Source organism: Paenibacillus sp. 05T425, from assembly GCF_056396205.1.
This window is the reverse complement of record NZ_JBFTLA010000008.1, coordinates 1-115,343: the sequence shown is the minus strand read 5'-3', so window position 1 is coordinate 115,343 and position 115,343 is coordinate 1. Positions and strand designations below refer to the sequence as shown.

The following is a 115,343-nucleotide window of genomic DNA, read 5'->3' as shown; positions in this document are numbered from 1 at the left end:
TCGCTAACCGCGGCTCTATTAACGAGGCCGCCAAAAGGCTGTTCATCTCCCAGCCCAGCTTGTCCAATGCGATTAAGGACCTGGAAGAGGAGATGGGGATCGCCATATTCGATCGTTCCAACAAAGGTATTTCACTGTCGAAGGAAGGGGTCGAATTTCTAAGCTATGCAAGGCAGGTCGTCGAGCAGATGGAACTGCTGGAGGGAAGATACATGAATGCGAAGCCTTCTCCGCAGCATTTCTCCGTGTCTACCCAGCATTATGCGTTCGCCGTTAATGCCTTCGTTAGCCTCGTTCAAGAATACGGACATGAGGAATACGAGCTGGCCCTTCGGGAGACGAAGACGTATGAAATCATCGAGGACGTTCGAAGCTTGCGGAGCGAGATCGGTATCCTATACCTGAACGAATTTAACGGGAAGGTCATTAACAAGCTGCTGAGCAGCGCGAATCTTCAGTTCCACAGCTTGTTCACGGCGAAGCCGCATATTTTCATCAGCATCAACAATCCTCTGGCAGGCCAATCGATCGTAACCATCGATCAACTGCAGCAATACCCGTATTTGTCTTTCGACCAAGGCGAGTATAATTCTTTCCATTTTGCCGAGGAGATTCTAAGCACGTTGTCTCATAACAAAAGCATTCGGGTCAATGATCGCGCCACGTTATTCAACCTTCTGATCGGACTGAACGGATATACGATTTCGACGGGAGTTCTGAGCGCCGATCTGAACGGCAACGAGATCATTCCAGTGCCTCTTGATTGCGAGGAAACCATTAATGTCGGCTGGATTTCTCATAAAAATGTTGCATTATCGAAGCTTGGAACTGCCTATATAGAGGCGTTACAGCGTGCAACAGGCCAATGATATCTATATATAGCTTAAAGCTATATCTAGATATAGTATTATACAGTTACACTATAACTCTCTATCCATGATATCTTTTGTTTAACAAATGGCATAGGAGTGTTGCAAGATGGCAAAGAGCAGTGTACTTGGTTATCCGCGAATTGGTGCAGATCGGGAATGGAAGAAGGCTTTAGAGGCGTTCTGGGCAGGCAAGCTGGAGGAATCGGAGTTTCAGCAGAAGCTTCAGGATATCCGCTTCACTCATTTGCGCAAGCAACAGGAGATAGGGATCGACATTATCCCCGTTAATGATTTCAGCTATTATGACCATATCCTCGATACGGCAACGATGTTCGGAATCGTTCCGAAACGTTTCTCTTATACAGGAGGCGCCGTACCTCTGTCGTTGTACTACGGCATCGCCCGTGGAACGAAGGATGCAGCAGCAAGCGAAATGACAAAATGGTTCAATACGAACTATCATTATATCGTTCCTGAATTGGACGGCGCTTCGCCGACAGTGACTGAGAACAAACCGCTAATCGCTTATCGCGAAGCAAAAGAAAAGCTAGGTATCGAAGGCAAGCCCGTAATCGTAGGTCCGCTTACTTTCCTTAAGCTGTCCAAGGGTTATCAAGCATCGGAAACGGACGTATGGCTGGAGCGCTTGATTCCTCTCTATGTTCAAGTGCTGCAAGAGCTGGCAAATGAAGGCGTGCAATGGGTACAAATCGACGAGCCAATCGTTGTAACCAAATTAAGCGATTCGGACTACGGACGACTTCGTTCGATCTACGAGACGTTCGCTGCTGCTGTACCGGGTCTTAACATTTTGCTGCAAACGTATTTCGAATCGGTTGAAAGCTACGAGGCTATCGTTAAGCTTCCGGTACAAGGTATCGGTCTTGACTTCGTACATGGCGGGTCCGCAAATTTGGCATCGATCAAAGCTACTGGATTCCCGGCTGACAAAGTTCTTGGAGCAGGCATTATTGACGGCCGAAGCATCTGGAAAGCATCGCTTCAAGAGAAGCTGTCCGTGCTGGAGCAATTGACGGAAATCGTTTCGGCTGATCGCTTAATCGTACAATCGTCATGCAGCTTGTTGCATGTACCGGTTACAACAGCTAACGAGTCAAAGCTGCTTCCCGAGCTGAAAGGCGCGCTTGCCTTCGCCGATGAGAAGCTGGACGAGCTTGTCCTGTTAACGAAGGCTGTCGTATCCGGCAAAGCAACAATCGCTAATGAGCTTGAGCAGTGCGAGAAAGCTCTGCAAGCGCTGAGCACGTCCAGCACCCGCAATCGCGGCGACGTTCAGCAAGCGGTGGCTGCACTTAGCACGCAGCAGCCGAAACGCAGCTCGGCATTTGCTGTGCGTCATACCGCACAGCAGAGTAAATGGCAGCTTCCGATCTTGCCTACGACGACGATCGGCAGTTTCCCGCAATCTGCCGAAGTGCGTAAAGCCCGTCAATCGTGGCGCAAGGGCGAATGGAAAAACGAGCAATACGAAGGCTTCATCCGCGACCAGATCGATCTATGGATCAAGCTGCAGGAAGAAATCGGACTCGACGTGCTCGTACATGGCGAATTCGAGCGTACGGACATGGTTGAGTTCTTCGGCGAGAAGCTTGCCGGCTTCGCGTTCACGCAATACGGCTGGGTGCAATCTTACGGATCGCGCTGCGTGAAGCCGCCGGTTATTTTCGGCGATGTAGCTTTCGAGGAAGCGATGACCGTCGAAGAAACGAAATATGCGCAGTCGAAGACGGATCGTCCCGTCAAAGGGATGTTAACCGGCCCGATTACGATTATGAACTGGTCGTTCGTTCGTGACGATATCGCTCGCGAGCAAATCGCTTACCAATTGGCTTATGCGCTAAGACAAGAGGTAGAGGCGCTTGAAGCAGCTGGAATCGGCATGATTCAAGTTGACGAGCCAGCCGTTCGTGAAGGGTTGCCGCTTAAGAAAGAAGAGCAAGCTGCTTATCTTGCATGGGCGGTCAAAGCTTTCCGTATGACGACTTGCACGGTTCAAGATACGACGCAAATCCATACGCATATGTGCTATTGCGAATTCCACGACATGATCGATTCCATCGAAGCCATGGATGCCGACGTGATATCGATCGAGACATCCCGCAGCCATGGCGAGCTTATTCATAGCTTCGAGCTGAATACGTATAAGCTTGGCATTGGACTCGGCGTATACGATATTCATAGCCCTCGCGTTCCGCAAGTGGAAGAGATGACGAGCATGATCGATCGCGCGCTTCGCGTGCTTGATCCGAAGCTGTTCTGGATTAACCCGGACTGCGGCCTTAAGACACGCGGCACGGAAGAAACGGTTGCAGCTCTGCGCAACATGGTGCAAGCAACGCAGATCGCTCGCAGCAGCTATACGCTTAACGTCTGATTTTCATCTGAGAGCAACTCATCCCGAGAGGGAGGGGTTGCTTTTTTCGTTACCATTTTTTCCAATAGCAGATATAATTGAAGCATACGAATTCTACTAAATATAGGAACAGATTGTGAGGCTGAGAGATGGACGGCATCAATGAGCTCACGACTAGCCAATCGATCCGCGCGCGATGGTATGATATGTATTTATTTCTCATCTCGGCGCTGGAATGCGACTATCGGAAGTACCCCGATCGCGGAGTCTACAATTGGGCCATCGGGATGATCAAGGAATGTACGGACGTTATTAAGGGTACTGAGGAGTTTAAGTCTAATTGAATAAGAAGCTGAAAAAGGGAATTCTGCTTTCGTGCAGGGTTCCCTTTTTTGTTATAACTCGATGCATAGTTGGTGAAAAAAGGGAAAACATAACAAGAAAATGTTGAGGGGATTTTAGTTGAAATTAATAGATAAGATCATAAAGCGGTTAGGCCAAGACTCCGATTTTTTCCGATACAAAATCTTGCTGTCGAACGAACAGGTCGTCTTGCTTGGCTACCAGTCGTTCGTGAGCGTTGCCGAATCGATGAATGAGCTCCATGCGCAAGCAGCCAGGTTCGTTCCCGATGAAAGCGAGTACCGATTATGCGAAAGTATCGGCCAAATGATTGAAGATCCGAGCGAGGATTCGATCGTCTCGCTGCTGTTGCGAGGGCAGCTTGTTATTTGGTTCGAATCGGAGGAGGTATTCGTTGACTACCATCCTTATTCCAAAATATTGTCCCGTTCGATCGAAGCTCCTATTACGGAGAACGTACTCCGGGGATCGGTTAGCGCATTCGTAGAAGATATCGGAACGAATATCGGATTGATACGGAAGCACGTTGCTTCCGAGGATCTGCGAACGCAGTCCTACGGCGTCGGCCCCGACCGGCAGAAGCAGATCGTTGTTATTTATAAGCAAAATCAAGTCATTCCCAAGCTATTGGAGTCTGTCGTAGAGAAGATTGAAACGAATATTAGCATGAACGTGCAAAACTTGCAGCAATTGAGCAGTATGCTCGGCTTTAGCAAATGGTCAACCGTCACGAAGTTTAATTCGACGGAATTGCCTCAGGAGGTGGAAAGGGCGCTGCAGAAAGGAAAAGTCGTGCTGCTGCTGGACCGGTTTCCTTTCGCCCTTATTTTGCCGAGTCTTCTAACCGATATGTTCGCCGTAGAGAATGACCGGAACTTTCTGACCGTCTTCACCTACCTGACGCGGTTGCTTCGTATTCTGGGTGTCTTGACCAACATCATTATACCTGGCTTATACGTCTCGCTCGTTTCCGTGAATCCGGATATGCTCCGTATTGAGATCGCGCTTACGATAGCAAGAAGCCGACTGGACGTTCCATATCCTTCATTGGTGGAGACGCTGCTGCTGCTGCTCATCTTGGAGCTAATCTTCGAAGCAAGCATTCGTCTGCCTAAGAGCATCGGTCCGACACTCACGATGGTCGGCGGAATTATACTCGGACAGGCCGTCGTCAGCGCCAAGCTGGTCAGCAATCTACTCATTATCGTGCTGGCGGCAACGACGATATCGAGTTCAACCGTCGTGGGCTTCCATAACTCATTGTCTATTCGTCTGTTCAAGTATTTGATCCTTATCCTATCTGCTGGTTTCGGTTTGTATGGCCTTGTGGCAGGACTGGTCGCCATTTGCGCCTATATGGCAAGCCTTAATTCTTTCGGAATCCCTTATGTGCATATTATGAAGACAAGAGGAGATGCCAATGGCTAAAACTACGCAAGTCACGTCGCTGTTCTTAATTGGCCATATGGGGCTGATCTTCTTCTTCTATCCTAGTCAAATTATCGAAGGCGCAGAGAGCAGCCATTGGATTCCGATCATGACCGGTTTCCTATTCTACTTCGCCATAATAGCGGTCTATACGAAAGGAATCAGTTACTTCGAAAACCTTAACGTGATACAGATATTGCAGCAATTAGGGAAGCCGTTAGCGATCATCCTGCTGCTTCCGCTTGCCGTGTATTTAGTTAGCGTGAGTATCGTCACGTTCCGAGCGTATGCCGAGGTCATAAGACTGATCTTCCTTACAAGTACGCCAACCTGGGCCATATTGCTTTTGCTTGTCGCCATTTCGTCCTATATTGCTTTGCTCGGCGTGGAGGCGATATTCCGCACTTCCATTTTGCTTATCATTATGGGCACCCCGCTCGTTCTGTTCGTCCTTGCAAGCGCATTTCAAAATGTGGATTGGCATTATTTGTTTCCCTTACTGGACAAAGAGGTCGTCAACTTCTCTTTCCTGTTCACACCTGGGTTTGCGAAGAGCTTCTTCGCTTTCGGAGGAGGTTTTCTATACCTTGGTTTCATCCAGCCCTTTGTAACCTACAAACCTTCGAAGCTGCTCCGAGCTTACTTTATTCTTCTTCCTATGTTTCTAATCTCGGTCTATATCCCGCTTCTGACTTTCGGTCGAAACACGGCGGTATTATTTAGTTTTCCGTTTCTTGAGACGGCGGAAACGATCGAAATCAATTGGCTAATGTTCGATCGGATATCGATGTTTTTTCTAATATGCTTAATTTCGTTCGTCATGTTGTTCCACGCGATGCTGCTGTGGAAGACAGCACTTATTATACGCGTCGCCATACCTGTAAAGCAGGTTACAATGCTAATCCCTTTGGCAATTCTCGTTTATTCACTCAGTGTGCTTATTCCGGATTGGCATGCAGTCGACCATTTATTCTGGATGAATACGATCCTTCGCGTGTACGTGATGCTGTTCATCCCTGCGCTCATGCTCTTTCTTGGCATTCGACATTCGAAGAAGGCAGGGGTTATGACATGAGAATAGGTCGTCAGCGAGTTTTGCTTCTTCTCGGAATATCGACTCTATTGTTAACGCTAACCGGCTGCTGGGACAATAAAGATATTAATCATCGTTCACTCCCAATTGTGATGGGCGTTTCGAAGTTAGACCAGCAATACCATATCGTTCTGCAAATTCCGGAGCCGCTCCAATCGCAGGGGACCGAGTTCCGTCTTGTCCAAGGTTCTGGCGCCACGATCAACGATATTGTAGACCGAATCGGCTCGAACATGGAGACGCAGATGGATCTGCTGCATCTGAAAGTGATCCTGTTCGATAAAGCTTATGCGACTAGCGGCTTGAACGACGCTGTTACCGCATTTATACGCTCGAATGAGATATCACCCAAAACAATGGCGGTCATATGCGACGAACCGATCGATCAGTTTTTCGAGAATATAAAACAATACAGCATGAATAACGGAACGCTGCTTGATGATTTCTTTAAAGTGAACGCAGGGTGGAGCCCGCAAGTTGCGACGTCGAGAATCTGGGAGTTATTTCGCAGCATTCACTCTTATACGCTTGATGAAGCCATACCGATCATTAAATCGGGGAAGGGCACGATCATAGAGACCAAAGGCAGCGCCATTATACGCAACGGTAAAATGGTAGGCCGTCTTACGCCGAATGAAACGCTGATTGCCAATATATTCAGCGGCTTGGACGTAAAGGGCAAGATCGAGGTGATGGATAACGCCACCGTACAGATTGTGAATAATCGTATTACGCACCATGTCTCGATCGTCGACGGCAAACCGGTGCTGAATTGCCAAATCAAACTTAGAGTCGCATTGCTGGAAACGAAAGGCCATCCGACGCAAGATAGGATCAAGCAGGATCTTCAAGCTCTGCTGACTGAAAGACTTAATCGCGTCTTGACGAAAATGAAGGAGGAGCAAGCGGATATACTAGGAATCGGCCAGCTCTTCCGCAACAGGTTGAAACGCGACGAGCTCCGGATGTGGCGGGTCAACTATTTGCCTAACTTAAAAGCTGTCGTCAAGTTCAAAGTATACATCGATAATGAAGGGGATTTGAAAATGGACGTTTAGTTCGGTTTGTACGGAATGAATGGCGAATAGGGGGAAATACATTTCCTAATGCTGCCTATGACGATATAATCATAGAATCATTGTATCGAGCAGAGGAGGGCTTACCCATTCATCATTCAACTGAACTCTCTCAGTCCTATACGGTATCTCCCGAAAAGCAGCAGCAGATATACAAGCGAACGTTGATMATTGTCGTGCTAGCTCAGCTTTTCGGAGGAGCAGGGCTTGCGGCCGGGGTTACTGTCGGAGCGTTGCTTGCCAAGGATATGCTGGGGACGGATAGCTATGGAGGCGTGCCTGTGGCGCTTCTCACGCTTGGTTCGGCCGCCGGCGCTTATCTCATCGGAAGATTGTCCCAGCGTAGCGGGCGACGGATCGGACTGGCAGCCGGATTCCTGACCGGCGGCATCGGCGCTGCGGGCATTGTCTTCGCTGCCGTCGCGGACAGTCTTGTCTTATTGTTCCTCTCGTTTGTTATTTATGGGGCGGGTACCGCCACGAATCTGCAGGCGAGATACGCGGGAACGGATTTGGCGATGCCATCGCAACGGGCTAAAGCGATTAGCGTTGCGATGGTAGCGACGACGTTCGGAGCGGTTGCGGGGCCGAATCTAGTGCCGGTCATGGGCGATTTCGCGGAGGCCAACGGCATTCCCGTACTTGCCGGACCTTTCATTTTATCGGCTGCCGCATTCATCGTCGCGAGTTTGGTTCTGTTCGTGCTTCTTCGTCCTGATCCGCTGCGGATCGCCAAAGCCATCGCGGAGTCGCAGAAGGCAAGCTCCGACAGCCATCCGTCTGCCTCGCGCCAGTCGCTCGCTGATGGCCGCAAAGGAATCGTTGTTGGCGCGACTGTAATGGTATTAACCCAGGTGGTCATGATTGCGATCATGACCATGACGCCAATCCATATGCAGCATCATGGTCACGGCCTTGGAGCGGTAGGACTCGTAATCGGCATCCATATTGGCGCTATGTATTTGCCGTCGCTCTTCACCGGTATACTTGTGGATAAGTTCGGACGAATTCCAATGGCCTTTGCGGCAGGCGTTACTTTATTGATTGCCGGCTTTATTGCTGCCATTGCGCCAGCAGATTCTTTGACACTGCTGATCTCAGCATTGACGTTGCTCGGGCTTGGTTGGAACTTCGGACTTATTAGCGGAACGGCCTTGGTCGTCGATGCAACGACAATCGAGAACAGAGCCAAGACGCAAGGCGCTCTTGACGTATTCATTGCTATCGCCGGTGCTTCAGGCGGCGCATTATCCGGTATGGTCGTAGCAGGGTCAAGCTACGCTGTACTTGCGATATCCGGCAGCGTTCTGTCGCTATTGCTCATTCCCGTTGGTCTATGGTATAGAGCAGGTAAAGTAAAAATCTAATGTTCATAAAAAGAAAATCAAAAACAGGCTAACCATTTTATGAACGGTTAGCCTGTTTTTTTCTTTGTCTCTCATTTGATTTTTTTATTCTAGCGGGTTGTAAAATTTGCGGCAAATAAAAAAGACACCGCGAGGTGTCGCTGTTTATTTCTGTGTGGGTTCAAATAAAGCATGCCGTCCGCTGCTTCTTATAATAGTAGTATAACCTGAGGGAATTTATAAGTCTATACTTTTTATGGAAATTCCGGTATCTTTAACGATGCGGTTTGAGTAGAGAGGCATAGGCGGTGAATGGTCATTCATTATTGGAAATGCTTTCGTAATGCAGCATTTATTTTATATCACATCGAGAAGAGATACGTACTCATCTTAGCGGCAGCACTCCTCATTTCGGTGCCGATTATGCCGCTTGAGCTTTTGCTTGTCAAAACCATCATTGATCGAATTCAGGCATGGTCGGCTTCAGCACCGATAAGTCCCATTCTATGGGCATCTGGGTGGCTTGGTTTACTGATGTTCGTTAACAGTGTTGCGCTAGGAGCGCCGATTCCACTTGCCATGACCCGCCTTAATGAGGTAGGAACGCTTGAGGAACAGCGCCTCATCATGCGCAAAACGTCAAGGCTTCCATTAGCGACAATCGAATCTGCGAAGGTGAAGGATATGCGAGAACGCGCGCTTCGAGTATCGGTATACGAGATCTATCATACAGGGGCAGAGTTGCTTCAACTGTCTATGCAATTATTGGTGCTCATCATCGTTATCATCCGATTGGGCCAATGGCTTCCGGTCATTGCAGTTATTGCTTCCGTTCTCTTACTTGTATATATATCCGGCAAATCAGCTGGCAGCATCGAGCGAATGACGCGAGAGCAAAGCTCTGATCGCAGATTATTGCGCCATTACTCTGAGCTGATGACGAATCGCATTGCAGCAAAGGAAGTGAGGTTGTTCGACTTAGGGAGTCTCTTAAGCGATAGATGGACGGTACTAATGGGGCAGACTTCTAAGCATACGTTGAGTGCTGTTCGTTCAGCTGAAGGCCGGAAAGTCGCACCTGAGCTGCTAATGGCACTGCTTACCGGGCTGCTGCTAGCTTTAGTCGTATTAATGCCCGGACAGAAATTGCTGTCCGCGGGACATTTTGCTTTCCTATTCTTGGCGTTGACGACATTATTATCACAATTGCCAAGCTTAATCAGGCAAGGCGTCGCAATGCGAACACATTATATGAAGTGGGAGGACTTCCAAGCTTATTTAAACCTTGATGAAGTACAACCTAATCGATCAAACAGAGAGGCATCGGCAGCATTTGAAGAAAATGTAGCAGAAGGGAAGCAGCCTGGGGGCTTGCAACTGCAAGTGAGTAATCTCCATTTCGGATATCCCGGCAATAATCGCGATGCCATTCGCGGCGTTTCTTTTGTCATTCCTCCGAATAGCCGTGTCGCATTAGTCGGTGAGAACGGATCAGGCAAATCGACATTGGTCAAATTGCTATTAGGACTCTATTCTCCAACGACAGGGGAAATCGTATGGAGCCGTTTAAAGGCTGGCCGGATTGTGCCTACATCAGCCGAAGGAAATGTATCCGTCGTCTTCCAAGATTTCACCCGCTTGTTGTTGACGCTCCGTGAAAATGTTGCATTAGGTCAAATATCAGCACTCATGGATGATAAGCGTTTGCATCAATCCTTGCAGGCAGCGGGCAGTCGGTTCGAGGATTTGAGCATGCAGCTTGGCGTTCCATTCGAGGGCATCGAGCCCTCCGGGGGGGAGTGGCAGAAGATCGCGACGGCTCGAGCTATCCTTAATGACGCTGAGTTTGTATTATTCGATGAGCCGACGGCAGCTCTAGATCCAAAAGCAGAGAAGGATGCATTCGAGCTTTTCTTGCGTGCTTCGGAGGGGCGTTCAGCTTTGCTCGTCACGCACCGGCTGGGTGCGGCGAAGATGGCTGACATTATCCTCGTTTTGAAAGAGGGGCAGCTCGTGGAGCAAGGCACGCATCAACAATTAATGGAGAGGGACGGCCTATATAGCCATATGTTTCAATTACAGGCGTCGTGGTATGTAGGATGAAACAAATGAATATAAAAAAAATCATTCCATTATTTTATCTCGTATGGCGTCATATGCCTCTCCTGTCCCTGGCATGGCTGACTATTCCTATTGTGCTTGGTATGCTTGTCGTTCCGGGATTAGCGGCGCAGCGTGAGCTCGTTGACCTGTTCGTCCATGAGAGTGCTGCCGATCCGGTGGGGCGTCAGATGAGCGAGTGGATAGGACACGCTTGGGAGCCTTTAGCTATTTTTACAGCAGTGTCACTCTTTCGGGTAGGTTTATCTGCCCTCCATAACATCATCGATGCCCAATTCCGCGACCAAGCAACGATGAAGATTCAAGCAGCGGTCTATCATAAAGCCGTAAGCGTACCGTTAGAGATGATGGAGCAAACCGAATATTATGATCTGCTGCAAAGAGCGAAGAGCGTGGCGGGAACGGATTTATTCGGAGTGTTGCAAAATGTGATCGCTTTTCTTCGTTTGTTTTTCGAACTCATCGGACTCATTCTCGTCGCGTGGTTCGCCCATCCCGTAATCGGATTCGTACTCGTTGTTGTATTTATAATCTCGTTCGTAATCCGGCTGGAGTCAGATCTTGTTGTCCGTAAGCAGAATCGCGACTTAACCAGGTCTGGGAGACAGTCTGATTATCTGAAGGAGGAGCTCACGAAGCCGGAAACCGTTCGAGAAATGAGGCTCTTCGGTTCACTTGAGTATTTGACCGACAAATGGAGTAGTATGATGCGCGACTCACTCTCCCTGCGAATGGGAGCGCGCAGGAGAGAAATAAAACGCGGCATGCTCGTATCGACCGTGCAGATCATAGGGTTAATCGGAACGGTCACATGGATGTTGTCTCAGTTAAAATCGGGGAACTTTACGGCGGGTACGTTCGTTATTGTTTTTCTAGCTATGCGGCAAGCTTACGGCATATCCGGAAGAATGGCTTTTCCAATCGGCAAGATCGTTATTCAAAGCGATAAGATTAATGATCTGGCAGTCTACTTATCTATGAATCAGAAGTCGGATTCACGAGGTGCGGCACCGCTTGCTAACGAGCCGCTAAAGCCAGGGAAAATTATAATTAATAACGTTAATTATCGATATTTGAACAGTAACGAATATGTGTTGCGAGACATTAATCTGAGGCTCAATCCGGGCGAGACGGTTGCACTGGTCGGAGAGAACGGGGCTGGTAAATCCACGCTTGTGAAGCTGCTTCTTGGTTTATATGAACCGACTTCGGGTTCTGTAACGTGGGATGGCATTGATTATAAGCATTTAGACTGCTCGAGGCTGCGGAGATCCTCGTCGGCGGTCTTCCAAGACTATGTTCGGTATGAAACGACTTTGCGTGATAATGTTGGCTTCGGTGCAACAGCGTTTCTACACAATGACTCAGCGATTAATCATGCCTTGGAAGCCGGAGGTCTAGTCGATTTGAATCATTTTGAAGGCGGGTTAGAAACTTCGTTAGGCTTGTTGTCCGCCGGCGGCCGTGAGTTAAGCGGCGGTCAATGGCAGCGGCTGGCGATTGCAAGGGCGGCCATTCGAAATGCGGGACTGCTCGTCCTTGATGAACCGACCTCTGCGATTGATCCGGTGCATGAGACCGAGCTGTATCGCTCCTTCCAAGCGCTTGCAGCAGGCAAGACGGTGCTGTTCGTCTCGCATCGTCTAGGCTGGGCCCGTTATGCTGATCGGATCGTCGTTCTTAAAGGTGGAGAGATCGTGGAGGAGGGCGATCATGGGTCGCTGATGGCTGCCGATGGCGTCTATGCCGCGATGTTCCAGGCACAAGCTTCATGGTATCAGGAGGCTTAAGTCGAATGTTGCACCCCTTCGGATATCGCTGTAAAATGAATTTTATGCAATCGGATAATGGATTATTGAACTGGAGGACATAGGATGAGCAAGCGTTATCGAGTGACGAGAGAATATCAACAACATAGAAGTGCGGAGGAGCAAGCGATATCGTTAGAGGAATGCAAACGATATTTTGCGACGAAGCCTGATTTCACCTATTCGCCCGTGTTCATCGCTCATGGCGAGACGACGATGACGATTGAAGGGGATTTCTTCATGTGGAGCCACGGAGATGCATTAATCCCATTCCGTCATTACGGCGGAGATATTTATGTCTCAGGAAGCAATGATGCCGTTATACCTGTGATGATGGAAGTGGCAAGTGAATTGACGGCGGATGTGGAAGAAGGATAGTTGCAAGAGTGGAGGCTGATCTCATTTGTATACGCTCGCGAAAGAAGAAATAAAGGCTTACTTGCAGCGAATTGGAATCGCGGAACATCAGCCGCCAACAAAAGCTTACTTGGTTGCTCTTCATGAGGCGCATGTTCGAACACTTACTTGGCAAACCATAGATATTTTTACAAGAAAACCGGCCATGATCGGATTTAAGCCATCCGTACAGCTCATTCTAAGCGGCAGGAGCGGATATTGCTTTCATCTAAACGGGGCGTTCAGCGCGCTTCTTCATTCATTGGGTTATCAGGTTAACCTGCATCGCGCTGGCGTTCAGCCATTGGGTTTAGAACCGCGAGTCAACTCGTTCCATTTGGGACTCAGCGTCGATTTCAACGACGATCAATCGAAGCCTGAGAAGTGGATTGTGGATGTAGGACTCGGGGACATGCCCTATCGTCCTCTGCCCATGCAATACGGATCATATGAGCAAGGCCCATTGCGTTATCAGGTGACGCAATCAACGGTCGTGAAGCCAGGCTGGAGGCTTGATCATGATCCGAACGCTTCTTTTGTCGGCGTAGATATTGATGCTGAAGTGCTGAATGGGCTGGATGAGTTCTATCCGAAGCATGAGCATTATAGCCGTTCACCAGAATCTCCATGGATGAATATATTTCTAATAAGACAACGCGATGCGGAGGAAAGCAATGAGCTTCGCGGCTGTATCTGGAGCAAGCGAGACCGTAATGGAGTGTCAAAAACCGAATTGGTTAATGAGTCGCAATGGCTTAGCGTGCTAGCAGACGTGTTCGGAGAAAAGCTCGTTCACTACGACAGCATCGAACGAAACGTTTTATGGAAAAGGGTTGAAGCTGACCATCAAGCATGGAAGGCTTCTAGGGCTGACGAAATTAATTAATTTAATTTCAAAAAAAATGTTTACCTTTGAAAAGTAATTTGATAATATAATCGCATATGAAATGCTATGAAGAGACGAGTAAATAAAGGGATACTTTCACAGAGAGCTCCGTCCGCTGAAAAGGAGCAAAGCGTACTTTATTGAACAAAGACTCAGAGCAGCGCATGGGAACTGTGAACAACGGGGATCATGTGCCAGGAGCTCCTGTTACAGAGCTAGAGTATAAGCATTAATTGACAATGTCGTACTCGAAGAGGCTAATATGGCGACATATTGGCGAATCTGGGGTGGTACCGCGAGTATAATAATCTCGTCCCTAAGACATCAGTCTTGGGGGTGGGATTTTTTTGTTGCCTTTATGGAAAGGATAGCTTGCAAGTAACATAGTATAGGTTGCCCATTCATATTTCATGCGAAAGGATTTGAAGAGCAAATGTCACAATTACTCAAAGTTGCTATCGTCGGAGGAACAGGCATGGTTGGCCAACGCTTCGTTCAATTGCTCGACGGTCACCCATGGTTCAAAGTAACAGCAATCGCTGCCAGCGCCAGCTCGGCCGGCAAAACATATGAACAATCCGTACAAGGAAGATGGAAGCTAGCTACCCCAATTCCTGAAGAAGTGAAACAAATCGTCGTTCAAGACGCTTCCAAAGTKGAAGAGGTTGCGGCTGACGTAGACTTTATCTTCTGCGCGGTCGATATGAAGAAAGATGAAATTAAAGCGTTGGAAGAAGCTTACGCGAAGACAGGAACGCCGGTAATCTCCAACAACTCGGCGCATCGCTGGACAGCGGACGTTCCGATGATCATTCCGGAAATCAACCCAAGCCATATGGATATTATCGCAGCACAACGCAAACGCCTTGGAACTTCGACCGGCTTCATCGCCGTGAAGCCGAACTGCTCTATCCAAAGCTATGTGCCGGCCCTTCATGCGCTTCAGGATTTCAAACCGACGACAGTCGTGGCATCGACTTACCAGGCGATCTCCGGAGCAGGCAAAAACTTCACCGACTGGCCGGATATGCTCGACAATGTTATCCCGTATATTGGCGGCGAAGAAGAGAAAAGCGAGCAGGAGCCGCTTCGAATCTGGGGCAGCATCGAGAACGACCAGATCGTGAAAGCAAGCGCTCCATTGATCACGACGCAGTGCATCCGCGTACCGGTAACGGACGGACATCTCGCAACGGTATTCGTATCGTTCGAGAACAAACCTTCGAAGGAAGAAATTCTTGCTCGTTGGCAGAACTTCAAAGGCCGTCCTCAAGAGCTGGAATTGCCTAGCGCGCCTAAGCAATTCATTACGTATTTCGAGGAAGAGAACAGACCGCAGACGAAGCTGGATCGCGACATCGAGAACGGCATGGGCGTATCGGCGGGCAGATTGCGCGAGGACTCGTTGTATGATTTCAAATTCGTAGGCTTATCGCACAACACGCTTCGCGGCGCGGCTGGCGGCGCAGTACTGATCGCTGAACTGCTGAAAGCGGAAGGTTATATTCAAGCGAAGTAAGGGTATAGAAATCAAAAAAAACAAGAGCGCAGATCTAACTGCACTCTTGTTTTTTTGTTCATAATAAGCCAACATAAGGAATGAGCTCAAAGTGCTCCGTAACCGGGATCATTTTGACGCGTATTATTGTTTTATCATAAACAGAAGGTGAGTTAATCTATCGTATGAATGTGGGAATATCCGAACGTTCCGATACATGGTATAACAATGCTGAGGTGAAGGCGGCTCAGTATTTTCATTCGCTTTCGGCGCAGGTTGCAAGCAAGTCCTATGTGGCAACCTTGACGGAAGACATTCGATTATGGCAAAAGGTTCATGTCAAACCTCACTCTTTGCTTACGATGCTTACGCGATTAAACAAGAGACCGGAAGCTCATGATTACAGCAGATATATCCGCTGGTTGAGCGACAATGGGAAGCTGGATAGTTATTTGGATCGAAGCGTGTCGTATATTTATATGAGGGATTTGGGCAAAGCGCTGCATTCTTCCGAGGCAAAGGACCAAATAAGAGATATAGTTAACGACGTTAAGAAACACTTGTTGCGCGGTTCCCATACGAAGCAAAACGAGCAGCCGCAATTAATGAACATGCACGGTCTATATCGTTGGGCCCAGAAGGAAGGCATCGAGAACGCCGCTATTTGGGTGATCGGCAAGATAAGGGCCGTAACCTCGATTATTCCGGATGGAATGAATGCGGAACAAGCTGTCCGCAAGCTGATCAAGCTTATTGTTGGTGTCGTCATGCATGTCATGGACGACATGGACAGTTCCGTATTGCCAGCAGATCGTGCTAAGCGATTGGATGAAGCGATCAGACTCGGTTATTCCTACGGCCTGACCTATCCATTCATTGATGATCTGCTCGATTCTAGAGTGTTGGATCATGAAGAGAAAAAACAATATTCCCAAATGATCCGTGCGACGCTTATGGATGGAGCCGTACCTGATATAGAAGAATGGAACGGCAACAATAGAGAACTAGTGCATTTCGTGCACGCAGAGCTGCGCGACGCATTCGAATATATTAAGCGGCGCCAATTGCCGGATACGATGCAAGCCTTCACAGAACAGTCCTATGTATTTTTTCATTCCCAGGATCTAGACCGAATGAAGGAGCTTCACAATTCAAGCTACACGAATGAGGAGCTATATTTGCCTGTTATCATTAAGTCGTCCTCTTCACGGCTGATTGTTCGTTCCGTTATCGGGTCTGATGCAGATGACGGTTTCGATCAACGAACCTTTTATTACGGAATTTATAATCAGCTTGCTGATGATTTTGCCGATATGTTCGACGATATGAGGGACGGAGCGGTTACGGCTTACACTTATTATTTAACCTATCGTGACAGCCGTCCAGATCTCATTAATCCGTATGAATTGTATTGGGCGGTCATCGCTTACTTGATTCATAATGTATATGACTCCGATGCCAAGTCTCGTGAGGTGCTGTTGTCGCGTGCCATTAACGGTCTTAAGCGATGCAAGCAACGTGTCGGTGATGTGAAGTATAACGAGATCATGGACATATTTGCTTCGGGAAATCCGGTGTTCAATCGACTTATTGGGCGGGTGGTAGGCCGAGCTGACAACGTTGATTTCTATGATAAGCTGCTGCGGGATCAGATGGTGGACGTTCTTAGAAACGACAGGCAAGAGAAGGAGCAGTTTCTAGAGACGATCAAAAATGTACGGGATCAGATCAATAGCCATCTGCCAATCTCTAAGCCAAACGGGATTCCCGCCATGAAAGAAACGCTGATTGACGCTGCCAACTATAGTCTGAACGGGGATGGCAAGCGAATTCGTCCTATACTGACTTGGGTCATGGGCGTTAATGAATACGGATTGAGTCCTACGGGGATATTGCCGCTTCTTAGATCGCTCGAATATATGCATACCGCTTCGTTGATCTTCGATGATTTGCCGTCGCAAGATAATTCTTCTGCCCGCAGGGGGCGTCCAACGCTGCATCAGCTTCATAATAGCGCTACAGCGGAATTAACGGGACTGTATCTCATACAAAAAGGGATTGAAGAGCAAGCGTCGCTTGTCGCGTTCGATGCCAATAACGTGCTTGCAGTGATCCGCTATTCCTCTCAGAAAGCTGCCGATATGAGCGCGGGCCAGGCAATGGATTTGAATGCCAGAGGCAAAGAGCTTACGCTTGAGCAATTGAACACGATCAGTTATTACAAAACGGGAATTGCTTTCGAAGCTTCACTCGTCATGCCGGCCATTCTTGCCCAAGTAGGGGATTCAGAGATACAATCGTTGAAGAAGTTTTCGTATCATGCGGGAATCGCCTTCCAAATTAAGGATGATTTACTTGATGCGGAAGGGAATATTCAAGTGCTTGGCAAGCCTGCAGGTCAAGATATTGCCAACAACAATTCGACCTTCGTAACCGTTCTTGGCGTGGAGGATGCGCGTAAGACGATGTGGGATCATTATTGTCTAGCGATGGAAGTACTGAGAGATATTCCTCGCAATACGGCTTTCTTAAAGCAATTATTGAATTATTTAATTACTCGTGATAAATAGGTAGTAAGACGTAGGAGTGGAGACGCTATGGATATCAGAGTGGATGATTTATCCGATTCCAAAGTGATTGCTTTGGTTAATTATCATCTTCAAGGGATGTACGACAATACGCCGGCTGAAAGTGTGCATGCGCTGGGACTTGCTGAACTCAGAAAGCCGGATATTACGTTTTGGAGCGCTTGGGAGGGAGAGGAGCTGCTTGGTTGCGGTGCAATCAAGCAGCTGGATCCGAAGCACGGAGAGATTAAGTCCATGCGCACGGCTGCCGAGCATCTTCGAAAAGGCGTAGCCAAAAAAATTTTGCTGCAAATGCTCGAGACAGCGAAAGCTAGAGGGTATGAGCGTTTGAGCTTGGAAACGGGGAGCACGATCGATTTCGAGCCAGCGAGAATGCTTTATGAGCGACTGGGCTTCGCCTACTGCGGGCCGTTCGCGGACTATACCGACGATCCGCTTAGCGCCTTTATGACGAAGGAATTGTAGGTCCAATTAGAGAAAGCGGGGATAGCGATGACACAAAACTTCAGCATCGGAAAAGCGACCCTCCTGAACGGGACATTTACGATTGGACAAGCTAGGCAAGAGGACACGGATGCGATTCTAGCGCTCTTGCTGGAAACGGCGAAGTGGCTGCAAAGCAAAGGCTCAACCCAGTGGAGCGCACTGCTAAGCGGGGAAGACTCGCATGATACAGCCGGGGCGATCAGAAGAGGCGATGTCTTCATTGCCAAGGACGGAGAGACAGCGGCAGGTATCGTTATTCTGATGCGCGAGCCAAGCGAGTGGGATCTTTGTCTATGGGAAGATGCAGCGAGTTCATACGATCGCGCCATCTATCTGCATCGCCTTGCAATCAGCCGTAGTTATGCGAAGTCGGGGCTTGGCGAAGCCATTCTGCAATGGTCCAATTCAGGCATATTGTTCGAAGGCAAGGACGTTGTTCGCTTAGACTGCATAGCTGACAATCCGACCCTAAATGATCTATACAGCCGGAACGGTTATGTGAATAAGGGACTAACGGATGGCTTCAACCTATACGAGAAGCCGGTTGAATTAAGAAATAAGGTATGGTAAGATACTTGTAATTTTAACGATTGGGGTTGAACGGAATAATGTAATATTTCTTGCAGCGAGTATACATGGATAAAACGATCAAGGCGAGTTATTTCGTCTGTTTTATTTGTTATATGCAAGAAAGTTACAACGTTCTTCATGACTCAATCTAAATATCCTTATCCTAATCCGCTTAGCGGGTTGGATTTGCTGTATTTATTTGAGCTACAAGAAAGTAACTTTCTTGTAGCTCTTATTTTTTTACTTACAGGAGGATATTATTTATGTCATTAATAAATGTGTCGAATTTGACGTTTGCCTACGACGGCAGCTATGATTTTATATTCGAAAACGTAAGTTTTCAGATTGATACCGATTGGAAATTAGGTTTTACGGGAAGAAACGGCAGAGGGAAAACAACCTTCTTGAACTTGCTGCTAGGTAAATACGAGTTCAGCGGCAGCATTTCGGCCAAGGTCGGCTTTGAATATTTTCCGTTCCCCGTTGCGAACAAAGAGAATAATGTGTTGGACGTTATCGACGAGATTATACCGGATTATGAGCACTGGGAATTGATGCGCGAACTTTCTTTGCTTAAAGTAACCGAGGATGTGCTATATCGGCCATTCGATTCCTTGTCGAACGGAGAGCAGACGAAAGTGCTGCTGGCGGCGTTATTTCTGAAGGAAAATAGCTTTCTGCTCATTGACGAGCCGACGAACCATTTGGACATGGAGGCTAGGAGGCTTGTCAGCCGGTATTTGAGTTCGAAAAGCGGTTATATACTCGTGTCGCATGACCGTTCCTTCCTTGATCGCTGCGTCGATCATATTCTTTCGATCAATAAGACGAATATCGAGATACAGAAGGGAAACTTCTCCGACTGGTGGGAAAATAAGCAGCGGCAGGATCACTTCGAGCTCGCCGAAAACGACAAGCTGAAGAAGGACATTCATCGCCTGTCGGAAGCGTCTAAACGTACGAGCAATTGGTCGCATGAAGTGGAGAAGACGAAAAACGGAACAAGAAATTCTGGTTCTAAGGTCGATAAAGGTTATGTTGGCCATAAGGCTGCTAAAATGATGAAACGCTCCAAATCGTTAGAGCACAGGCAGCAATCGGCCATTGATGAGAAGTCGCAACTGCTCAAAAATATCGAGAGCTCCGAGAAGTTGAAAATTGCTCAGCTTGCTTATCATAAGAAACAGCTCGCCGAGCTTGAGCATGTCTCGATCCAATATGGGGATAAGACGGTCTGCTCGGACATCAGCTTTACGATTGAGCAAGGGGAGAGAATCGCATTAACGGGCAAAAACGGGTCCGGAAAGTCAAGCCTCATCAAGCTCATCTGCGGCGAGGATCTATCGTATACCGGAACCTTCAGACGGGGCAGCCAGCTAAAAATATCTTATGTGTCACAGGACACCTCGCATTTGTATGGCAATCTGACAGATTACGCAAGGCAAAGCGGCATTGATGAAAGCTTGTTCAAAGCGATCTTACGGAAGCTGGATTTCGCCAGAGTGCAATTCGAGAAAGATATATCGTCATACAGCGGCGGTCAGAAGAAGAAGGTGCTCATTGCCAAGAGTTTGTGCGAGAATGTCCATTTGCTAATCTGGGATGAACCGCTTAACTTCATCGATGTCATTTCCCGGATGCAAATCGAGGAGCTGCTGCTGGAATACGAGCCGACCATACTGTTCGTAGAACATGATAGCGAATTCTGCAGCAACATTGCGACGAAGACGATTGCACTGAAGTAGACTTTCGCTCGGGAACTACTTCAGCAAACCGCTTCCCGTAATATGGATGATGAACTCAGGCTCGATTTGCACGTTGCGGTACTCTTCATCCCAGTTCATTTGCTTACTCAACTTTGGATGGAAGGCCGACAAATGACCCTCAATACCAAAAACGTCACTATTCGCGGCCAACAGTTTCTTGGTTATGGCTTTTGCCTGATTATTTAGAGACAGCGCAATTTCATGGCTTAACGCTTCCTTATCCTTCTCTACCCCCGAGATATGAGGATAATTGACGATTTCACCGTATAAATGTACCTTGATGGAGCAAGTAATGGCTTGACTTGCTTCATCAACGTTTACTCGCATGTTCCGTTTCATTTTCATGGTGCTGAATGAAATCATTTCTTTGTTTGATTCATCTTGTTTTTTCGTTGTGCGAATCGGCTCTATCTCCACATTCATGATTGCCGTCTTAGCCATTTGATCCATTAAAAGCAGCAGCAACGTTGTGTCTTCACCGGATATAATCTCCCCTGTGAATCGATCGCCGTGAAACAAAGCGGCACTATCGAGAATCAAATTATTCGGTTCTTTCAATCTGATCAACGGAAGAATCGTATCCTGATGGGTGTCGAACATCTTGGACCAAAGGCTGTACAGCGATTGTTCCGGGATGACGGTGCTAATTTCAGCCGCTGTGATCGTTTGGAGAATATCGAACGAAATGGGGCTTTTCTCAAGCTTATCAACCGTTAATACGCTCGCTGCGGGATCTAGACTGATAATTACCTTGGAGGCGATGTAGCTTTTGGAGTTGCGATAAAAAAATTCCAACGGCTCGTATATGCCTTGCTTGGCTACTTTTTGATTGATAATAATGATATGCGTTTTATTGCCGACGGTTTTGCCCGCAAGCATATTGTCCAACTTAATACCGACTTCGAGCAGCGATTTTCCCGAAGATTGAACAAGCTCGTCTTGTAAAAGAAATTGACCTCCTCCTTTGCTCTGGAGCCGCAAAGCTCGAACCGTACCTGCGAGGTTATTGTTTTGATCTAGGTCCAACCCTATTCCGCTAATGATTCTTTGATTAACGATATGATCGGTATCCCAACAACCAGTCAGTGACAAAAGTATAAGCAGGGAAACAACGATGGTGACTATCCTCGCTCTCATGACGAACACCTTTTCGTATGTTTTTTAAAAATAAACGACAGCAGCAGCATGAGCGCAGGCACAACGCCGATGACCACAAAGTAGCCGTTCTGAATCCATTGGCTGACTTGATCTAATTGCTCCAGCGTCGAAAAATAGTGCCCTACGAGAACGATGATTACACTACTGAACATAATCGATTTCCGATAAGAGCGCTGATCATGGCTTAAGCTTTTGCCGGCCATATAAAGATATGCAATGATGGAAGTCGTCATTGGGACGATCCATAATGACAAGAATATGAGGTCCAAACGTTCGACTATACGATAGTGAAATCCTTTGAACATGAACAGGAGCGGCGATTGTAGCTGCTTTAACGCGTTTGGACTGAAGCTCACCAGACAAATAAGGACGAAGTAGGTGTACAATATCGTAACGAACAGGTTCGCGAATGAAACGATCTTCAGTAATCCCCTCGTATCACTCTTCACATAGGTGAATGCAAATAAGACGATTTCAAACCCGATCATGGAAAAAAAAGTATGATGACTTCCCTTAACAATATCGAGGAAGCTGGATTTACCTATAGGAAGCAGGTAAGAGAAATGCAGCTCTTTCGTCCAATCGAGAAAACTCATCAAAATTAATATTACAAAAAGGAAGGAGGTAACGACCATAAAGCGGGAAATAATTCGGATATCCTCAAGCGCCAAGAACAGGCAAGTCGCAACGATGAGAATGAGCAGCGCCCAATTAGGCGTATGTGGCAGCAACCACATATTAATCATTTCGATGTACAGCGTGGAGGAGAGACCCGCAATGATCATACAGCAGACGGAGAAAAAGATGTTATACGCTTTGCCTGTGATGTTGCCGAATAGCTTAATCGTCATCTCGGAAAAATTGTGATTCGGAAATCTTTTGTACAGCAGCCAATAGATAAGCAATAGCAGTTGAACAGCGGCACCGGCGATTAAAGTAGAGATCCAACCATCCCCGTCAACCGATTGCTGCATGTCGGATGGCAAAGACAATAAACCAATGCCTATCTGACTTTGGATAATCAAAAAAAACAATTGAAATTTAGATATCGATACTCTAGCGGCGCTCAATTTTTTTCCACCTCTTGAAAAATGACATATGACCGCCCTCGAAGCCAGGCTTGCTATGCCGCTTCCATTCAGGCAATCTCAATAATGCATCTCTAATTCGCTTTGGACGATAGTTTGTAAATGGATAAAAATAGGGCTCGCCAAACGTTTCCAGCTTGCATAAATGCATAACGATAACCATTAGCATAAGCACAATGCCGAAAAATCCGAACAGCGACGCTGCAATAATCATCGGAAATCCTAATATACGCAGACTTGTTCCGAATTCGCTGAGCGGCGTGACGAATGAAGCTATCGCTGTCAAACCGATCACGACGATCATCGTATTCGAGATCAGATGGGCTTCTACAACCGCCGTTCCGATAACGAGACCGCCGACGATGCCGATGGTTTGCGAGATGGGCGACGGCAGACGAATGGAAGCCTCCTTTAAGATCTCGAGCGTAATTTGCATAACAAGGGCTTCCAAGATAGGAGGAAACGGAACGTACGTCAATGAAACCTTGATGGAATAAAAAATACCTAAAGGAAGAACCTCTGCGTGAAACGATACAATGGCAATGTAAATGGCAGGCAATGTAATGGCGAATATAAAGCTGAGCAGACGAATCAAACGGAAAAAGGTACCTGATACCCATCTGCTAGAAAAGTCATCTGGAGATTGATAGAAGGAAAAAAAGTTGATCGGAACAACTAATACGTTCGGGCTTCCGTCAACGATAATACATAACTTGCCTTCCATTAAGTAGGAGATCACTCGATCGGGCCGTTCTGTTTTGAGCGACTGGGCAAAAGGGGATAGAGGATGCTCCTCGATCCATTCTTCTATATTTTCAATGGAATAGAGATGATCCGTTTCGAACGCGGCCAACCTCTGGGTGCATTCGGCGACAATGTCCGGGTTAATGAGCCCATCCATATATAACATAGCGATGTTCGAACTCGTGATTTTGCCTATTTGTTGATACTTGACTTTCAGCTTGGTGCTTCTTAGCCGCTTTCGGATCAGATAGATATTGGTATCAACACTTTCAATGAATCCCTCATGCGGACCAATTACGGTCTGTTCTTCTTTCGGCTCCTCTATGGAACGGCTTAAATTTTCTGCAACGCATATAAGTGTAGCTTTGGGATCGTTATCGGATAAGAGGATGCACGAGCCATCGAGCAAAGCGTCGACAATGAGAGCAAGATCGGTTGTCCGATTAACGACGGCAGATGAAACGGTATCATCATCTAAATCAAGATTGTTAACCACTAGCGGTTCGATGAGGCCGGTATGAATCAGATCTGTCTTCACAAGCGTATTCAAGTAAAGGATCAGGCAGATTTGGTTATGCACAAGCATTTTTTTTGTAGACAAATCCTCTGTATCCGTGAACTGATGCTGAATAAGGGCAGCATTGCGATCAATATCGTTGGTTAACTCGTTTACGCCAGAAGACATCTTTCACCTCGGAACACATTTTATTTCAATATGCCCAATTCGTACGGATCGTATCAACCGATATAGTAAAAGGACCTCAAACTCCGCTGGTAGGCGTGGAATGAGGTCCTTGCGTTATTTTGGATGATGATTAAGTCATATCGACTATCACTTTAACCGTTCCTTTAGCTTCGATCGCTTTGTTGAAAGCCTCCCCGATATCGTCAAGCTTGAACACTTGCGTGATGAGTCCGGATAACTTGTCTTTATAACGGTCAAGATGCTCGACGACCTTCGAGATATCTTCATGCGTATAGCCGCTTGCGCCTTTGATCTGTACTTCTTTGGACATGACATGAGCAAGGCTAACGGGAACATCGCTCTTATAAACGGCAATAACCGAAATTTTCGCATGAGGTTTGGTGATTGTCAGTACGTTCTCGAATAATGACGGTGCACCAGCAGCATCGATGAATACATCGACATTCGGCACGTTCTGGCGGTACACGCTCGTCTCGCCAAAATGCCGGGTCAGCCCTTCTTGTAGGCTTTCGGTGCTTGTATTGACGGTAAGGGCGCCTAGCTCGGCTGCCTTGCTTAAGCGCCATTCATCCATATCGACCACGCAAACCTTCGTCATGCCTTCCGCGATCAAGCTTGCCGCAGCCGTAAGACCGATAGGTCCGGCGCCTAGAACGACGATGTTATCGGTCGACACCGGATTTGCGCTGAATGCGCCGTGACGGCCTACGCTCATCGGCTCCATCAGAGCTGCGACCTCTAGCGGTATGCTGTCTGCCATTGCATACAAGTTATAATCGAGAGCCGCATCTTCTACAACTACATATTGCGAGAAGCCGGAGCATTCCAATGATTTGTACCTTCCGACTTTTTTCGCCGTGATCGGATTTATTCCAACATGCATGCCGATTGCCAGACTTGACGATACTTCTGCACCGACCTCGACCACTTCGCCTACCATTTCATGTCCGAACTCGGAACCCAAGCTAATGCCCATATTGCCGGCGCCGGTCTTCACTATATTAATGTCTGTGCCGCAGATGCCGCTTCGCAGGTTACGAACTAAGACGTCCTTTGGCCCAATGCTGGGAATGGCTCGTTCTTCCACTCGAATATCGTTTTTTCCATAATAAATCGCTGCTTTCATCGTATAAAGTCACTCCTTCTAGTAATAGGAACTGACAATATCGTAATCGTTTTCAAACCCTTGAGCAAACGACAACAGAGGCCGTTTCGTCATATAAGCTACACAATGAAAGCATGTGTAAATTTAGAGCCTACATGTTAGACAGAAAAGAGCTGATTTTTTTTGCGTGGCAGCTAGAGATTGAACTTGATAATCTGCGATGCCAAATAATGCGGTGAATACGGCATATCATTGCCAAGCCACAGCGATATGGTGCCTACGAGTGCAGAAGCGCCATACCATGCCGTAATTTCTCTTGGGACAGTGCTAATTGGATTTTGTGCATTGGATTCCGAAGGTGACTTATATTCGTTGTTTTTCAATATGAGTTGAACCATTAATTCAAGAAATTTTGGCGTGAATACAGGTATTTTTTTGGAGACTAATAACACTTTATATACTTTAGCATGGCTTGCGATATACTCCATTAAGTTCACGAGTGTCGAGCGCACATAATCGTTTATATTTTGTTCCTTTTGCTTCTCTAGTAAGATAGTCTCGATCTCATTGATCATTTCGTTCACGAAGCTGTCGATCATATCCTCTATATCCTTGTAGTGGAGATAGAAGGTTACGCGGTTKATTCCCGCTCTGGTCGTTATGAGGTTCACGGATATTTTTCTGAATTCGACCTCTTGAATCAATTCGAAGAAGGCGTCATGAATCAATTGTCTTGTTCGAATAATCCTTGGGTCTAAGATATGGGTGTTGTGCAAAGGATCACCTCATTCGTGTAGATAATTTACATGTGTATATTATACTACAGCTGTAAGTCTTGTGAAACAAATGGACATTGACAAGCTCATACAAAAATCTCTATAATTTTATTGTACAGTTGTTCAATAAATCGCTGGAGGGATTCATTATGCGTTTAGAAGGTAAAGTAGCGGTTGTAACAGGCGCCGCATCCGGTATGGGGAAAGCTATTGCGGAGTTGTATGCAAAAGAAGGAGCAAGCGTCGTCGTCTCGGATTTGAACATCGAAGGCGCGGAAGCGGTTGCAGCAGGCATTCAGTCAAACGGAGGCAAAGCTATTGCCGTGAAAACGAATGTAGCCGACCTGAACGATGTGAATACAATGATCGATACAGCCGTTTACGAATTCGGCACGCTCGATATTTTGGTCAACAATGCCGGCATTATGGATAACATGGCTGCTGTGGGCGATGTGAATGATGATAAATGGGATCTTATCTTTGATGTGAACACGAAGGGCGTTATGCGCGCGATTCGCAAAGCGCTTCCGATCTTCTTGGAGAAGGGCAAAGGCGTTATTGTGAATACTGCTTCTACGGGCGGCTTCAGCGGTGCTCATGCGGGCGCTGCTTATACGGCTTCCAAGCATGCGGTTGTCGGCATTACCAAAAACACAGGTTATATGTATGCTCAAAAAGGTATTCGCTGTAATGCGATTGCTCCAGGCGCGACGATGACGAACATCACTTCTTCCATTAACAATATGGACGAGTTCGGCGCTTCGCGTACGAGATTGACGCAAGGGGTCATTCCTCGTTTGGGACAACCGGAAGAAATCGCACAAGTCGCTCTGTTCCTGGCATCGGATGAATCCAGCTTTGTGAACGGCGCAATTATTGCGGCAGATGCAGGCTGGACGGCTGGCTTCTAATTCATCTATCTAATATCAAGTAAATCCAATCCATAGACTACAAGCAGCGATCGCTGCCTGTAGTCTATTTTTCTTTTCAGATCGCTGCTTACACCTTATAATTATTGAACAGATACGTATGAAATCGTATGATAAACGAATAATAGCGTTGCATGATAAGAGGGGAACAGAGGAAATGAACGAGAACGACCTAAGAGTCATTAAGACAAAAAAAGCGCTGCATCAAGCGCTGCTGGCATTATTGAAATCCAAAGCGCTCGAATCGATTTCCGTCTCCACCTTATGCAGGGAAGCAGCCGTGAATAGAGGAACGTTTTATTTGCATTATAAGGACGTCGGAGCATTGTTCGACGAGCATCTCCATCATTTGCTTAAGGATCTGGAGGAGTCCTTCTATGAGCCTTACCGGCTTGTGCCGGATCTCATTTCGAGAGGGCTTGATCCTTCGACGATTCGGATCTTTCACCATGTGAAAAAATATCAGCCGTTTTACGAGATCGTTTTCGATAAAAAATCGTCGTTGTCTTACTATTATTCGTTGCTGGACAAAATCAAAAGCCTCATCACGGACAGTTCCCCGATTGCTAAAGTCGCAGAAGGAGACATTTCCATGATGGTTACCTATCAAGCTAATGCGATTATGGGGTTGCTCATTCAATGGAGCATGGAGGGCTTTGCCCGCAGCCCGGAATCCATGAGCGAGCAACTCACTTATTCCTTGAAGCTGCAGCAGAAGGGGCTAACCTTTGAGTAGGCTAGCTGATATGTAATGGCAGACTTGAAAATTTCACAAACTGTTCACTTATGCGGACACTTCCTCTTTTTTTATAATGGGTAAAGTAAAAGAGAGGATGATGGAGAGTGCCAGAAACAAAAAGAGAAGATTTTTATTTTGGGATGATGATGTGTATCGGGATGGTCATATTCATGACGAGTTACAATTTGATTCGGAATGATCTGATTGGGACGATTTCATTCACAGGCGTTATCATGCAACTTGTTTTAGGTTTTATTGTCGCATTCCTAATTGAATGGTTTGTGGTAGGTCCGATTGCCAAGAAGATTGCCTTCTCATTGCCTTATGACAAATCCAAGAAGGTGCTTGTGATCGTTTCGTTAGCCTTCTTTATGGTAAGCGGCATGGTGCTGTGTATGTCTTTTTTTGGACTTGCAATGACATACTTTGCTGACCAATTAGACGGGCATTCGCTATTCCAAAGCTATGTCTCGAATGTTTGGCACAATTATGTATTTGCTTTCCCGCTCCAGCTCATCGTTATGGGACCTCTGGTTCGCTATCTGTTCGTCAAATTCGTGAAAAATAAAATGTCCGCGCAACCCGTTGGATAATATCGGAAATAACTGCTAACAAATAAGCCGCTCTGGATTGAGCGGCTTATTTGTTGTTTGGATCCCAATCAAAAGCTTGACATCAATCGATAGCATCGTATACATTTGTATACATAAAGCGAGTTGTATACATATGTATACACAACACAACGATGAGGAGGAAAGTCAATGCGTGAAGGACATGGACATAGAGGCAGACACGGTCAACGGGAGCATGGAGAGCACCGGGAGCACGGCCATCATCACCACAAGAGCGCTCAAACGTTCCGGAGAGGCAGAGCACTCGCCTTTCTGGAGAAGCTTCAGGTAACTCAAGCGACGCTTAAGCGCCAGTTGAACGACCCTGAGCTTGAAAGCATTAAGGGCGTCATTAGCGGTGAGTTAAAGGCAACAGAATCGATTATGGATGAGTTTATTCATATGTTCCAGCTCCATGAGACTGCAGCTGAAGAGCAGGCTGCTGATGTGAATCCAAACGATGAAAGGGCATGAAGGTGACTGAATGTGGAAGCTTAAGCGATTTTTGAAGCCGTATTGGCTGTGGTGCTTACTAGCACCGCTGCTGATGGTTGTCGAGGTGGCAATGGATTTGCTGCAGCCGTCACTTATGGCAAGCATTGTGGATAATGGAATTATGAGTAATGACCTTTCCCATATTATGAAGACTGGATTGCTGATGATCGGCGTTGCCTTAATCGGTTTAATCGGCGGGGTTGGTTGCACCATCTTCTCCAGCATCGCCTCTCAAAATGTCGGCAATGATTTGCGGATTAGGTTGTTTGAACATATCCAGACGTTATCGAATCGGAATTTGGATCAGTTAAAAACGGGATCTCTAATCACTCGTTTAACGAATGATGTGGTGCAGTTGCAAACATTCGTGCAGATGATTCTTCGAATGATCCGGTTTCCGTTGCTTTTCATTGGCAGCTTGGTGATGGTTTTCCGAATCAGTCCATCGCTAGCCCAGATTCTCGTTGTCGCCGTACCGATTCTATTCATTATCTTGTTTGGACTCATCCGGTTATCTTTTCCTTTGTTTGAACGTATGCAAGCTAAGCTTGACGGGGTAAACGTCGTTCTGCAAGAAAATTTGACTGGTATCCGTGTCGTTAAGGCATTCGTCCGCGCCAAGCATGAACAGCAGCGATTCAATGCAGCGAATAAGGACTATACAGAAACAGCAATAAAAGCCGTACGATTAATGGCGTTAAATATGCCGCTTATGATGCTTGTGCTGAACGTAAGCATTGTTGCCGTCCTATGGTTCGGCGGCTTGCAGAGCTGGAACGGCAAGCTGACGGTCGGTGAGCTGGTCGCCTTCATTAACTATGTTACCCAGCTGCTGATGTCCATGCTCATGCTGAGTACGATGCTGACTTTCGTCTCGCGGGCGAAGGTTTCCGCTTATCGGGAAAACGAAGTGTTTGATTCGGTAAGCGAGATTACGGAAAATTCAAATGCGAGCGGTGACGCCATTCACACAGGACTGATCGCATTCAATAACGTATCGTTCGCCTATGATCAGAGCGATGAGAACCTCGTGCTGGAAGGCATTGATTTCACCGCGAAGCCTGGAGAAACCGTTGCGATATTGGGAGCTACGGGAGCTGGCAAGTCAACGCTTGTTAGTCTCATTCCGCGGCTTTACGACGTGTCCTCCGGCTCGATTACAATTGACGGAACAGACACGCGTTCGATGAGCCTTGATCATTTGCGCAGCCGAATCGGATTCGTCATGCAGCAGACGATTCTGTTCAGCGGCACGATTCGCGATAATATACGTTACGGACGGCCCGATGCATCTGACCAAGAGGTTGAGGAAGCCGCGCAAGCCGCACAAGCTCATAACTTCATCACTGAGCTTACGGCAGGGTATGACACTTTGCTCGGTCAACGTGGCATCAATCTGTCCGGCGGACAGAAGCAGCGGTTATCGATCGCGCGCGCTTTCTTAAGCGATCCAGCCATTCTGATTATGGATGACAGCACAAGCGCGTTGGATGCGGCAACGGAGTCAAGGCTTCGGCAGCATATGAAATCGCAACAACGCCGCAGCACCAACATCATCATTACGCAACGGATTTCGTCTGTCATGGACGCAGACCGTATATTAGTTCTAGATAACGGCAAGATCGTTGCACAAGGCTCGCATGAGCAATTAATGCACAGCAGCGAAATATACCGGGATATTCGCCAATCACAGTTGAAAGGAGAGGAAGAGGTATATGGCCATGCTAACTAAGAGCAAGGATGCTGAATCTCCCAACAGGTCGACAGAATTATTCGGAAGAATGCCAGGTCATGGCCCGGGTCTAGGACGCGGCGGCCCCGTACCGAAGGCGCGCGCCAAAAATCGAGGAGCAACGATCAAGCGTATCTGGGCGTATATGAATCGCCAGCGTTCCGGTCTAATGATCGTGTATGTGTTCACCGTATTGGGTGCGATTCTTACTTTGATCGGTCCGTACCTTATGGGTCAAGCGATTGATCATGCGGTCATACCGGCCGACTATGACGGACTTATCCGTTATTGCTTGCTTATACTAGGAATTTATGTGCTGGGAAGCGTCATTGCGTGGGTGCAAGCGTATGTTATGACCTCCGTTTCGCAGAAAACGGTATTCGAGCTGCGTCGTGATTTATTCGGCAAATATCAGGAGCTGCCAGTTCCTTTTTTTGACACGCATGCGAACGGGGAACTCATGAGCCGGGCTACGAACGACATCGAGAACGTGTCCAATACGCTGAATCAAAGCGTGACGCAACTGCTGAACAGTCTGATTACGCTAAGCGGTTCACTCGTCATTATGCTCATGCTGAATGTTCCCTTGACCGTTGTATCGCTCATCACGATTCCGTTAGTCCTTATCGCCAGCCGCAAAATCATTGGCCTCAGCAGTCAATATTTCAAAAAGCAGCAGCGGCATTTGGGCGAACTGAACGGGTACATCGAGGAGACGATCAGCGGACAGAAGGTAGTTAAGCAATATCGCAGGGAAGAGCTTGAAGTGAAACGGTTCCGGGCGATCAGCGGTGAGTTGAACAAGGTTGGTATCCGAGCGCAGATCATGTCGGGTCTTGTAGGTCCGGCCATGAACATGATCAATAATCTCGGCTTCGCCATCATTGCCGGCGTTGGCGGCTGGATGGCTTATCACGAGCTGGCTACGGTAGGAGCGATCGTCAGTTTCCTTAACTACTCGAGGCAATTCGGCAGACCGATCTCGGAGCTTGCCAATCAATACAATCTGATTCAGTCGGCTATCGCGGGCGCTGAAAGGGTATTTGAAGTGATGGATAGGTCTTCCGAATACGAGCAAGCTACTCCTATGGAATTGCCAAGATTGACTGGAGAAGTTTCATTTCGCGATGTGTCCTTCGGTTATAAAGCAGACGTTCCGATTCTGAGCGGAGTAACCTTCGACGCGAAGCCAGGCGACAAAATAGCGCTCGTTGGTCCAACGGGCGCCGGCAAGACGACCATCGTTAATTTGCTGATTCGGTTTTATGAATTGAGCGGAGGCTCTATTCTTATTGACGGCAATGATATCCGAAAGCTGGACAAAAACGCTTTGCGCAGTCAGGTGGGGATGGTGCTGCAGGATGCGCACTTATTCTCGGGGACCGTTCGGGATAACATTCGCTTCGGAAGACTGGACGCATCCGACAAGGAAGTGGAGGAAGCTGCCAGGCTGGCGAATGCAGAAGGGTTCATAACCAGGCTGCCGCACGGTTACGACACGACGCTAAGCTCGGAAGGCGGCAATCTGAGCCATGGACAACGGCAACTGCTGACCATTGCGCGAGCGATTCTCGCCGATCCGGCCATTCTCATTCTAGACGAAGCGACAAGCAGTGTGGATACTCGTACCGAAATGCATATCCAGCAAGCGATGAAAACGTTGATGAAAGGGCGTACCAGCTTTGTGATCGCTCATCGATTAAGTACGATTCAGGATGCGGACCGGATTCTCGTCATACAGCAAGGGCGGATTGTCGAGCAAGGCAATCATGAACAGCTGCTGGAGCTCCAGGGCGTCTACTGCGACCTCTATAATAGTCAGTTCATGCAGGCTATTTAGAAGATAAGCCATGAATGACGATATTATTTCTCGCCCTTGACTAATTGAGTAATTTGATTGGCCATATAAATAGGACTGTACGGCGTTTTTTCCTTCAGCCACCAGGTTACGATTCCTAATGTCGATGAGGCTAAAACCTCGTTAAGCACATGGAATTGTCTGCCTTTCGATCTTCTTTCCTCCCCCCACTCCGTGATAATGCCCATCAGCATAGCGAACACGCGATCGTGGAACGCTTTGTTGTCCAACATTACCGTATATAATCCGGCATTGCGATAAAAGTGTTCCAAAAATGAAGTAAGCGCCGGATGCGACGAGGGGGTAGGGGGAGACTTTTTGATCGCCTCGATTGTAATCGTCTGGTACATCTCACCCAGCACATCCTCAATCATGTGCTCCATCAGATCCTCAATGCTGTCGTAATGCAAATAGAACGTTGCACGGTTCAATTCAGCCCGATCGGCGATCGATTGGACGGTCAGCTTGCTCTTATCCGGATCTTCTTGAATTAATGCGATAAGCGCTTCCTTAAACATTTTCCTCGTCCGTTTGATTCGAGGATCTATTTTGTCGTTCTCCGATTTCATCGATTCTCATCCTTATTTTCTATTTTGCGGTCAAACTTTAATCATGCTAGTATCTTATCAGCACTGTATCTTTTAATCAACAATACGTCTATTACGCCGTTCGTAATAAAGTATTTTCAAGAAGGTGTTGACTTGGAGTTAACTCCAAGGTGTACACTTCAGTAGTCGGCTGGCAGGCAGCTTTAGTTAGATGAAGGAGGTGAACCCGCATGCTGACCATTGCGGAAGTGAGCGACAAATTCGAGCTTTCTCAGGATACGCTCCGTTATTATGAACGAATAGGTCTGATTCCGCGCGTCAATCGCAAAAAAAGCGGATTCCGAAGTTATACCGAAGAAGACTGCAGATGGGTTGAATTCATTAAATGCATGCGTAACGCAGGTCTGCCTGTTGAGGTGTTAATCGAGTACGTGGCATTGTTTCAACAAGGGGATGAAACGCTCGAGGCAAGGAAAGAGCTGCTTATTGAGCAACGAAGGCTGCTAAACTCGAGAATTGAAGATATGCAAAGTACGATGGAGCGGCTGGATTATAAGATCGAACGGTATCAAGAAGCAGTAGTGGACAAATAGATAAGGAGAGAAAACCATATGTGCAAAACCCATGTATTAAGCGTACCAACTGCAAAAGCGCCTTTTGAGAAAACGACGATCGAGCGGCGAGAGCTCCGGCCTAACGACGTCTTAATCGATATCAAGTATTGCGGTATATGCCACTCCGACATCCATAGCGCTTACGATGAATGGGGAGGCGGCATGTTCCCTATGGTTCCGGGACATGAGATGTCCGGTGTGGTAACGAAGGTAGGAACGGCCGTAACGAAATTTGCTCCAGGCGATCGCGTTGGCGTCGGATGTTTCGTTGATTCGTGCGGCACATGCGAATATTGCTTAAGCGGTGAAGAACAATATTGTACGAAAGGCGTTATCAATTCGTATAATTCACTAGACTACGATGGCAATCTCACCTACGGCGGTTACAGTGAGCATATCGTCGTAAAGGAAGAGTTCGTTGTCCGTATACCTGACAAGCTGGACCTGGATGTTGCCAGTCCGCTATTATGCGCAGGCATTACGACGTACTCTCCTTTGAAAAAATGGAACGTCGGTCCGGGCAAGAAGGTTGCCATCGTAGGAATGGGCGGGCTTGGACATCTTGCTGTCCAGTTCGCGCATGCACTGGGAGCGGAGGTAACGGTACTCAGCCAGTCCAATTCCAAACGAGACGAAGCGATGGAGCTCGGTGCAGATCATTATTATGCCACAAGCAATTCAGCTGTGTTCGCTGAGCTTGCTAACCGATTTGACCTTATCCTTAATACCGTATCTGCAAACTTGGACGTAGATGCGTACTTATCTACGCTGCGAATTGACGGAACGCTCGTCAACGTCGGAGCGCCTTCCGAGCCGGATTCGTATCAAGTGTTCTCGTTAATCATGAGTCGCCGCAGCATAGCGGGTTCACTTGTAGGCGGCATTCGTGAAACGCAGGAGATGCTTGATTTCTCCGCTCAGCATGGCATCGCCCCGAAAATCGAAGTTATTCGCGCAGAGCAAGTAGATGAAGCTTTCGAGCGCATCCTTTGCAGCGATGTGCGTTATCGCTTCGTGATTGATATGGCGACCTTGTAACTGTATTGTGAAATTAAAAAGCTGAAGCCCGCTATATGCGGGCTTCAGCTTATTTGTTTATTGAACCGATTGAGCAAGGTTCATCTCAATGCACATGAGAATGAAAGCGCCTGCGCCATGCAGGTCATTCTCGCTGGTCGGGCGGGCAATATAGTGGGCATAATCGCCGATCCCCGTGCCAATGCATATTTGACCGATGATAACATTGCCGTTCTCGTCGAATTTCAGCGTATCAATGACGCCTTGATAACCCTTCCATGCATATTGCAGGTAGCTGGCGTCTAGATGACCCAATCGCACAGCCTTGGCAATCGCGTGAACGTACAACGAGGTACAGGAGTTTTCCAGCCAGTTGTCGGCCAGGTCGCCTTTGTCCACCACCTGATACCATAAGCCGGTTGCCGAATGCTGATAGGCAATCAGTGCGATAAGCAGGTCTTGCACGATCGTTATGAGCGCAGCTTTATCCTTATGGTCCTCGGGCATATGCTCGAACATTTCGAGCAGTGCGACGGGATACCAGCCGATCGCGCGTCCCCAGAACTGTGAAGCTTGGCCCGTGTCCGGGTCAGCCCAGCTAGCGGACTTGGTTTCGTCCCAGCCATGGTACAGCAGACCGGTGACGGGATCCTTCGTATGCTTCTCCATTAATAAGGCCTGAAAGGACATGATGTCAAAATAATCGCTATCGCCGAACGTCTTCCCGAATTGTACAGCAATCGGTCCGGCCATATACAAGCTGTCGAGCCACATTTGATTCGGGTAATGTTCTTTGTGCCAGAATCCTCCTGACGGATTCGTCTTCCATGTCTTGAACAGCGGAACAAGGTTGTATAACGCTTTCTTGTACTTTTCATCTTTCGTTCGCTCGTAGAGGTTAAAGAGCAGGACACCTGGTTGAATATCGTCCAACTCATCAGGATTATGTTTCTTGAAGCTGCCATCCTCAAGAACTTGGCTGTCCACCCAGCGCTTAATATATTCGTAATAGCGATGGTTGTTAGTCTGCTGCCAACATTTCTCCATGCCGGACAGAAATACGCCTTGATGATAATGAAAGCGATCGGGCGGCAGCGACTCCGGCTCATATTTGAACATTAAAGCCTCGCAAGCTTTCTCGGCCCATTGTATGGGGGTCAGTTCCGCTTGTAATTCCGCTTTCACATTAGATGATGATGCACTCATATTCTGTATGCCTCCTTCATCAATTTATAAAACTATAGTAGCATGATGAATATGTACATTTTTTGCTTAAATCGTTTGTTTCTTCTCATATCTTGCGTCCGTGAATTGAAATCGTATAATAGAGAGACAATTGGCGGGGAGGAGAGCGGCGTTTCATGGACGATTTTTTATATGACAACGGCGAGGGCAGCTTTTTGGTGTCGTATCGGAAAGCTTTGAGCCATCATATGCCGATCAGCCATTTCCACAGTACGTATGAAATCTTTTATCTGATGTCGGGCAACCGGGAGTTTTTTATTAAGGATCGAACGATGCAGATTGACGAGGGGGATGTCATTATTATCTCTCCGAATATTTTGCATCGCACGATCAATGCGGCAATGCCTAAGCATGAGCGGCTTATCGTGAATATTTCCGAGAGCTATATGGCAGCGGTTAATCGTTCTTATATGGAGCTGCTTCAGCCGTTGTTGTCAAAAGAATACATGGTCATCAAATGTTCCTTGCACGATCAGCTCTCCATTAAGTCGCTGTCGCATCAGATCATGCAGGAGATGCAGGATCAGAAGCCGGGCTTCGAGATGTATATGCAGACGTTGGTTATACAGCTGCTCATCATATGCTGCCGGCATGTTAGGCAAGACAGCAAGGGACATTGGGAGTCTCCAAGCCTCATGCACGAAACGATCTCGAATATTGTAAAGTATATCAACAGCCATTATGGGCAGGAGCTGTCGCTGCATTTGCTAGCCGAGAAATTTTACGTCAGTCCTTATTATTTGAGCCGTACCTTCAAGGAGGCGACCGGCTTCACGTTCGTGGAGTATTTGAACAGCGTAAGGGTGAAGGAGGCGAAGAAGCTTCTTGAGCAATCAGGGATGAAAGTAGGCATGATTGCCGCTAAAGTAGGCTTCGGAAGTGTTACTCACTTTGGCAGAGTGTTCAAGTCGGTGACCGGTTATGTACCTTTGCATTACAGGAAAGGAAAGAGTTAGAGGGGATTGGGATGACCTGATAGGTGAAAACCTTGATTGTTAATCCCCTCTAGAAGCAGCTGCATTTATTTAATGACGCGTCTAGCGACTACAAATCTTTGTTTGTACCAGTTGTTCGTATAGATGTTCGTAATGACTACGTCGCGTTCTGCTGTAAGATTGTGAATCATTTTGCCGTCGCCTATGTAGATGCCTACATGACCGACGTCGCTTTTGTTCTTGCTGTTAAGCCAGAAAAATACGAGATCGCCTTTCTGAAGATTGCTCCACGATACTTTCGTGCCCACTTTAGCTTGATCGTCATCGTCTTTGTTTACGAGCGATACCCCAATATTGGCAAGTCTATAAGTTAGGTATGTGAATCCAGAGCAGTCTGTTTTGTAAGGGGGCTTCACTTCTTGTCTTTGTTTCCAGTTCACATACTGTACTTTGCTCTGCAGCGAGAGTGCAGTTTGAACCACTTTATTTTGTTTCGCCGTTACGGATGCCGAGGCAGCATCTACATTGGCAGTTGCAAATAAGGAAGTGGCAGGTAAGCTGACGGCTAACATTAACATGGCTAATTTTGTTTTAAAGCCTTTTTTCATGATCGATCATCTCTCCTCGTTGTTCGTCTCCCTTGTATTATAAAGACCCTTCGGAGGAGTAAAAAACCTGCAAAAATTGGCATGTAAACGCGACAATTACATAATAGGGTTAGAAAAAGTCAGTGTTTATACGGGTTTTTGGCATCATAAACGTACTGGAATAATTGGGATGAATAATTTCTTTCTTGTTGATCAATAGCGACTATGTTATAATGCTTGATTTTTGAATAATGGATCGTTTTTGAGAGTTCAAAAGATCCTTCCTACGTACAGTTAAGGAAATATAAGCTGGACGGACACGACGACGCTTTGCGGGGCGTAGGCGTGCATGATTTGATCTCGCAGCAGCGATACGGCGGCACGTGCCATCTCCCGTTCGTCCTGCTGTACATATGCGACGTTCGGTATGCCCGGATCGTCGAAAGAAATCAGCTCCACATTAGTCTGCCCTTCGATGCTTTGAAGAGCTTGCGATGTCAGTTGGGCAATTTCCTCCGTTAATGTAAAAGCTGCCGTGATCGACTTGTGTCCTTGAAGGAAGTCCGTAATGTAAGCAAGCGCGCGGTCGCTGCGGAGAATATCAAGCGGTACATGGCACCATAGATTCTTATCGATAGAAATTTCTTGKTCGATGTATGCTTTCTCGACCCCGGTCGTCCGATCCTCGACGGCCGTATTTGCGTTCTCCGGAGAAATGAGCGCAATATGGCGATGTCCTTTCCCAAGCAGATACGACACTGTATCATAAGCCCCGCCTAGATTGTCTGATGTAATCGTATAGGTCTCGATATTGCGAAGATAACGATCAATAAAGACGAAAGGGAACTTATCAAGCGACAATCGCAGCAACGATTCGTTATATTTCTCATCCTCGGTAGGGAAGACGATCAAGCCTTGAACGCCGGCATCGACTAAATCACGGATGGATTTGGATTCCTCTGCAGCCGATTCGCGCGTAATGCTCAATATCATTTGGAAGCCGGCTTCCTTTAAGTGAAATTCCATGTAGTCGACGAGCTTCTGGATGACGCGGGTTTTCATGGTTGGAATAGTGAAGCCGATTAACGGAAGGGCGTTAGGCGCAGCAATCCGCATCGACGAAGTGCCGGCTAGCTTTACATCCGCCGCGACGAACGTTCCTTTGCCTTGAATGCGGGTGACCAGTCCTTCATCGGCCAGTTCGGTAAGCGCGTTCTTGACCGTGATTTTGCTTACCTTGAATTCATCCATTAATTCTTGTTCCGAAGGAATGCGATCGGAAGGTCGAAGCCTTCCCGAAATGATTTTCTCGCGAATCTGTTGTTGGATTTGTTTGTAGAGAGCCGTTTTCTTTATCAAGTCATCCACTCCCAATAAAAAATATGATTTTATACTCAATTGGTTATATAAATAATAATTAATAGCTATTATAATCCAAAGAGTAAAGCGCTTTCAAGCTTGACATTAAAGCGATTAAGCGCGTTAACCAAATTTTCAAGGGGGATTATCCGAATGAAAAAAGCGCTTCATTATTCGCTTGCTTTGGCACTGGTCAGCTCAATGGCATTAACTGGTTGCAGCTCGGGAAACAACGAAAATAATGCTTCTTCCGGATCCAATTCGTCTAAATCAACGTCCGGAACAACTACGCTTGAATTTTGGACCTTCAACGAACTGCATCAGAAGTTTATGGAAAGCATGACCGAGAAGTGGAACGCTGCTCATCCGGATACGTTGATCAAATTGACCGCGACGACATTCCCTTATGACGACGCTCACAACAAGCTGCTCTTGGCGCTTCAATCCGGCAAAGGCGCACCGGATCTCGCGGATATCGAGATCAGCAAAATCGGCAACTATCTGAAGGGTGATCCGCAGTTCGTAGAGCTTAACGACATTGTTGAACCTGCGAAAGACAAATTAGTGATGTCCCGTCTCGACAACTATGCCAAAGACGGCAAATATTACGGCATTGACTATCATGTCGGAGCGCAAGTCATTTATTACAATAAAGAAATTCTGGATGAAGCTGGCGTAAACGCGGATAACATCATTACATGGGATGATTTTGAAGCGGCAGGCAAGCAAGTGCTTGAGAAAACCGGCAAGCCGATGACGACTGTGGAGACGACAGACCAATGGTCGTACTGGCCGATGGTCGTTCAGCACGGCTCAGACTTCCTTGATAAAGACGGCAATGTGACGTTGAACGATCAGGCTAACGTAGATGTCCTGACGTATCTGCAAAAGCTCGTGAACGAGAAGGTTGCCATCGCTGCTCCCGGCGGCTTCCATCATGCCGAAGAGTATTACGGCTTCATGAACGGCGGAGGCGCCGCTTCGATCTGGATGCCGATGTGGTATATGGGACGATTCACTGACTATATGCCGGATCTGAAAGGCAAAATCATCATTAAGCCAATGCCTGTATTCAAGCAAGGCGAACTGCGCTCCTCTGGTATGGGCGGCACAGGTACAGTGATTACGAATCAATCCAAAAACCAAGATATCGCGAAGAAATTCCTGGAGTTCGCGAAAATATCGAAGGAAGGCAACATCGAAATTTGGAAGCAGCTTGGCTTTGATCCAATCAACACAGAGGCTTGGACGGATCCTGCGATGAACGAGTCTAACAAATACACAGACTACTTCGGCACGGGCATCTTCACCTTCCTCGACGGCTTGAAGAGCGAGATCGCGCCTACGAACATTAAGGAAAGAACGCCTTCCGTATCCGACGTCATCAAGACGAAGGCCATGTTCCAAGCGCTTAATGACATGAAAGATCCGAAGCAAGCGCTCGACGAAGCAGCAGAAAGCATTAAGTAATATAAATCGAACAGGGAGCTTTGCCGAAGAATCGACTTCTTCGGCAAAGTTTCTCCTGCCAGGAAAGGAGCGAATGGGCGAAATGAGATGGATGTATAACCAGCGGCTCGCGCCTTATGTATTCGTGCTTCCGTTCGTGCTCTCGTTGGCGGTATTTTTTGTCTATCCCGTCATGTCGACGATCATCATGAGCTTTCAGGAAGTACTGCCGGGACAGACGCATTTCATCGGATGGACGAACTATAAGGACTTATGGACGGATGATTCCTTCTACACCGCAATGTGGAACAGCTCGAAATACACCTTTTGGACACTCGTCGTCTTAATTCCGATGCCGCTTGTACTGGCCGTATTCCTTAATTCCAAACGTATGAAGTGGAGTTCGTTTTTCCGCTCCACCTTGTTTGTTCCGGCCTTAACGTCGGTTGTTGTAGCAGGTATCGTATTCCGTCTCGTATTCGGTTCGCTTGATGCTTCCGTCATGAATACGTTCCGCCACATGCTCGGCTTCGAGACAATCAATTGGCTCGGCGATGGCATGACGGGCATGCTCGTACTCATCATATTGGCAACTTGGCGTTACGCGGGCATTAACATCGTTTACTTCATGTCGGCGCTGCAATCCATTCCGAATGAGCTGTACGAATCGGCAGATATTGACGGCGCGAATACGTGGCAGAAGTTTCTGCGCATCACGCTTCCGCTATTGAAGCCGATCGCGATTTACGTGATTACAATTAGTATTTATGGCGGATATGCCATGTTTACGGAAAGCTTCATTCTATGGAGCGGCAATCGTTCGCCGAATGACATCGGTCTCACGATGATTGGACTGCTCTATCGTCACGGCATTGAGAAGAACAGTCTAGGGCTCGGCTCCGCAATCGGAATCGTTCTTCTGACGTTTACGATGATCTTGAATGTGATTCAACTTCGACTATTCGGCTTATTCAAGAAGGAGGATTGATCATGAAGGCCAAACGATTCCAACCGCAAACGATCCTTCTGATCGTCCTGTTCCTGATATTCGCCGCTTTGGCATTGTTCCCGTTTTATTGTTTGGCGCTCGCTTCCCTGAAGCCGTCCAAAGAACTGCTCCGATTCGGTCTCAACATTCGTCTGCAGCCGGAATTGATTTCTTTCGATAATTACTCTTTCATGTTCTCTTCGGGTGCAGCCAAGTATGCGAATTGGTACAAAAACAGCTTGATTATAACCGTCTTCTATACAGTGGGCTGTATGCTGCTTTCATCCATGGTTGGTTATGGACTCGCGATGTACCGGTTCTTTGGACGAAATCTCGTTTTCCTATGCGTGCTTCTTGTCATGATGGTGCCGGTAGAGATCATTATGCTGCCGCTGTACAAGCAAATGATCGCACTTGATTTGATCGATCGCTTCAGCGGTGTCATATTGCCATTCGTTGTCTCGCCGCTCCCGATATTCTTCTTCAGGCAATATGCATCCAGCTTGCCGAAAGATTTTCTTGATGCCGGGAGGATAGACGGCTGCTCGGAGTACGGTATTTTCTTCCGGATCTTCGTACCGCTAATGACGCCTGCGTTCGGCGCTATGATCATCGTTCAGGCGTTAGCCAGCTGGAATAGCTTCGTGTGGCCGTTGCTTGTGCTGAACTCGGCCGAGAAGCTGACGCTTCCAATCGGTCTATCCAGTCTAGTAACACCGTACGGCAACAATTACGATATTTTGATCGCAGGATCTGTACTTGCGATTGTACCAATCATGATCATATTCGTCTTTTTCCAACGTTATTTCGTATCCGGTTTAACTGTGGGCGGCGTTAAAGGCTAATGATTAAAAAACATAAAAGCAGGTGACAGGATGGGAGTCCAACAATCAAAGCTAGACGACGTAAAGCCATTAATCGAACAACGCGCTGATCCGCATATTTTCCGCCATTCCGACGGCTATTACTATTTCGCAGCCTCCGTGCCCGAATACGACCGCATCGAGATTCGAAGAGGGAGGACAATCGAAGAGCTTCCTCACGCGAATCCGGTTGTAGTCTGGAGAAAACATGAATCGGGCCTGCTAAGCGCAAACATATGGGCTCCCGAAATTCATCATATCGACGGCAAATGGTACATCTATTTCGCCGCCGCCCACACGACGGAGACGATCGATGGTTTGTTCGATCATCGGATGTTCGTACTGGAGAACGGGAATGCCAATCCATTGGAGGGGGAGTGGGAGGAGAAGGGGCAAATCCGCACCGCTTGGGAAAGCTTCTCGCTTGACGCTACGACATTCGAGCACCGGGGGACGCGTTATTATGTCTGGGCGCAGAAGGATCGCCAGATTGACGGCAATTCCAATCTCTACATCTCAGCAATGAGCAATCCATGGACGTTGACCGGGCAACAGACGATGATTACGTTACCGGAATACGATTGGGAAACGATCGGCTACAAGGTGAACGAAGGCGCTTCGTTCCTTCGCAAGGACGGCTTGCTGTTCCTTTCTTATTCGGCAAGCGCGACCGACTTCAACTATTGCATGGGATTGCTGGAGGCAGACGAAGACGCTGATCTGCTGGACGCCGCTTCATGGCGCAAGTCGCCTGTGCCGGTGTTGACGACCGACGAGAATCTTGGATTGTACGGGCCTGGACATAACAGCTTCACGCTAACGGAAGACGGCACGAATGCATTGCTTGTCTTTCATGCGAGAACGTATAAAGATATTTCAGGTGATCCGCTATACGACCCGAATCGGCATACATTCGTTGCGGAGCTCCAATGGAGTAGCGACGGAAGGCCGGATTTTCGCAGTTCAGTCGCTATGCTTTCGCGTGTCTGATCTTAATCATATAAAAGAGACTACTTTCCTTCTATGAGGGAAGTAGTCTCTTTTATATGATTAATTATTTATGCAATTAAGCTTCTTTGAGGACGGATTTCTTCAAGGCTACTGCAGGTTCTTCATCTGGAGCTTGAGGAACGCGCTTAATGAAGAAGGAAAGCAGCAATGCGATGACACCGATTCCTACAATGACGAGGTAAGCATCGTTGATCCCTTGAATAGATGCTTCCATAAGCAGATGCTCTTGAGTAGCGCCTTCGCCAGCACCTGATGTAACCATATCCTTCATATGTGTCGCCGTACGGTTAGTCATGACCGTAATAAGAAGGGAAGTGCCTACCGCGCCTGCAACCTGCCGAACGGTATTGGAGATCGCCGTACCATGCGCATTGAGTCTATTAGGCAATTGATTCAGACCTGCGGTTTGAACCGGCATCAGCAGCAAGGCCATCCCGATTCGACGTCCCGTCGACATAAGCAGGAGATACGTATAGCTGGTCGAATCCGTTAAGTTGATAAAGCCAATCGTAGTAGCAATCGTAATAATCATACCGACAATGGACAGCCACTTCGCTCCGAATTTATCGAACAGCTTGCCTGCAACCGGCATTAGGAAGCCCATCAAAAGCGCACCAGGGAGCAGCAGCAAGCCGGATTCTAATGCCGTGTAACCACGGTTGTTCTGAAGATAAAGCGGAAGGAGCATCATATCCGCATACATAACCATCGTAACCGCAATATTAATAACTGTTGTTAGCGAGAACATGCTGTACTTAAAAGCTCGAAGATCGAGCAATGGATTTTTGTTTTTGGCCATCAGCTGTCTCCAAGTGAATAGAGCAAGAGCTATGACGCCTGCCACAATGGACTCGATAACTTCTGCGCTTGACCAGCCCGCACTGCCTGCCCGGCTGAAGCCGTATAGCAAGGTGCCGAATCCAATAGTGGACAGAATAACGCTGACTAGATCGATTTTGGTATTCCCGCGTTCAGATACGTTTCGAAGGAAAATAAATCCGCAGATGATAACAATGACCGCAAGCGGGATCATGCCATAGAACATCGTTTGCCAAGCGTAATTTTCAAGAATATAACCGGCTAGTGTAGGTCCGATTGCTGGGGCGAAAATAATAGCCAACCCCATCATGCCCATCGCTGCTCCCCGTTTCTCAGGAGGGAATAGCGTAAGAATAACATTCGTAAGCAGCGGCATGATGATACCCGCGCCAGCTGCCTGGATCATACGGCCTGTTAACAAAATCTCGAATGTATGCGCGAGCGCAGATACGATTGTGCCGACAAGGAAAATGATCATGGAAGCTTGGAATAACTGCCTAGTCGTAAATCGCTGCATGAAGTAGGCCGTAATCGGAATTAGCACCCCGTTCACGAGCATGTAACCCGTTGTCAGCCACTGTGCGGTTGCGGCCGTGATGTTGAAATCAATCATGAGCTCTGGGGTAGCGACACTCATGATCGTTTGATTCAACGTCGCTAGGAAGGCGCCCAAAATCATAATGATTAGGATTGGCCCTTTTTGTATGGAACTGCTGTTTGGTACCTTGCTTTTACTCAACTTACTCCATCCTCTCCAACATTTCTTCTAATCTATTTTACAATGTGTAAAATACTCAACATCGTATAAAGTAGAATATAATAAGAAAGCATGGTCTTACAAGCAACGCATCTTGACGAAATGTAAACTAGTTGTCACTATTAATCAAAGTGTCGTTTATCTCTAAAATATAAGACAAAATTTCAAATATTGTAGATTAACAAAATGTAGGAGATGAATCAAGAAATGACAGATCGTAATAAACCAAGGATTGATCCTCGGAAAATTCGTACTCGACTGCTGCTAAAGGATGCTTTCATTGATCTATTGCAGGAAATGGATATCGGGAAAATTTCCGTTAACCGAATTGCGGAGCGCTCCGGCATTAATCGCGTCACTTTCTATCTGCACTATCATGATATCTCGGATATGATGGAGAAGATGGCGGATGATATGGAAGAAGACATTCGAAATGTATTAAATCAATTACCGGTGGATAGCAATCAATCGTTATCAGATTTCGATATGGTAAATTTGGTAAACTTGCTTGAACATATTGCGGCTAACGCCAAGTTTTATAAAACTATTTTAAGCTCGAAGCAAACATCAATCTTTACAGAGCGTTTATTGAAAATCTTGACCGAAATGATTGCCTCCCGAATAGAGCAGAGAGCAAGCGCGAGTAATAGGATCATTTCGACATCAGGTGCTCCGAAGGATATTGCGATTTGGTATGGATCGGCAGCTTTAATCGGAACGATAGTGCAGTGGCTAAGAAATGATATTCCGTATACACCGCTCTTCCTTGCGCAGAACTTCTCTGCCTTAACGCGGAGAAATTACATGGTACAGGACAATAATCTTGCCTTCCCTGTCGCTGAAACATAAGAGGCGAAAGCCTTCCATGTCAAACATACAATCGTATTGTTATTCAATGAATACAATATGATGTATTCCAATAACAGGAAGGGGATAGTTACTTTGAATCGCAATTACTATAATATGAGTCAAGCAGGTAACAACATGAATCAAGTAGCAGGCGTGAGTGACGCTGAATTTTGTCCCGATTGTCCAACCCAAACTATTTTTGATCCTCCAATTACGCAATACGAGAACTACTACCATCCGCAGCTTGTGAATGTCGTTCAAAATATTGAAACAATCAAACAGCATCACTGCTGCCCAGTCTATAAGCACCAGTATACGTATTCTGAAAAAAACGTGATGGTTTCAAGCGCAAAGCGCGGAAAACGCGCCAAAACATCTTCCAAGAAACGTTCGAAATAATAATGTGATGTGAATGACGAAGACCCGCAAGATGGCTGCTTCCCTAACGAAGCTGCCGTCTTGCGGGTCTTATTGTTGAACCTAAACGTATTCTAGACGAAAAATGTATTTGCCGCTCTGTGGATGATGCTTCCATCTGACATGCGAACGGAGTCTTCGTTGTATCCAATGATGGTTGAGGCAGGTCTAATTTGCATGCCGTTTTGCATCGGTTTAATAATTTTCTTTTGAGCAATCGCTACTTCAAAGTCTTTGTTCGTGATCAATTTTTGACCTTCTTGAAGTGTAATTTTTTGTTGCATATCGTATGCCCTCCACGGTTCTAATTGTTATCTACGCTAAGTTCAAATGATACACTAATTTCTTTATATAATGCAATGGAATAGACCGTAATTTTTCAAAAAGTTCAATTATTTTTTAATGTTTATAAATCATTGTTTTTTAAAACCGGATTATGATGTTTCATTATGCATATTGTGTTTTGCACAAGTATGCGATATATTGCATATAAGAAAATAATGAAGCAAGGATGATAGGGATGCCTGTACCTAAAAATTATATCTCGCCCGTACGAATGTCAGCAAAGGAAAGAGCCTTTTCGCAAATTCAAAGATGGATAATCGATGGAACGCTTCAGCCTGGTGAGAAACTGATTGACGCGGAATTAGCAGAAACGCTAGGCGTCAGCCGTACTCCGATTCGAGAGGCATTCCAATTGCTTGAAGTACAGGGGCTCGTATCCACGCACCCCGGCAAAGAAACCAAAGTCACGGCTATTGAGAAGGAAGATATATTTAAGATGTATTCGACAATGGCCGCTCTACAATCGTTGGCAGCAGAAGCAACCGCGCAAACCATTGCTCACGAGCAGATCGAGCAATTACGCACAATTAATGTTGAGTTTGCTAACGCGATCAAAAACAACCAAGCTTATCAAGCGATGGAAGCAGATGAACAGTTTCATAATTTGATTGTGGAGCTATCGGACAATCCTTATATCGCTTCATTCAGCGCTTCGCTTCAGATACACATTCGGCGGTTTAAGTATGTGTTCCTCAAGCAGTCAGTCACTGCGACTCAGGCTTCTGTCGAAGAGCATGAGTCGATTATACATGCTTTGGACTTGAAGGATAGCAAACAAGCGGAAGTGCTGATGAAACAAAATTTTATCCGCCCGATGAAGGAACTATATGAATTGTTATAAGAAACGACAGAGGAGTGAGTAGGATGGAAAATTCAAAAGATTTGCGTATTCGCAGTAAAGTGATTAGCGAAGGTGTCAATCGAGTACCGAACAGAGCAATGCTGCGTGCTGTCGGTTTCACCGATGAAGATTTTAAGAAGCCGATGATTGGCGTAGCGAGTACGTGGAGCGAGGTAACGCCATGCAACATGCACATCGATCAATTAGCCTTGCATGCTAAGCAAGGGGCGCGAAGTAACGGCGGAGCTCCGCTTATTTTCAACACGATCACGGTATCGGACGGCATATCGATGGGGCATGGGGGGATGCTGTTCTCTTTGCCAAGCCGGGAAGCAATCGCCGATTCCATTGAGATCGTGGCTGGAGCGGAGAGATTCGACGGACTTGTGGCAATCGGAGGCTGCGATAAGAATACGCCTGCCTGTCTGATGGCGATCGGACGCATGAATATCCCTGCTGTATACGTATATGGAGGAACGATCCAACCAGGCAAGCTTGACGGAAAGAACATCGATATCGTTACGGCTTTCGAAGCGGTTGGCCAATATCATGAAGGTAATCTTTCGGATGAACAGCTTCATAAAGTGGAGTGCAATGCTTGCCCGGGTCCGGGAGCCTGCGGAGGCATGTATACCGCTAATACGATGGCGGCAGCCGCGGAAGCTATGGGCATGAGCCTTCCTGGTTCTTCGTCCACGCCAGCGGTCTCGCCTGACAAAGCAGCGGAATGTGCAGTAGCTGGCAGACAGGTTCTGTCGTTGTTGGAACAGGACATATACCCCAAAGATATTATGACGAAAAAAGCGTTCGAGAATGCGATCACGGTTGTCATGGCGTTAGGCGGCTCAACGAATGCAATCTTGCACCTGCTTGCGATTGCGCACTCGGTTGGCGTGGATTTAACATTGGATGATTTTGAACGGATACGTCTGCGTGTACCGCATTTGGCGGATTTGAAGCCAAGCGGCAAATATGTTATGCAGGATTTGAACGATATAGGCGGTATTCCAGGTGTAATGAAGCAATTGCTCGCGGATGGTCTGCTGCATGGGGATTGCTTGACGGTCACCGGTAAAACGTTAGCTGAAAATCTAGCAGATGCCTCGCCGCTGCAAGACGATCAGGTCATTATTCGTCCGATAGATCAGCCGCTGAAGCCCAATGGACCTTTAGTTGTGCTGCGAGGCAATCTCGCTCCAGAAGGGGCAGTGGCCAAGATGTCGGGAATGAAGAAGCTTCGGTTTGTCGGACCGGCCAAAGTATTCGACAGCGAGGAAGCTGCTACCGAGGCTATTCTAAAGGATCAGATCCACAAAGGAGATGTATTGGTCATCCGATATTGCGGCCCGAAGGGCGGTCCAGGTATGCCGGAGATGCTGTCGGTAACTGCGCTCATCGTAGGCAAAGGTCTTGGCGGAGAGGTAGCGCTTATGACGGACGGCAGATTCTCGGGCGGCTCACATGGCTTTGTAGTGGGTCATGTATCTCCTGAAGCACAAGTAGGCGGTCCAATTGCGCTGCTGCAAAACGGAGATATCGTCTCCATCGACAGCGAGACGCAACAAATAACGCTAGAGGTGTCAGAGGAAGTGCTTGCTGAAAGGGCGAAGACTTGGATACAGCCTCCCTATAAAGTGACTTCAGGTGTACTAGCCAAGTATGCTCGATTAGTATCGTCGGCCTCGAAAGGCGCGGTTACGGACATCATGGAGTAGCCAAGCCAAGAAGTCAGGGCTTTACATTCGAAATAAGGTATGCTATCTTTATTTCGACATCCATAGAAATAACAACTACGGAAAAAGGTGTGTGACGATGGTGGAGGATAACGCGGAAGTTCGGCAAGCGGTCAAAGTGTATAAGGCGTTAGGGGAGCCAACACGGCTCAAAATCGCTCTGTTACTAACCGAAGAGCGGAATTTATGCTGCTCCGATATCGGGAGCAAGCTGGAATCCGTTGCTGGATCGACGCTGTCTCATCATCTGAAGCAATTAACGGACTGCGGATTGCTTAATACGCGCAAGGACGGCACCTACATCTATTACAGCGTCAACCGCGAAATGGCGGAGAAGTATGCACCGTATTTGCTTGAAATATAGCGAGGGTTAAGCTCGTATATGGAGGCATAACGGTTTGTTTCGGCAACGGAAACGAGATGGCTGCAAAAAAAGCAGTCATTTTTTTTCAGCTTTATTTCTATAGATTTAGAAATATAGAAAAATCATTGGAGTGGAGAGAGGAGCAATATAGTCATGTCGAATACTTGGAAAATTTACATGCTTGCCGTCATCAGCTTTCTTGTTGGTACGTCCGAGTTCATTATTGCGGGGATATTGGACGTAGTAGCAAAGGATGCAGGTGTATCGGTGTCCGCAGCCGGCCAACTGATCACCGTTTTCTCGTTGGCCTACGCGTTCGGTACTCCGATACTGATGGCCGCCACGGCTAGAGTGGAACGCCGGAAGCTGCTGATCTATGCTCTTGCCGTATTTGCGGCAGGGAATGCTATAGCCGTCCTATTACCAGGCTTTGGATTCCTGTTGGCATCAAGAATCGTCTTAGCTCTCAGCACAGGGGTATTCGTCGTTACGGCTCTTACGGTAGCAGCCAAGCTTGCACCGCCTGAGAAGCAAGGAAGCGCCATCGCAACGCTCGTTATGGGCTTCAGCACCGCTCTTATTATTGGTGTGCCGATAGGAAGGGTTGCCGCTGCCGCATACGATTGGAAATTAATTTTCGCTGGAATCGGACTACTGGGGCTGGTCGCCATCCTGATTATTCTGTTCACGATTCCAAGAACGGAAGGGGAAGAGCCAGTGCCGATCCGCAAGCAGCTAGCCCTGCTTAAGCAGCCTAAGATCGTTGTCGCCTTACTTATCACCTTCTTCTGGATTGGCGGATATTCGATCGCGAACACTTATCTATCGCCGTTTCTACTTAATGTCTCAGGGCTAAGCGAGCAGGGAGTGAGTATTGGACTATTCGCATTCGGCATCGCCAGTCTGATCGGATCCAAGCTAGGCGGCTTCAGTACTGATAAATGGGGAGCCCCGCGCACCTTAGTTGTCGGCATGTTGATCCACGCGATTGCGCTTGTATTGATTTCACTGGCCGGACAGCAATCTGCGGCTATCATCTTCCCGTTGCTCATGCTCTGGTCATTCTCGGCTTGGTCATCGGGACCTACTCAGCAGTATAATTTAATCAGCTTAGCTCCCGAAGCTTCCGGCATCATGCTCAGCTTGAACACTTCCATGCTGCAGTTAGCAATGGCTGCCGGCGCGGGACTCGGAGGCGTTGTTGTCGAGCAGCTGTCGCTGTCATCCATCACATGGATCGGAGCTGCTGGCGTAACGATTGCTGCAGCGACGGCATTATTGTCCTTTCGTATATCAAACATCGGCGTACGCAAGAAAGCAACCGAAGAAACGCTGCTTGATGTGGGGGCATAAATACACGAAGAAACGGCAACCAAATTTGGCTGCCGTTTTTCTTATTCGACTAAAATCCGATCTCCCTTGCTTATCGGTTGGGAAATGACCAAAAACTGTATTTCTTCGTTTGATTTATTGAACATTTGATGATGGACCAGGGGGGCAACCTCGATCCCCTCATGTGGTTGCAGAACGATTTCTTTACCATCAATCTCCATGGTTGCAGAACCCGACAAGACGAAGAAAAATTGACGGGAGTGTTGATGATAATGTTTTACTTCTGATGTATGTGCCGGCATTTTTTCATGAATGACGCTTAAATCGTTTTGTTTCACTAAATGCCAGCCATCGCATTGATCTCCCCAAATATAATGCTCAGCAGTTTGTTTGCTTATTTTCATCTTATTAATCTTCCATTTAAGTTGTGATTCATACTCAAGGATGATTGTATCTGAAACATTATATAATTAGGTGTATATAAATACAAAAGTTTCGAGCAACAAAATATGGAAAATGAACGTCATATATAAAGCGCGCAACTTACATAATTGGAGGTAGATGATGAAGAAAATCATAATTGTCTTTATCCTGATATTCAGTTTTGCAGGGATATTATCGAATCAGACCCTACAAGCGGCAGGTGTTAACCCGATTCGGACATCTGCAGATCTAACAGGAATTATTGATATCGATCACAAGAACGGATTAAGTGTTGCCCTGCAAAATAATGGAGCGGTGTGGTCGTGGAAAGGTAATAACTTTGCTCTAAAACAACTTGTGATAGAGAATGCGATGCAAATTACGACAAAGAACATTGCATTGAAAAAAGATGGCACCGTTTGGACATGGGACAGCGGTACAGGCAACCCTTATTTGAAAGCAAAAGGCATTAAAGCTAATCGGAATGAACCTGTTCAAATTGTAGAGTTAAAAGGGATTATGAAAATTGAGTCGGGTGATGTTGGACATTTAGCGCTAGATCAGAATGGCGAAGCGTGGTATTGGGGAGAAGATGGTTGTATGGCATGGATGTTGCGCGAGGATGTTGAATCGGAAGCTTGCTATCATCTAAGCAATGAACCTACTGAAGTCCGATTCATAGCGCCTTCCTTCACGTCCATTCCCGCTAAAGTACAGTCAGGCTTAGCCGATATCGATATTGAAACGGGGGTTATGTTCGCAACTAAGGCTGGGGCAGTCGTTCATATCGGCGTTTGGGACAATGTTCATATGGGCGAAGATGATTTAATGATGCGAAATATTGTGAAGGTTGCAGCATCCACTGAACGCCGGGCTGCTGTGGGGATTGATAAGAGCGGCTATCTGGTCAGCTCGTATGAGCCGAAGATAGGCAAACAAAAAGGGTTCATCGATGTCAGTGCAGTATCCAACAGCAGTTTGCCTTACCTCGCGGTGCATCAAGATGGAACCGTGTGGTCCGGCATCCTATATGCAGACCCCGCTCCTCCACTTATAAAGCTTGAAGGCTTAAATGGAATCCAGCAAGTGAAAGCAAGATCTACGAACTCCGGTATTTCCTTAGGTGGTAACGGTATCGTATATCAGTGGGGAACTGGAACGTCAAATTATGATGACCGTGATTTGCTGCCCTTGAAATCTGCCGTTAAGGCAACCAAAGTTCAGAAACCATTTTCGGTTGTTCTGAATGGCGAAGTGATGAAGCTAACTTCAGGCCCAGTTATTTCAGGTGGTACTACCTTAGTGCCGATGAGAGATTTATTCGAAGCGCTTCATGCAAAGGTAGACTACAATAATGGGAAGATCACTGTTACGACAGATCAACTCACGATAAATCTTGAGGTTTATCGACATGAAATTGATGTTAATGGTACGAAACTGAGTTTGACGCAGCCTCCAATCTATCATAATGGCAAAACCTATGTGCCGCTGCGATTTATCGCTGAAACACTCGGTTTAGAGGTGAAATGGGACTCAAGCAGCGGTACGGTCATTGTGAATGAGGTGAAATCTAACTATCAAACTATTGATTAGAGCGATAGCTGTTCTGGATATATTTTTAGAAGAGAAGAGAAATAAGCGGCTTTAGTAAATGGATGATTCAAACGATCGATTGATGTTGATTTAGGAATGGTCTAAACGAATCAGCGCGAGGGGATTAACGATGAGATTAGCGGAAGCGCTCGTCATGCGAGCGGATTGTCAACGGAAGGTTGCTCAAATCAAGCAGCGCCTTGTTAGAGTCATAAAAGTACAAGAAGGAGACAAACCTTCAGAATCGCCAACCGAGCTGATGGATGAATTAACTCGAACGCTCGATCATCTAGCCGTCTGGGTGAAAAAGATTAATAAGACGAACGCGTTAAGCCCCTTCGATGCGAGCATAAGCTTGGCAGAAGCGTTGGCAGAACGTGATCGCATCATGCAGCATCGCAATATACTGAATGAATTACTTGGCGAGGCTTCCATTAAGCAGGACCGATATAGTCGGCAGGAAGTGAAATATTACACGACGATTGAGATCGCAGATCTTCAAAAAGAGGTCGATGAGTTGTCGAGGAAATACCGTGAGTTGGACTTCAAAATACAGGAGAAAAACTGGAGCACAGACGTTCTAGATAACTAAACAAGTGGTAACCTAAAACCATACAAGCGAGCACAACCCGCCAACGGGCAGTTGGACCCTCGAATAGATGCAGGGCCATATCTATAAAACATAATAAATTAGCCCAATAATGTTACAAGAGTGCGCGATAGCATGTAACTAGGCTGTATATTCTTTAATGTAACTACCATGTGCTGATGTATGGGTTAGGTGAGGGCGGGTTCGGGGACTTGTTTAATAAGATCGGGTTATTGCAATATGAAGTTGAATCCGTTATTATGGACACCAAGGATCCATAATGATTCATACAGAAAGGGAGGATGGACTTATGCAGTTCTCCAAAAGTACAGATTACGCTCTACATGCTTTGCTTCATTTGGGTCACTCGGATCGTCGCAACCATATCGGGATTAAAGAATTATCGGCAACGCTTGGCGTTTCCGAAAGCTATTTATCCAAAATTATGTCCAAGCTACGGCAGGATGGGATCGTACGTGCGGTACCGGGTGTGAACGGCGGTTATGAGCTGGCACGGCCGGCCGATCAAATCACTTTTCTGAATGTGATTCAAGTGATTGAAGGTCGGCAGCAATTGTTCGAATGCTCGAATTCGAGTTCGCAGCAACATCAACTGTTAGCAGAAGCGGGAGATGAATCACAGGAGCAGCATCGTCCCAATAAAAGCGGATGTTTAGTTGAAAAGGTGATGGACGGTGCGCAGCAGCATTTGCACCAGTATTTACAGGAGCACACGATCCAGTCGGTAATGGATGAAGCTTTCAAGCATTGCAGCCATGAGGTAAACAAGAAGTAAAACGCTTCTTGCGCTTAATTTATAGATATAATAGATCCATAATAACATGGTTAAAGAAATAAACCATAATGAAAAGTGAGGAATTATAATGAACGATTTTTTTAATGAAACGATTTGGGAAGAAGCTTGGAAAGAAAATGGCGATACGATCGTGAACAAGATGAAAAAGGCTGGTATCGTTCCAGCCAAAGCTTTTGACCATAAAGCGAAAACTTTTAATGAGCAATCCTTTAATGAAGAGGGAAGAAAACGAACAACACGTATTGTACGCTGGTTAGAAACGCAAGGAGTTCAACTTGAAAATGCTTCTGTACTGGATGTTGGAGCTGCCTCGGGAGTATTTACGGTGCCTTTTGCGGAGCGCGGAGCTCGTGTAACTGCTGTGGAGTCCTCACTTCCGCTAGTCGAACTTTTGGAAGAAAACACTTCGAAATTCACAGAAAATAGGGTGAAGATTGTATCCGAGCCATTTGAGGATATCGACGTTCAGGACAAAGGCTGGAGCCAAGCCTTCGATCTCGTCTTTGTCTCCATGTGTCCAGTTATTGTTGACTGGGATAGCGTGGAAAAGATTCTTAGTTGCGCGAGTCAATATTGTTACTTGAGTATGCCTGCAGGCTCCATCGAGCATAGTTTGGTGAATGAAATTTATCCACTTATCACTGGTGAGCCTTTTAAAAATAAAAAGACGGAAATGGGTTATTTGCTCCACCTGCTTTATCTCAAAGGCTACTCCTACGAGTCGCTTATATCGAGAGAAACAAAAACCGCGGAAATCTCCATAGAAGCGGCACTGCAAGAAATGATGAACTGGCTCGGAAGCCACGGTCTGCCTGCAGATGCTCTAAATCGGAAAAAGGTAGCCGACTATTTGGAACAGACGTATCCGTCCGGCACAGTGGTTGTCCGCCAGAGCGGCCGTTATGGCAAAGTACTGATACGACTACAGGATCAGAGCATGTATGCAAGGGAAGACTTATAAACACTAAATCTACGACTCACCGAATTGACCAGACTCCCGGTGTCGCCAACTCATGATCACCAAGGACAACGCGATTAGCGCGAGGATAATCCCAAGCACTCGGAACCCTTCGCTGCTGAACCTATCGCCCATTACGATGCCTATAAGCAATGAAGAGAGAATCGTTCCAAGGTATCTGGATGTATTAAATAATCCGGAGGCGACGCCGATTATTTCTTTTGGAGTACTTTCGAACAAGGCTGCTTGCATACCGACATTGTTCAATCCGTTGCTAATACCGAAAGCAGCTAACGCAACACATACACTTACAACCGGTGAATGTTGATTGAATGACACGATCCATGCGKACCCCAATGCCATCAGTATTGCGGATACGATTAATGCCGGCTTGGGCCCTGACTTATCGATCCATCGTCCTGCTATCGGCGAGACTACGAGCGAGCACAAGCCTAAGCTCAACATAAGAATCCCTGTATGGAGTTCGCTGACATGACGTACCATTTGCAAATAGGACGGAAGACCAAAAAACAGCGAATAAAAAAGAATGTTAACGAGCATGAATTCGATATTGATCCCTATCATCGCAGGATATTTGGCGAAGATACGCAATGGAATGAAAGGCGACTGCGCTCGAAACTCATGACGAACGAATGCCGCAAGCAGCGCGAGGCCTAAAAGCACGAGAAAGACAGGTACGAACGAGACTTGTCCCGATGATTGGATTGACAGTAATCCAATGAGCAGGGTGACTAAACCCGATGAGAAGAGTAGGATTCCCAGCGTATCAATCAAATCAAACCATTTGCGAATGGAGATGCGCTGTGAAATCAATGTTGTAGGGTTATCTTTAGGTATTGTCTTCCAAGCGAGTAGGAAACTCGCTATCACAAACGGAATATTGACGAAAAAGATCGCTTGCCAGTCCCACCAGTGAATTAATATCCCGCCAATAAAAGGGCCGAATGCTGCCGCTCCCGATAAAAATATGGACATAACAGACAGCGCCGTCGCTTGCTGCTCCGTAACATGAATACGAACAATGGCCATTCCAACAGCGACCATCATGCTTGTTCCGATGGATTGCACAATGCGGAAGACGATGAGCCACCCGAAGCTTGGAGTAAGCGGAGCAAGCAATGAGGCAACGAAAGCTACGACGAGTCCGATAAGAAATATTTTTCTGCGACCAAATAAGTCACTGGCCTTACCCATGACAGGTTGAGCGACAGCGCTAGCGATATAAAAAGCGAAAATAACCCAGGATACTTCTGCAAAGTCAAGATGATATACAAGTTGAAGCCTTGCTATAGCGATTGAAATCATAGAAGAATTTAACGGGTTTAAAAGTACCCCTAGTCCGACGGAAACAATCAACCACCTGCTGCGAACACTCATTTTTGGTTCCTCCCAAAGCGTATTGATGTCATCGTAATTGAAAAGCCTTATTTATTCCAACGCATTCTATGTTATTATTTCATTGACTAGAAGGAATGAATGGGTGGTGTGTGATGGAACTGCTTCAATTGCAATATTTTCTCGAGGTGGCAAGATTGGAACATGTTACCGAAGCAGCAAGAAGTCTGCACGTAACACAATCTTCATTATCCAAAACGATTCAACGCTTGGAGGAAGATCTAGGCGTCCCATTATTTGATCGAATGGGGAGGAGACTTCGTTTAAATGAGTTCGGCAGCACATTCCTACGCCGCGCAGAAAGAGCCTTGTTTGAATTGGAACAAGGGAAACAAGAGCTTAGCGATTTAGCTAGCCCGGAACACGGGACACTCGAATTGGCGGTGACTACTGCAAGCACATTACCGAACATCCTTCGCGAGTTTCGGAAAAAACGTCCTACTATTCAATTCCATGTGCAAATGTTGACGACGGAGGAAATGGTTACTCGTCTTCAAAGAGGAGAGGTGGATTATTGCTTGTCCTCGCCTCCTATAGAAGGAGAGGACATTGAATGTCAAATCGTGTTCATAGACCCCATTCTTGTCGCTGTTCCAATCGGGCATCGGCTGGCCGACCGAAGTCGCATATCTTTGACAGATCTAAGGGATGAACGGTTCGTCGGTGTGAAGAGAGGTTACGGTACTCGTGATCTAGTGGACTCTATTTGCAAATCGGTTGGATTTGAACCGAAATATGTATATGAGGGCGATGAACCTGCGAGGTTAAGTTCACTTGTGGAAGCTGAGATTGGCATAGCTTTCATGCCAAGCACGGCAAGGAATTCAAGGGAACAAATCAAATATCTCCAAGTAGAAGATCATGAATTGGTACGGGAGATCGCTTTATTATGGCATAAAAATCGCTATATTTCGCGGGCAGCTCTCGAATTCCGCGAGGTCGTTATACAGTATTTTGGCGCGAGATCAATCTAGCAAAGCGAGGTATATCAACGTGACAAATATCGAACCATTTCTAAAGAAAGTACGTCGTTCTATCGATGCTCATGCAGCTGGCTCCATGGGAGGTTACCGGCAAAAGCTCTCAGATCCTCACGAAGAAGATTTGTACGGAACAGCAGATGCCGTCATTTTGTTATATACGCTGGGCGAATTGCCGCAAGCAGGCAGCAGAGAGCATGAAGGCCTTGTGAATACACTGCAAAGCTTTCAACAACCAGAGGACGGGCTTTTTACCGCAAATAGCCATCACCCTGTCCACAGAACAGCGTATGCCGTAGCGGCATTGGAACTGTTGGACAGCAGACCTTGTCATCCCATATCGGCTCTGAATGCTGTGAAGAGCCGAGAAGGACTTCATGACTGGCTGGAAAGCCTCGACTGGGCAAATTCCCCTTGGGGAGACTCGCATAAAGGCGCAGGCATTTACGCTGCTCTAGTGCTGACCGGCGAAGTTGACCGCGAGTGGGAGGATTGGTATTTTGAATGGCTTGATCAGGAGGCTGACCCGGAAACCGGATTTTGGCACAAGGGAGCCATTCATAACGGCGCACCGCTATTTCATCATTTAGCGAGCTCCTTTCATTATTTGTTCAATCTGAACTACCGCAAACGCCCTATGCGATTCCCGAATCAATGGATCGATACATGCCTGGCCATGCATGAGGATGGACAGATTCCACTGGAGGCCGGCGCTTTATCCTTTGTGGAGCTAAATGTCCTGTACACCTTAATCAGTGCTGCTGAGCAAACCCAGCACAGGTCTGGTGAACTGCATTCCATGATAAAGGCGATAAGCAACCATCTCTTAAGCAGTATCACAGTCTTGTCCGACGAGGCCGACGAGGCGTTGTTTGAAGATTTACATACGTTGTGCGGAACGGTATGCGCAATAGCCCTCATCCAGTCAGTAATGCCTGAGCAGGTTAATGGGGATCGTATGCTGCAGAGGATCTTAGACCGTCGTCCGTTTATTTAATGCAAGGAAATGTTGCGTATAGCTGTTACTGAACCCCCCTTGGCTTTCAAGGGGGGTTGTTGTGCTTCGGCTCTAAAGTCACAGGGTTAGCTAATGACCTATATTTATTTTTTGCAGCATGAAAAATAATGGGCTCTTCGATTGTATTACTAGTGAAGGGCAAACAAATCAAACTACGAGGTGAGAGAAATGAAAACAAAATTCAAAATGCTTACTCTTTCTACAGTTACCGCTTTAACGTTATCGTTTGTGGGACAAAGCTATGCAGCGAGCAACCCATTCTCGGATTTAACAAATATTGCAGCAAAGGATAAAATTGTTGCTTTACATGATCAAGGCATAGTCCGCGGTATAACAAACGAGTTTTTTGCGCCTAATGAAACGATCACAGCGGCTCAAGGCGTTCAGCTTATTGTAAATGCCGCTGATCTAAATCTAGATCTCGTAAGATTTTTTAAAGAGCCTAAAGTGACCGATTATTACAAAAACGCAAAAGATGATGCTTGGTATGCCAATACCTTAATTACAGCAAGCGTTAATGGCGTCGAGCTGCCGGCAGATTTGGATCCAAACATGAAATGGACTCGTGAAGAGTTCACTCATCGGCTTATTAAAACCATTGAAGCGCATAGCAATCTTCCAATGATAAAACTTAATCCCGTCGAGATTACCGACAACGCGGATCTTACCATTGATTATCAAGGATCCATCCAACGTGCGCTGGCTTATCAGGTTGTGAAGCTGGATGCACAAGGAAACTTCCATCCAAAAGCGGAAATTTCCCGTGCAGAAGCTGCAGAGCAAATCTTTAATGTATTGGAATACATCAAGGCGCATCCTGCTCCATCGCCAGAACCAGATCAAGATCAAGATCCAGCCTCGCAGACAAGTCCAAAAAGATCGGCAACATCAACTAGCCCACAAATTCCAGGTACAAAATAAATGAAAAGGCGATCGCCTTCCGGATTAAACCGGGAAGCGGTTGCCTTTTTTTTGTGAAAAGAAATATTAGGGGATGGTGGGGCTGTATGATATCTGCACACCTAACCATTAAAGTCAGCACAATGCCGCGCATGCCGCGGTTTTTTTTATTTAATCGATATTCATATGGAATATATAAATGCCGTTGACTCGACACCGAATGGTGTCATATAATTGTTGTGACACTAAATGGTTGCGAATAGTAATGCTTAGGAGAGGGTGTTGTGAGCGATAACAACCAGTTGCGGGATGTATTTGACGCGATTGCTGATCCAACCAGGCGCCGATTGATCAGTCTGTTGGCGGAAGCACAAGAGGTGCCGCTTCATGAGTTAACGGTTCAGTTTCAAATGGGCCGTACGGCGGTATCCAAGCATCTGACCATTCTTAAAGAAGCCGGATTGGTACTTGACCGAAAGGTCGGCAGGGAAACGAGATATAAACTTAACGCCGCTCCGCTTAGAGAAATTCAGGATTGGGTGGCTTTTTACAGTAAGTTTTGGAGTACGAATATGTTACGTTTAAACCAACTTTTAGAGGAGGAAGAAGAATGAGTTTAGCATTAACATTGGATTTTCAGTATACGACTACCATTGAGAAGCTTTGGTCCGCAATTACCGATTCAAACAAGCTAGCCAAATGGGTATTGGAAAATGATTTTAAGCCTATCGTTGGTCATAAGTTTCAGTTTCGCGCTCAGCCGAATGATTATTGGGATGGCATCATTGACGGCGAAGTGCTTGTCGTGGACCCGCCAGACAAGTTGTCCTATATATGGGCCGTCGGAGAGGAGAAGCACACGGTCGTGTGGACGCTGCAGGATTTAGGGGACGGCAAGATTAATCTTCATCTTGATCAAACGGGATTCTCGAATGTTCATGGACTTGAAGGCGCGAGGCATGGCTGGAGTGCTTGGTGCGGCGAGCTTGAAAAGCTGTTGGCACAATAAATTTATAGATAAACCGGTTGCATAATGATTGCAGCCGGTTATGCCTGCTTAATCTGATATAACCGTAGCGGAAACGATTATACAAGAAACCAACACGATCGGAAGGATGTAGATCATGAGCGAAACAAATCAGGAGTTTATCGTTATCTCAGGTGCGAGAGAAAACAATCTCAAGAACGTATCTTTGCGCATTCCTAAGCGGAAGATCACGATTTTCACCGGCGTATCCGGTTCCGGCAAGTCATCGATAGTTTTCGATACGATCGCCGCAGAATCCACGCGATTGTTGAATGAGAACTTCAGCATGTTCGTGCGTAATTTCCTGCCACGCGTGCCACAGCCGGATACGGATGCGATTGAGAACCTGAGCATGTCTGTTATCGTGGATCAGAAAAGGCTCGGCGGCGGTTCCCATTCCACGATGGGCACGATTACCGATATCTCTCCAATTCTTCGTCTTCTCTTCTCCCGTGTCGGTCAACCCTATGTTGKACAATCGCATATGTTCTCGTTCAACGATCCGCAAGGCATGTGTCCCGAGTGCAATGGGATCGGTCGGAGACTGGGAGTCGACTTGAGTAAAGCAGTGGACCTATCGAAGTCGTTGAAGGAAGGGGCAATCATGCTGCCAGACTACTCGGTGGACGGTTGGGAGTGGAATATGGTCGTTCAATCGGGTCCTTTCGATCCCGACAAGAAGCTGAACGATTATACGGATGATGATCTGGAGCAATTGCTGTACGGCAAGGCGAGGAAAGTTCAGATGGATTTCGCCGGTAAGGCAATGAATATTACAGTGGAAGGCGTTATAGAGAAATTCACCAACAAATACATCAAACAGGATCTGAAGACGAAGTCCGAGCGCACTCAGAAATCGGTTGCGCCGTACATTTCCGAAGGCCCTTGCTCCAGCTGCCGCGGTGCGCGACTCAGTCAGTCGACGCTCGGCTGCAGGATCAATGGACTAAACATTGCGGAGATGTCATCCATGGAGGTCGGACAGCTCATCCGGGCTATTCGAGAAATTGACGATGCCGTCGCCGCGCCGATTGTTAAGTCTCTGACCGAGCGGCTTCAACACTTAGTGGATATCGGGCTTGACTACTTAACGCTGGATCGCGAGACGGATACGTTGTCCGGCGGCGAATCGCAGCGAGTTAAGATGGTGAAGCATTTGAGCGGAAGTCTAGTGGATGTTACATACATATTCGATGAGCCAAGCGTTGGCTTGCACCCTCGTGATGTACACCGTTTGAATGAATTGCTTCAGAAGCTGCGGGACAAGGGCAATACCGTAATTGTCGTCGAACATGATCCTGACGTGATCAAGGTGGCAGACCATATCGTCGATGTTGGGCCTCACGCCGGCAGTCGCGGCGGTACTATCGTGTATGAAGGGAGCTATCAGGGTTTGCTCGAGTCAGGTACGCTGACAGGAAACCATATGAAACGGCCGCTCGAGCTGAAGCTTGAGTGCAGACAGCCATCCGGCAAGCTGACCATTAAGAATGCCAACCTGCACAATTTGCAGAACGTAAGTGTCGATATACCAACAGGGGTGCTGACAGTCGTTACAGGTGTAGCAGGTTCGGGCAAGAGTACGTTGATTAACGATGTATTTCTCAGCGAACATCCGGATGCGATCGTCATCGACCAATCGGCTGTAGGCGTGTCCACACGCTCGAATCCCGCTACCTACACGGGCATCATGGATGATGTGCGCAAAGCTTTTGCTTCTGCGAACAAGGTAAACCAAGGCTTGTTCAGCTTTAATTCCAAAGGTGCTTGCGAGAACTGTCAAGGGTTAGGTGTTGTGTATACAGACCTTGCATTCCTGGACAGCGTGAAGCTGCCATGCGAAGTATGCGGAGGCAAACGGTTCAAGGAAGAAGTACTCTCCTATAAGCTGAACGGCAAGTCAATTGCAGAGGTGCTGGAGATGACTGTGGAGCAGGCATTGGACTTCTTCCAGCTCAAAGAGGTTGTACGCAAGCTCCAGGCGATGAGTGATGTTGGCTTGAACTATGTAACTCTCGGTCAGCCGCTCAGTACGCTTTCGGGCGGAGAATGTCAGCGCATCAAGCTGGCAAGCGAGCTGCATAAGAAGGGCAGCATCTATGTGATGGACGAGCCGACGACCGGCCTGCATATGTCAGATATCGGTCACCTTCTAGACATTATGAACCGTCTCGTTGATGCAGGCAATACAGTGATCGTCATCGAGCATAACCTCGAAGTGATTAGTCAAGCGGACTGGATCATCGATATGGGACCGGACGGAGGCGGTAAGGGCGGTCAGGTCGTGTTTGAGGGCACAGTGCCACAAATTGTCCATGCAGAGCATTCAATCACGGGAAAATACTTGATATAGCATTACATTCTTAATTAGAAAATGAAGGAGAGCCCATTATACTGGGCTCTTTTTCAATTCCCAAATGGATCCGTCGAGTGGAGCGACGACATTTTCCGACCTGAGTGCTGCAAGCCTCAGTCTGCTATAGTCTCTTCGTTGAATGTGGCGGTAAATGTACTGCTGTATCGATAATGACAACAACACTTCCTTTTTTGTATTTTTGAATAACGACCGGAATGAGCTGACCACTTGGAGTCGTGTTTGTCAGTCTGATGGTCGAATGATTTGATAGAGCTACATACTTTGCTCTTCCGTTAGTGAATGACCGTTTCCAAAGCTTGTTAAAATAGAGGACTTCATCTCTCATGTCATGGACAGAATAATTTCGTATCATTCTTGTTGCCATAGTAAGTCACATCCTTATATTGAAATTTTGTGATATAACTTGTATATGCACACTATAAGAAGATAGCTTGTTCATCTGTCTAGTAGGAAAGGAGGGGCATGAGTGAAAGTGATTGATTTATCGTTGCCAATTACTGATGGTATGCCCGTTTATCCCGGCGATCCGGAGGTAAAAGTCAAGGTAGCACATACATACGAGTGTCATAGCTGGGAACTGAGACAGCTTTCGATGGGCAGCCATACCGGAACCCATGTGGATGCGCCCTCACATATGCACCCCGGTGCCTCGACATTAGATGAACTACCACTAGAGCGATTTTTTGGAGCTTCGCGTGTAGTACGGATCGAAGACCCTGCTTGGCCGGAATGCCGTGGGCTGTTTTTCATTGAATCCGTTGGGCTAGAATGCTTTGACCGGCTCGCTGCACTGCGACCACCGTTTGTCGGCGGCGAACTGTCAGAAGAACTGGAGCGGTCGTTGTTAGGAATCGATATTATAACGTATACCGGACTTCGAGGTTTGGATCGACTTCCCGTTGAAACCGATTTTATGTTTTACGGGTTTCCTTTGCGCATCGTCAGTGGCGACGGGTCACCTGTACGGGCCGTTGCGGTGGTGGAGTCTGAACCGGTAAAGGACCGTTTAGTTCGATAGTTTCTTCTTTTTATGTAACATATAACCAAAATCTTGCGTCTTATCACTGAGACGCGCTATTTTGGGAGGGATTTAAGATGAAAAAATGGATGAAAACAGCTGCGGTTGCATTAACGATAGCGGGAGTAGTAAATGGAGGCTCTGCGGTTAAGGCTGCACCTTCCACGACAACGACGCAAAAGGTGTTTATCAATGGCATCTACCAGGACGATGTATTAAATGTGAATGGCCGAACGATGGTCCAATTAAGATCTTTCCATGATCCCGCAAAAATCAGCTATACCTATGAGACATCTACAAAGACCATCATTATCAATAATCTGGTTAATAAAATAACGGTGCGCTTGAAGGATGGCTTGAGAACAGCTGACATCAACGGGAAAAAAATAGCATTAGACGCACCGGTAACAGTGAAGCGAGGACGAACCTACATACCCGTTCGCTTCGTAACGGAAATGCTAGGCGGCACGACTACGTATGACAATAAAAGCAAGGAAGTCATCGTGCGCACGCCGACTGGCGAGGAGCAGTTCCAAAAGCTCAGAAGCGGCGACCTTGTAAATGCGCGCTTGGCTGCACTCGCCCTTCCAAAGTTAAACTTGGAGTCAGATATTCAACCTTATGGGGAAGGCTTTACTACCCTATACACGTTTCCAAGAGGAGAAGCCCTCCGTTATTTCATAGAGTATAGAGGATTACTGACATATGTTGAAATCAACGAAAATGGACTTGCCGAAATAAAATGGCAAAAGGATACGATAGGAGAAAATGGGGAAACAGGCACAGAACCGAAAGCATTTGGCGAGTCCGTATATTTTATGGATAATCTAATGGCGGATTTGCTGCATTACGGAACGATAGACAGCAATGGTGAAAGTAAAGAGCAAGCCACTATTAAACGTTATACCAATAATGAGTCTGAGCTTGTACTTATTATGCCGATTGAAGGCGAAGTGAGGACAGATGCGAATTAAGTCAAACTGTTCGGATATTCGTCGTCAATCGAATAAGAATTGTCCTTAGGAATGGCTCTATCCCTAGTATTGACTGGCTTCACATACCAGAGGAAATAACAAAGGAGTCTCCGGATAAACACTTCAGTCTTCCTTTCGTGTGAATATTCCAGAGTCGGAACTGACCGAGATGGTTAGGCGTATCAACGCGACAAAATGGCCGGATAAAGAGAAGGTTGTGGATGCATCGCAAGGCGTGCAGCTCGTCATGATGCAAGAACTCGCACGCCATTGGGGAACCGATTACGATTGGCGCAAAACCGAGGCAAAGCTTAACGCACTGCCGCAGCTACCGGTGGATCTGTCTGGAATGACGGATATAGAAATAGGAGCAGACCATGGCGAGCAAGACGATAATAGTCATTCCCCAGAAGATACTTGAATAGGCAGAGGCTAGTGTACGAGCTTGCTGCCATTCGAGCGCCGTAGCTGTTGCCGCGATCCCGAATGCACCGCTGAAAAATTGCAGCAATTGGAATAATCCAAGTCCCGAGCCCACTTGGGATCCAGGTAACAGTCGGGACAGCTCATTCGAGACGCTGCTGGAAATGAACGTAAAGCCGACACTCATTAGCATATAGATGAATAAAATAGCCCATGAAGATTGTGCAGCGAAGAGCGCGAACAATACGACAGAAGCAAGTACGAGCAAAGGAATGTATTGAATGATAAAACGATTTCCGAAGCGGTCGATTATTTTGCCGACTAAGCGTGACAAAATCATGGCTAATAAGGAACCAGGAAAGATGATTAAGCCTGATTGGCTTGCCGAAAGTCCGAATTGGTGCACTAAAATTTGCGGCATGATGAACAAGGTGGCGAAGCTGCATAGGTATGCGCCGATCCCGACGGCGCTGACCATCAAATAAKGCGCATTCCGGAATAGAACTGGTTGGACGAACGGATCTTTAGCCGTACGGATGCGCACAATAAACAGAAAGATTGCAATTAGACCGGCGATCAGCCAATACCATTCTTGGCTAGTAAGGAAAAGCAGCAGACCCGTCGTTCCTATCCCTACGAATAAGGCTCCAAGCAGATCGAAGCTTCCTTTTGCAGGCGTTTCTTTGGGAAGTAGACGGACATAGAAAGGGATCAACAGCAAAGTGAGCGAAGTGACACCAAATAGATAATGCCAGCCCCAATACTCTACAATTACTCCTCCGATGACGGGACCTAAGCCTAGACCAAGCGAGGCAGCTGACATAATGGCGGCCATCGCTTTGCCCCTTCTGCCTACGGGAATATATCTTGTAATGAGAACCATGGAAAGTGCTGGAATGGCACCTGCACCGGAGGCCTGTAGCAGACGCGCGAATAAGAGCGGAATAAAGCTATCGCTGAATAAGCCAATGATTGCGGCTACACCGAACGATAGTATGCCAATTACATACAATCTTCGAATTGGAACGAAATCGGACAGCCTGCTGTACGTGATGGACGATATAGCAAACAGAATAGAGTATCCTGTCACGATCCAGGATACCGAGGTGGATGAAAGCGCGAAGTCATGCGCGACATCGGGCAGTGCGAGGTTGAACATCATTGTATTCATAATGACAAGCACGATGGTAAATCCGAGCAGAAGCGTGACGACACCTTCCCGGATCTGTTCCTTGTCTACACTTGCGCGAACGGCCAGGTTCATATTTGACATGATATCCCTCGTTTCTAAGTTCTAATGTTCGATTGTAATCGAACATTAGAAATATAGCATGGAATGTGATAAGATGCAATTACAACTTACTAACTAATTTGTTGACAACGATTACAGGTTATCGACGAAAGGGGGCGCTTTAGGTGAAAGTGTTACATCATCCCGATCGAGCGGATATTCAACTCACTTCAGTACTGTATGCACTTAGCGATCCAATTCGCATACGATTGGTGGCTACATTGGTCAAGATGGGGGAGGGGTCATGCGGAAATCTTGAATTGCCCATCGTCAAGTCAACCTTGTCCCATCATACGCGAACACTCCGCGAAGCGGGAATTGTTCGTACCCGAATACAAGGTACGCATAGACTGCTGAGCATTCGGCATGAAGATTTGGAAGCTCGTTTCCCAGGATTGCTCGATACGGTTCTGCAAGCCTACGAATCATCGACAGGCGAGGCGGCGGCTTACCCTTTGCCGTGACAGCCCAGATCACAAATAAAATGACCTCAATTTCCAACACAGTTGGAAGCTGAGGTCATTTATGTTATTCAAGGAGAATTGGAAGGAGAGTGGGGGGTATCGAATCAGATCATATAACAAAAAAGAACCTGAATAGTTTACTCAGGTTCTTTCATATTGCATATAAAAAGACGTGATGATATAATCAGATCACGACTCCGAAGTCGAAGAAGACATAGAATATGTATCTTACACTTTAAGAATACCACGCCTTTAAATCTTTGTCAAATGTTTTTCTCAATTTAATGGTTAGGAGAGATGTTGAATGAGTTCTTTAGTTCTCGGTTTTCAGGAAATGGACAATACGCAGCTTTCGCTCGTTGGCGGAAAAGGGTTGAATCTAGGGGAATTATCAAAAATGGCAGGTATACAAGTTCCAGAAGGATTTTGTGTTACAACAGTAGGATATCAAAAGGTAATCGAACATAACGAAACGTTTCAATCATTGTTGGATCGGCTAACGTTGCTAAAAGCAGCAGATCGAGATCAAATTAGTGAAATCAACAAGCAGATTCGACAAATCATTATAGAAGTTGAAATTCCATCCGAAGTTGTGAAAGCAGTGACTCACTATCTCATCCAGTTTGGTGATGAATATGCCTATGCGGTACGTTCTAGTGCGACTGCAGAGGATTTGCCACATGCCTCATTCGCTGGTCAACAAGACACCTATTTAAATATCATCGGACTCGAAGCCATTTTGCAGCATATCAGCAAATGCTGGGCATCCCTATTTACGGATCGCGCGGTAATCTACCGTATACAAAATGGATTTGACCACAGGCATGTATATTTATCCGTTATCGTTCAAAAGATGGTATTCCCGCAGGCTTCAGGCATTTTATTCACCGCTGATCCCATTACTTCTAACCGAAAGCTTCTATCAATCGATGCCAGTTTTGGACTTGGAGAAGCATTGGTCTCTGGCTTAGTATCTGCCGATTGTTATAAAGTGCAGGATGGGGAAATCGTCGATAAAAGGATAGCTACCAAAAAAATAGCAATCTATGGACGAAAAGAAGGCGGAACAGAGACACAGCAGATCGATACTGCGCAGCAGCAGACTCAAACGCTTACTGAACAACAAATTTTACAACTGGCACGCATCGGAAGACAGATTGAAGCTTATTTCGGCCGTCCTCAGGATATCGAATGGTGTTTGGTTGATGATGCATTTTATATTGTCCAAAGTCGGCCAATCACTACTTTATTCCCGATTCCTGAAGCGAATGATCAAAAAAATCACGTTTATGTATCTGTCGGCCATCAACAAATGATGACCGATCCGATGAAACCATTGGGACTGTCTTTTTACATGTTAATAACTCCTGCACCTATGCGTAAAGCTGGTGGAAGGTTGTTTGTTGATGTTACGCATATGCTGGCTTCACCTGTCAGCAGAGAAACTTTTATAAATACCCTGGGAAAATCCGATCCACTCACAAAAGACGCGTTTTTGACCTTAATAGAGCGTGAATATATAAAATCGTTGCCAGATGATAGAAAAGAACCGAGTCCCGATAATAGCAGTAAAGGCAAGTCGTCTGCAGTTTTTCAAACACAAATCGATAACGACCCGGCTATCGTTTCTGATTTGATTAAGAACAGTCAAATATCGATAGAAGACTTAAAACAAAACATTCAAACGAAATCAGGAGCAGCTTTATTTGATTTTATTTTGGAAGATCTCCAGGAATTAAAGAAGAACTTATTTGACCCGCAAAGTACAAAGGTTTTTATGAGTGCTATGAATGCTTCGTCGTGGATTAACGAAAAAATGTACGAGTGGTTAGGTGAAAAAAACGCAGCAGATACGCTATCTCAATCTGTACCAAACAACATTACTTCGGAAATGGGTCTGGCTCTATTGGATGTCGCAGATGTGATTCGTCCTTATCCGCAAATCATTGATTATTTACAACATGTAAAAGATGATAACTTTTTGGATGAACTGGTTAAGTTTGATGGTGGACAGGAAACGCAAGTCGCTATCAATGCTTATCTGGGCAAATACGGAATGCGATGCGCCGGTGAAATCGATATTTCCAGAACGCGTTGGAGTGAAAAACCAATTACACTTGTCCCTATGATTCTCAGCAATATCAAAAACTTCGATCCTAATGCCGGCAAACGGAAATTTGAGCAGGGGCGACAGGAAGCTTTAGAAAAAGAACAAGAGATATTAGATCGATTGAAGCAATTACCGGATGGTGAACAAAAAGCTGAGGAGACAAAACGAGTGATCAGCCTAATCCGGAATTTCATCGGCTATCGTGAGTATCCCAAATACGGCATGATCAATCGCTACTTCATATACAAGCAGGCTTTATTGAAAGAAGCCGAACAACTCGTACAAGCTAGTGTTATTCATGAAAAAGAAGATATATTCTATCTCACTTTGGATGAACTTCACGAAGTCGTACGCACAAATAAACTGGATTATCAGATCATCAGTAAACGAAAAGACGATTACCATTTTTTCGAAAAACTAACTCCCCCGCGTGTAATCACGTCTGATGGTGAAATCATTGCGGGTAAATACGATCGAGAAAATATCCCAGCCGAGGCAATTGTAGGTCTTCCTGTTTCTACCGGAATTATAGAGGGGCGAGCACGTGTCATCTTAAACATGGAAGCTGCTGTTCTGGAAGATGGAGATGTATTAGTCACCGCGTTTACTGACCCTGGCTGGACTTCATTGTTTGTATCCATTAAAGGACTAGTTACTGAGGTCGGAGGGCTGATGACCCATGGAGCCGTTATCGCACGTGAATATGGTTTGCCAGCAGTTGTCGGGGTGGAGAACGCTACCAAAATCATAAAAGATGGGCAACGAATTCGCGTGAATGGAACAGACGGGTATATCGAAATATTATCATGATACAATACGTCAGGTATGAGTCTCTTTCGTGACATAAAGCACCCCCATAATCATTGATTTTGGGGGTGTACTATAAAAGTATATTTATTTGCGCTTTATCAGATTTCGAGTTTGCGGGTGCCAAGCCATTTCACCATTTCAGGATCGCGATGGGAAAAAAACAGGCTCTGCTTCGTATCTAACGCAGCAATTAGCTCCATATCCGCTTGATCTAATTCAAAATCGAAAATATTGAAGTTTTCGATTATTCTTTCTTTTCGAACCGACTTAGGAATTACAACGACTTCTCTTTGTGCCAGCCAACGTAGAACGACTTGAGCAACGGATTTATTATACTTTTCTGCTATAGGCACCAATACCTCATTCTGGAACATGTTATTTTTTCCTTCGGCAAAAGGCGCCCAGGATTCGATCTGAACATGATGCTCTTTCATAAATTTCGCGTTGTCGATTTGCTGATTGAAAGGGTGTGTTTCAACTTGATTTACAGCTGGAGCCACTTCATTATGAATAATCAAATCGATCAGACGATCCTCATGAAAATTGCTGACTCCAATGGCCCTGACCTTACCTTCGCGATACAATTCTTCCATCGCGCGCCAAGAACCGTATACATCTCCATACGGCTGATGAATGAGATACAAATCCAAATAATCTAATTGCAAACGCTTCAGTGAATTGTCGAATGCTTTTTTTGTACGATCATAACCGGTATCCTGTACCCAAAGTTTCGTAGTGATAAATAATTCCTCTCGTGATACACCACTACGTTTGATCGCTCTGCCAACTGCTTCCTCATTTAGATAAGAGGCAGCGGTATCAATCAGCCGATAGCCCGCCATAATAGCGTCATAAACGCTTTGTTCGCATTCACTTTCATCTTGAATTTGAAAAACACCAAATCCGAGTAGAGGCATCTCAACACCATTGTTCAACGTTACATTTTGCATATAAAATCCTCCAATATTATGAATGATTATGTGTTTTTCACATTCTTATTATGCACGATATGATAAAGCGGTCGTTATCCCATTCGTGTCAAATGTTTGCCTAATCCTCTCACAACCACTTATTTCACATATAAATATGGACTATAATCGAACTATACAGTAAAACGAAACGGAGAACATCAAATGTCTAAAAAAGTCACACGGCAGAATGAGCTCGCAAGCATCATTGAACGGTATCTAGAAGAGGACGGAGTTCAAAGTACGGCTATTCCGTCTCTATATATTATGCGCCGTTCAATAGCGTCTGGGCCGAGTCACGGCGTGTATAAACCGTCCTTCTGTTTGGTTGCACAAGGGGAGAAGGAAGTATGGCTTGCGAAGGAACGTTTTATCTATAGTCCTGCCGATTACCTAGTAGCATCCGTTCATTTGCCTGTTACTACTCAAGTCACTGAAGCCACTCCCGATGTGCCTTATTTAGGTCTCAGGCTTGAGTTTACACCTAGTCAAATCTTAAAGGTTTTACATGACACTGAACTTCGAGCTAACCCTAAAGAAAGCTCAAAACGAGCTATGTTTGTAAGCCATATTGAATCGTCACTATTAGATGCGGTCATCCGATTATTACGTCTATTAGATTCACCTGAAGATATTTCTATGCTCGCCCCATTATATACGGAGGAAATTCTTTATAGGGTGCTGCAAGGTCAGAATGGAGACATGTTAAAAGGAATTGTGATGGAAGAGAGCTCGATCCGCCAAATCAGAGATGTTATTGAACATATTATGAATCATTTCAATCATTCCTTTCGGATCGAAGAGCTTGCAGAAATAGCGAATATGAGTATTTCATCGTTTCATCGACATTTTAAAGACGTAACAGCCATGAGTCCTATTCAGTTTCAAAAACAAATGAGACTACAGGAAGCTCGGCGTCTGTTATTAACGGAGTCAGCAGATGCCACTGATGTTGCATACCGAGTAGGTTATGAAAGTACATCCCAATTCAGCCGTGAGTATTCTAGAATGTTTGGATTTCCTCCGATACAAGATATCAAACATCTTAAAGCATCGACGTAAGCAGTTGATGTGCATCTATAGTATTACTATTTCTGCCTAAAAAAAGAGCGGCTCAAAAAAAGAAACAAGGCAGTACTGACACCATTTCAATCAACCGTAAGCTGATTTGGTTTCCACTGATTGCTTTCATTCTTCTATTTGCGGTAAATGCCATTAAACGGTATCATCACGCCAATGTTGATTGTAAACGAGCTTCATGGTACACATACAGACGTAGGGCTGGTTGTTAGTATCTGTGGCGGCTTGGAAATTCCCGTTATGATTGTGCTAGGTGCCTTGGGCAAAAAGTTATCGAACCATTTACTATTGATCGGCGCCTGCTTTATCGCAATCATTTACAATATTATTATAAGTGTTTCAACGCATTCCTGGCAGCTTATCGCAGCTCAGCTTTTGCAGGCAGTGTTTGTCGCTATTGTTATGGGCAATGGACTAAGCTACTTCACGGAACTGCTTCCAGATTCACCGGGAATGTCCTCAACCATATATTACAATGGGTCTATTATCGGGAGGTTAGCGGGTAACTTAGGCGGCGGTATCATTGCTCAGTTAAATAGTGAGGGGATGGACTCTGTCGCAAAATTGCACATCAAATGACATCAAACTGAACTAAACTTTGTCCCTTCTGTATGCTATCTTAAATCTGTAATGCTATTAATGGAAAGTTCACTTCATACATATTCATGAGGAAGAAGGATTGCACAATGAGTAAAAAGCTGCGTATCGGGATAATCGGAACTGGTGGCATTGCCAGAGCGCATGTATCGGCATACAAAAAGCTGCCGTACGTCGAGATTGTAGGTGTGGCAGATGTCATTGCGGGTAAGGCGCTCGCGTTTGCAGAAGCCGAAGGGTTGAAAGAAACAGCTTCATTCGACAGCCACACCGAGCTGTTGCGAATGGATTTGGATGGAGTCAGCATTTGCACGCCGAACGTATCGCATCATATCACGACGGTCGATTCTTTGCGCGCGGGTAAAAACGTTCTGCTTGAAAAACCGATGTCTGTCACGCTTCAAGAAGGAATTGAAATGACGCAGGCAGCGAAGGAAAGCGGAAAGATGCTGACGTTAGGCTTCCAACCGCGCTACGATCCGAATATGAAACTTCTGCAAACGATCGTGCAATCCGGGCGCCTCGGTAACGTCTATTACGTCGAAACGGGCGGCGGACGTCGCAGAGGTATGCCAGGAGGCACATTCATAAGTAAAAAGCTTGCAGGAGCAGGCGCAATGGCCGATATTGGGTGTTACTCGTTGGATATGGCACTAAATACGCTTGGATATCCTCGTCCACTAACCGTATCTGCATTTACGTCTAACCATTTTGGTACAAATTCGCTTTACCATCCAGAAGCGAGCAAGTTTGAAGTCGAAGATTTCGGCGTGGCGATGGTCCGTTTCGAGAACGATCTCGTGCTGCAGTTCAAAATATCTTGGGCGATGCATATGGATACGCTCGGAGCGACGATGTTCCTAGGCACGGATGCGGGGTTAAAAGTAACGCCGGCAGGTGCTGGTCCTTGGTCTGGAGTGTGGGACGGATCCGTCGGATCCATAACTCTTTATCATGATGAATTCGGCGGCCATACATCAACGCCGATCCCGCTGGTTCAGCATCAATTGAATCTGTTCGATCAAAAAGTGCATGATTTCGCTGAAGCGGTTCGGGATTCAAGACCGGCACCTATTCCAGGTGATCAAATACTTATCCAACAAGCTATCATCGACGGGGTGTTGCGATCAGCTGAAGCCCGTCGCGAGGTATCGGTGGAGCTGCCGTATTAATTTATTTGAGGAATGCATGAAGGGGAGGGGATTTTCCATATTGGCAAATCCTCTTTTTGTAGTACGCCCTTTAAATGGTCCAAATTTGCGTATATAAACAGGATGCTTGGACACAATAATTTGAGTTCATTGCGACTAATAACATGACCAGTAATAACAAGTATATTTTATGGAGCCGTTTGCTTGGAGAGACACAAATCTCCCGAAAGAGAGTGAAGCTAGTGATAACACCTGAACCGATAGAGTTGCACTACATAAAGCGACTTAATGACGAAGAGAATACGCTGATCGATGCGCTGCGAACAATAGAGATGCCTCCTGCAGCTGCATTACTCCTGGTTAGGAACGAGCTTAAAGGACCGTTGGAAAACGGGCCAATGGCAGAGATCCTGGACGGATTCTTAGCAAGGCATACTAAAGAAGGTGCTGACTAAGACTCGGAATATGTTCATTGTCTTCTTTGTGCTCATTTCATAGATTCTCGTCATCCGGCGCCGTTCAGCGGTTGATTAATCGTATTTTGCGCAAGTTTGAGCTAATTTTTGTGGAAAAATAAGTAATCAATTGATGCGGGTGATTGTACTGCATAATGGACAACATACATTTGATTTAACAACAAAGGGGGCAACTTTTTCGTGGGAATTTTAAGCGGTAATCCAAAAGATGAACCAATGCATTTCGGTGAAGTATCCAGTGTCTGGACAGCTTCTACTACAGCTAAAGCAGCAGTTTCTTTTTATCAAGCATATTTAAACCACGCAGGTGATAAAGACCTAAGGAAGTTGATTGAGGACTACATTGATCAAGCAAAACAAGAGATAAAAGAACTGGACGAAATACTTAATGCGAATGGTATCGCTTCTGCTCCAACAATGGCTGATAGGCCTAAAGCCAATCTCGAAGATATCCCTGTGGGTGCTCGTTTAGCGGATCAGGAGATTGCCACTGCGATATCTACCGACACAGCAGCTGGTGTTGTTGCTTGCACTCAAGCAATGGCAATGTGTATTCGCGAAGATATTGGTGCAATATTTGCAAAATATGCTGCCGCAAAAACGGTACTTGGCGGTAAAACCCTTAGAATGCTTAAGGATAAAGGATGGCTAGTTCCGCCTCCTTTACTTATCAAGAGACCAGAAACAGTTAATGTATAATTTCAAAAAAATAAAATTTAATAGTGGAGTTTAATTTGGCCTTTTTCATTTAATTGGCTTGGTCGGTTGAAAAGCCAAGGGGTCGACTTAAAATATCACACAAAAAATAACTCGCTTAGCTTAATGCTAGCGGGTTATTTGAATTAGATTTGTGTAAATGAACTTGGGACATGTCGGAGGATAAGGAAACCATTTAAAGTGACAAAGTATGGTCAAAGGACAAAAACATATATCGATGAAGTTCCGCGCAGAGCGAAGTTTATAGGCAAAGTAATTAATTTATAACACTACCTTGACAGTCAAGGTAGTGTGTCGTATTATACAGGTACGGGGTGATTAAACGAGTGAGAACAAAATTACATCCGATCTGCTGTCATACCGACACGATGATATTATGACTTTTATCTGAAGCTGATAATCGCTACATGAATATTTTAGAATTAACGAAAAGGGTAAAGCTGCTTACGCCCGCAACAAAAGCAACTGGAAAACGCAAAGCGCGTATTTAAAAACTTATTATAAGGGAGATGATGTTATGAATCAGAAATTGCCCCGCTCGTTGGAACGTAAGGTGGTAACAAACTTTAGCGCAAGCAACCTGGTGAATAGTGACTTTGCTGGCGTTACGGCCCATAAAGGACAGTTTAATGGCAGCGCGTTGCATGGTTCTGACTTTTCGGGCGCAGATTTGAACGGCAGTTCGTTTAAGAGCAGCGACATGCGCGAAGCTAATTTTGACGGCGCCAATCTAACGGACAGCAGCCTATCCGGACTTGACCTGACAAATGCAAGCTTCAATAAAACAATTCTTGTGCGAACCAATTTCAGCAAGTCGGGGCTTAATGGAGCCAAATTCACAGGAGTAAGACTGACCGACGTGACGTTAACACTGACCGATCTTAGAAAAACGATTTTTAAAGATTGTTTATTTGATGGGGTTGACTTCAAATACTCCGACTTGGGCGGTCAGCGTTTTGACGGGCAAACCTTTATTGGCGTGAAGTTTGATAAGGCGGCATTGAACGGAGTTTCGTTTAGGGGTGCAACGCTTAAAAATGTGTCTTTTATTTCAGGTTTTACGTTAACGAAAAAATATTATCGCGTCATTAAAACCATATGCTTTGACGGAGCGATGATGGATAAGTTGACTTATGCTTCTCTAAAGGGCATGGATGTCGATCTGTCTAAGGTTACTGTTATTTAAATTGGTTGATAAATCAGCTGGTGGGCAATGACATATGGTCCGGATGAAGTCCGCGGAATGAGCTGTACAATCCTTACGACGGAAAGGCGAAAATCATCTTCCAAAAAGAAGTGACGCTGGTTAATGGAAACTGAAAAACCTCCCTTTACAGGGAGGTTTTTTCCGTTGTCTCAGATAGGGTAGCGAGAAAGATAGCGAAGCGCTTACATATTGTGAGGTTTGTTATTTAAACCGCTTTAATAGGTGACATTCTTTCGAAAAAAGCGCATACAATTTACAAAAAATTAAACCGGTTTAACTTGCAACGGAGGTGATCGGTCGGATCTTCACGGCAGCCGAGAATCGGCAGAAGGCAAGAAGCAAAGGGAAGTGCAGCGGAAACAAGCATAGTTCATGAATGGAGGGGTTAATTTGAGGAGACAGAGGAAGTTTCTAGTCGTTCTATTAGTCATCTGTTCCATTATTGCCGCAGGGTGCACGAATAACAACAATTCGCCAGCCTCATCGGACGCGACCGAGAAGCCGAGAAGCGACAATAAGGCCGAGAACAAGGAAGAAGGCAAAGGCGGTGGAGGGGGCAGTGGCGGGACCGGCACGATAGCGGAGAAAGAAGCACCTATGCTCGCAAAGCTCGTAGCAGACGGCTCGCTCCCCCCGCTAGCGGAACGCCTCCCGGTCCAGGCAGACGTCATGGTAGAGCCCGTGGTCGAGCAGATCGGGCAATACGGCGGCGATTGGACGATGGCTTGGACGGGCCCGGGCGACAAGTGGTCCGTCGGACAACCGACGGAGGAGGCGCTTTTCCGGTTCAACAAGGACGGCAGCGGCGTCGAGCCGAACGTAGCCAAAGGCTATGAGGTCAACGAAAATTCGACCGAGTTCACCATCCATCTCAGGGAAGGGATGAAATGGTCCGACGGCAAGCCTTTTACCGCGAACGACGTGCTGTTCTATTGGGAGCATATGCTGACGAAAGAAACATTCGGCAAGGCGATCTACGATGCCTATTACTCGGTTGATCCGGTTACCGGCGATAAAGCGTTAGCTACGGTCACGAAGGTCGACGATTATACGTTCAAGGTCACTCACAAGTACCCGAGCGTACAGTTTCTCGAACGGGTCGCGATCGACAATAAGTGGTTTTTCGCACCGGCCCATTTCCACGAGACCATCTTGCCCGAGCTTGTCGGCGAGGACAAAGCGCTGGAGATCGCCAAGCAGTGGGGCTTCGAGGATACGACCGCCTTCCTGAAGGAAACCGGTTATTATTACTGGCTTTATCCGCAAATCCCGACGCTCCGGCCATGGGTGGCCAAGAACGATCCGAACAGCGACCAGTTCATTATGGAGCGGAACCCGTATTATTGGAAAACGGATCCGGAAGGCAATCAATTGCCTTACCTGGACCGAATCGTCGCGACGAAGATTCAAGATCCGAGCCAGCGGGTTCTCGGCACGCTGGCTGGCGACTTTAACTTATCCACGTTCGGGACGCAGGATTTCACCGTGCTGAAGGAAAACGAGAAGAAGGGAGATTTCCGCGTCATCACTTGGCAGCAGCCGGCTTGGATGACATCGGGCATCCAGCTCAACCAAACGATCGACGATCCTAACCTTCGTACATTGTTCCAAGATATCCGATTCAGGGAAGCGCTTTCCCTCGGGGTTAACCGCACTGAAATTACGGAAATCGTGACGAACGGCATCGCGGATCCGATTCAGGCTTCCGTCCAGGAAGGGCTCGTAGGCTACCAGGAAGGATGGGCGGATCAATGGTCGAGCTTCGATCCTGACCGGGCGAACGCGCTGCTCGACGAGATCGGATTAACGAAGCGCGACAAGAATAACTTCCGGCTGTTCCCCGACGGCTCTGACGTGACCCTCACGATAATGGACTCCTCGGAGGAGAGCGCCAATTACACCGAACTCCTCAAGAAGTATTACGAGGATATGGGCATTAAGACGAATGTGAAGCTTGTCGATCAAGCGACGCTGCAGGAGCTGAAGTATTCGAATCAGGTGCCGGTGAGCATCGAGAACATTTCCGTCGTGAACGTCGCTTACCGTCCCGATGCGCTCGTGCCGCTTCGCGTCCTTACTCCGTGGTATGGGCAATACGGCTTGTACGTTTCGTCCGGAGGTAAGGAAGGCATAAAGCCCGAGGGCGACGTCGCCAAAATTCTCGAGTACTGGGATCAGATCAAGGCGGCCGGAACGGCCGAAGAGATTAACCGGCTCGGCGACGAGATCGTCAAGCTGCACAAGAAGAACCAATGGGTGATTGGATATGCCGGCCCGACGCCGACTTTGATCGCCGCATCGAACAAAATGGGCAACATTCCGGAGGATCTGATCTGGGCCGACGAGTTCCGTTCGCTTGGAGCGGCCCACCCCGCGCAGTTCTATTTGAAGCCGTAACCTTTATTTCGCATACGTGTCGCAGTGGGCGGAGCGGGAGCTCCTCCCCTTGCGACGGCGTGTTCATTCTGAAGACATTCGCGCGATGCGAAATGGTCATGGGGAGGATAGGATAGCAGGTGCTACAGTACACGTTGAAGCGTATTTTACTAGCCGTCCTGGTCGTGTTTTTCATATCCGTCATCGTGTTCTACATCATACAGCTACCGCCCGGCGATTACGTATCCAATTACGCGGCCGAAATGTCCGTTGCCGGTGAGGTATTCACGCAGGAAGACATGGATGCGATGCGGGCGGATCTCGGTCTCGACCGTCCCGTTTACGAGCAGTACTTCATATGGGTCAAAGACATTGTAATGTACGGAGACTTCGGATTCTCTTTTAACTATAACAAGCCTGTCCTGGCCGTCATTAAGCAATATATGGGTCTGACGCTGACCGTATCCTTGGTCACGATGGCATTCCAATATCTAGTAGCAATTCCGATCGGCATCTACTGCGCGGTCAAGCAATATTCGATAGGCGACTATTTCTTCTCGGGGCTGAGCTTTCTTGGCATGGCGACGCCACATTTTCTAATGGCCGTCATTCTGATGTTCCTGTCCTACACGTGGTTCGGCGACCCGCTGCTCGGCTTGTTCTCCGCCGAATACGTGAATGCGCCATGGTCGATGGACAAAGCGATCGATCTGGCGAAGCATATGGTCATTCCGGTCATTGTCATCGGGCTATCCGGAACGGCGGATCTGATTCGCGTCATGCGGGGCCAGATGCTAGATGAGCTGAATAAGCCGAACGTCGTTACGGCAAGAGCGAAAGGCTTATCGGAGCGGAAAATTTTGTTCAAGTACCCGACGCGAGCGGCGCTGAATCCAATCGTCAGCACGTTCGGCTGGTCGCTGACATCGATCTTCACCGGGTCTACAATTACGGCAATCGTCCTTAATTTGCCGATTCAAGGACCGGTCATGTTCAATGCCTTACTTGGGCAGGACATGTATCTGGCAGGGACTTGGCTGCTGTTCATGGCGCTGCTGACGGTGCTCGGAACTTTGATTTCGGACATTTTGCTCGCGTGGCTGGATCCAAAAATTCGCACAGAATTCAGGGGAACGTAGACTATGAGACGAATACCGGTGTTCGGAAAAAGACAAGCGGTTATCGCTGAGCCGGCCAGGGACAAGGACGCGATCTACAGCTCGCAATGGAGGCTCATGTACGTAAGGTTCAAGAAGCATAAGCTCGCCCGGGTCAGCCTGGTCGTGCTGGCGCTTCTCTACGCGGGAGCGCTGTTCGCCCAATTTCTAGCCCCTTACGGGCTGGAAAACTACGACAGCAAATACGTGAACGCCCCGCCGATGAAACTGCGATTCGTCGATGCGGAAGGGAAGTTCCATATCAGGCCGTTCGTATACGAGCTGAAGTCGGGGCGCGATCCGGAGACGATGCGCAAAACGTTTACGTTTAACACGGAGAAGAAGTATCCGCTGCAATTTTTCGTCAAAGGGGAGAGCTACAAGTTTCTCGGACTCCTTCCTTCCTCCACGCATTTGATCGGCGTTGAGGAGCAAGGCCGCCTCTTCCTGCTTGGCACGGACGCGCTCGGACGGGACTTATTTTCACGCATTTTGCTCGGAAGCCAGGTATCGTTAAGCATTCCTCTGGTTGGGGTTGGCATCAGTTTTGTACTAGGCTTGATAATCGGCGGCGCGTCCGGCTATTTCGGAGGCTGGCTGGATTCCGTCATTCAACGGGTCATCGAAATTATCCGTTCCTTCCCGACGTTGCCGTTATGGATGGCGTTGTCCGCGGCGATTCCTCCGCGTATTCCGGTCGTCCGGATGTACATCTACATCGTTATCATCTTCGCGTTCATCGAATGGACTGGACTGGCAAGGGTCGTAAGGGGCAAGTTTATTTCTCTCAAAAACGAAGATTACGTCGTTGCCGCCAAAATCGCGGGCGTGAGCGACGCGAAAATTATCGTCAAGCATTTGCTGCCCGGTTTTATCAGCTACCTGGTCGTTGCCACGACGCTGGCGATTCCCGGCATGATTCTGGCCGAGACGGCCATGAGCTTCCTCGGACTCGGTATTCGTTCTCCAGCCACCAGCTGGGGCGTGCTGCTGCAGGAAGCGCAGAAGATCGATAATATCGCTTTGTATCCGTGGAAAATCATTCCGCTCGGGACGGTCATTCTTACCGTCTTAACGTTCAACTTTCTAGGCGACGGCTTGCGCGACGCGGCGGATCCATACAAGAGGTAGATCAAAATCCAAGGTTATAGCGAGGGGATACATATGACAGCAGAGGCCGCTCAACCGCAACAGCCGCTTCTTCGTGTTCAGGATCTGAAGATTCGGATTCAGATGGATAACGGAGTGATGAACGCCGTGGACGGGGTCGATTTCGAAATCCGCAGAGGCAGGACATTAGGCCTCGTGGGCGAGTCAGGCTGCGGCAAAAGCTTGACGAGCCGGGCGCTTATCGGCATTAATCCGAAGGAATGCGAGACATCGGGAACTATCGCGTACCGTTCGTCGCAAGAGCCTGGGGCGAAGGGGGAGCCGCTGGATCTGTTGGCTCTGGACCCGAATGGCCGGAAGATCCGTTCCATTCGGGGGCGGAAAATCGCCATGATCTTTCAAGAGCCGATGACGGCCTTCTCGCCGATGTACACGATCGGGAATCAGATCATGGAAGCGATTCTGATCCACCGGACCAAGAGCAAGAAGGAAGCGAAGAAAATCGCGCTCGAGATGCTGAGCAAGGTCGGTATATCGGACCAGGAAAAGCGATTCGACCAATACCCGCATGAGTTCTCCGGCGGCATGCGCCAGCGGGCGATGATCTCGATGGCGTTGTCATGCAATCCCGAGCTGCTGATCGCCGACGAGCCGACGACAGCGCTCGATGTGACGATTCAAGCCCAGGTGCTGGAGCTGATGAAGCGTCTACAGCAGGAATTCGGCATGGCGATCCTGCTGGTGACGCATGATTTGGGCATCATCGCGGAAATGTGCGATGAAGTGGCCGTCATGTATCTCGGCAAAATCGTCGAGCAGGCGCCCATGAAGGAGATTTTCCGCAATCCGAAGCACCCGTATACGAAAGGGCTTCTGCGCTCGATGCCGAGGCTGGGCGGCAATAAATCGAAACGGCTGGAATCGATCGAAGGCGCGGTTCCGATTCCGGTCAATATGCCGCCGATGTGCGGCTTCTACGACCGTTGCAAGGACCGGATCGAAGGCGTATGCAATATGCGGTCCGTGCCCGCGACGCCTATTTCCGACAGCCACACGGTCAGGTGCTTCCTGTATTCGGATCAGCAGGGAGGGCAGTAAAGATGGCGAAGCCCATACTGGAAATTAAAAATCTCAATAAGGATTTCAAAGTAAAGTCCAAAAAGGCGCTGTTCGCCAAACCGGTATCCGTGCAGGTGCTGCAGGATATTTCCTTCGATCTGCTGGAGGGGGAGACGCTGAGCATCGTCGGGGAATCAGGCTGCGGCAAGACGACGCTCGGCCGATGCATCGTGAGGGGCATGAATGCCTCTTCCGGCGAAGTCGTCTACCGAACGGAGAGCGGAGAGTCCGTTGATTTCCTGAAACTGAAGGGCGCCGATTCGAAAAGGTTCAGAAAAGACATTCAGATGATTTTCCAGGACCCGTACTCATCGCTAAGCCCGCGGATGAGCGTATTCGATATTATATCCGAGCCGCTGATCGCCAACTTCAAGCTGCCTAAATCCGAGGTGGAACGGAAAGTGTCGGCCATCGCGGAGAAAACGGGGTTAAACGCCAGCTATCTTAAACGTTACCCCCATGCCTTCTCCGGCGGACAGCGGCAGCGGATCGCCATTGCGCGGGCGCTCATTACCCAGCCGAGGCTGATCGTATGCGACGAAGCGGTATCCGCGCTGGACGTGTCGATCCAAGCCCAAATCATTAACCTGTTGAAGGATCTGCAGGAGCAATTCAAAATCACATATATTTTCATCTCGCATGATCTGTCGATCGTGGAGAACATTTCGGACCGCGTGGCGGTTATGCATCTGGGCAAGGTGGTGGAGATGGCTGACGTCGACTCCATGTTTGGGCAGCCCAGACATCCTTATACCGAGGCGCTTCTATCCGCCGTGCCGCAACCGGACCCGGATTTGAAGAAGGAGAGGATCGTCCTGGATGGCGAGGTACCGAATCCGGCGAATCCGCCCAGCGGCTGCCACTTTCATCCTCGCTGTGCGTACAAAACGGAGAGATGCGAGAAGGAAGTGCCCGTATTGCGGGCAATCGGAGATAACCATATGGCGGCCTGCCATTACGCGGATCAATTGACATTAAGGGGGGCAAGGCATGAACGGTGAACAAGCGATGGACAATGAAGCGAAAGAACTTATTATTTTTCTCGATTGCGGGGATACGATTATCGATGAAGGCACGGAGGTGCGCGACGAGCACGGCACGGTTATAGAGGGCGGAGTCATTCCAGGAGCCGATGAGATGGTAAGAACGCTGGCGGATCGCGGCTATCGGCTGGCGATCGTAGCTGACGGATCGGCCCAATCGTTCAAAAACCTGTTGACGATAAACGGTCTTTACGATTATTTCGAAGTATTGATCTACTCCGAACAGATGAGGGTCGAGAAACCGAATCCGCGCATGTTCAAGGCGGCCATGGGCGCGATGGATCTTGGCGAGCAAGACCGGAGCCGGATCATCATGGTCGGCAACAATCTGTCGCGCGACGTCAGGGGAGCGAATCAGGTCGGCATCACGAGCGTGCATCTGAACTGGACCTCGCGTTACCCGAAGACATCGGTTGATCCCGCGGAGCGGCCGGTGTACACGATCGAAGAGCCGCTTGCGCTAGTAGAGCTGGCGGATCACTTGAATGAAGGGCTCGCCTCGAAGAAGCGTGTTCAAGCATGAAAGGGCGCAACGGCTAGCCATGGCGAAAATCGATGACGTAGCACGTCTCGCTGGCGTATCCAAAGGAACTGTCTCCAACGTGTTCAGCCAGAAAAGGCCGACCAGCAAGAAAGTGACGGAAAAGGTGCTTAAAGCGTCCAAGGAGCTGAATTACGTTCCGAATCACATCGCGAGAAGCTTGGCGACAAAGAAAACGATGGCGATCGGGTTAACCGTCCCGCACGGCAACTTCTTCTTCAGCGCGTTTCACAACCAATTCATTAACGACGTCCTGCTGGAGGCTTCCCGGTTCGGCTACAGAGTGTTGCTCGATATGCTTCCGGTGCTGGAAGTGAAGACGCCCTCCCTGGCGAGCTATCCTATCGACGGCGCGATCGTGCTTGGGCCGATGGAGGAGGACGAGCGGATTCACTTGCTCCATCAGAACGGCATCCCCTTCGTCACGGTCGGCAAAATTTTCAATTCGCTTGTAGAGGACGCGCCTACGGTAAACAACGATAACGAGCGGATCGTGCATGACATTTGCGATTATTTGATCGCTAGAGGGCATACAAATTTAATGTATCTGAACGCGATGGAACGGATGACCGTTTCCGTGGAGAGAAGAGCGGCGTTCATCGAAGCACTGGCGAAGCATCAGCTCGTCATGCGGGATTTTATGCACCATTACAAGCCTCCCATCTTTGCGGACGATTATTTGCAATACGGCTATGCGGAGACGTTACGCGTCATTCGGGAAAGCGGAGAGAAGGTGACGGCGATCATTGCTGACGACGACCGCGCGGCCTTCAACGCCATGAATGCGATTAAGGATATGGGTCTTCGCATTCCCGAGGATATTTCCCTGTTCGTCATTTGCGGCGATCTATCGATGATGCATCAGACAACCCCGGCGCTGACCGGCATGGATCTTCAGCCATCCGAGCTGGGCGCGCAGTCCGTCAAGCTGCTCATGCATAAGATCGGCAGCAACGAGGGCGTATATCCGAACCATATAATTATCGCAAGTAAAATCGTGGAGAGAGCCTCCTGTTCTTCAATAGAAGGAGTGCGGTAGGTTGAAAAGACCGATGATTGGCGCCCATACGGGCAGCGGCATAAGTCCGGACAACACCCTCGCTTCGTTCATGGAAGGCATCCGAAGCGGGGCGGATATCGTGGAGGTGGACGTGCATGCCGCTATGGACGGTACGGCTGTGCTGCTGCATGACGAATCTCCATATTTGTTGACCTGCACGTTCGAGCAACTGAACCGGCCCGACATGCGGCGGCGTATTGACCMGGCTTATGAGGAGCATGAAATCGCGACGCTGGAGCAAATATTGCAAGTATCGGATCGGCTTGGAACGAAGCTGAATATCGATTTGAAATCGGCGGCCAGCATCGAACCGGCCGTCAAGCTCATTCGGCAGTACGGAGCCCRTGAGCGAGTCCATATTACGGGCTATTCGGAGACATTGACGGCTCGCTTCCCTGATATTCCGGTCATGATCAATACGCCGGTCGAGGTTGATCCACGGCAACTGGAGCAGTACGACAAGTTCGCGCAGCGCATCTGCGAAGCGGCGAAGCGAGAAGGGTACGCAGGCCTCAATATGAATTACCGGACCTGCTTCGAGCCGATCGCGGAGACGGCACACGAGTACGGGCTTACTGTGTGGGTCTATACGGTTAACGAGCTTTCGCAGATGGAGCGATTCATCCGGATGGGCGTTGATGCCATTACGACGCGCAAGCCGGAGTTGCTGCTCAGCCTCCTAGCGCCCTAAAAGAAGAAACCGCCAAGACACTAGTCTCGGCGGTTTCTTCTTTTAGGACGCATTGATTGGTTATAGTCTATTGCTATAACCATGTATAGTTTATTGGTATTGAGATATAACCAATTGGATATGTTACCTTATTTATATAATGAATTTGTGATCAAAGGAGATTAACTATGAATATTCAAACCGAACCTAAACAGCGATCCGTTACTCCCTTTCGATATGATATCGTTGGCAGCTTCCTTCGTCCTAAAGTGCTGAAAACCGCTAGATTGCAATACCAAAACGGTGAAATTTCAGCCGAGCAACTAAAGAGCGTAGAAGATGCAGAGATCGTTAAGCTTGCACAGAAACAGAGAGAGGTTGGTCTTCAAGCCATAACTGACGGAGAATTTCGCCGCTCCTGGTGGCATCTCGATTTTTTCTGGGGATTTGACGGCGTAGAACGGACAATCATTGATCACGGCTACCAATTTAACGGAGCGCAATCTAGACCCGAAACAGCTCGCTTAACCGGTAAAATAGGTTGCAGTAACCATCCGTTTGTTTCGCATTTTGCATTTTTGAAAGGAGTTGCCGGAGAGGGAGTAGTTGCGCGCCAATCGATACCGGCGGCAGCGCAGTTCTTGTTCGAGCTAGACAGGGCAGAAAATCAGGAAAGCACGAAGGCGATCTACCCGAATCGAGAAGAGCTTGTTTCCGATATTGCAAAAGCGTACAAAAGCTCTATTCTTGCTTTCTATGAAGCTGGTTGCCGCAGCATCCAAATCGACGATTGTACATGGGGAGCGCTATGCGACGAGCAATTTATGACGATCTTGGAGCAAAACGGCGTGAACGTTACCGAGTACGCGAACGAATTCGCGAGGCTGAACGAAGAAGTTGTATCCAATCTGCCGGACGATCTCGTTGTGACTACACATGTATGCCGGGGTAATTATGTTTCGACTTATGCAGGAGTCGGCGGAGGTTACGAGCCTATTGCGCAGACCCTCCTGGGTATCGATAACTATTCCGGTTACTATTTGGAGTTTGATACCGAGCGCGCAGGCGATTTTAAGCCACTTCGCTTCTTGAAGGACAACCAGCAGGTCGTGCTAGGTCTGTTTTCCTCGAAATTTGGTGAGCTAGAAAGCAAGGAAGATATACTGAAGCGTATTGAAGAAGCGAAGCAATACGTTGATATTGACCGAATTTGCTTGAGCCCGCAATGCGGCTTTGCTTCTACGGAAGAAGGCAATTATCTGACAGAGGAGCAACAATGGAGGAAACTCGCTTTTATTAAGGAAATTGCTGATGAAATTTGGAAATGAGTTATAGTCTTCGAACTGTTTAAGAGGCCGCGTTTAATGCGGTCTTTTTTTTTATTATGATTTTGTTTTTACGATAGGAAACTAAAGCATTGTAAACCGCATCAACAGCGGTTTTTTTGTTGTAAGGATATACGATCTTGTCCAACATGAAGGATTCGATGAGGCTTTATACCCCTATTCAAAATTTTCGAACCATTTATTCATTTTATTCAATTTTACAAAACGTTTAATGGGTTTTACAATAGGCTCAACGGTATCATGTTGGAAGGAGATACCATAGAATGGGGGATTTCTGATGACAAACTCGGTAATTACTCGCGGCAATTCAGCGGTTTCTCACTGTGCCTTTACGTTCGATGACGGTCCGATGCGTATTCCTGTTGATGCATGGCTGGATGCTTTGGAGCAGGGAGGGGCGTGCGGAACGTTTTTTTTAACGGGCGAGTGGTTCGATCGGTATCCGGCGAAAGCAAGAGAAATGCTCGCTAGGGGCCATGAGCTCACAACGCATACGTACCATCACCGCAATATGGCACATGTGACCAAATCCGTTTTCTTCGAAGAGTTGAAGCTGGCTGAGCTGGCTTATCAAGAGGCAACGGGACGGCCGGTTCCTGCCTTCATGCGTTTTCCTTACGCCTCATATCGGGAGGAGAATTTGGAATGGCTCCGAGAGTGGAACTACATGGTCATCGAGGGAGAGGATACCGTCGACTGGTCGGGACCACCAAGCGCGCAACTTGTGGAGCGAGTGATACCAAAGCTGGTTAACGGGGCTATTTTAATGTTTCATGCCAATGAAATCGCCAAAGAGACACCCCAGGCCGTTAAATCGCTTGTACACCATACTTACACAAAAGGTCTTGCCGTGGTTCCCGTATCCCAACTGCTTCATGCTGATGGCATCAGGACAGGCGAGCGTAGCTGGCAAGTCCGCTTCAAACCGACTCTCCAAGGTTCTTTCCATAGTGAACAGTGGAAACGTGTAACTGGGGAAGATGAATTGCGGAAGCTGGCCGCCGATTCGCTTGAATGGGGAAACCCGAACGCTCCTACAGGGACCGGCGCCTACAGTAAATGGCTACAAGAACTCTCAATGCTGATCCAGTCAGATGGCGAAACGCGTTTTGTCGCTCGCAGCTTTGCCGAACAGCACTGGGCATACGTTCGTGCTTCCGTCCGCGGCGACGCGCTAGTGCTGGAGGACTTCGCTACGAAGGAAGCACATACGGATGCCTTGGTATATATCCTGCAATGGGCGGCACATGAGGCATTAGCCTTGGGATGCGAGTGGATTACCAGCACACAGGACATGCGCCGTATTCACAAGCTGTGTGAACAGCTGGGTTTCGAAGCCGAGATTGTTTTGCAAGAAGAATAACAGTTAAGTTGAAGACATATCCAGTACAGCACAACAGCTACAGGCAAGGACTTTTTATTCTCGTCCTTGCCTGTAGCTGTTTCAATTTCTTCTGACACCAATTCCGTGTGTGTGACGGCGCAAACGGTTCGAACTGCGGTGAGTTGCAGCATGGTAGAAGAGAAACAGGTAACATGATAGCTTCAAACCCTTTTGAAAATTGTATATAGGTCACCGTGGTTGGATAGGGTATGACCGGGCCTTTTAGCCGGATGAACGAGGATGAAGAGGTGATGGAGTATTTTCCAAATACTTTAAATGTTGAAGAGACCAAGGCGTTCTATGACAGGATTTTAGACGAGTTTAAGGAATTTGGATTTGGCTTGTACGCGGTTGAGGAGAAAGATACAAATAGGTTTATTGGGTTCATTGGATTTCATCGAGCTGCGTTTGAGGCGGATTTTACACCTTGCGTGGAGATTGGATGGAGGCTTAACAAAGAGGCGTGGGGTAAAGGCTATGCAACGGAGGGAGCAAGAGCATGTTTGCTATATGGCTTAGATAGTTTAGGCTTTGACGAGGTGTTTAGTTTTACAGCGGATATTAACGAGCCTTCGAAAAAAGTAATGAAGAAATTAAGCCTTTCTTTTGTCAAAACCTTTGATCACCCGAATGTGGGGAGCAGCAGTCCGCTTTGCAAGCATGTTTTATATCATATCAAACCAAATTAATCGTCAACATTTGCTGATGGGAAATTTTAGTTGTTTCGCAATATGAATTCTAGTATTGTGAAATGAGTAAGAGCTTTAGGAGGTAGGTTACCATGACTAGCGAATTAAAACGCGACCTAATCGCTATTATTTTAGCCGTGTTGATTATGGGCGGAATCGCCTTTAAAACCTATATGCCCGATGCATTCGCAAGAAAGCCCGCTCTAACTTTGTCAATTGAAGATGCAAGCAATCGACTAGAGCGAATTGTTTCGAACAACGGAACGTATATAACCCGCTTCGATAACCAGGCACTTGAACCTGATGTATATGAAGCGTTAGCACACACTGTTAATGATTACGGGGTATCGAATGATATTCTATATGTAGCAGAATTAGTGCAGAAATATAATGACGCTGGGAGCGTGGAGAACTTATAAGAAGCATTAATAATAGTGAACGATATAAGGCAATACGTCGAGAGTAATAGGTTACAAGGCCGTTGAAGAAGTATGCGATCAACGGCCTGGCGTCTACTTTCCATCTCTCACGAACAGTTCGATTCGAGCCTTGATGGCGTCTCTGACCGTACGGAATTGTTCCATGATTTCTTCTTCCGTCCCTGTCGCTTTGGCTGGGTCATCAAAACCCCAGTGCCATTTGGTGACATTTGGATTCATAATAACAGGACAGTGCTCATCAGCATGACCACAAAGTGTAATGACATAAGTTGCACGATTCAATATCTCAGGATCAATAACATCAGAGCTATTAGCGCTAATATCAACACCGGCTTCTTTCATCACTTGAACCGCTTTAGGATTCAAACCATGCGCTTCAAGTCCAGCGCTTTTGACTTCGAAGTTATCTCCGCCAATGGCATTCATGAAACCATCAGCCATTTGACTCMGACATGAATTCCCCGTACATAGAAAATAAACAAGTGGTTTGTTAGACATTTTTAAAAGACCCCTTAGAATTGGAATTTGAATTTATGATCATCAACTTACAACTTTAAGCCAAAGATAAAGCCCGGATAATGTAATAAAGAGGACAGGTACGGTCAGGATAATACCCGTTTTAAAATATGCTCCCCATGAAATCTTAACACCCTTATTGGATAACACGTGCAACCAAAGCAAGGTAGCTAGCGAACCGATCGGAGTAATTTTCGGACCCAAGTCAGACCCAATTACATTCGCATAAACAAAAGCTTCATGAATCACTCCCGTAGAGTTCGTATTGTGAATGGCAAGCGCATTAATCATGACTGTCGGCATGTTATTCATAATCGATGAGAGGATAGCGGCTATAAATCCGGACCCGACTGTGGCTACAAACAAGCCTTGATCACCGACCCATTTAAATACATCGCCAAGTTCATTTGTCAGTCCAACATTTCTAAGACCATAAACAACGACATACATTCCAATGGAGAATGTAACTACTGTCCATGGCGCACCTTTTACAAGCTTCCAGGTATGGATCTCCCGGCTTTGACGAGCAAGCACCAAGAAGATGATGGCTGCAACACCAGCTATGATCGATACCGGTACACGAATAAACTCACTTGTTAAATAAGCGATGAGAAGAACGGCGAGAATAAACCATGAAATCTTAAACAGGCGCATGTCCTTAATCGCATCAACCGGTTTCTTTAATTGTGCCAAGTCATATTGCTTGGGTATGCTTTTCCGATAGTAGATGAAGAGTACAAGTAAACTTGCCGTGACAGAGAACAGAGTAGGGACTATCATACGACTGGCATATGCCGCAAATCCTATTCCGAAAAAATCAGATGACACGATATTAACCAAGTTACTGACGACTAGCGGAAGGGAGGCGGTATCGGAAATAAAACCGCTTGCCATGATAAACGGAAGAATCATACGATCATCAAATTTCAACGCCCGAACCATGGCCAGAACAATAGGCGTTAAGATAAGTGCAGCACCGTCGTTGGCGAAGAAAGCAGCAACCGCCGCACCTAATAGAATGACGTATACAAACATTAAAATACCGTTTCCTTTGGCAGCTCTAGCCATGTGAAGCGCGGACCACTCAAAGAAACCAATCTCATCGAGAATGAGAGATATCAGAATAACCGCAACGAACGCAAGGGTTGCGTTCCATACTATTTGCGTTACATCCCAGACATCATGAAAATCTACGACACCAAAGATAAGTGCAATTACTGCACCGCCACATGCTGACCACCCAATGTTAAGACCTTTCGGCTGCCATATGACGAACACTAACGTTATTATAAAAATGATTGAAGCAATTGCCAGCATAATGCCTCCTGGTTTATGTACAGCCTTTTACTGCATTGATTTTCTCTTGCATAGATGGAAGTTGATCGATTAGATGCCTCAAATAATCTTTGTCATCCAGGTTCAATGAATAGTAAATCCACTGACTTCGGCGTTCCTCGTTAATTAGACCGCCGATTCTTAGTTTTTTTAGATGTTGGCTAATGTTCGGCTGGGTTGTTTCTAAAATCTCAACGATATCACAGACACACATCTCCCGGTGCCGTAGAAGCGCCATAATTGTCAACCTGGTTTTATCTGAGAGAAGCTTAAGGTTATCGGACATTTCATCAATCGGTTGCAAATGGTTGCCTGCCCCCTTTCTGTAACTAGCTTGCTGACTACAGGGTTATTATATACGCAATTATTTATATAAGTAAATGATTATATTAGTGATTACTTATTTCTTATTCACATGACGTAGATGCATGATTTGGACTGCAGCAACTGCTGCTGATCCCACTTAATTCTTGTGACCTAGACACAGAGCAGACGCCAGTCTCCGGCAGATGAAGATGCACTTCACGAGCTGCTTTAAAGTCTCCATCTAATGCAGCCACAACACTACGAACTTGTTCATAGCCTGTAGCCAGCAGGAAAGTCGGAGCTCGACCGTAACTTTTCGATCCCACGATATAAAAATTTTGTTCAGGCTGACGAAGTTCCGCTTCACCATGAGGGCGTACAGTGCCGCAGCTATGAATATTGGGATCAATCAAGTCAGCTAGTTGTAAGACGGACTCCACAGCGGTATCAGCAGCATACCGCAATTCAGATAGAAACGAGAAATCAGGTCGTGATCCCGATGCCACAATAACCTCATCGATTTTATCGATAGCGTATGCCTTATCTAATTGAGTTCCATGTAGAGATAAGGTGTTTGATTCTTTCTTAATTTGATCAATAAGAAATGGCGTGTGAACCTGTACATTGCCTTGTTGTACATATTGGTTAGCTCGAGTACCTAGTGCTCCGCGTGCCGGCAGCCCGTCATTTTCTCCGCCGCCAAAGGCATCCGAAACCTTTTGCTTTCTTAGCACCCAATGAATTGTTGTTTCTGGAGTCTTCAATTTCAACTCATTTAACAAAGTGAGGGATTGGAGAGCCGAGTGGCCACTACCTACAACAACAATGTTTTTCCCAGCATAACGTTTTTTACCTGCACCCAATATATCAGGAATACCGTACTGAATGTGATCTTTATAAATGATCTCGCCATCTGCAGGATGGCCACTTGTGCTCATCGGGTTTGGTGTAAGCCACGTTCCAGTGGCATCAATGACCGCAGAAGCCTCTTTTCGGAATAACTTACCTTGCTGCTCATATTCAATAATAAAGGCCGCATGATCCCGGCCGGCTGTTTTCATTTTATCGAATCCTTTTCGATAAATGGCATTAACCGATGATTGTAGATGAATAAAAGGTTGTAGTTGTTTCAACTGAGATAGCGGTAGAAGATACTCATTAACCAGCTCTAGCCCCGTAGGCATGTGATTTTTTGCTGGAGATTGCCAACCTGACTCAAGAAGGAGCTCGTTTGCAGCTGTATCTATGTTAAACTCCCAAGGGGAGAACATTCTAACATGGTTCCAACTGAGTACAGAGGATGCGATATGAGTACCTTTTTCAAATAAAATAAATGGCATGTTTCTCTTTACGAGTTGTGCAGCAGCAGCTAATGCTACTGGTCCGCCACCGATAATAGCTGTTGGTAATTCTGCATTCATTTTTATTTACTCCTTGGATTTTACTTGCAAATTGCAAATATAAGATAAAATGTATACCTCCATTATTTTGGAGGCACACAACATGTTGCAGATTTTTGCATAGCTTCATTAAATAATTGAATGGAGCGAAGTACCGTTTCTCGTTCAAACTCACTCATTGTTGATAAGACGCCATTCAGTTGAGCATTTACGGTAAGGTTAATTGCATTTTCAACACTTAACCCTTCAGGCGTCAGGGATAGAATATTAATTCGTTGATCAGAATGATGGGGAGTTTTCTTTACTAATCCTTTATCGGTCAAGGTTTTAACTTGTCTGCTGAAAGTGGTAATGTCCATTCCTAGAGCGCCTGCAATTTCCTGCATGGAGGGATTATGCTGACGATTAATTTCATATAGGATATGGCTTTGTACAAGTGACACCTCTTGGCCGCAACAGGAATCGCAGCATTGTTCATTTAACAAACCAAAATTCCGGGACAAGATCTGAAACATATTCCTTACGTTTTCCATTTGTATGACCTCCTGAGCCAGTTATACCATTTATATTTGCAAAACGCAAATAAGAAGTTGTGATCGATTTTACAATTTCTACGACTTTTTATACAAATCAGCAGTAGCCCATACTTGTCTAATAAGCTGCTGCCGTACCTGCAAGGTTCTGGACCAGTTTATTATGGCAAGAACTATCCTAGGCTCCRTAGAGTAAAAGCTAAGTATGATCCGACAAATGTATTTAATAATCCTCAGAGTATTCCACCGGCATAATCGAGACTCTAATTAAGCGGAGAGTATAAAAGTGGAAAAGTCGCGTAATCTCGCGGCTTTTTTATTTGATTCAAATCATATTAACATTATCTAATATGATGGAGTATAATACATATTAGAATCGGTTAATATGACGGGGGTAAATATGAAACAAGACCTGTTAAATACAAAAGTGAAGTTTATACGCGGGTTTGGAGATAAGACGCGCATTCAAATTCTTGAAAGTATTCAGAATTCGGAGAAGACCGTATCTCAGATCATCGAGGGAGTCCAGGCAAGTCAATCGAGCGTTTCCCAGCATTTAGCTTGTCTCAAGGAATGTGGACTCATCACGAATAGGCAGCATGGAAAGTATATCTATTACAGCTTAAGCAGCGAGAAAATTAGACTTCTCCTAACCATGATTGATGATGTGTTTGCGGAAGTCCAAACAGAAGTAGCATGTTGTGACCGACATTTCGAAAAGGTTGAGAGTGATTGTCGTGTCAGATAAAGAACTTAAGTTCAAAAAAGAGCTAATAGTCATGCCGGTCAAAACTTACAATATCCAAGGCATGGATTGCAGTTCCTGTGCTCATACTCTTGAAAATCATTTAAGACAGAATCCAAGAGTCAAAAACGTCACAGTTAACTTTTCTACAGCAAAAATGCACATCGAGCATGAAAATAGTATTGAGGATATTATTAAGGAAGTTGGTAAAACAGGCTACAAGGCTACACTTTCATCGAAAAATAGAACCACACCCATAGAACAGCGACAAAATCATCAACCTGCAATGATTTTATCAGGGGTTCTACTTCTACTTGGGTTTATTAATGCTCAAGTGAATAATGACTCGTTGCTAACTACGATATTGTATGCTTGTTCTGTTGCTATTGGCGGCTACAAACCAGCTAGAAGTGCATTTTACGCTGTTAAAAGCCKATCGTTAGATATGAACGTTCTCATGACAATAGCTGCAATAGGTGCTGTACTAATTGGTGAGTGGTTGGAAGGGGCAACTGTTGATTGGCTGTTTGCACTGGGGAATGCGCTGCAAACAAGTTCTATCGAACGAACGAGAAAATCGATTAGAAGCTTATTCGATTTGGCGCCTCCAATTGCGTGGTTAAAACGCAATGATGAGCTAGTTCAAGTACCAGTCGATGAGATTCAGTTAGGCGAAGTTATCGCTGTGAGGCCTGGGGATAGGATAGCTCTAGATGGAGAAGTGGTCTCCGGAGTTTCAATGGTTAATCAAGCGCCTATAACCGGTGAATCAATTCCTATCGAGAAACAGGTAGGCGATACTGTATATGCAGGCACAATTAACGAACACGGCACCTTGGATGTTAAGGTAACCAAGCATGTAGAAGACACGGCCATCGCCAACATTATTCACCTAGTCGAAGAGGCGCAAGAGCAGAAAGCTCCTGCACAAGCTTTTGTTGATAAATTTGCAAAGGTATATACACCAATAGTTTTTGTTCTTGCCTTAGTGACGATTGTTTTGCCACCGATTCTTGGGATGGGATCATGGTCAGAATGGTTTTATCGTGGGTTAGAATTGCTCGTTGTGGCATGCCCTTGCGCACTGGTCATTTCAACTCCCGTAGCGATCGTATCTGCTATTGGCAATGCCGCGAAAAATGGGGTGCTAATTAAGGGAGGGACGTCCCTTGAAACAGCCGGAGGATTAAGCTCCATCGCTTTTGATAAAACAGGAACACTGACAGAAGGTAAACCTAAAGTAACGAGCATCATTACGTATGGAATTGAAGAAAATGAATTGTTGTCTATCGCACGAACGTTAGAAGAGAATTCGTCCCATCCAATTGCACAAACCATCGTTCGGTATGCCAAAGACAAGGGAGTATCTATACAAATTGGTAGGGAATTCACTAATATTGTTGGCAAGGGAGTTAAGGGTCATATCTCCGGAATTGAGTATTTTGCCGGAAATTTAAAGTTGTTTAAAGATTTAGAGATCCCTATTACTCATATCGAAGAACAAGTTGAGCAGCTACAGAGCAGCGGTCATACACTTACCATCATCGGATCGGCGGTTACGATAATAGGTATTATTGCAGTGTCAGATTCAATTCGAGAGACAACGTTAACTGCTTTAAAAGGACTTCAAAATGCTGGTCTGAAAGAATTCGTGATGTTAACCGGAGATAATGAAGGGACCGCCAAAAAAATTGCCTTGCAAGCCAATATATCTCGATATTTCGCGGAGATGATGCCAGAAGATAAAGGGTCTGCTATAAAGAAACTTCAATCTGAAGGGCATATAGTGGCTATGGTAGGCGATGGAATAAACGATGCACCAGCACTAGCAACAGCAGATCTTGGTATTGCCATGGGAGGTGCCGGTACAGATACAGCAATGGAAACTGCAGATGTCGTACTCATGGCAGATCATTTGGAAAAGTTGCCACACACTATAAAACTAAGTAGAAAAGCAATGCGAATTATAAAGCAAAATATCTGGTTTTCGATTCTAATTAAAGCGATAGCCTTGACTTTAATTTTCCCAGGCTGGCTGACGTTATGGATCGCTGTACTGAGCGATACAGGAGCTGCTGTATTAGTTATTTTAAATAGCATGAGGCTTTTACGATTGAAATAGACCGACATAGTTGGTAAGGGCAAGCACAGTCTACCGAACTCCCCCGTGTTMGGCAATGATCACCCTGGCCTATGTAGCAGCAGACTGAGTAGACCTCGGTCTGCTGCTTTTTTCGACACGTTCAATTTTTAATAGCGCTTACATTAGGATATTCATAGGGAGCTTCGCTCTTTGTCATTATAATGAAGTTGCAATTAACTTAATGATGAGGTGAGGTGGGGGTATTAATGAAGGGGAAGTCCGTATTATCATTGCTTCTTGCTTGGATGTTGATTGTCGCGCTCGTTCCGTCTTATGCAGGTGCAGATCCAGCGCAGGGTCCGGTTAGTATTGTTCTGGGAGAGACGAATACGGAGAACGGAATAACGGTTTGGAACGGAGATGGCCCGGGAGGGGTCGTCAAAGAGACGGTCCAAGGAAAATCTGGATGGAGAACCGACCCGGCGGGAGGCGGGAAATATATTTACCTCAATGTGTCTGATGCCTTTATCCATGGCGGAACGAACGCAGTCACGGTCACGTTCGATTATTACGATAGGGCCGAAAGCGCGGACAACGTTTTCGGATTCTCGTATGACTCCGTAACAAGCGCTTGGGATTATAACGTGCCCAAGACGTATCTGACGGGCAGCAATACCTGGAAGAGCGTCACCTATACATTAAAGGACGCGAACTTTGCGAACAGGGAAAATGGGGCCGACATCCGAATTGACACCTCCGTCCCCGTTCTGTTCGGAAGCATAACCGTGGGGAAAAGCGCGGCAACTTCCGTAGCGACGGGAATTCAGGCGGTTCCGGCAGCCGTTAGCCTGCCTATCGGAACAACCCGAACGATTGCCGCAGCCGTATTGGACCAGAACGGTTACCTGATGAACAAGCTGACCATCAGCTACGCCAGCAGCAACGCTGCCATCGCCAAGGTAGACAGTACGGGCAAGATCACGCTCTTGCAGCTGGGAAGCGCCGTCGTTACAGCGAAGTACGGCACCTTCACGACGAGCGTCCCCGTTACCGTAACGAAGATTAACGGACCTGTAAGCGTAATCATGGGGTCTGCCAGTCAGGAAAACGGATTGACGGCATTTGCCGGAGATACTAACGCCAAGACCATCCAAACTTACAATGGCACTACAGGTTGGCAGACGAATCCCTCGGCCAGTGCGCACTATATCTACATTAAAGTATCTGATAATTACATTTATGGCGGGAAAAACACGGTCAAGGTAACGGTAGATTACTACGACAGCGCCGTAACGGGAGAGAAGGGCTTCAAGCTTGCCTATGATTCCACGCTGACCCCGTACGCTTATACGGAGCTGACCTTGCTGACTGGCAGCAACACTTGGAAGCAGGTGGAATACATCGTCGAGGATGCTCAATTCAGCAACCGTCTGAATAATGGCGCCGACTTCCGGATCGAGACGAACACGCCGGTCTGCTTCTCCAAGGTAACCGCTGAATTGATCCCCACCGTGTCCATGCGCGGAGCTCAAGTCAAGGCGGGCAGCGTCTTCAAGGAGACGGAATCGTCAGCAATCAACTTGGTTTTTGACAATCAGTTCGATGCCGGCAGAGAGCTGCACGTGACGTACAGCCTTCTTGACTATTCGAATATCGCAGTGGATGAAGGCGAATTCGATATCAGCCTGAATCCGGAGCAGAAGGGACTCGTCATGCCGCTGAATTTTGGCATTCTGGATAAAGGGACATACACCGTATCCGTTGACGCCGTCAGCGCGGATGGAACGATTAACCTCCATGAAGACCTGCATATCGGAACGATTGCCGATCTGACGGGCCAACCCGTTCAATCGTTCTTGGGCATGAACACCCACTTCAGCAAAGCGTACGGAGGCTCGGACATACGGCTTCCTCTTGCTGCCCAGACGGGAGCCGTATCGATTCGAGACGGCTACAACCCGGGCAATCCGACGACTTATATCGATAACGCGACTGCTAACGGATTAAGCACGTTCATCGTGACGAGTACGGATCCCGTCGTCATAGAACAGACGGTGACGAGCCTGCTGGGCAAAGTAAACGCCTTTGAAATCGGCAATGAATTGAGTACCCAATTGACGCCCGCGCAGTATCTGGCTATTCTGCAGAACGCGTATACGATTATTAAAGGCGTGAATCCAAACATAAAGGTAGTCGGCGGCGTAACGCTGAACTACGACGAGCCTTGGTTGAAGCAGCTGGTCGATCTTGGCGCGACGGAATATATGGACGTGATGTCCTTCCATGTGTACCCTTCCTATAATCCTGAACAAGGGGAGACCCTCGCCGAATTCCAGGATTTGGACAATTACATCAAAGCTTATCAAACGAGTCACGGGCTCACGAAGGACATCGAATTATGGCTCACCGAGATCGGCTGGCCGACAATGGATCAGAAGTGGGGTGGGTTCACGGAGGTTGATTCGGCTTCGTACGGGGTTCAACTGTACGTGGCCAATCTAGCAAACGATAAGCTAATCGATAAAATATACTGATATGATTTCCTGAATGACTGTACCGACAGTACCTTCTACGAATGCAGCCAAGGCGTACTGTACGTAGACAATTCGCCGAAGCCTTCGTTCGTAGGGTTCAATGCCGTGTCGGATCTGCTGGGCGGAGCCACCTTCGTTCAGGCTTATAGTCTTGCAGACAATGACGTAAGAGCTTATAAGTTCCACAGGGCTTCCGACAACCAAGATATCGTCGTGCTCTGGTCGAATACCGACAAGCAGATCGGCTTGCACACAGGAAGTGCCCAGGTCGAGCTGATAGATATGTTCGGCAATGCCCGTACCTTCGATACGATCGACGGGACGACGACATTCACGGCTACTCAAGAACCCATCTATCTCATCGGGAACCTCACCGCGGACCCCGTGCTGGATACACCGACTTATGAAGCGAACTCCTCCGTCATTGAGGCGGCTCCCGGGGAAGAGATCCAGATACAGGTTACTCGGGCAGGAGGGGCAGAATCGCTATCCGGCACTTATGAGCTAGCTCTTCCGAATGGCTGGCAGTTGGTATCGGGAGGCACCTTCAGTGCGGGATCGGCAACGGATACCTTAACCGTCAGAGCCCCGGCGAGCTCCTCCATCGGCGTCGCGCGAATCTATCCGATCGGTTCGGCGGGCGAGAGGTACGGCAGCCTGACGCTCGATGTCCTAATGAAGGAGGCAGTCGTCGTGCATGCCTCTCCTGTGGTTAATGATTCGGGGAACGGCTGGGATCTGGCGGTCACGATCGACAATCAGGATGCGCTCGGGACGATGAGCGGTGGCACCGTCACGGTGCTGGAACCAGCTGACATGGCTGGAACGTTCACCTTTGCGCCAATTGCGCCTCATTCAAGCACAACCCTTGCGATTCCGGCGCCGTCCTTAAGCAAGGATACTCCATTGTCTATCAAGATCAAGATAGACCGGGATGATGGGTTCACGCAGCTCATCGAACGGAATATCAGCGCTCTGACGGCTGTCAAGGCGCAGCACCCCATTGTGGTCGACGGCGTTATCAACGCTGCGGAGTGGAGCAATACGGAATTAGTCGCGCTTGATCAGGCCTCTCAGGTCCGGCTCATGACCGACTGGGGAGGTACGGAGGATCTGAGCGCAGTCTCCTATACAAAGTGGGACTTGGAGCAGCTGTACTTGGCTGTTCAGGTGACGGATAATACCCATTACAACAATAATCCTCCGGGCGATGCTTGGAAGGGAGATTCCATCCAGTTCGCCATCGATCCGGGCCGCTCCATTGAGCCAGGCAAGCTGGGATGGAGCGAGAACATCGTCGCATTGAATTCAGATACGAATGCGGTCATGAAGAGAGGTGGCATCGGCGGCAATAATCTGCACAATTCATCGGTCGCGATTCATCGGGAAGGAACCCAAACCGTCTACGAGATGGCGATTAAATGGTCGGATGTGTTGCCGGCCGGAATGACGCCGTCTTCGGCTAACGCCATCGGGTTCTCTCTGCTAGTTAACGATAATGACGGAACGGGCAGACGCGGATGGATGGAGTATATGAGCGGGATCGGCTTCACCAAGAATCCGAACTTATTCGGGGACTTGATCTTAACGGATCGAACGAATTTTGGAGAGGACCTCTTGGAGCCAACTTCGATTGCGGTCGATCAGTCCTCGGTCAACTTGACAGTCGGAGGCACGGCTACTGTAACGGCTTCGGTCTACGACCAGAATAATGAGGTAATGAGCGACGTTCAGGCCGTTTGGTCAAGCAGCAATCCGGCGGTGGCCGATGTCGATTCGACGGGGAACATTACGGCGGTGTCCACCGGCACGACTGTATTGCAAGCTGCATATGGTGGCTTAACCGTGGACGTGGACGTGACGGTTCAAGCACTTACCTTGATCTCCGACTTGTTCAGCGGAAGCAATGGAAGCGCGATAGCGGGACGAACGCCGGACACTTCTAACCTTCCGGGAGGGACTTGGTCGCTCGCAAGCTTCCCTTCTAACGGCAATTTTTCCGCCTCTGTGAATAACGTGCAAGGCAATCCGGCGCCGCAGGCTCAGATTACCGCGGCCGGGAATGCCAGGGGCGCAATCGCCATTCCGCTCGGCAGCTCCGGTACCTATCTCAAGCCGGCGAGAATGCGCATCGAAGCCGATCTCTCGTTCCCGGTGAAAGCTACCGAGCATGTGGGACTCGGATTCTACGCCTCACTTCCCTCCCAGAGCAGCGGTGAGGTCGTCGAGACTTATTTTACCGGCTTAAGCATCGACAATCGGACGGGAGCCATCACGCTTAAGGTGAACGGGCAATCCGTCGGGTCCGAGATTGCGTATACCGGAACGTGGGATCCGGAGAGCGGCTTCCTCCATCTCGCCTATACGGTGGATACGTCAAACGGCGCGATCTCCGACGTAACGTTTACGGGCAGCACGAGCAATTACAGCTTCACGACGACCGGATTTACCGAGAATGCGACGGCTTATGCGGCCGCTTTGATCGGATCTACTTTCGCGAGGGATCACCGAGTTTATCTGGATAACTTCAAGGTCAGCGGAGTATAGAACCAAGCGTGACAACAGCGGTGCGAGGAGTGATCCACGCACCGCTGTTAAGCGTGCCTGTTAAGATATTCATAGAGAGGAAGTGTAGATATTCCATTCTCACTCGCAGCGAAACTTTATACAATTACGATGAATCTATTGAAGAAACGAGAAAGGAGGGCCCTTAAGAGAGCTGGTCAGGAAGGTCTCCCTTTACAGGAATAAACAGACTATAATGAATAATATAAAAACTATTATCTGGGGGCGATGGCTATACTCTCGTTAATCCAATCGATCAAGAAGCGGATTATGGATGTATTCGCCTATATTTCTCGTTCCCTTTTTCGCAAAATGCTGCTCGCCTTATTCGCCATCATCACGTTTACCGTATCGACGCTGGGTCTGTATACCTACGATCATACTTCCTCAGACATCAAGCAGCGCGAGATTAAGAACATGGAGTTGTTCAGCTCGCAATCGGCCTCCAACCTGGAGACGCAGATGGCGAACATTAAGAGTACCGCCTGGAACTACTTCTCGGACCCGAGATTCCAAAACTACGTGGAGACATTAGGCTCCGATCCTCTGGCCTATAGCGAATTCTCCGGCAACTTCAGCCAGTTCGTGACGGATCATTCCGCGGTCGAATTTATCGTGGTAACGCAGCTTGAAGGTAATCGCCTGATCAAAGGCAACATCAACRATACTGACGTGGTCGACTTCGATGACTTAAAGGATATCGCGGTTGCGAATAGCGGCAAAGGCGTCTGGATACCTTCGATCGCGTTCGATCGTCGTACGGGTCAGGAGGTGAGCACGCTCACGTTCGTACAGGCGGTCAAAAATATAAGCACGCTTTCCAAGTTCCCCATCATCGGCGTCCTGATGATCCAGCTGTCCTATGAGTATCTGAAGGAATGGCTCGAGGGACTCGGAGAGACGGAAGGCGTGAACTTTCTACTCGTGGATTCCAAGACGGAGACGGCCCAAATATCGGCAGATATCTCCTTGCTTGGCAAGCCTTTGGAACGCCATAAGGACTCGGAATTGCTATACGTCTCCCAGCCCTTGGCGAATACGTCATGGGTACTGGTCGGCATCGTCGATGTCCGCACCCTGCTCAAAGAAGTGAACGAATTGGCGCGGGATACAATCTATATCGGGATTGCCTGCTTATTGGGAGCTATGCTGATTGCCATTCTTCTTTCCTCACGAATTCTGACCCCTCTCAAGGAGCTTAAGAAAGGTATTCTAGCCGTCGAGAAGGGCGATTACGATATTATTCTGCCTATACGCACCAAAGATGAGACCGGATACATCATTCATCGGTTTAACCATATGGCTGAGGAGATCAAGGCGCTTATCCTGAAAGTGTACGAGACCGATCTGGTCCGCAAAGAAGCGGAAATCAAGGCGCTGCAATCCCAGATCAATCCTCATTTTCTATACAACACATTGGGCATTATCGATAGCCTCGCAACCTTGCACGATGACGATCGCATCAGCCTGATCAGCCGATCGCTGGCGAAGATGTTCCGATACAACATTAGCGCCAACCGAACGTCGACGATGCAGATCGAGCTGCGTCAGATCGAATTGTACCTCTACATTCAGCAGCAGCGTTACGGGAACCGGTTTAAATATGCAATCGAAATGGAGGAGTCATTGTACGGCATTCCTATTCCGAAGCTGTTAATGCAGCCTCTGGTCGAGAACTGCTTCGTGCATGTCTTCGATAAAATGTCCGCGCATAGTGAATTGCGAATTCGCGGCTGGAGCAGCTCCGATCAAGAAATCTATCTCTCTATATGGAATAATGGGCCTCCCATCGAGGCGGCAAGATTGGCGGAGTTGAACATGCTGCTGAGTCAGGATTTACAACAGCGACGCGAAGCGAATCCTCCAGCTTCCATAGGGCTGATGAACGTGCAGAACCGAATCAAGCTTCTTTATGGCCATTCGTATGGGCTTACGATAACCAGTGAGCGGGAGCAAGGAACGGAAGTCGTCATTCTACTAAGAAAGCTGGGAGAGGAGGAGCAATCGGATGAAACTGCTCCTTATTGAAGATGAGCCTATCTTGCGTCAAGGCATTATCCGGATTATCGAGCGAATGGGGCTGCCGATCGAGGAGATCGGCGAAGCCGAGAACGGACTCGAAGGCTTGCGCCGTCTTGCGGAGCTTCGGCCGGACATCGTCGTTACGGATATTCGGATGCCGGAGATGAACGGGCTTGATTTTATACGCGAGGCCAAGGAGCTAGACGAGAAGCTGCAATTTATACTGGTCAGCGGGTATGAGGAATTCGAGTTCGCCAAGAGAGGCATTCAATACGGAGTTGCCGACTATTTGCTGAAGCCGGTCGATCCCGAAGAGCTCCGGGGCTGCCTGATTCGAATCATGGCCAAGATCGAGCAGGATCGTCGTCATTCGTCTCTCGGCGATGAGCTTCAACTGCTTCAGCAAAGAAGCGAGGAGTCCTCGCGCCAACGACTGTTGACCAAGCTGATCCAGCAAGGCGGCGAGAGCACCGCCTTCGAGCAGGACGAGAAGCTGGCTTCCATGAACGCCTTTTGCCGCGAGTTCGTAGTCGTCTTGTTCGAGGTCGCGATGCCCGCCTTGCCTTATCGCTCCTTCCTTAAAGGAGACGAAGCCCTGCTTCGATACGCGGTCTCCAACGTTATTTCCCAACTGCTTGATTCCAAGGAGCGAGAAGGGACGTTGTTCCTTCATTCGATCTATGACAAAGAGCTCGTCTATGTACTCGGAGACGGCAAGTCCATTGATCTGACCGTCTTAAAGCGGGAGCTTGAAGAGGCGATGACGGGGATTAGCGGCTATCTCAAGCTTGAGGCGACCATCGGCTTCGGCATGCAGGTGCGAAACATTCGCCAGATTCATCAGTCCTATCAGCAAGCGAAGCAAGCGCTGCGAGATCGAATCATCCATGGACGAAATAAGGTATACGGGATGACACCGGCAGCCGGAGGCAAAGGGAACGGGAGCTCGGTTCTTGCGGAAGAGGATGAGAGACTCGTGTTCCGCCTCTTGAACGATGGCAATGCGGCAGCTTTGACCAAGTGGCTAGACTCTCGCCTGGAGACCCTCGTTCAATACGAGGAGTCCAGCTTTAATCAATTGGAAAGCTTCTGCATCGATTTTCACCTGCTCTATCGCAAATATCTTCTCCTTCAGACGAGTATCCCGGAGTGGATCATCGGAGAAATCGACGATATGCAAAGCTGGCTCCACGGGGTGGAGTACTGGACGGAGATCGGAGTCAAGCTTGCGGCAATGACGAATAATCTAATCGAACACTTAAACAGAATGAGGCATTCCACGAATCCCGACCTTATGGACGAGATCAAGCTATATATTGACTCCAGCCTGCATGAACCACTCAGTCTGCAGACGATCGCAGATCGCTTCTATATCCATCCGAACTATTTCTCCAGACGTTTTAAAGAGAGGTTTAAGAGCAACTTCGTCAGCTACATGACGGAGGAACGGATACGCAAAGCCGAACAATTGTTGAAAAAGACGGAGCTTCAGATCCAAGAGATTGCCGTCCTTGTTGGCTTCCCCGATGCGGCTTACTTCAGCAACGTATTCCGGAAGACGACAGGTATGACTCCGATTCAGTATCGCTTGAAAGCATCAGCTTCCTCGACGGAAGCCGGTGGATGATAGGAGGAGATTCTTAATTGAAGAGGGAATGGCAAGATCACTACAAGACGTTGATCTGCGGTGCGACTTTCAGCGGAATCGGGGCGGCGTTAGCGAAGCCGGAGACGACCTTGGTGGTCGAACGATCCGCAGCGGTCGGGCAAGAGTTTATCGAGAGCTTCAACCCCGGACGAAACGCAGGTCGCTCTCGTTTTCCGAATTCGGACATTCGTTCGTCGAAGAGCTTCGGCAACGTAATTTGATAGGGGCGACCTTAGAGCCGGCCCACCTGCCGGGTCTTCACCCGGTCCTGTGTCGGAGGCTGCTGGATGCACGAGTCCAGGTTCTGTTGCTGACGGAGATTGTTCAGATCCGGAAGCTCTCTGCGGGCTTCGAAGTCGATGTATACAATGCTTCCGGCATCCGCACGTTAACGGTTGATCGTATCCTGGATACGACGACTAGCCGGCTATCACGGTTAGCGGATCGCTTCCGTCCTGCACGGCGCCGTGTTAACGCGTATATTCATGCCGATATCGCCGAACAGGTGTTGCCTGCGGTCGACGATCCAAGAGTAGAGCTTGTTCAAGGCCGTTTTGATGCGGAGCATATCGTCAAATGGACGCTTGAGGCGGACGACGATTGGCCCGCGGCAAGAAACGGTCTATTAAACTATTGGCAGAATCGCCCAAGCGAGCTTCTCCCTTGGACGATCGCGGCCATCGCCTCCGTATTCGAATGCGAAACGCCGAGAGGCTTGCAGATCCTTATGGACGACTGGTTCTGGCTGCCATCGGAAGGATACGGGCATCCGGTCGAAGCCATCGACCAAGGCTATTTACACCAAGCGAGATGGGAGGGTGAACCCGATGGAGAGCTCACGATGGTATAGAGACGGTACGGTCAACCTATCTCCCCTCGAGGGAGTTTATGCGGGCCGCTATGATGTCATCGTAGCAGGTCTGGGAACAGCAGGCGCGATTGCAGCAATTGCCGCCGCCAGACAAGGGCTGAAGGTACTTGCAGTCGAGCGACTGCATGGTATGGGCGGCATAGGAACAGCAGGGGCCGTATGGAGCTATTATTTTGGATCGAGGGGCGGCTTGTTCGAGAGCTTGGACGAGCAGGCGTTGACTCTTTCAGCTAGGTGCTTCACCCCTTCCCAAGGAGTGAACGGAGAAGCCAAGATGGTCGTGATGGAGAAAGAAGCGATCCGGCTTGGGGTCGACCTCCGGTATGAGAGCACGATCACGGGAGTCCTGAAGCAGGGCAACCGGGTATGCGGAATCGAATGGATTTCCGCGGTAGGCAGATTCGCTGCGGAAAGCGAAGTCGTGATCGACTGTACGGGGGACGCGCACGTGAGCGCGCTCGCGGGAGCTGGAATGTGCTGCGGTCGTCCGATGGACGGCCAGTCGCAGCCGTTCTCGAACGTATGGCTGCAGCTGGAGAACGGACAAGTGAGCTTCCGGCATACCGATTCGGGTTTTGTCGATCAAAGGGATGCGTTAGGTCTGTCGCAAGCGATTGTTGCGTCCGCGACCGTCACTACGCACTTGAAGGCCGTTTATGAGGAACGGGACCGCTGGCTTCGCCTTGCGCCTCTGATCGGAATACGGGAAGGCAGGTTTATCGAGGGGGAAGAGCAGGTAACGCTCGAACGTTTCCTGAACGGCTGTCATACGACAGAGCCCTTGTTCTACGCTTATGCCAATGTGGACATCCACAGCAAGGACATCGCGTTCGAGAGCGAGACGTTGCAGAAATGGACGGTTGCCTGCAGCATGTGGGGACATAAATTATCCGTTCCGATTCCGCTCGGCGCTCTCATTCCAAGAGGGCTGGAGGGGCTCGACTTGACGTGACCCTGCCAGGAGCGTCCCACATTACGTATGACATGATTCCTAAACTACGATTGGCCGCTGAGCAAACGCTCTTTCGCTGGGAGATGGCATGGCCGACCGAGAGGTGAAATTTTCATATTGATCTGGTTAAGTATTTCTATTTAGTAAGCGGTTGCAACCCTTTATGATGAAGGGGGAGAACAACCACACTTCACGGGAGGTTTAAGAAATGAAGAATGATAAGGGGATTAAACAAAAAGGGGTTGCGCTCTTAGCAATGTCGTTTGCCTTTGGTGTGCTGGCAGCATGCGGTTCCAATAATGGAAACGTTCCGTCTGCTGAGACGACTACGCAGCCGAGTAGCAGCGCTCCAGCGGAGAATACGACAGAACCTTCAAAAGAAGCGGTTCCTGTCGAGATTATGGTCTGGGATAAGCCGGCGCCGGATGCCTCGACTAAAGTAGTCACCGAAGAGCTGCAGGCTAAGTTCGACGCCGCTTATCCGCACATCAAGGTCATTCACCAGGACGAGACGCAGACGCCTGAGAAATTTTTGGCAGCGGTTGCCGGCGGTGAGCAGCCGGATGTGTTCCGGCCTTCCTTCCCCAAGATGCAGGAGTACGTTCAAGCAGGCATCGTGGCGGATATTACGGATTTGATCAACGGCTCTCCTGACAAGGATCGCTTTATCGATGGAGCCTTCAACATGGCAACGCGGGACGGCAAAATCTATGGCGTACCTTTATCCATGTATTCGACTGGCGTGTACTACAACAAGAAGCTGTTCGAGAATGCCGGAATCACTAGTGTTCCAACCACCTGGGATGAATTCGCCGCAACGGCCAAAACCGTTCAAGAGAAAAATCCGGGGACCATCGGGTTCGATATTCTCGGCATGGACTGGGGCGATTGGCACTTCGAGTACTACGTCTGGCAAGCAGGCGGAGACTTGACGGAGCTACAACCGGATGGAACAGTCAAGCTTACCTTCACTTCGGAAGCTACCGTTAAAGCGTTGCAGTATTATAAGGATTTGAAGTGGACACACAAAGTCGTCCAGAGCAACGTTCTTCAGTCTTACGAAGAGAATAACAAAGATTTCTACAGCGGCAAATCAGCAATGATTCTTGGTGCGTCCGACTCCTACAACACCTTCGTCGGCCAAGGCATGGACCCGGGCGAGATCRGCTTCATGCCTTACCCGGTAGGTCCCGCGGGTGTAGGGCCGTCCCAGGTAGGCGGCAGCTTCTGGGCCATCAGTCCGTCGTCGTCCCCGGAAGAGCGCCAAGCGGCTTTCGAATACATCATGTTCATGTCTTCCAAAGAAAGCTTTGAGACCAGGCTGCAGTTCAATAAAGATAACGGTTTGGGCATCAACCCGTTCACCGTCGTCAAGGACGTGGATCTATCGAATTATGTCGAGGGAATGCCTGCCGATTTCTTAAGCGCCATTCGCAAGGCAGCCGAGACGCAGCAGTTGGAATATTACTTGAAGTCGAGTCTGAGTCCTTACGTGGTAAAGCCGATCCAGAAGGTTCTGCTTGATAAAAATGCAGATCCGCTGACTGAGCTGAAAGCTGCGGAACAATTGGCGCAGAAGGAAGTCATAGACAAGTATAACGAGGACATTCTGAGCAAATCCGGCAAATAATAGTAAGTTATTGAGATGTCGGGGTTTCCTACACGGAGATCCCCACATCTATTCTTTTGAAGGCGGTGAAAAGATGAAGCTCGAAACCACTCCTCCCATAAATGCCCTCCAGACCAAAAGGAATCGCTTCCGCATTCGGTGGACGCCGGTCTTGTTTCTATTGCCATCCGTTATCGTCTTCATCGTGTTTAAATATTATCTGATCTTCTCGGCCGTTCAAATCAGTCTATTTAACTACGATATCGTAAATCCGCCCGGCAAGTTCGTAGGGTTAGAAAATTACTTCGTCTTCTTGAAGACATCGACGTTCTGGCTTGCGTTGAAGAACACTTTTATCATCTTCCTGTTGTCCGTCGCGTTAACGTTCTGGGTTCCGATCGTTCAATCGCTTTTCCTTAGCGAGATTCGCAAGGCGAACGCGGTGTATCGGGTGCTGTATCAGATTCCGAGCATTCTGCCGGTCGTGGCAGGCGCGCTGCTGTGGAAGTGGATGTACAACCCCGATAGCGGGCTGTTCAATTACTTGCTGGGCAAAATCGGCCTCGGGCCCTACGGCTGGCTGAACGATATCGCTATGACTAAATTCGCAATTGTGCTGCCAGGGTTCTTTGCTAGCGGCGGAATTGGAGTGTTGCTATACTACGCCGCGATCAAGTCGATCCCTTCGGAATTATTCGAATCGGCCAAGATCGACGGCTGCGGCCCATGGCGCCGTATTATGTTCCTCGTGCTTCCGAACATTCGCTTCGTCATCCTAATCCAGTTCATCTCGTTTATGTCCGGTGCGCTGCTCGCGTTCGATAATATCTTCATTCTTACGAGAGGCGGTCCTGCGGATGCTTCGTTGGTCGTGTCCTTGCTTATCCAGCGTTCCGCCTTCGAGCAATCGAACTTCGGCATGTCGGCAGCGCTATCATTCTTCATGTTTCTTGTCATTGCCGTGCTGACGGTCATTCAATTCAAGCTGCAGAGGGAGGAGAACTGATTCGCATGAAACCTAACCGCATCTCAGAGAAAGGCGAGAAGGGACTCACTGTCACCGCCTATGTCGTGACGATCTTTTTCCTCGTGTTCGGCACGCTGCCTCTCGTGTGGCTGTTCCTCACTTCCATCATGGACAACGAGTCGATTCAATCTGCTACGCCAAAATTTCTTCCGGACGTGCCTCATTCCATTACCGTCACGTTAGATTTCACAGCCGTCGACAGCGAGGAGGAGCTCTTCTACAAGAAAGAAGCGATGGAGGCGATCTGGTTCCCCTGGGCGTCATTAATTCGCAACAATATCGGCGAGATTATCGTGAAGGGGACGAAGGACGGCAAGCAGCTGTTCCGGGCCAAGACCACTTCGGCTCAATTCTATGTGGGCCAGATGTCCATCGTTCCTACTCGCATCGTCAACGACAAGGTGATGAAGCTGAAGCTGGCAACCATTGCGGAGAGGAAGCTGAGCGACTTCGTATGGTATGGATCGGATAGCAAGCCGGCCAAGACGCAGGCCCTTTCCTCTGATCATGAGGTGGCGAAGCTCTATGGGGATTTTTTCTTATCCCATGACGTGTTAGCCGGGAAAATAACAAGCATCGAGCATTCCCGTAATTCGCTGAGACTGTTCGACAGCTTCGCAAGCTTACAGCAGATAGCGTTCGGGAAAGCGGGCGATCTTGGGTTCTACCGATACTTTATTAACAGCGGAACCGTCACGTTCACCGTCATCCTTTGGCAATTGATCTTCGCAGGTATCGGCAGCTACGCCTTGTCCCAACTCATCCGCAGCAGCCGTCTGAGATTCACGCTATTGATGTTCTTCCTGGCGACGATTATGATTCCGGGGGTATCGATCCTGATTCCTCAATATATTCTGATTAAAAACTTGCATCTGAGCGACTCCTTGTGGGCCATTATTCTGCCGCATTTCGCATGGGGCTTCGTGATCTTCTTGTTCAAGGGTTTCTTCGATCAACTGCCCAAGGAATTGCTGCAGGCGGCACGGATCGACGGGGCGACGGAATTCAGTATTTTCCTGCGGATTGTCATACCAATGTCGATCCCTGTGTTCACCATTGTGGGGGTCATGACCTTCGTGCCCGTATGGAATGAATTCATGTGGCCTTATATTGTAACGAAATCGCCGGAGCATTGGACGTTCCCGGTCGCGATGAACGACATGCAGCAGACGACAGACCGGAATACGATCGTACGGCCTAACCTGATCAGCGCGAGCGGCATTCTCTCTCTGATCCCTCTATTGATCTTGTTCATTTCCACGCAACGTTACGTTGAGAAAGGGATTAATTTCACAGGAATTAAGGGCTAATAATCACATGAAGGAGCAGAGGTAAATGAGAAGCTACGAGGTTGTCATATACGGAGCGACACCAGGCGGAATCGGCGCAGCGCTCGGAGCGGCGAGACAGGGTCGGCGGACATTGCTCCTGGAACCGACGGATCATCTAGGCGGAATGCTGACAAGCGGGTTAGGAAGAACCKATATTCTTTCCCATGATGCATTCGGTGCCGTATTCCGTGAATTTGCCGATCGTGTGCATGCGTATTATCTTGAACGATACGGCGAACAATCCGATCAGGTCAAGGAATGCAATAAGGGATTATTTTTTGAACCTTCAGTCGCAAAGCGCATCCTGCAGGAGATGACAAGCAAGGAAAATCTTCTTCAGATCCACATGAGCGCGGAGCTGAAGGGAGTCCGAGTAGAAGGCAAACGCTTGTTGGGCATACGAGTACAAACGGATGCAGAGGAATGGGAGATCGAAGGCAATCTGTTCGTGGACGGGACTTACGAGGGTGATCTAGCTGAGCTGGCAGGTGTTCCTTATCGACTGGGACGTGAATCCCGGGATGAATGGAACGAAGAATATGCCGGAAAGCTGTACATGAACTTCGACGAGTCCAAGGAAGTTTATCCCGGCAGCACAGGCGAGGGGGATGACCGGATACAAGCCTATAATTACCGATTATGTCTAACCCAGAACCAGGATAATTTCGTTGCGATTACTAAGCCTCAAAGGTATGAGCGCGAAGACTATTCCACGCTCGCAACCGATGTTGCGGAGCAACGCATCAAGTCCATTCGCGATGTGATCAATATTTTGTCCGTGCCAAACGGCAAGACAGACTGCAATAACCACCATTATTGCATGTGTTCGACAGACCTTCCGGAGGAAAATACGGTATATGTCGATGGAGATCGCGAGACGAGGGAACAATTCGCCAAGCGTCAGATTCAATATATTCAAGGGCTGCTTTGGTTTATTCAGCACGATGAGGAGCTGCCGGAGCCATTTCGCAAAGATGCGCAAAGCTGGGGTTATGCGGCAGACGAGTATACCGATTACGATAATTTCCCCCCGCAACTTTATGTGCGTGAAGCCAGACGGATTCAGGGAGAATATACGTTTACGGAAAATGATGCAAGGCTTGCTCCAGGCTTGGAGCGTGCGCCGATTCAGTTCGACAGCATCGCTATCGGAGATTACCCCATAGATTCTCATGCGGTGAAAAAACGCGAGCCGGAAGGTCAAAATAAAGCGCTTGAGGGGTTTCTCGGTCTCAATTGGCTTTCGGAGATCTATCAGATTCCATTCGGTGTTATCGTCCCGCAAGAAATTGACGGCTTGCTTGTCCCAGTCGCCGTATCGGCAACGCATATGGGCTTCGGAACCATTCGGATGGAGCCATGCTGGATGCAGCTCGGCTTTGCGGCAGGCATAGCTGCAGACCTTGCGATTACAAGAGGCGCGGAAGTGCGACATGTGCCGATCGATGCCTTACAGATCAGCTTGCTTGACAGAGAGCAGCGTATTACCTACTTTGAAGATGCGGCCTGGGATCATCCTGCGAGGCGGGCGGCGGAATACTTTGGAACGAAGGGGTTCTTTACTAGTTATGCAGCCGGATTGGACGATCCGATTCCGCTATCCGAGGCATCTAAGCTTATCACATGGGTACGCACCTTATCCGGATGCCGCGTCTTGCCTGTGCTTCCGGCGACGGACCGCCTCATCCCGGTTGGAATGGATATGGGGCCAAGACTGCCCTTGGAGGAAGCAGACCCACGGGATTACTGGCGTGACCGAACGCTATTAACATGGGCTATGATGGTTCAATGGATAAGAGTTGCTTCAAGAGTGCTTGGCATCTCCGCCGGGGAGGACCCGGATAAGAAGCTTAACCACGAGTCTAGCGTCACTAGAGGAACATTCATGTACCGCCTTTATAAACTCATTCGTGAGGTTCAGCAAGTTAGCGGATAAGGAGTATTCATTTGAGAGAATCCGGTAGATGGTTAGGAAAAAGCTGGGCCACTCTTGGAGAAAGCATCAGCGCGGCTAATGGTTATCAACCGTTGGTGTGTGCCAAAGTCGGTTTTGGGAATATGGTAAATCTCGCTGTCAGCGGTTGTCCGATGTCGGCTGGTGGAGACCGCGACTACGGGGCGACCGTCTATGCGGGCCGATCCTTACAGGAAATGCCTGACTGTATTACGATTTTTGCGGGAACCAACGATTTCAGGCTCGATAAGCCGCTGGGGAACATGGAAGAGCGGGACATTCATACGTTTTGTGGCGCCTACGCGACATTGATCGAGGAGCTGTTAACGCGCAGGCCCGACACCCGTCTGAATTTGTGGACCCCGCTTCAGCGGGATAAGGACGGGTATGATACAACCTTTATAAACAGTGCGGGCTTTCGACTCTGGGATTACGTCGATGCGGTTCGCCATATCGGGGCCTATTATGCCTTACCTGTGCTTGACTTGTATGCTGAAAGCGGAATTACCCGGTTAACTTCGGATTATTTCACTCATGATCGTCTTCATCCCAACGAGGCAGGCTTTCGGCGGATTGCAGAACTGGCCATCCCTTTCCTAGAGCGAATTTGATCGGCAAATGAAGATTAGCATAGAAGTACAATAAATGCATTTGTATAAGATGAGGGTGTCCCAAAAGGACATCCTCTTATTCTATAGGAAGACTCCGCCTTTCACTCTAATAACGAATATTCTATTCTAATGGACACTACGAACGTTTAGCGATCATTTAATGCTCTGTCTATTTGCTAATGGACATCACGAACCGTTACAGGCACTTAATGAATCAAAACGGTACTATATGCCGTCTTAGCGTCGCTTTTGTCCATTAGTGACTCGGTAACCGTATATTGTTAGTTTAAAGCGGCTATTTTGTCCGTTACTCTTAACTGAGAAGTAAGCGAGCGCTCCTAGAGTAATTGGGCGAAGTAGTCGGCGAGCAAAACGCAGCGTTTCTGCTAATATCGACAACTGGAAGTGATCGTTTTTCGCATGATTAGGATCAGAAATATTATGGTTAAACCAGGATCTTCGTCTATGAAACTAGTTATCTGTCTAACACGTCTTAGTTGCAAAAACATATGATAAGGCATCTGTATCGGGAGGTGTAGGTATTGGTTCTCGAGTCTATTAGTCGCGGAGAGAAATTGCAAATTATGAGTTTTAATCCATGCCGTGACGATTTGCAAATAAAAGTAGTTGCCCCAAGAGGGAGACTCGGATTTGCAGGAGCAATGGGACAGCAGGGGCCGGCAGGACCACAAGGGCCGCCGGGAGTTCCGGTACCCGGACTGCTGACTTACTATGATTTTGTTCAAATCCCCAATCCGATGACAGCAGGCGGCCCTGCGATTGTCGTGCTTTCACCGCCAATCGCGCCAGCGACAACAGGGCCTGAGGTGCAAGTCAGTAATCAATTTGTGGAGCTTCGTGGTATAGAAGCGAGCAGCAGAATTGCTTTGACGGCAACCGTTGTATGGAGTTTTTCCTTCGTTACGCTCCCCGCACCGGAGGTGGCCATTGGAACGCAAAGAATACAGTTTAGTTTATTTCGCAATGCGCCTTTGACAGGTCAGCGCATATGCCAAGTCTTAAATGCAGGCAGCGTCACACAAATCAACGTTGAAGGCGACGAGACAATGCTCGTCACGGGGACATTCACAGCCTCATTCACTTGCACAGATTCGGGATTTACAGGCAACACGGTAAACTATTATCTAACGGCAGCTGCAGGTTCATCTTCCGGGTTTAGTTTTGATCTGGATGAAGGTGGTCCAACGGCTATCAATGAATTTATGAATATCAATATCAGTGAAATTCATTTTAGCGGAAAGGTTATCGGATCTAATGCGGTCTAATCAATCTGGAGGTGTAAATCGTGCATTGTGCTCCAAGGCATAAGAGAAGGGTGCTAACCAGAAAATGCTGCAAACGTAAAGTCAAAGTCATTGTCCGCCGAGGACCAAGAGGACTTACTGGCCCGGTTGGCCCAAGCGGCCCCGCTGGACCGGTAGGTCCACAAGGAGTTCCCGGTCCAGCAGGGAGCGGGCTGCTGACCTCCTACAACTTTGTCGAAATTCCGAATCCAATGGTAGCCGGCGGACCGGTCATCACGACTGTCGGACTGCCGGTAGCGCCTGCTACGATTGGGCCTGAAGTACAAGTGTCGGCCGAATTTTTAACGGTAAGCGGGGTTAATGGAGACAGCCGGATCGCGCTTAACGCGACCATCGGATGGAGTTATATGTTCGAAAGCGGGTCTGCTCCCCAATTAGCGGTTGCAAGCCAAGTGATGCGCTTCAGCTTTTACCGCGATGCGGCAATTACAGGTACGTTAGTCGGTACAATCGTAGATGGCGGTACCGTAACGGAAATTAATTTGGTGGGCACGGGTACAACCCAGATACAAGGATTTTTCACATCGACATTTAACGTCACCGATACGGGAGCGGCAGGGCCAACAACGAACTACTTCTTAACTGCGGCAGCTGGACCACCATCAGGCTTTGGCGTCGGCTTTGATGCCCCGCCTGTACCTATAACGAATTTTACTAATCCGGTTATCACTGAGATACATCTTAGCGGAGAGGTTATTGCACCAAACCCATAAGTTAATCAATACTTGTGTTAGATAGCAGACTCTTTTTCCAAACTCTAGTTCACCGTAGTCTCATTAAAGTCCGCGATTATCGCGGCTTTTTTGTTTTGATTTCAATGATTGGGTAGCGTCAAGAAGTTTGTGTAAGAAGGTAGGAATATCCATTGGGGAGACGGGTGTGAGTTGTGTTTGAATATTCTGAAAAAATAGTCGGTAGGGCTTAGCTCCTATTCGACTGGAACTTATTGGTTAACCAATGGCCTGTGGATAG

General features: G+C 47.5%; 104 protein-coding genes, 1 pseudogene and 1 other annotated feature (1 of these 106 running past the window's edge). Of the genes and pseudogenes, 85 read left to right on the top strand and 20 right to left on the bottom strand.

Annotated elements, in window-relative coordinates; all coding sequences use genetic code 11:
- From AC1DF0_RS19460 to AC1DF0_RS19385, 16 genes are all read left to right on the top strand, one after another.
- Window positions 1-869, top strand: partial view of a LysR family transcriptional regulator gene (locus tag AC1DF0_RS19460; RefSeq protein WP_337101203.1) — the 3' portion only. 34 nt of this gene lie to the left of the window's left edge; the window shows 869 of its 903 coding nt (coding positions 35-903); the start codon falls outside the window, past its left edge; it ends in the stop codon at window positions 867-869.
- 109 nt (window positions 870-978) lie between these two features.
- Complete coding sequence (metE, locus tag AC1DF0_RS19455; RefSeq protein ID WP_477575034.1) at window positions 979-3,267, top strand: 5-methyltetrahydropteroyltriglutamate--homocysteine S-methyltransferase; 2,289 nt, start codon at window positions 979-981, stop codon at window positions 3,265-3,267.
- A gap of 128 nt (window positions 3,268-3,395) precedes the next feature.
- Window positions 3,396-3,590 (top strand): hypothetical protein, encoded by a 195-nt coding sequence (locus AC1DF0_RS19450; RefSeq protein WP_477575033.1) that lies wholly within the window; start codon window positions 3,396-3,398, stop codon window positions 3,588-3,590.
- A 118-nt stretch (window positions 3,591-3,708) separates the two neighbouring features.
- On the top strand, window positions 3,709-5,037 hold the full coding sequence (locus AC1DF0_RS19445; RefSeq protein WP_477575032.1) for a spore germination protein: 1,329 nt from the start codon (window positions 3,709-3,711) through the stop codon (window positions 5,035-5,037).
- A complete protein-coding gene (locus AC1DF0_RS19440; protein ID WP_477575031.1) occupies window positions 5,030-6,112 on the top strand; it encodes a GerAB/ArcD/ProY family transporter in 1,083 nt (360 codons plus the stop codon). The genes AC1DF0_RS19445 and AC1DF0_RS19440 overlap by 8 nt, the downstream gene beginning before the upstream one ends.
- Entirely contained in the window at window positions 6,109-7,188 is a 1,080-nt protein-coding gene (locus AC1DF0_RS19435) for a Ger(x)C family spore germination protein (protein ID WP_477575030.1), read from the top strand. The genes AC1DF0_RS19440 and AC1DF0_RS19435 overlap by 4 nt, the downstream gene beginning before the upstream one ends.
- 107 nt (window positions 7,189-7,295) lie before the next feature.
- The gene (locus AC1DF0_RS19430; RefSeq protein WP_442049142.1) at window positions 7,296-8,573 is read left to right on the top strand and encodes an MFS transporter; all 1,278 of its coding nucleotides are present in this window, start codon (window positions 7,296-7,298) and stop codon (window positions 8,571-8,573) included.
- Window positions 8,574-8,864: 291 nt separating this feature from the next.
- Window positions 8,865-10,655, top strand: a complete 1,791-nt coding sequence (locus AC1DF0_RS19425; protein WP_477575029.1) for an ATP-binding cassette domain-containing protein — start codon at window positions 8,865-8,867, stop codon at window positions 10,653-10,655.
- Between the two features lie 5 nt (window positions 10,656-10,660).
- Window positions 10,661-12,463 (top strand): ABC transporter ATP-binding protein, encoded by a 1,803-nt coding sequence (locus AC1DF0_RS19420; RefSeq protein ID WP_477575028.1) that lies wholly within the window; start codon window positions 10,661-10,663, stop codon window positions 12,461-12,463.
- A gap of 84 nt (window positions 12,464-12,547) precedes the next feature.
- Window positions 12,548-12,859, top strand: coding sequence for a hypothetical protein (locus AC1DF0_RS19415; protein WP_442049045.1), 312 nt, complete (start codon window positions 12,548-12,550; stop codon window positions 12,857-12,859).
- Window positions 12,860-12,884: 25 nt separating this feature from the next.
- Window positions 12,885-13,763: an arylamine N-acetyltransferase family protein gene (locus AC1DF0_RS19410; RefSeq protein ID WP_477575027.1), complete on the top strand. Its 879-nt coding sequence runs from the start codon at window positions 12,885-12,887 to the stop codon at window positions 13,761-13,763.
- A 57-nt stretch (window positions 13,764-13,820) separates the two neighbouring features.
- Window positions 13,821-14,084: a binding site (T-box leader), on the top strand.
- 112 nt (window positions 14,085-14,196) lie between these two features.
- Entirely contained in the window at window positions 14,197-15,282 is a 1,086-nt protein-coding gene (gene asd, locus AC1DF0_RS19405) for an aspartate-semialdehyde dehydrogenase (protein ID WP_337101194.1), read from the top strand.
- A 164-nt stretch (window positions 15,283-15,446) separates the two neighbouring features.
- Window positions 15,447-17,831, top strand: a complete 2,385-nt coding sequence (locus AC1DF0_RS19400) for a polyprenyl synthetase family protein (protein WP_442049043.1) — start codon at window positions 15,447-15,449, stop codon at window positions 17,829-17,831.
- Window positions 17,832-17,858: 27 nt separating this feature from the next.
- On the top strand, window positions 17,859-18,314 hold the full coding sequence (locus AC1DF0_RS19395; RefSeq protein WP_442049042.1) for a GNAT family N-acetyltransferase: 456 nt from the start codon (window positions 17,859-17,861) through the stop codon (window positions 18,312-18,314).
- A gap of 27 nt (window positions 18,315-18,341) precedes the next feature.
- Window positions 18,342-18,905 (top strand): GNAT family N-acetyltransferase, encoded by a 564-nt coding sequence (locus AC1DF0_RS19390; RefSeq protein ID WP_442049041.1) that lies wholly within the window; start codon window positions 18,342-18,344, stop codon window positions 18,903-18,905.
- Window positions 18,906-19,168: 263 nt separating this feature from the next.
- A complete protein-coding gene (locus tag AC1DF0_RS19385) occupies window positions 19,169-20,650 on the top strand; it encodes an Lsa family ABC-F type ribosomal protection protein (protein WP_477575026.1) in 1,482 nt (493 codons plus the stop codon).
- Between the two features lie 15 nt (window positions 20,651-20,665).
- Here the strand turns inward: AC1DF0_RS19385 and AC1DF0_RS19380 are convergent, their stop codons facing one another.
- The 5 genes from AC1DF0_RS19380 to AC1DF0_RS19360 form a co-directional block, all read right to left on the bottom strand.
- Entirely contained in the window at window positions 20,666-21,808 is a 1,143-nt protein-coding gene (locus AC1DF0_RS19380; protein ID WP_477575025.1) for a Ger(x)C family spore germination protein, read from the bottom strand.
- Window positions 21,805-22,899, bottom strand: coding sequence for a GerAB/ArcD/ProY family transporter (locus AC1DF0_RS19375; RefSeq protein ID WP_477575024.1), 1,095 nt, complete (start codon window positions 22,897-22,899; stop codon window positions 21,805-21,807). Before AC1DF0_RS19375 ends, AC1DF0_RS19380 begins: the two co-directional genes overlap by 4 nt.
- Entirely contained in the window at window positions 22,886-24,346 is a 1,461-nt protein-coding gene (locus tag AC1DF0_RS19370; protein ID WP_477575023.1) for a spore germination protein, read from the bottom strand. Before AC1DF0_RS19370 ends, AC1DF0_RS19375 begins: the two co-directional genes overlap by 14 nt.
- Window positions 24,347-24,476: 130 nt before the next feature.
- A complete protein-coding gene (locus tag AC1DF0_RS19365) occupies window positions 24,477-25,493 on the bottom strand; it encodes a zinc-dependent alcohol dehydrogenase (protein WP_477575022.1) in 1,017 nt (338 codons plus the stop codon).
- 173 nt (window positions 25,494-25,666) lie between these two features.
- Complete coding sequence (locus AC1DF0_RS19360) at window positions 25,667-26,248, bottom strand: TetR/AcrR family transcriptional regulator (protein WP_477575021.1); 582 nt, start codon at window positions 26,246-26,248, stop codon at window positions 25,667-25,669.
- A 149-nt stretch (window positions 26,249-26,397) separates the two neighbouring features.
- Between AC1DF0_RS19360 and AC1DF0_RS19355 the strand changes: the two genes are divergently transcribed.
- From AC1DF0_RS19355 to AC1DF0_RS19330, 6 genes are all read left to right on the top strand, one after another.
- Window positions 26,398-27,159 carry an SDR family oxidoreductase gene (locus AC1DF0_RS19355; RefSeq protein ID WP_477575020.1) on the top strand — a complete coding sequence of 254 codons (762 nt, stop codon included), beginning with the start codon at window positions 26,398-26,400 and terminating at the stop codon, window positions 27,157-27,159.
- A 175-nt stretch (window positions 27,160-27,334) separates the two neighbouring features.
- Window positions 27,335-27,913, top strand: a complete 579-nt coding sequence (locus AC1DF0_RS19350; RefSeq protein ID WP_442049034.1) for a TetR/AcrR family transcriptional regulator — start codon at window positions 27,335-27,337, stop codon at window positions 27,911-27,913.
- A 107-nt stretch (window positions 27,914-28,020) separates the two neighbouring features.
- Window positions 28,021-28,509, top strand: coding sequence for a DUF2798 domain-containing protein (locus AC1DF0_RS19345; RefSeq protein WP_442049033.1), 489 nt, complete (start codon window positions 28,021-28,023; stop codon window positions 28,507-28,509).
- Between the two features lie 168 nt (window positions 28,510-28,677).
- On the top strand, window positions 28,678-29,001 hold the full coding sequence (locus AC1DF0_RS19340; RefSeq protein WP_442049032.1) for a hypothetical protein: 324 nt from the start codon (window positions 28,678-28,680) through the stop codon (window positions 28,999-29,001).
- Between the two features lie 10 nt (window positions 29,002-29,011).
- A complete protein-coding gene (locus AC1DF0_RS19335; protein ID WP_477575019.1) occupies window positions 29,012-30,754 on the top strand; it encodes an ABC transporter ATP-binding protein in 1,743 nt (580 codons plus the stop codon).
- Entirely contained in the window at window positions 30,744-32,594 is a 1,851-nt protein-coding gene (locus tag AC1DF0_RS19330) for an ABC transporter ATP-binding protein (RefSeq protein WP_442049140.1), read from the top strand. Before AC1DF0_RS19335 ends, AC1DF0_RS19330 begins: the two co-directional genes overlap by 11 nt.
- Before the next feature lie 23 nt (window positions 32,595-32,617).
- Here AC1DF0_RS19330 and AC1DF0_RS19325 read toward each other — a convergent pair whose 3' ends face one another.
- Complete coding sequence (locus AC1DF0_RS19325) at window positions 32,618-33,181, bottom strand: TetR/AcrR family transcriptional regulator (RefSeq protein ID WP_442049030.1); 564 nt, start codon at window positions 33,179-33,181, stop codon at window positions 32,618-32,620.
- Window positions 33,182-33,390: 209 nt separating this feature from the next.
- Between AC1DF0_RS19325 and AC1DF0_RS19320 the strand changes: the two genes are divergently transcribed.
- Window positions 33,391-33,753 (top strand): MerR family transcriptional regulator, encoded by a 363-nt coding sequence (locus AC1DF0_RS19320; RefSeq protein WP_442049029.1) that lies wholly within the window; start codon window positions 33,391-33,393, stop codon window positions 33,751-33,753.
- An 18-nt stretch (window positions 33,754-33,771) separates the two neighbouring features.
- The gene (locus AC1DF0_RS19315) at window positions 33,772-34,812 is read left to right on the top strand and encodes an NAD(P)-dependent alcohol dehydrogenase (protein WP_477575018.1); all 1,041 of its coding nucleotides are present in this window, start codon (window positions 33,772-33,774) and stop codon (window positions 34,810-34,812) included.
- A gap of 57 nt (window positions 34,813-34,869) precedes the next feature.
- Here AC1DF0_RS19315 and AC1DF0_RS19310 read toward each other — a convergent pair whose 3' ends face one another.
- On the bottom strand, window positions 34,870-35,997 hold the full coding sequence (locus AC1DF0_RS19310) for a glycoside hydrolase family 88/105 protein (protein ID WP_477575017.1): 1,128 nt from the start codon (window positions 35,995-35,997) through the stop codon (window positions 34,870-34,872).
- A gap of 155 nt (window positions 35,998-36,152) precedes the next feature.
- Between AC1DF0_RS19310 and AC1DF0_RS19305 the strand changes: the two genes are divergently transcribed.
- Window positions 36,153-36,992 carry an AraC family transcriptional regulator gene (locus tag AC1DF0_RS19305; RefSeq protein WP_442049026.1) on the top strand — a complete coding sequence of 280 codons (840 nt, stop codon included), beginning with the start codon at window positions 36,153-36,155 and terminating at the stop codon, window positions 36,990-36,992.
- Window positions 36,993-37,057: 65 nt separating this feature from the next.
- On the opposite strand, the gene AC1DF0_RS19300 is transcribed toward AC1DF0_RS19305, so the two are convergent.
- Window positions 37,058-37,579, bottom strand: coding sequence for a C40 family peptidase (locus AC1DF0_RS19300; protein WP_442049025.1), 522 nt, complete (start codon window positions 37,577-37,579; stop codon window positions 37,058-37,060).
- Between the two features lie 273 nt (window positions 37,580-37,852).
- On the bottom strand, window positions 37,853-38,917 hold the full coding sequence (locus AC1DF0_RS19295) for a GntR family transcriptional regulator (protein WP_477575016.1): 1,065 nt from the start codon (window positions 38,915-38,917) through the stop codon (window positions 37,853-37,855).
- 153 nt (window positions 38,918-39,070) lie between these two features.
- Here AC1DF0_RS19295 and AC1DF0_RS19290 point away from each other — a divergent pair, with 153 nt between their 5' ends.
- The 4 genes from AC1DF0_RS19290 (at window position 39,071) to AC1DF0_RS19275 (ending at window position 43,207) form a co-directional block, all read left to right on the top strand.
- Window positions 39,071-40,387, top strand: coding sequence for an ABC transporter substrate-binding protein (locus AC1DF0_RS19290; protein WP_442049023.1), 1,317 nt, complete (start codon window positions 39,071-39,073; stop codon window positions 40,385-40,387).
- Between the two features lie 82 nt (window positions 40,388-40,469).
- Entirely contained in the window at window positions 40,470-41,354 is an 885-nt protein-coding gene (locus tag AC1DF0_RS19285) for a carbohydrate ABC transporter permease (protein ID WP_477575015.1), read from the top strand.
- Between the two features lie 2 nt (window positions 41,355-41,356).
- Window positions 41,357-42,199, top strand: a complete 843-nt coding sequence (locus AC1DF0_RS19280; RefSeq protein ID WP_477575014.1) for a carbohydrate ABC transporter permease — start codon at window positions 41,357-41,359, stop codon at window positions 42,197-42,199.
- A gap of 30 nt (window positions 42,200-42,229) precedes the next feature.
- Window positions 42,230-43,207, top strand: a complete 978-nt coding sequence (locus AC1DF0_RS19275; protein WP_477575013.1) for a glycoside hydrolase family 43 protein — start codon at window positions 42,230-42,232, stop codon at window positions 43,205-43,207.
- A 76-nt stretch (window positions 43,208-43,283) separates the two neighbouring features.
- Here the strand turns inward: AC1DF0_RS19275 and AC1DF0_RS19270 are convergent, their stop codons facing one another.
- Window positions 43,284-44,726, bottom strand: a complete 1,443-nt coding sequence (locus AC1DF0_RS19270) for a DHA2 family efflux MFS transporter permease subunit (protein WP_477575135.1) — start codon at window positions 44,724-44,726, stop codon at window positions 43,284-43,286.
- Window positions 44,727-45,011: 285 nt separating this feature from the next.
- Between AC1DF0_RS19270 and AC1DF0_RS19265 the strand changes: the two genes are divergently transcribed.
- Together AC1DF0_RS19265 and AC1DF0_RS19260 are read left to right on the top strand one after the other, a co-directional pair.
- Window positions 45,012-45,653, top strand: coding sequence for a TetR/AcrR family transcriptional regulator (locus AC1DF0_RS19265; protein WP_477575012.1), 642 nt, complete (start codon window positions 45,012-45,014; stop codon window positions 45,651-45,653).
- Between the two features lie 135 nt (window positions 45,654-45,788).
- Window positions 45,789-46,052, top strand: coding sequence for a hypothetical protein (locus tag AC1DF0_RS19260; RefSeq protein WP_475820740.1), 264 nt, complete (start codon window positions 45,789-45,791; stop codon window positions 46,050-46,052).
- A gap of 92 nt (window positions 46,053-46,144) precedes the next feature.
- Here AC1DF0_RS19260 and AC1DF0_RS19255 read toward each other — a convergent pair whose 3' ends face one another.
- Window positions 46,145-46,354, bottom strand: coding sequence for a hypothetical protein (locus AC1DF0_RS19255; RefSeq protein ID WP_337101165.1), 210 nt, complete (start codon window positions 46,352-46,354; stop codon window positions 46,145-46,147).
- Window positions 46,355-46,590: 236 nt separating this feature from the next.
- Between AC1DF0_RS19255 and AC1DF0_RS19250 the strand changes: the two genes are divergently transcribed.
- The 4 genes from AC1DF0_RS19250 (at window position 46,591) to AC1DF0_RS19235 (ending at window position 50,706) form a co-directional block, all read left to right on the top strand.
- Window positions 46,591-47,256 carry a GntR family transcriptional regulator gene (locus AC1DF0_RS19250; protein WP_477575011.1) on the top strand — a complete coding sequence of 222 codons (666 nt, stop codon included), beginning with the start codon at window positions 46,591-46,593 and terminating at the stop codon, window positions 47,254-47,256.
- Between the two features lie 23 nt (window positions 47,257-47,279).
- On the top strand, window positions 47,280-48,971 hold the full coding sequence (gene ilvD / locus AC1DF0_RS19245) for a dihydroxy-acid dehydratase (protein WP_477575010.1): 1,692 nt from the start codon (window positions 47,280-47,282) through the stop codon (window positions 48,969-48,971).
- A 97-nt stretch (window positions 48,972-49,068) separates the two neighbouring features.
- Window positions 49,069-49,353 carry an ArsR/SmtB family transcription factor gene (locus tag AC1DF0_RS19240; protein WP_337101162.1) on the top strand — a complete coding sequence of 95 codons (285 nt, stop codon included), beginning with the start codon at window positions 49,069-49,071 and terminating at the stop codon, window positions 49,351-49,353.
- A gap of 153 nt (window positions 49,354-49,506) precedes the next feature.
- Window positions 49,507-50,706 (top strand): MFS transporter, encoded by a 1,200-nt coding sequence (locus tag AC1DF0_RS19235; RefSeq protein ID WP_477575009.1) that lies wholly within the window; start codon window positions 49,507-49,509, stop codon window positions 50,704-50,706.
- Between the two features lie 41 nt (window positions 50,707-50,747).
- Here AC1DF0_RS19235 and AC1DF0_RS19230 read toward each other — a convergent pair whose 3' ends face one another.
- Window positions 50,748-51,089 (bottom strand): cupin domain-containing protein, encoded by a 342-nt coding sequence (locus tag AC1DF0_RS19230; RefSeq protein ID WP_477575008.1) that lies wholly within the window; start codon window positions 51,087-51,089, stop codon window positions 50,748-50,750.
- 160 nt (window positions 51,090-51,249) lie between these two features.
- Here AC1DF0_RS19230 and AC1DF0_RS19225 point away from each other — a divergent pair, with 160 nt between their 5' ends.
- The 4 genes from AC1DF0_RS19225 (at window position 51,250) to AC1DF0_RS19210 (ending at window position 55,068) form a co-directional block, all read left to right on the top strand.
- A complete protein-coding gene (locus tag AC1DF0_RS19225) occupies window positions 51,250-52,701 on the top strand; it encodes a stalk domain-containing protein (protein WP_477575007.1) in 1,452 nt (483 codons plus the stop codon).
- A 130-nt stretch (window positions 52,702-52,831) separates the two neighbouring features.
- Window positions 52,832-53,293: a DIP1984 family protein gene (locus tag AC1DF0_RS19220; protein ID WP_442053331.1), complete on the top strand. Its 462-nt coding sequence runs from the start codon at window positions 52,832-52,834 to the stop codon at window positions 53,291-53,293.
- 307 nt (window positions 53,294-53,600) lie between these two features.
- Window positions 53,601-54,086, top strand: coding sequence for an RrF2 family transcriptional regulator (locus tag AC1DF0_RS19215; protein WP_477575006.1), 486 nt, complete (start codon window positions 53,601-53,603; stop codon window positions 54,084-54,086).
- Window positions 54,087-54,174: 88 nt separating this feature from the next.
- Window positions 54,175-55,068, top strand: coding sequence for a class I SAM-dependent methyltransferase (locus AC1DF0_RS19210; RefSeq protein ID WP_442053333.1), 894 nt, complete (start codon window positions 54,175-54,177; stop codon window positions 55,066-55,068).
- Window positions 55,069-55,077: 9 nt separating this feature from the next.
- On the opposite strand, the gene AC1DF0_RS19205 is transcribed toward AC1DF0_RS19210, so the two are convergent.
- Complete coding sequence (locus AC1DF0_RS19205; RefSeq protein WP_477575005.1) at window positions 55,078-56,463, bottom strand: MFS transporter; 1,386 nt, start codon at window positions 56,461-56,463, stop codon at window positions 55,078-55,080.
- Between the two features lie 113 nt (window positions 56,464-56,576).
- Between AC1DF0_RS19205 and AC1DF0_RS19200 the strand changes: the two genes are divergently transcribed.
- From AC1DF0_RS19200 to AC1DF0_RS19160, 9 genes are all read left to right on the top strand, one after another.
- Window positions 56,577-57,455, top strand: a complete 879-nt coding sequence (locus AC1DF0_RS19200) for a LysR family transcriptional regulator (protein ID WP_442053335.1) — start codon at window positions 56,577-56,579, stop codon at window positions 57,453-57,455.
- Between the two features lie 19 nt (window positions 57,456-57,474).
- Entirely contained in the window at window positions 57,475-58,458 is a 984-nt protein-coding gene (locus tag AC1DF0_RS19195) for a hypothetical protein (protein WP_477575004.1), read from the top strand.
- Between the two features lie 189 nt (window positions 58,459-58,647).
- The gene (locus AC1DF0_RS19190) at window positions 58,648-59,400 is read left to right on the top strand and encodes an S-layer homology domain-containing protein (RefSeq protein WP_477575003.1); all 753 of its coding nucleotides are present in this window, start codon (window positions 58,648-58,650) and stop codon (window positions 59,398-59,400) included.
- Between the two features lie 263 nt (window positions 59,401-59,663).
- Entirely contained in the window at window positions 59,664-59,993 is a 330-nt protein-coding gene (locus AC1DF0_RS19185) for an ArsR/SmtB family transcription factor (protein ID WP_442053338.1), read from the top strand.
- A complete protein-coding gene (locus AC1DF0_RS19180) occupies window positions 59,990-60,388 on the top strand; it encodes an SRPBCC family protein (protein ID WP_477575002.1) in 399 nt (132 codons plus the stop codon). Before AC1DF0_RS19185 ends, AC1DF0_RS19180 begins: the two co-directional genes overlap by 4 nt.
- Before the next feature lie 115 nt (window positions 60,389-60,503).
- Window positions 60,504-62,759: an ATP-binding cassette domain-containing protein gene (locus AC1DF0_RS19175; RefSeq protein WP_477575001.1), complete on the top strand. Its 2,256-nt coding sequence runs from the start codon at window positions 60,504-60,506 to the stop codon at window positions 62,757-62,759.
- Between the two features lie 490 nt (window positions 62,760-63,249).
- Window positions 63,250-63,801 carry a cyclase family protein gene (locus tag AC1DF0_RS19170; protein WP_442053082.1) on the top strand — a complete coding sequence of 184 codons (552 nt, stop codon included), beginning with the start codon at window positions 63,250-63,252 and terminating at the stop codon, window positions 63,799-63,801.
- 77 nt (window positions 63,802-63,878) lie between these two features.
- Window positions 63,879-64,775, top strand: a complete 897-nt coding sequence (locus tag AC1DF0_RS19165) for a copper amine oxidase N-terminal domain-containing protein (protein ID WP_477575000.1) — start codon at window positions 63,879-63,881, stop codon at window positions 64,773-64,775.
- Between the two features lie 169 nt (window positions 64,776-64,944).
- Window positions 64,945-65,196, top strand: a complete 252-nt coding sequence (locus AC1DF0_RS19160; RefSeq protein ID WP_442053092.1) for an epoxide hydrolase N-terminal domain-containing protein — start codon at window positions 64,945-64,947, stop codon at window positions 65,194-65,196.
- Here AC1DF0_RS19160 and AC1DF0_RS19155 read toward each other — a convergent pair.
- Window positions 65,104-66,471 (bottom strand): MFS transporter, encoded by a 1,368-nt coding sequence (locus AC1DF0_RS19155; protein WP_477574999.1) that lies wholly within the window; start codon window positions 66,469-66,471, stop codon window positions 65,104-65,106. The two genes, AC1DF0_RS19160 and AC1DF0_RS19155, sit on opposite strands and share 93 nt — an antisense overlap.
- Before the next feature lie 143 nt (window positions 66,472-66,614).
- On the opposite strand from AC1DF0_RS19155, the gene AC1DF0_RS19150 reads away from it, so the two are divergent.
- Both AC1DF0_RS19150 and ppsA read left to right on the top strand, forming a co-directional pair.
- Window positions 66,615-66,953 (top strand): ArsR/SmtB family transcription factor, encoded by a 339-nt coding sequence (locus AC1DF0_RS19150; protein WP_442053085.1) that lies wholly within the window; start codon window positions 66,615-66,617, stop codon window positions 66,951-66,953.
- 304 nt (window positions 66,954-67,257) lie between these two features.
- Window positions 67,258-69,873, top strand: coding sequence for a phosphoenolpyruvate synthase (ppsA, locus tag AC1DF0_RS19145; protein WP_477574998.1), 2,616 nt, complete (start codon window positions 67,258-67,260; stop codon window positions 69,871-69,873).
- A gap of 98 nt (window positions 69,874-69,971) precedes the next feature.
- Here the strand turns inward: ppsA and AC1DF0_RS19140 are convergent, their stop codons facing one another.
- Window positions 69,972-70,823 (bottom strand): aldo/keto reductase, encoded by an 852-nt coding sequence (locus AC1DF0_RS19140; protein WP_477574997.1) that lies wholly within the window; start codon window positions 70,821-70,823, stop codon window positions 69,972-69,974.
- Window positions 70,824-71,006: 183 nt separating this feature from the next.
- On the opposite strand from AC1DF0_RS19140, the gene AC1DF0_RS19135 reads away from it, so the two are divergent.
- The 18 genes from AC1DF0_RS19135 (at window position 71,007) to AC1DF0_RS19050 (ending at window position 88,983) form a co-directional block, all read left to right on the top strand.
- A complete protein-coding gene (locus tag AC1DF0_RS19135) occupies window positions 71,007-71,903 on the top strand; it encodes an AraC family transcriptional regulator (RefSeq protein ID WP_477574996.1) in 897 nt (298 codons plus the stop codon).
- A 174-nt stretch (window positions 71,904-72,077) separates the two neighbouring features.
- Window positions 72,078-72,500 carry an MFS transporter gene (locus tag AC1DF0_RS19130; protein ID WP_477574995.1) on the top strand — a complete coding sequence of 141 codons (423 nt, stop codon included), beginning with the start codon at window positions 72,078-72,080 and terminating at the stop codon, window positions 72,498-72,500.
- A 107-nt stretch (window positions 72,501-72,607) separates the two neighbouring features.
- The gene (locus tag AC1DF0_RS19125; protein ID WP_477574994.1) at window positions 72,608-73,690 is read left to right on the top strand and encodes a Gfo/Idh/MocA family protein; all 1,083 of its coding nucleotides are present in this window, start codon (window positions 72,608-72,610) and stop codon (window positions 73,688-73,690) included.
- Between the two features lie 221 nt (window positions 73,691-73,911).
- Window positions 73,912-74,124: a hypothetical protein gene (locus AC1DF0_RS19120; protein ID WP_477574993.1), complete on the top strand. Its 213-nt coding sequence runs from the start codon at window positions 73,912-73,914 to the stop codon at window positions 74,122-74,124.
- Window positions 74,125-74,325: 201 nt separating this feature from the next.
- Window positions 74,326-74,844: a DUF3231 family protein gene (locus AC1DF0_RS19115; RefSeq protein ID WP_477574992.1), complete on the top strand. Its 519-nt coding sequence runs from the start codon at window positions 74,326-74,328 to the stop codon at window positions 74,842-74,844.
- 535 nt (window positions 74,845-75,379) lie between these two features.
- The gene (locus AC1DF0_RS19110) at window positions 75,380-76,048 is read left to right on the top strand and encodes a pentapeptide repeat-containing protein (RefSeq protein WP_477574991.1); all 669 of its coding nucleotides are present in this window, start codon (window positions 75,380-75,382) and stop codon (window positions 76,046-76,048) included.
- 411 nt (window positions 76,049-76,459) lie between these two features.
- Window positions 76,460-78,466: an ABC transporter substrate-binding protein gene (locus AC1DF0_RS19105; RefSeq protein ID WP_477574990.1), complete on the top strand. Its 2,007-nt coding sequence runs from the start codon at window positions 76,460-76,462 to the stop codon at window positions 78,464-78,466.
- A gap of 119 nt (window positions 78,467-78,585) precedes the next feature.
- Window positions 78,586-79,584, top strand: a complete 999-nt coding sequence (locus AC1DF0_RS19100; RefSeq protein ID WP_477574989.1) for an ABC transporter permease — start codon at window positions 78,586-78,588, stop codon at window positions 79,582-79,584.
- 3 nt (window positions 79,585-79,587) lie between these two features.
- The gene (locus AC1DF0_RS19095) at window positions 79,588-80,733 is read left to right on the top strand and encodes an ABC transporter permease (protein WP_477574988.1); all 1,146 of its coding nucleotides are present in this window, start codon (window positions 79,588-79,590) and stop codon (window positions 80,731-80,733) included.
- A gap of 33 nt (window positions 80,734-80,766) precedes the next feature.
- Window positions 80,767-81,810, top strand: coding sequence for an ABC transporter ATP-binding protein (locus AC1DF0_RS19090; RefSeq protein WP_477574987.1), 1,044 nt, complete (start codon window positions 80,767-80,769; stop codon window positions 81,808-81,810).
- A 2-nt stretch (window positions 81,811-81,812) separates the two neighbouring features.
- Entirely contained in the window at window positions 81,813-82,832 is a 1,020-nt protein-coding gene (locus AC1DF0_RS19085; RefSeq protein WP_477574986.1) for an ABC transporter ATP-binding protein, read from the top strand.
- The gene (locus AC1DF0_RS19080; protein WP_442053099.1) at window positions 82,822-83,397 is read left to right on the top strand and encodes an HAD family hydrolase; all 576 of its coding nucleotides are present in this window, start codon (window positions 82,822-82,824) and stop codon (window positions 83,395-83,397) included. Before AC1DF0_RS19085 ends, AC1DF0_RS19080 begins: the two co-directional genes overlap by 11 nt.
- Window positions 83,398-83,416: 19 nt before the next feature.
- Complete coding sequence (locus tag AC1DF0_RS19075; RefSeq protein WP_477574985.1) at window positions 83,417-84,454, top strand: LacI family DNA-binding transcriptional regulator; 1,038 nt, start codon at window positions 83,417-83,419, stop codon at window positions 84,452-84,454.
- Between the two features lies 1 nt (window position 84,455).
- The gene (locus tag AC1DF0_RS19070; RefSeq protein ID WP_477574984.1) at window positions 84,456-85,166 is read left to right on the top strand and encodes a glycerophosphodiester phosphodiesterase; all 711 of its coding nucleotides are present in this window, start codon (window positions 84,456-84,458) and stop codon (window positions 85,164-85,166) included.
- 167 nt (window positions 85,167-85,333) lie between these two features.
- On the top strand, window positions 85,334-86,473 hold the full coding sequence (locus AC1DF0_RS19065) for a 5-methyltetrahydropteroyltriglutamate--homocysteine S-methyltransferase (protein ID WP_442053102.1): 1,140 nt from the start codon (window positions 85,334-85,336) through the stop codon (window positions 86,471-86,473).
- Between the two features lie 295 nt (window positions 86,474-86,768).
- Window positions 86,769-87,854: a polysaccharide deacetylase family protein gene (locus tag AC1DF0_RS19060; RefSeq protein WP_442053103.1), complete on the top strand. Its 1,086-nt coding sequence runs from the start codon at window positions 86,769-86,771 to the stop codon at window positions 87,852-87,854.
- A gap of 230 nt (window positions 87,855-88,084) precedes the next feature.
- Window positions 88,085-88,564, top strand: a complete 480-nt coding sequence (locus AC1DF0_RS19055) for a GNAT family N-acetyltransferase (RefSeq protein WP_477574983.1) — start codon at window positions 88,085-88,087, stop codon at window positions 88,562-88,564.
- A gap of 92 nt (window positions 88,565-88,656) precedes the next feature.
- Window positions 88,657-88,983 (top strand): hypothetical protein, encoded by a 327-nt coding sequence (locus AC1DF0_RS19050; protein ID WP_477574982.1) that lies wholly within the window; start codon window positions 88,657-88,659, stop codon window positions 88,981-88,983.
- 93 nt (window positions 88,984-89,076) lie between these two features.
- On the opposite strand, the gene arsC is transcribed toward AC1DF0_RS19050, so the two are convergent.
- From arsC to AC1DF0_RS19025, 5 genes are all read right to left on the bottom strand, one after another.
- On the bottom strand, window positions 89,077-89,502 hold the full coding sequence (arsC, locus tag AC1DF0_RS19045; protein ID WP_477574981.1) for an arsenate reductase (thioredoxin): 426 nt from the start codon (window positions 89,500-89,502) through the stop codon (window positions 89,077-89,079).
- A 42-nt stretch (window positions 89,503-89,544) separates the two neighbouring features.
- Window positions 89,545-90,837: an arsenic transporter gene (locus AC1DF0_RS19040; protein ID WP_477574980.1), complete on the bottom strand. Its 1,293-nt coding sequence runs from the start codon at window positions 90,835-90,837 to the stop codon at window positions 89,545-89,547.
- 13 nt (window positions 90,838-90,850) lie between these two features.
- On the bottom strand, window positions 90,851-91,159 hold the full coding sequence (locus AC1DF0_RS19035; RefSeq protein WP_442053533.1) for an ArsR/SmtB family transcription factor: 309 nt from the start codon (window positions 91,157-91,159) through the stop codon (window positions 90,851-90,853).
- 103 nt (window positions 91,160-91,262) lie between these two features.
- Entirely contained in the window at window positions 91,263-92,582 is a 1,320-nt protein-coding gene (locus AC1DF0_RS19030; protein WP_477574979.1) for an NAD(P)-binding domain-containing protein, read from the bottom strand.
- Window positions 92,583-92,644: 62 nt separating this feature from the next.
- Complete coding sequence (locus AC1DF0_RS19025; protein WP_442052998.1) at window positions 92,645-93,094, bottom strand: MarR family winged helix-turn-helix transcriptional regulator; 450 nt, start codon at window positions 93,092-93,094, stop codon at window positions 92,645-92,647.
- A 141-nt stretch (window positions 93,095-93,235) separates the two neighbouring features.
- Here AC1DF0_RS19025 and AC1DF0_RS19020 point away from each other — a divergent pair.
- From AC1DF0_RS19020 to AC1DF0_RS18940, 17 genes and pseudogenes are all read left to right on the top strand, one after another.
- A pseudogene (locus AC1DF0_RS19020) lies at window positions 93,236-93,349 on the top strand (BBE domain-containing protein); the annotation flags it as partial.
- A gap of 145 nt (window positions 93,350-93,494) precedes the next feature.
- Complete coding sequence (locus AC1DF0_RS19015; RefSeq protein WP_477574978.1) at window positions 93,495-93,842, top strand: ArsR/SmtB family transcription factor; 348 nt, start codon at window positions 93,495-93,497, stop codon at window positions 93,840-93,842.
- Window positions 93,796-95,961: a heavy metal translocating P-type ATPase gene (locus AC1DF0_RS19010; RefSeq protein ID WP_477574977.1), complete on the top strand. Its 2,166-nt coding sequence runs from the start codon at window positions 93,796-93,798 to the stop codon at window positions 95,959-95,961. Before AC1DF0_RS19015 ends, AC1DF0_RS19010 begins: the two co-directional genes overlap by 47 nt.
- Before the next feature lie 227 nt (window positions 95,962-96,188).
- Window positions 96,189-98,456, top strand: coding sequence for an Ig-like domain-containing protein (locus AC1DF0_RS19005; protein ID WP_477574976.1), 2,268 nt, complete (start codon window positions 96,189-96,191; stop codon window positions 98,454-98,456).
- A gap of 105 nt (window positions 98,457-98,561) precedes the next feature.
- Window positions 98,562-101,003: a sugar-binding protein gene (locus tag AC1DF0_RS19000; RefSeq protein WP_477574975.1), complete on the top strand. Its 2,442-nt coding sequence runs from the start codon at window positions 98,562-98,564 to the stop codon at window positions 101,001-101,003.
- A gap of 246 nt (window positions 101,004-101,249) precedes the next feature.
- Window positions 101,250-103,049: a sensor histidine kinase gene (locus AC1DF0_RS18995; RefSeq protein WP_477574974.1), complete on the top strand. Its 1,800-nt coding sequence runs from the start codon at window positions 101,250-101,252 to the stop codon at window positions 103,047-103,049.
- Entirely contained in the window at window positions 103,030-104,670 is a 1,641-nt protein-coding gene (locus AC1DF0_RS18990) for a response regulator (protein WP_477574973.1), read from the top strand. Before AC1DF0_RS18995 ends, AC1DF0_RS18990 begins: the two co-directional genes overlap by 20 nt.
- Window positions 104,671-104,687: 17 nt before the next feature.
- Window positions 104,688-104,912, top strand: coding sequence for a hypothetical protein (locus tag AC1DF0_RS18985; RefSeq protein ID WP_477574972.1), 225 nt, complete (start codon window positions 104,688-104,690; stop codon window positions 104,910-104,912).
- An 86-nt stretch (window positions 104,913-104,998) separates the two neighbouring features.
- Window positions 104,999-105,541: a hypothetical protein gene (locus tag AC1DF0_RS18980; protein ID WP_477574971.1), complete on the top strand. Its 543-nt coding sequence runs from the start codon at window positions 104,999-105,001 to the stop codon at window positions 105,539-105,541.
- Window positions 105,519-106,514, top strand: a complete 996-nt coding sequence (locus tag AC1DF0_RS18975) for an FAD-dependent oxidoreductase (RefSeq protein WP_477574970.1) — start codon at window positions 105,519-105,521, stop codon at window positions 106,512-106,514. The genes AC1DF0_RS18980 and AC1DF0_RS18975 overlap by 23 nt, the downstream gene beginning before the upstream one ends.
- A gap of 208 nt (window positions 106,515-106,722) precedes the next feature.
- Window positions 106,723-108,144, top strand: a complete 1,422-nt coding sequence (locus tag AC1DF0_RS18970) for an extracellular solute-binding protein (RefSeq protein WP_477574969.1) — start codon at window positions 106,723-106,725, stop codon at window positions 108,142-108,144.
- A 73-nt stretch (window positions 108,145-108,217) separates the two neighbouring features.
- The gene (locus AC1DF0_RS18965; RefSeq protein ID WP_477574968.1) at window positions 108,218-109,129 is read left to right on the top strand and encodes a carbohydrate ABC transporter permease; all 912 of its coding nucleotides are present in this window, start codon (window positions 108,218-108,220) and stop codon (window positions 109,127-109,129) included.
- Window positions 109,130-109,134: 5 nt separating this feature from the next.
- A complete protein-coding gene (locus AC1DF0_RS18960) occupies window positions 109,135-110,460 on the top strand; it encodes a carbohydrate ABC transporter permease (protein WP_477574967.1) in 1,326 nt (441 codons plus the stop codon).
- Window positions 110,461-110,485: 25 nt separating this feature from the next.
- The gene (locus AC1DF0_RS18955) at window positions 110,486-112,417 is read left to right on the top strand and encodes an FAD-dependent oxidoreductase (protein ID WP_477574966.1); all 1,932 of its coding nucleotides are present in this window, start codon (window positions 110,486-110,488) and stop codon (window positions 112,415-112,417) included.
- 11 nt (window positions 112,418-112,428) lie between these two features.
- The gene (locus tag AC1DF0_RS18950; protein WP_442052825.1) at window positions 112,429-113,046 is read left to right on the top strand and encodes an SGNH/GDSL hydrolase family protein; all 618 of its coding nucleotides are present in this window, start codon (window positions 112,429-112,431) and stop codon (window positions 113,044-113,046) included.
- 542 nt (window positions 113,047-113,588) lie between these two features.
- Window positions 113,589-114,332: a hypothetical protein gene (locus AC1DF0_RS18945; protein WP_442052826.1), complete on the top strand. Its 744-nt coding sequence runs from the start codon at window positions 113,589-113,591 to the stop codon at window positions 114,330-114,332.
- Window positions 114,333-114,382: 50 nt separating this feature from the next.
- The gene (locus AC1DF0_RS18940; protein WP_477574965.1) at window positions 114,383-115,084 is read left to right on the top strand and encodes a hypothetical protein; all 702 of its coding nucleotides are present in this window, start codon (window positions 114,383-114,385) and stop codon (window positions 115,082-115,084) included.
- The last annotated feature ends 259 nt before the right edge of the window (window positions 115,085-115,343 follow it).

Bases quoted from the DNA above. Each gene is read 5' to 3' on its own strand.
- AC1DF0_RS19135 (WP_477574996.1), top strand. From the start codon at position 71,007: ATGTCTAAAAAAGTCACACGGCAGAATGAGCTCGCAAGCATCATTGAA.
- AC1DF0_RS19400 (WP_442049043.1), top strand. From the start codon at position 15,447: ATGAATGTGGGAATATCCGAACGTTCCGATACATGGTATAACAATGCT.
- AC1DF0_RS19385 (WP_477575026.1), top strand. From the start codon at position 19,169: ATGTCATTAATAAATGTGTCGAATTTGACGTTTGCCTACGACGGCAGC.
- AC1DF0_RS19065 (WP_442053102.1), top strand. From the start codon at position 85,334: ATGAATATTCAAACCGAACCTAAACAGCGATCCGTTACTCCCTTTCGA.
- ppsA (WP_477574998.1), top strand. From the start codon at position 67,258: ATGAGTTCTTTAGTTCTCGGTTTTCAGGAAATGGACAATACGCAGCTT.
- AC1DF0_RS19165 (WP_477575000.1), top strand. From the start codon at position 63,879: ATGAAAAAATGGATGAAAACAGCTGCGGTTGCATTAACGATAGCGGGA.
- AC1DF0_RS19280 (WP_477575014.1), top strand. From the start codon at position 41,357: ATGAAGGCCAAACGATTCCAACCGCAAACGATCCTTCTGATCGTCCTG.
- AC1DF0_RS18990 (WP_477574973.1), top strand. From the start codon at position 103,030: ATGAAACTGCTCCTTATTGAAGATGAGCCTATCTTGCGTCAAGGCATT.
- AC1DF0_RS19180 (WP_477575002.1), top strand. From the start codon at position 59,990: ATGAGTTTAGCATTAACATTGGATTTTCAGTATACGACTACCATTGAG.
- AC1DF0_RS19005 (WP_477574976.1), top strand. From the start codon at position 96,189: ATGAAGGGGAAGTCCGTATTATCATTGCTTCTTGCTTGGATGTTGATT.
- AC1DF0_RS19350 (WP_442049034.1), top strand. From the start codon at position 27,335: ATGAACGAGAACGACCTAAGAGTCATTAAGACAAAAAAAGCGCTGCAT.
- AC1DF0_RS19095 (WP_477574988.1), top strand. From the start codon at position 79,588: ATGAGACGAATACCGGTGTTCGGAAAAAGACAAGCGGTTATCGCTGAG.
- AC1DF0_RS19200 (WP_442053335.1), top strand. From the start codon at position 56,577: ATGGAACTGCTTCAATTGCAATATTTTCTCGAGGTGGCAAGATTGGAA.
- AC1DF0_RS19085 (WP_477574986.1), top strand. From the start codon at position 81,813: ATGGCGAAGCCCATACTGGAAATTAAAAATCTCAATAAGGATTTCAAA.
- AC1DF0_RS19235 (WP_477575009.1), top strand. From the start codon at position 49,507: ATGTCGAATACTTGGAAAATTTACATGCTTGCCGTCATCAGCTTTCTT.
- AC1DF0_RS19420 (WP_477575028.1), top strand. From the start codon at position 10,661: ATGAATATAAAAAAAATCATTCCATTATTTTATCTCGTATGGCGTCAT.
- AC1DF0_RS19240 (WP_337101162.1), top strand. From the start codon at position 49,069: ATGGTGGAGGATAACGCGGAAGTTCGGCAAGCGGTCAAAGTGTATAAG.
- AC1DF0_RS19300 (WP_442049025.1), bottom strand. From the start codon at position 37,579: ATGAAAAAAGGCTTTAAAACAAAATTAGCCATGTTAATGTTAGCCGTC.
- AC1DF0_RS19270 (WP_477575135.1), bottom strand. From the start codon at position 44,726: ATGATTTTGGGCGCCTTCCTAGCGACGTTGAATCAAACGATCATGAGT.
- AC1DF0_RS19140 (WP_477574997.1), bottom strand. From the start codon at position 70,823: ATGCAAAATGTAACGTTGAACAATGGTGTTGAGATGCCTCTACTCGGA.
- AC1DF0_RS19230 (WP_477575008.1), bottom strand. From the start codon at position 51,089: ATGAAAATAAGCAAACAAACTGCTGAGCATTATATTTGGGGAGATCAA.
- AC1DF0_RS19310 (WP_477575017.1), bottom strand. From the start codon at position 35,997: ATGAGTGCATCATCATCTAATGTGAAAGCGGAATTACAAGCGGAACTG.
- AC1DF0_RS19335 (WP_477575019.1), top strand. From the start codon at position 29,012: ATGTGGAAGCTTAAGCGATTTTTGAAGCCGTATTGGCTGTGGTGCTTA.
- AC1DF0_RS18975 (WP_477574970.1), top strand. From the start codon at position 105,519: ATGGAGAGCTCACGATGGTATAGAGACGGTACGGTCAACCTATCTCCC.
- AC1DF0_RS19255 (WP_337101165.1), bottom strand. From the start codon at position 46,354: ATGCAACAAAAAATTACACTTCAAGAAGGTCAAAAATTGATCACGAAC.
- AC1DF0_RS19125 (WP_477574994.1), top strand. From the start codon at position 72,608: ATGAGTAAAAAGCTGCGTATCGGGATAATCGGAACTGGTGGCATTGCC.
- AC1DF0_RS19190 (WP_477575003.1), top strand. From the start codon at position 58,648: ATGAAAACAAAATTCAAAATGCTTACTCTTTCTACAGTTACCGCTTTA.
- AC1DF0_RS19260 (WP_475820740.1), top strand. From the start codon at position 45,789: ATGAATCAAGTAGCAGGCGTGAGTGACGCTGAATTTTGTCCCGATTGT.
- ilvD (WP_477575010.1), top strand. From the start codon at position 47,280: ATGGAAAATTCAAAAGATTTGCGTATTCGCAGTAAAGTGATTAGCGAA.
- AC1DF0_RS19130 (WP_477574995.1), top strand. From the start codon at position 72,078: ATGTTGATTGTAAACGAGCTTCATGGTACACATACAGACGTAGGGCTG.
- AC1DF0_RS19050 (WP_477574982.1), top strand. From the start codon at position 88,657: ATGACTAGCGAATTAAAACGCGACCTAATCGCTATTATTTTAGCCGTG.
- AC1DF0_RS19365 (WP_477575022.1), bottom strand. From the start codon at position 25,493: ATGAAAGCAGCGATTTATTATGGAAAAAACGATATTCGAGTGGAAGAA.
- AC1DF0_RS19075 (WP_477574985.1), top strand. From the start codon at position 83,417: ATGGCGAAAATCGATGACGTAGCACGTCTCGCTGGCGTATCCAAAGGA.
- AC1DF0_RS19290 (WP_442049023.1), top strand. From the start codon at position 39,071: ATGAAAAAAGCGCTTCATTATTCGCTTGCTTTGGCACTGGTCAGCTCA.
- AC1DF0_RS19040 (WP_477574980.1), bottom strand. From the start codon at position 90,837: ATGCTGGCAATTGCTTCAATCATTTTTATAATAACGTTAGTGTTCGTC.
- AC1DF0_RS19160 (WP_442053092.1), top strand. From the start codon at position 64,945: ATGGTTAGGCGTATCAACGCGACAAAATGGCCGGATAAAGAGAAGGTT.
- AC1DF0_RS19390 (WP_442049041.1), top strand. From the start codon at position 18,342: ATGACACAAAACTTCAGCATCGGAAAAGCGACCCTCCTGAACGGGACA.
- AC1DF0_RS19110 (WP_477574991.1), top strand. From the start codon at position 75,380: ATGAATCAGAAATTGCCCCGCTCGTTGGAACGTAAGGTGGTAACAAAC.
- AC1DF0_RS19440 (WP_477575031.1), top strand. From the start codon at position 5,030: ATGGCTAAAACTACGCAAGTCACGTCGCTGTTCTTAATTGGCCATATG.
- AC1DF0_RS18960 (WP_477574967.1), top strand. From the start codon at position 109,135: ATGAAACCTAACCGCATCTCAGAGAAAGGCGAGAAGGGACTCACTGTC.
- AC1DF0_RS19320 (WP_442049029.1), top strand. From the start codon at position 33,391: ATGCTGACCATTGCGGAAGTGAGCGACAAATTCGAGCTTTCTCAGGAT.
- AC1DF0_RS19225 (WP_477575007.1), top strand. From the start codon at position 51,250: ATGAAGAAAATCATAATTGTCTTTATCCTGATATTCAGTTTTGCAGGG.
- AC1DF0_RS19025 (WP_442052998.1), bottom strand. From the start codon at position 93,094: ATGGAAAACGTAAGGAATATGTTTCAGATCTTGTCCCGGAATTTTGGT.
- AC1DF0_RS19340 (WP_442049032.1), top strand. From the start codon at position 28,678: ATGCGTGAAGGACATGGACATAGAGGCAGACACGGTCAACGGGAGCAT.
- AC1DF0_RS19250 (WP_477575011.1), top strand. From the start codon at position 46,591: ATGCCTGTACCTAAAAATTATATCTCGCCCGTACGAATGTCAGCAAAG.
- AC1DF0_RS19030 (WP_477574979.1), bottom strand. From the start codon at position 92,582: ATGAATGCAGAATTACCAACAGCTATTATCGGTGGCGGACCAGTAGCA.
- AC1DF0_RS19265 (WP_477575012.1), top strand. From the start codon at position 45,012: ATGACAGATCGTAATAAACCAAGGATTGATCCTCGGAAAATTCGTACT.
- AC1DF0_RS19370 (WP_477575023.1), bottom strand. From the start codon at position 24,346: ATGTCTTCTGGCGTAAACGAGTTAACCAACGATATTGATCGCAATGCT.
- AC1DF0_RS19395 (WP_442049042.1), top strand. From the start codon at position 17,859: ATGGATATCAGAGTGGATGATTTATCCGATTCCAAAGTGATTGCTTTG.
- AC1DF0_RS19015 (WP_477574978.1), top strand. From the start codon at position 93,495: ATGAAACAAGACCTGTTAAATACAAAAGTGAAGTTTATACGCGGGTTT.
- AC1DF0_RS19435 (WP_477575030.1), top strand. From the start codon at position 6,109: ATGAGAATAGGTCGTCAGCGAGTTTTGCTTCTTCTCGGAATATCGACT.
- AC1DF0_RS19380 (WP_477575025.1), bottom strand. From the start codon at position 21,808: ATGAGAGCGAGGATAGTCACCATCGTTGTTTCCCTGCTTATACTTTTG.
- AC1DF0_RS19415 (WP_442049045.1), top strand. From the start codon at position 12,548: ATGAGCAAGCGTTATCGAGTGACGAGAGAATATCAACAACATAGAAGT.
- AC1DF0_RS19315 (WP_477575018.1), top strand. From the start codon at position 33,772: ATGTGCAAAACCCATGTATTAAGCGTACCAACTGCAAAAGCGCCTTTT.
- AC1DF0_RS19080 (WP_442053099.1), top strand. From the start codon at position 82,822: ATGAACGGTGAACAAGCGATGGACAATGAAGCGAAAGAACTTATTATT.
- AC1DF0_RS19275 (WP_477575013.1), top strand. From the start codon at position 42,230: ATGGGAGTCCAACAATCAAAGCTAGACGACGTAAAGCCATTAATCGAA.
- AC1DF0_RS19215 (WP_477575006.1), top strand. From the start codon at position 53,601: ATGCAGTTCTCCAAAAGTACAGATTACGCTCTACATGCTTTGCTTCAT.
- AC1DF0_RS19090 (WP_477574987.1), top strand. From the start codon at position 80,767: ATGACAGCAGAGGCCGCTCAACCGCAACAGCCGCTTCTTCGTGTTCAG.
- AC1DF0_RS19330 (WP_442049140.1), top strand. From the start codon at position 30,744: ATGCTAACTAAGAGCAAGGATGCTGAATCTCCCAACAGGTCGACAGAA.
- AC1DF0_RS19325 (WP_442049030.1), bottom strand. From the start codon at position 33,181: ATGAAATCGGAGAACGACAAAATAGATCCTCGAATCAAACGGACGAGG.
- AC1DF0_RS19355 (WP_477575020.1), top strand. From the start codon at position 26,398: ATGCGTTTAGAAGGTAAAGTAGCGGTTGTAACAGGCGCCGCATCCGGT.
- AC1DF0_RS19060 (WP_442053103.1), top strand. From the start codon at position 86,769: ATGACAAACTCGGTAATTACTCGCGGCAATTCAGCGGTTTCTCACTGT.
- AC1DF0_RS19220 (WP_442053331.1), top strand. From the start codon at position 52,832: ATGAGATTAGCGGAAGCGCTCGTCATGCGAGCGGATTGTCAACGGAAG.
- AC1DF0_RS19055 (WP_477574983.1), top strand. From the start codon at position 88,085: ATGACCGGGCCTTTTAGCCGGATGAACGAGGATGAAGAGGTGATGGAG.
- AC1DF0_RS19305 (WP_442049026.1), top strand. From the start codon at position 36,153: ATGGACGATTTTTTATATGACAACGGCGAGGGCAGCTTTTTGGTGTCG.
- AC1DF0_RS19210 (WP_442053333.1), top strand. From the start codon at position 54,175: ATGAACGATTTTTTTAATGAAACGATTTGGGAAGAAGCTTGGAAAGAA.
- AC1DF0_RS19285 (WP_477575015.1), top strand. From the start codon at position 40,470: ATGAGATGGATGTATAACCAGCGGCTCGCGCCTTATGTATTCGTGCTT.
- AC1DF0_RS19450 (WP_477575033.1), top strand. From the start codon at position 3,396: ATGGACGGCATCAATGAGCTCACGACTAGCCAATCGATCCGCGCGCGA.
- AC1DF0_RS18965 (WP_477574968.1), top strand. From the start codon at position 108,218: ATGAAGCTCGAAACCACTCCTCCCATAAATGCCCTCCAGACCAAAAGG.
- AC1DF0_RS19425 (WP_477575029.1), top strand. From the start codon at position 8,865: ATGGTCATTCATTATTGGAAATGCTTTCGTAATGCAGCATTTATTTTA.
- metE (WP_477575034.1), top strand. From the start codon at position 979: ATGGCAAAGAGCAGTGTACTTGGTTATCCGCGAATTGGTGCAGATCGG.